The 108,440-nt window shown below is 69.9% G+C and carries 67 protein-coding genes and 19 pseudogenes; 43 read left to right on the forward strand and 43 right to left on the reverse strand.

Annotated elements, in window-relative coordinates; translation table 11 throughout:
• Positions 1 to 367 precede the first annotated feature (367 nt).
• The 5 genes and pseudogenes from F1615_RS37210 to F1615_RS30555 form a co-directional block, all read left to right on the forward strand.
• A pseudogene (locus F1615_RS37210) lies at positions 368 to 526 on the forward strand (replication-relaxation family protein); the annotation flags it as partial.
• A gap of 713 nt (positions 527 to 1,239) precedes the next feature.
• Entirely contained in the window at positions 1,240 to 2,142 is a 903-nt protein-coding gene (locus tag F1615_RS30530) for an alpha/beta fold hydrolase (RefSeq protein ID WP_149552304.1), read from the forward strand.
• Positions 2,143 to 2,164: 22 nt separating this feature from the next.
• Entirely contained in the window at positions 2,165 to 3,058 is an 894-nt protein-coding gene (locus F1615_RS30535; protein WP_149552305.1) for a MerR family transcriptional regulator, read from the forward strand.
• Positions 3,059 to 3,427: 369 nt separating this feature from the next.
• Positions 3,428 to 4,231, forward strand: a complete 804-nt coding sequence (locus tag F1615_RS30550; protein ID WP_208818447.1) for a class I SAM-dependent methyltransferase — start codon at positions 3,428 to 3,430, stop codon at positions 4,229 to 4,231.
• A 362-nt stretch (positions 4,232 to 4,593) separates the two neighbouring features.
• Positions 4,594 to 4,956 (forward strand): annotated as a pseudogene (locus F1615_RS30555) (transposase); the annotation flags it as partial.
• Between the two features lie 35 nt (positions 4,957 to 4,991).
• Here F1615_RS30555 and F1615_RS30560 read toward each other — a convergent pair.
• Together F1615_RS30560 and F1615_RS30565 are read right to left on the reverse strand one after the other, a co-directional pair.
• A complete protein-coding gene (locus F1615_RS30560; RefSeq protein ID WP_149552307.1) occupies positions 4,992 to 5,558 on the reverse strand; it encodes a GNAT family N-acetyltransferase in 567 nt (188 codons plus the stop codon).
• A gap of 74 nt (positions 5,559 to 5,632) precedes the next feature.
• Positions 5,633 to 6,571: a MerR family transcriptional regulator gene (locus F1615_RS30565; RefSeq protein WP_149552308.1), complete on the reverse strand. Its 939-nt coding sequence runs from the start codon at positions 6,569 to 6,571 to the stop codon at positions 5,633 to 5,635.
• A gap of 96 nt (positions 6,572 to 6,667) precedes the next feature.
• Here F1615_RS30565 and F1615_RS30570 point away from each other — a divergent pair.
• A pseudogene (locus F1615_RS30570) lies at positions 6,668 to 7,001 on the forward strand (zinc-binding dehydrogenase); the annotation flags it as partial.
• Between the two features lie 370 nt (positions 7,002 to 7,371).
• Here the strand turns inward: F1615_RS30570 and F1615_RS30575 are convergent.
• Positions 7,372 to 8,511 carry a PucR family transcriptional regulator gene (locus tag F1615_RS30575; protein ID WP_149552309.1) on the reverse strand — a complete coding sequence of 380 codons (1,140 nt, stop codon included), beginning with the start codon at positions 8,509 to 8,511 and terminating at the stop codon, positions 7,372 to 7,374.
• An 86-nt stretch (positions 8,512 to 8,597) separates the two neighbouring features.
• Between F1615_RS30575 and F1615_RS30580 the strand changes: the two genes are divergently transcribed.
• Together F1615_RS30580 and F1615_RS30585 are read left to right on the forward strand one after the other, a co-directional pair.
• On the forward strand, positions 8,598 to 9,653 hold the full coding sequence (locus F1615_RS30580; RefSeq protein WP_149552310.1) for a ferredoxin reductase: 1,056 nt from the start codon (positions 8,598 to 8,600) through the stop codon (positions 9,651 to 9,653).
• 7 nt (positions 9,654 to 9,660) lie between these two features.
• Complete coding sequence (locus tag F1615_RS30585; RefSeq protein ID WP_149552311.1) at positions 9,661 to 10,779, forward strand: fatty acid desaturase family protein; 1,119 nt, start codon at positions 9,661 to 9,663, stop codon at positions 10,777 to 10,779.
• A 368-nt stretch (positions 10,780 to 11,147) separates the two neighbouring features.
• On the opposite strand, the gene F1615_RS30590 is transcribed toward F1615_RS30585, so the two are convergent.
• Positions 11,148 to 13,937, reverse strand: coding sequence for a helix-turn-helix transcriptional regulator (locus F1615_RS30590; protein ID WP_149552312.1), 2,790 nt, complete (start codon positions 13,935 to 13,937; stop codon positions 11,148 to 11,150).
• Between the two features lie 181 nt (positions 13,938 to 14,118).
• Between F1615_RS30590 and F1615_RS30595 the strand changes: the two genes are divergently transcribed.
• Both F1615_RS30595 and F1615_RS30600 read left to right on the forward strand, forming a co-directional pair.
• The gene (locus F1615_RS30595) at positions 14,119 to 15,033 is read left to right on the forward strand and encodes an MBL fold metallo-hydrolase (protein ID WP_149552313.1); all 915 of its coding nucleotides are present in this window, start codon (positions 14,119 to 14,121) and stop codon (positions 15,031 to 15,033) included.
• A 23-nt stretch (positions 15,034 to 15,056) separates the two neighbouring features.
• Complete coding sequence (locus F1615_RS30600) at positions 15,057 to 16,541, forward strand: carboxylesterase/lipase family protein (RefSeq protein WP_149552314.1); 1,485 nt, start codon at positions 15,057 to 15,059, stop codon at positions 16,539 to 16,541.
• A 235-nt stretch (positions 16,542 to 16,776) separates the two neighbouring features.
• On the opposite strand, the gene F1615_RS30605 is transcribed toward F1615_RS30600, so the two are convergent.
• Positions 16,777 to 17,525, reverse strand: a protein-coding gene (locus F1615_RS30605; RefSeq protein WP_425385669.1) for an IS5 family transposase whose coding sequence is annotated in 2 segments (ribosomal slippage) — positions 16,777 to 17,237 and positions 17,237 to 17,525 — 750 coding nt in all. Because the reading frame shifts where the segments join, the coding sequence is not laid out codon by codon here.
• A 423-nt stretch (positions 17,526 to 17,948) separates the two neighbouring features.
• On the opposite strand from F1615_RS30605, the gene F1615_RS30610 reads away from it, so the two are divergent.
• Both F1615_RS30610 and F1615_RS30615 read left to right on the forward strand, forming a co-directional pair.
• On the forward strand, positions 17,949 to 18,413 hold the full coding sequence (locus F1615_RS30610; protein WP_167533910.1) for a YjfA family protein: 465 nt from the start codon (positions 17,949 to 17,951) through the stop codon (positions 18,411 to 18,413).
• 341 nt (positions 18,414 to 18,754) lie between these two features.
• Positions 18,755 to 19,048, forward strand: a pseudogene (locus F1615_RS30615) (trypsin-like serine protease); the annotation flags it as partial.
• Positions 19,049 to 19,358: 310 nt separating this feature from the next.
• On the opposite strand, the pseudogene F1615_RS36570 reads toward F1615_RS30615, so the two are convergent.
• From F1615_RS36570 to F1615_RS30630, 3 genes and pseudogenes are all read right to left on the reverse strand, one after another.
• A pseudogene (locus F1615_RS36570) lies at positions 19,359 to 19,541 on the reverse strand (hypothetical protein); the annotation flags it as partial.
• Between the two features lie 125 nt (positions 19,542 to 19,666).
• On the reverse strand, positions 19,667 to 22,456 hold the full coding sequence (locus tag F1615_RS30625; RefSeq protein WP_149552317.1) for a hypothetical protein: 2,790 nt from the start codon (positions 22,454 to 22,456) through the stop codon (positions 19,667 to 19,669).
• 259 nt (positions 22,457 to 22,715) lie between these two features.
• Positions 22,716 to 22,945: pseudogene (locus tag F1615_RS30630) on the reverse strand (ISAzo13-like element transposase-related protein); the annotation flags it as partial.
• Positions 22,946 to 23,115: 170 nt separating this feature from the next.
• On the opposite strand from F1615_RS30630, the pseudogene F1615_RS37215 reads away from it, so the two are divergent.
• Together F1615_RS37215 and F1615_RS30640 are read left to right on the forward strand one after the other, a co-directional pair.
• Positions 23,116 to 23,292: pseudogene (locus F1615_RS37215) on the forward strand (AMP-binding protein); the annotation flags it as partial.
• 62 nt (positions 23,293 to 23,354) lie between these two features.
• Positions 23,355 to 23,846 carry a class I adenylate-forming enzyme family protein gene (locus tag F1615_RS30640; protein ID WP_244328911.1) on the forward strand — a complete coding sequence of 164 codons (492 nt, stop codon included), beginning with the start codon at positions 23,355 to 23,357 and terminating at the stop codon, positions 23,844 to 23,846.
• 722 nt (positions 23,847 to 24,568) lie between these two features.
• On the opposite strand, the gene F1615_RS30645 is transcribed toward F1615_RS30640, so the two are convergent.
• Together F1615_RS30645 and ccrA are read right to left on the reverse strand one after the other, a co-directional pair.
• A complete protein-coding gene (locus tag F1615_RS30645; protein WP_149552318.1) occupies positions 24,569 to 24,763 on the reverse strand; it encodes an antitoxin in 195 nt (64 codons plus the stop codon).
• Positions 24,764 to 24,862: 99 nt separating this feature from the next.
• Positions 24,863 to 25,980: pseudogene (gene ccrA / locus F1615_RS30650) on the reverse strand (crotonyl-CoA carboxylase/reductase); the annotation flags it as partial.
• Between ccrA and F1615_RS37220 the strand changes: the two are divergent.
• The 3 genes and pseudogenes from F1615_RS37220 to F1615_RS30665 form a co-directional block, all read left to right on the forward strand.
• Positions 25,961 to 26,202, forward strand: a pseudogene (locus F1615_RS37220) (sigma factor-like helix-turn-helix DNA-binding protein); the annotation flags it as partial. The pseudogenes ccrA and F1615_RS37220 overlap by 20 nt on opposite strands.
• A 306-nt stretch (positions 26,203 to 26,508) precedes the next feature.
• On the forward strand, positions 26,509 to 27,246 hold the full coding sequence (locus tag F1615_RS30660; RefSeq protein WP_149552319.1) for a dienelactone hydrolase family protein: 738 nt from the start codon (positions 26,509 to 26,511) through the stop codon (positions 27,244 to 27,246).
• A gap of 365 nt (positions 27,247 to 27,611) precedes the next feature.
• Positions 27,612 to 27,721 (forward strand): annotated as a pseudogene (locus F1615_RS30665) (dihydrofolate reductase family protein); the annotation flags it as partial.
• Between the two features lie 27 nt (positions 27,722 to 27,748).
• On the opposite strand, the gene F1615_RS30670 reads toward F1615_RS30665, so the two are convergent.
• Both F1615_RS30670 and F1615_RS30675 read right to left on the reverse strand, forming a co-directional pair.
• Positions 27,749 to 28,126 (reverse strand): nuclear transport factor 2 family protein, encoded by a 378-nt coding sequence (locus tag F1615_RS30670; protein WP_149552320.1) that lies wholly within the window; start codon positions 28,124 to 28,126, stop codon positions 27,749 to 27,751.
• 610 nt (positions 28,127 to 28,736) lie between these two features.
• Positions 28,737 to 30,104 carry an erythromycin esterase family protein gene (locus tag F1615_RS30675; RefSeq protein ID WP_149552321.1) on the reverse strand — a complete coding sequence of 456 codons (1,368 nt, stop codon included), beginning with the start codon at positions 30,102 to 30,104 and terminating at the stop codon, positions 28,737 to 28,739.
• Positions 30,105 to 30,328: 224 nt separating this feature from the next.
• Here F1615_RS30675 and F1615_RS30680 point away from each other — a divergent pair, with 224 nt between their 5' ends.
• Positions 30,329 to 31,144, forward strand: coding sequence for a S1 family peptidase (locus F1615_RS30680; RefSeq protein ID WP_149552322.1), 816 nt, complete (start codon positions 30,329 to 30,331; stop codon positions 31,142 to 31,144).
• Positions 31,145 to 31,587: 443 nt separating this feature from the next.
• On the opposite strand, the gene F1615_RS30685 is transcribed toward F1615_RS30680, so the two are convergent.
• Both F1615_RS30685 and F1615_RS36005 read right to left on the reverse strand, forming a co-directional pair.
• A complete protein-coding gene (locus F1615_RS30685) occupies positions 31,588 to 31,848 on the reverse strand; it encodes a hypothetical protein (protein WP_244328912.1) in 261 nt (86 codons plus the stop codon).
• Between the two features lie 352 nt (positions 31,849 to 32,200).
• A pseudogene (locus F1615_RS36005) lies at positions 32,201 to 32,388 on the reverse strand (transposase); the annotation flags it as partial.
• A 193-nt stretch (positions 32,389 to 32,581) separates the two neighbouring features.
• Here F1615_RS36005 and F1615_RS30695 point away from each other — a divergent pair.
• Both F1615_RS30695 and F1615_RS36580 read left to right on the forward strand, forming a co-directional pair.
• Positions 32,582 to 33,796, forward strand: coding sequence for an MFS transporter (locus F1615_RS30695; protein WP_149552323.1), 1,215 nt, complete (start codon positions 32,582 to 32,584; stop codon positions 33,794 to 33,796).
• 368 nt (positions 33,797 to 34,164) lie between these two features.
• A pseudogene (locus tag F1615_RS36580) lies at positions 34,165 to 34,338 on the forward strand (IS5/IS1182 family transposase); the annotation flags it as partial.
• 21 nt (positions 34,339 to 34,359) lie between these two features.
• On the opposite strand, the gene F1615_RS30705 reads toward F1615_RS36580, so the two are convergent.
• Positions 34,360 to 35,238, reverse strand: a complete 879-nt coding sequence (locus F1615_RS30705) for an MOSC domain-containing protein (protein ID WP_149552324.1) — start codon at positions 35,236 to 35,238, stop codon at positions 34,360 to 34,362.
• A gap of 149 nt (positions 35,239 to 35,387) precedes the next feature.
• Here F1615_RS30705 and F1615_RS30710 point away from each other — a divergent pair.
• Positions 35,388 to 35,933: pseudogene (locus F1615_RS30710) on the forward strand (IS5 family transposase); the annotation flags it as partial.
• A gap of 154 nt (positions 35,934 to 36,087) precedes the next feature.
• On the opposite strand, the gene F1615_RS30715 reads toward F1615_RS30710, so the two are convergent.
• The 5 genes and pseudogenes from F1615_RS30715 to F1615_RS30730 form a co-directional block, all read right to left on the reverse strand.
• On the reverse strand, positions 36,088 to 36,549 hold the full coding sequence (locus F1615_RS30715) for a hemerythrin domain-containing protein (RefSeq protein ID WP_149552325.1): 462 nt from the start codon (positions 36,547 to 36,549) through the stop codon (positions 36,088 to 36,090).
• A complete protein-coding gene (locus tag F1615_RS30720; protein WP_149552326.1) occupies positions 36,539 to 37,339 on the reverse strand; it encodes an alpha/beta hydrolase in 801 nt (266 codons plus the stop codon). Before F1615_RS30720 ends, F1615_RS30715 begins: the two co-directional genes overlap by 11 nt.
• A 364-nt stretch (positions 37,340 to 37,703) precedes the next feature.
• Positions 37,704 to 37,834: pseudogene (locus F1615_RS36585) on the reverse strand (transposase); the annotation flags it as partial.
• Positions 37,835 to 37,851: 17 nt separating this feature from the next.
• Positions 37,852 to 38,076, reverse strand: a complete 225-nt coding sequence (locus F1615_RS35800; protein ID WP_167533909.1) for a hypothetical protein — start codon at positions 38,074 to 38,076, stop codon at positions 37,852 to 37,854.
• Between the two features lie 493 nt (positions 38,077 to 38,569).
• Positions 38,570 to 39,196 (reverse strand): TetR/AcrR family transcriptional regulator, encoded by a 627-nt coding sequence (locus tag F1615_RS30730; protein WP_244328913.1) that lies wholly within the window; start codon positions 39,194 to 39,196, stop codon positions 38,570 to 38,572.
• Between the two features lie 71 nt (positions 39,197 to 39,267).
• Here F1615_RS30730 and F1615_RS30735 point away from each other — a divergent pair, with 71 nt between their 5' ends.
• Positions 39,268 to 40,308, forward strand: coding sequence for a saccharopine dehydrogenase family protein (locus F1615_RS30735; protein ID WP_280118912.1), 1,041 nt, complete (start codon positions 39,268 to 39,270; stop codon positions 40,306 to 40,308).
• A 119-nt stretch (positions 40,309 to 40,427) separates the two neighbouring features.
• Positions 40,428 to 41,117, forward strand: coding sequence for a methyltransferase domain-containing protein (locus F1615_RS30740; protein WP_167533912.1), 690 nt, complete (start codon positions 40,428 to 40,430; stop codon positions 41,115 to 41,117).
• A gap of 149 nt (positions 41,118 to 41,266) precedes the next feature.
• On the opposite strand, the gene F1615_RS30745 is transcribed toward F1615_RS30740, so the two are convergent.
• Positions 41,267 to 45,877 (reverse strand): CHAT domain-containing protein, encoded by a 4,611-nt coding sequence (locus F1615_RS30745; RefSeq protein ID WP_149552328.1) that lies wholly within the window; start codon positions 45,875 to 45,877, stop codon positions 41,267 to 41,269.
• 117 nt (positions 45,878 to 45,994) lie between these two features.
• Here F1615_RS30745 and F1615_RS30750 point away from each other — a divergent pair, with 117 nt between their 5' ends.
• Together F1615_RS30750 and F1615_RS30755 are read left to right on the forward strand one after the other, a co-directional pair.
• Entirely contained in the window at positions 45,995 to 46,372 is a 378-nt protein-coding gene (locus F1615_RS30750) for a hypothetical protein (RefSeq protein ID WP_149552329.1), read from the forward strand.
• A gap of 6 nt (positions 46,373 to 46,378) precedes the next feature.
• Complete coding sequence (locus tag F1615_RS30755; RefSeq protein WP_149552330.1) at positions 46,379 to 47,188, forward strand: hypothetical protein; 810 nt, start codon at positions 46,379 to 46,381, stop codon at positions 47,186 to 47,188.
• A 59-nt stretch (positions 47,189 to 47,247) separates the two neighbouring features.
• On the opposite strand, the gene F1615_RS36905 is transcribed toward F1615_RS30755, so the two are convergent.
• The 3 genes and pseudogenes from F1615_RS36905 to F1615_RS30770 form a co-directional block, all read right to left on the reverse strand.
• A complete protein-coding gene (locus F1615_RS36905; protein WP_280118913.1) occupies positions 47,248 to 47,373 on the reverse strand; it encodes a hypothetical protein in 126 nt (41 codons plus the stop codon).
• Positions 47,374 to 47,434: 61 nt separating this feature from the next.
• Positions 47,435 to 48,202, reverse strand: a complete 768-nt coding sequence (locus F1615_RS30760) for a class I SAM-dependent methyltransferase (RefSeq protein WP_149552331.1) — start codon at positions 48,200 to 48,202, stop codon at positions 47,435 to 47,437.
• A gap of 423 nt (positions 48,203 to 48,625) precedes the next feature.
• Positions 48,626 to 48,940: pseudogene (locus F1615_RS30770) on the reverse strand (carbohydrate ABC transporter permease); the annotation flags it as partial.
• Here F1615_RS30770 and F1615_RS37225 point away from each other — a divergent pair.
• Complete coding sequence (locus F1615_RS37225; RefSeq protein WP_425385670.1) at positions 48,885 to 49,100, forward strand: hypothetical protein; 216 nt, start codon at positions 48,885 to 48,887, stop codon at positions 49,098 to 49,100. The pseudogene F1615_RS30770 and the gene F1615_RS37225 sit on opposite strands and share 56 nt — an antisense overlap.
• Positions 49,101 to 49,362: 262 nt before the next feature.
• Here the strand turns inward: F1615_RS37225 and F1615_RS30780 are convergent, their stop codons facing one another.
• The gene (locus tag F1615_RS30780; RefSeq protein ID WP_149552333.1) at positions 49,363 to 50,298 is read right to left on the reverse strand and encodes an aldo/keto reductase; all 936 of its coding nucleotides are present in this window, start codon (positions 50,296 to 50,298) and stop codon (positions 49,363 to 49,365) included.
• A gap of 591 nt (positions 50,299 to 50,889) precedes the next feature.
• Here F1615_RS30780 and F1615_RS30785 point away from each other — a divergent pair.
• The 8 genes and pseudogenes from F1615_RS30785 to F1615_RS36600 all read left to right on the forward strand — a co-directional run bounded on the left by F1615_RS30785 (position 50,890) and on the right by F1615_RS36600 (position 55,824).
• Entirely contained in the window at positions 50,890 to 51,810 is a 921-nt protein-coding gene (locus tag F1615_RS30785; protein WP_149552334.1) for a hypothetical protein, read from the forward strand.
• A gap of 312 nt (positions 51,811 to 52,122) precedes the next feature.
• Positions 52,123 to 52,578 (forward strand): SUKH-3 domain-containing protein, encoded by a 456-nt coding sequence (locus tag F1615_RS30790; protein WP_244328915.1) that lies wholly within the window; start codon positions 52,123 to 52,125, stop codon positions 52,576 to 52,578.
• 21 nt (positions 52,579 to 52,599) lie between these two features.
• Positions 52,600 to 53,306, forward strand: a pseudogene (locus F1615_RS30795) (transposase family protein).
• Positions 53,307 to 54,013: 707 nt separating this feature from the next.
• The gene (locus F1615_RS30800; protein ID WP_149552336.1) at positions 54,014 to 54,340 is read left to right on the forward strand and encodes a PadR family transcriptional regulator; all 327 of its coding nucleotides are present in this window, start codon (positions 54,014 to 54,016) and stop codon (positions 54,338 to 54,340) included.
• Entirely contained in the window at positions 54,337 to 54,693 is a 357-nt protein-coding gene (locus F1615_RS30805; protein WP_149552337.1) for a DUF1048 domain-containing protein, read from the forward strand. The genes F1615_RS30800 and F1615_RS30805 overlap by 4 nt, the downstream gene beginning before the upstream one ends.
• Before the next feature lies 1 nt (position 54,694).
• Positions 54,695 to 55,006 carry a DUF1048 domain-containing protein gene (locus F1615_RS30810; RefSeq protein WP_149552338.1) on the forward strand — a complete coding sequence of 104 codons (312 nt, stop codon included), beginning with the start codon at positions 54,695 to 54,697 and terminating at the stop codon, positions 55,004 to 55,006.
• A 77-nt stretch (positions 55,007 to 55,083) separates the two neighbouring features.
• A pseudogene (locus F1615_RS30815) lies at positions 55,084 to 55,316 on the forward strand (ATP-binding cassette domain-containing protein); the annotation flags it as partial.
• Positions 55,317 to 55,449: 133 nt separating this feature from the next.
• On the forward strand, positions 55,450 to 55,824 hold the full coding sequence (locus tag F1615_RS36600) for a hypothetical protein (protein WP_167533913.1): 375 nt from the start codon (positions 55,450 to 55,452) through the stop codon (positions 55,822 to 55,824).
• Between the two features lie 350 nt (positions 55,825 to 56,174).
• On the opposite strand, the gene F1615_RS30825 is transcribed toward F1615_RS36600, so the two are convergent.
• Positions 56,175 to 56,465, reverse strand: coding sequence for a hypothetical protein (locus F1615_RS30825; protein ID WP_244328916.1), 291 nt, complete (start codon positions 56,463 to 56,465; stop codon positions 56,175 to 56,177).
• A 459-nt stretch (positions 56,466 to 56,924) separates the two neighbouring features.
• Here F1615_RS30825 and F1615_RS30830 point away from each other — a divergent pair.
• From F1615_RS30830 to F1615_RS30860, 7 genes and pseudogenes are all read left to right on the forward strand, one after another.
• Positions 56,925 to 57,597: pseudogene (locus F1615_RS30830) on the forward strand (fatty acid desaturase family protein).
• Positions 57,598 to 57,654: 57 nt separating this feature from the next.
• Entirely contained in the window at positions 57,655 to 58,887 is a 1,233-nt protein-coding gene (locus tag F1615_RS30835) for a sensor histidine kinase (protein ID WP_149552339.1), read from the forward strand.
• 12 nt (positions 58,888 to 58,899) lie between these two features.
• Positions 58,900 to 59,574 carry a response regulator gene (locus F1615_RS30840; protein WP_149552340.1) on the forward strand — a complete coding sequence of 225 codons (675 nt, stop codon included), beginning with the start codon at positions 58,900 to 58,902 and terminating at the stop codon, positions 59,572 to 59,574.
• A 132-nt stretch (positions 59,575 to 59,706) separates the two neighbouring features.
• Positions 59,707 to 60,534: an ABC transporter ATP-binding protein gene (locus tag F1615_RS30845; protein ID WP_149552341.1), complete on the forward strand. Its 828-nt coding sequence runs from the start codon at positions 59,707 to 59,709 to the stop codon at positions 60,532 to 60,534.
• A complete protein-coding gene (locus tag F1615_RS30850) occupies positions 60,531 to 63,062 on the forward strand; it encodes an ABC transporter permease (protein WP_149552342.1) in 2,532 nt (843 codons plus the stop codon). The genes F1615_RS30845 and F1615_RS30850 overlap by 4 nt, the downstream gene beginning before the upstream one ends.
• A 205-nt stretch (positions 63,063 to 63,267) precedes the next feature.
• Complete coding sequence (locus F1615_RS30855; protein ID WP_149552343.1) at positions 63,268 to 64,665, forward strand: MFS transporter; 1,398 nt, start codon at positions 63,268 to 63,270, stop codon at positions 64,663 to 64,665.
• Complete coding sequence (locus tag F1615_RS30860) at positions 64,662 to 65,882, forward strand: FAD-dependent monooxygenase (protein WP_149552344.1); 1,221 nt, start codon at positions 64,662 to 64,664, stop codon at positions 65,880 to 65,882. Before F1615_RS30855 ends, F1615_RS30860 begins: the two co-directional genes overlap by 4 nt.
• Before the next feature lie 381 nt (positions 65,883 to 66,263).
• Here the strand turns inward: F1615_RS30860 and F1615_RS30870 are convergent.
• Positions 66,264 to 66,950, reverse strand: a pseudogene (locus F1615_RS30870) (leucine zipper domain-containing protein); the annotation flags it as partial.
• A gap of 100 nt (positions 66,951 to 67,050) precedes the next feature.
• A complete protein-coding gene (locus tag F1615_RS35810) occupies positions 67,051 to 67,218 on the reverse strand; it encodes a hypothetical protein (RefSeq protein WP_167533914.1) in 168 nt (55 codons plus the stop codon).
• Positions 67,219 to 68,164: 946 nt separating this feature from the next.
• Here F1615_RS35810 and F1615_RS37020 point away from each other — a divergent pair.
• Both F1615_RS37020 and F1615_RS30880 read left to right on the forward strand, forming a co-directional pair.
• Complete coding sequence (locus F1615_RS37020; RefSeq protein ID WP_149552345.1) at positions 68,165 to 69,646, forward strand: transglycosylase SLT domain-containing protein; 1,482 nt, start codon at positions 68,165 to 68,167, stop codon at positions 69,644 to 69,646.
• Positions 69,647 to 69,895: 249 nt separating this feature from the next.
• Entirely contained in the window at positions 69,896 to 71,722 is a 1,827-nt protein-coding gene (locus F1615_RS30880; RefSeq protein ID WP_149552346.1) for a glycoside hydrolase family 3 protein, read from the forward strand.
• A 355-nt stretch (positions 71,723 to 72,077) separates the two neighbouring features.
• Here F1615_RS30880 and thrS read toward each other — a convergent pair whose 3' ends face one another.
• The 15 genes from thrS to F1615_RS30955 all read right to left on the reverse strand — a co-directional run bounded on the left by thrS (position 72,078) and on the right by F1615_RS30955 (position 108,214).
• On the reverse strand, positions 72,078 to 73,304 hold the full coding sequence (gene thrS / locus F1615_RS30885; protein ID WP_149552365.1) for a threonine--tRNA ligase: 1,227 nt from the start codon (positions 73,302 to 73,304) through the stop codon (positions 72,078 to 72,080).
• A gap of 296 nt (positions 73,305 to 73,600) precedes the next feature.
• Complete coding sequence (locus F1615_RS30890; RefSeq protein WP_149552347.1) at positions 73,601 to 75,253, reverse strand: multicopper oxidase family protein; 1,653 nt, start codon at positions 75,251 to 75,253, stop codon at positions 73,601 to 73,603.
• Between the two features lie 699 nt (positions 75,254 to 75,952).
• Complete coding sequence (locus F1615_RS30895) at positions 75,953 to 79,852, reverse strand: SDR family NAD(P)-dependent oxidoreductase (protein ID WP_149552348.1); 3,900 nt, start codon at positions 79,850 to 79,852, stop codon at positions 75,953 to 75,955.
• Positions 79,853 to 79,916: 64 nt separating this feature from the next.
• Entirely contained in the window at positions 79,917 to 80,780 is an 864-nt protein-coding gene (locus F1615_RS30900) for an SDR family NAD(P)-dependent oxidoreductase (RefSeq protein WP_149552349.1), read from the reverse strand.
• 34 nt (positions 80,781 to 80,814) lie between these two features.
• Positions 80,815 to 81,780: an acyltransferase domain-containing protein gene (locus F1615_RS30905; RefSeq protein ID WP_149552350.1), complete on the reverse strand. Its 966-nt coding sequence runs from the start codon at positions 81,778 to 81,780 to the stop codon at positions 80,815 to 80,817.
• Positions 81,781 to 81,829: 49 nt separating this feature from the next.
• Positions 81,830 to 83,077: a beta-ketoacyl synthase N-terminal-like domain-containing protein gene (locus F1615_RS30910; RefSeq protein ID WP_149552351.1), complete on the reverse strand. Its 1,248-nt coding sequence runs from the start codon at positions 83,075 to 83,077 to the stop codon at positions 81,830 to 81,832.
• On the reverse strand, positions 83,058 to 83,303 hold the full coding sequence (locus tag F1615_RS30915; RefSeq protein WP_149552352.1) for an acyl carrier protein: 246 nt from the start codon (positions 83,301 to 83,303) through the stop codon (positions 83,058 to 83,060). Before F1615_RS30915 ends, F1615_RS30910 begins: the two co-directional genes overlap by 20 nt.
• A gap of 4 nt (positions 83,304 to 83,307) precedes the next feature.
• Entirely contained in the window at positions 83,308 to 84,060 is a 753-nt protein-coding gene (locus F1615_RS30920) for a polyketide synthase (RefSeq protein ID WP_149552353.1), read from the reverse strand.
• A 2-nt stretch (positions 84,061 to 84,062) separates the two neighbouring features.
• Positions 84,063 to 84,848 (reverse strand): enoyl-CoA hydratase/isomerase, encoded by a 786-nt coding sequence (locus F1615_RS30925; RefSeq protein WP_149552354.1) that lies wholly within the window; start codon positions 84,846 to 84,848, stop codon positions 84,063 to 84,065.
• Entirely contained in the window at positions 84,836 to 86,095 is a 1,260-nt protein-coding gene (locus F1615_RS30930; protein WP_149552355.1) for a hydroxymethylglutaryl-CoA synthase family protein, read from the reverse strand. Before F1615_RS30930 ends, F1615_RS30925 begins: the two co-directional genes overlap by 13 nt.
• A gap of 41 nt (positions 86,096 to 86,136) precedes the next feature.
• Positions 86,137 to 87,228, reverse strand: coding sequence for an ACP S-malonyltransferase (gene fabD, locus F1615_RS30935; RefSeq protein WP_149552356.1), 1,092 nt, complete (start codon positions 87,226 to 87,228; stop codon positions 86,137 to 86,139).
• Positions 87,229 to 87,318: 90 nt separating this feature from the next.
• Complete coding sequence (locus F1615_RS30940) at positions 87,319 to 88,680, reverse strand: PfaD family polyunsaturated fatty acid/polyketide biosynthesis protein (RefSeq protein WP_208818450.1); 1,362 nt, start codon at positions 88,678 to 88,680, stop codon at positions 87,319 to 87,321.
• Positions 88,677 to 97,898 carry an SDR family NAD(P)-dependent oxidoreductase gene (locus F1615_RS30945; RefSeq protein ID WP_149552358.1) on the reverse strand — a complete coding sequence of 3,074 codons (9,222 nt, stop codon included), beginning with the start codon at positions 97,896 to 97,898 and terminating at the stop codon, positions 88,677 to 88,679. Before F1615_RS30945 ends, F1615_RS30940 begins: the two co-directional genes overlap by 4 nt.
• A 1-nt stretch (position 97,899) precedes the next feature.
• Entirely contained in the window at positions 97,900 to 106,875 is an 8,976-nt protein-coding gene (locus tag F1615_RS30950; RefSeq protein WP_149552359.1) for an SDR family NAD(P)-dependent oxidoreductase, read from the reverse strand.
• The gene (locus F1615_RS30955) at positions 106,868 to 108,214 is read right to left on the reverse strand and encodes a type I polyketide synthase (RefSeq protein WP_149552360.1); all 1,347 of its coding nucleotides are present in this window, start codon (positions 108,212 to 108,214) and stop codon (positions 106,868 to 106,870) included. The genes F1615_RS30950 and F1615_RS30955 overlap by 8 nt, the downstream gene beginning before the upstream one ends.
• Between the last annotated feature and the right edge of the window lie 226 nt (positions 108,215 to 108,440).

A 108,440-nucleotide genomic window follows, 5' to 3' on the forward strand; every position in this document is an offset into this window, starting at 1 on the left:
GCCTGAGTGACCGTCAGACAACAAGCCCGGCACCGGGCCGCAGCCGCCCACCAGCAGCCCGGCGGACCCCACGGCGCCGCACGATCGTCATACAGACCCCACCACACCCGGCGGCAGCCGGCCGTCCAACGCCACCGAGCCGCCCGCACCGACACGGACAAACTCACCGATCTGAACCCGAAGACCCGCCACCATGAGGCGCCGCAGGACCCCGCGGAACAGGCAGCCATGCGACGGCTGGTCGAACAGCTCCGCCAGAAGAAGCAGGCGGGCACCCGGCTGCCGTACCAGCTCGGCCCCACGGGCCTCACCGCGGCCGGCACGCTCGTCCTGAGGGCCATCAACGGGCCCCTGGCCTGCCCCCGCGTTGTTGGTCCTCACCACTGCCTCCCGCAGCAGGCTGGAGAGCAGGATCAGCGACCTGCAGGCGATGGCCGCCCAGCACCCGCTCGTCGCCGCGCTCGCCCGGGAGGCGCCGCTGGGAGCCGCCGTGCTCGAGGACCTCGAGCAGCACGGCCCCGCCCAAGCCGAATGTCGCTACCACGACCACGCTCAGCCTGCCCACGCCCTGGCCCCGTGCGGAGGAGAGCTGGGCCCGGACGGTCTCCTCGCACACGTCCAGCGTCGCCGTCCCGGCCGACGCCCTGCGATCGGTGAGGAACAGCGGGCCGCAGGTACGGCGGGCGATCAGGCGGGGCAGCCGCTGGGCGGTGCCGGACCGCCAGTGAATCCACTTTGTCGCCCCGCCCTTGGCGGTGATCTCCCCGCGCTTGTCCTGCGGGTAGAGATCTTCCACGTTCAGACACAGGACCTCTTCGGCCCGCGCTGCCGACTCGTCGAGCATCTTCCATAACGTCTTCTCCCGCAGGGGCGACGTCCAGGCGGCACAGGGCGGCCATCTGGTTCTCAGCCAGGACCTTGGTGCGGTGTGGGGGGTGCCGGGCGCCGCTCGATGCCGAACGTGGGATCGCCTTCGATCCAGCCCTGGCGCTGGCCACAAGCCGATCGCCTTGCACGCCATGGACAACTCCCGGTTGACTTTTCCGGACTACGGAATTGATCACCGGGCGGTCGTCTTGAGCACCCAAGGCCGCGTTCGCCGAGTACTTGAGGCGGTTGTGCTTCTTGGTGACCTGTTTGAACAGGAGCTCGACGAGCACGCAGGTGAGCGGGTGTACGGAGGTCATGACACCGCAGTGGTTGCCCCTGACGCAGGGGCAACCTCCCAGCATGGTTGGCATGACTACACAATCCGATGCGACCAAGGTCGCCGGACTGCGGCAACGGACGATCACCGCGATACCGAGCGACGGCGGGGAGCGGGCCGATGAAGACGACAGGACGATGCGGCACTTCACGATCCACCACCACGGCGTCAGGATCCCGGTATCCCGCGGTGGCCGTGGACGACCGCTGGTCCTGTGTCCCGGACTGAACTCGACAGAGGCCGACCTGCACAAGCTGACCGCGCTCCTTCGACGCGACCACGACGTGGTGACCTTCGACCTCAGGGGCCATGGCCTCGCCTCGGCCGCTGACCGGTACTCTTTCGATGCGTTTCTGGGGGATCTCGTCGCCGTGCTGGCGGAGCTCGACTTGCCCACGGCACCTGTGTTCGTGGGCTACTCGCTGGGCGCGGACCTGGCAGTGCACTACGCCGCCGAGTTTCCTGACGCCGTCGCTGAGCTTGTTCTCATCGACGGGGCGAACCCGCTGCCCGAACCATTCATCACCGAGGCCGACCTGGCGGAGTTCCGCGCAATGGCGGACGACCTGGCGACGCGCCAGGAGGCCGAGCTGGCCAAGGGCACCGCGCATCAGGTGTTGCTCACCGCGCAGAACATCCTCGACCTGAACCTCGAAATCGATGTGGTTCGCTCCGCGATCCTCGACCAGTACCGGAGGATCGACCACCCCATCCGCATGATCATGTCGACCTCCATAGCCGGCGACAGCACCGAAGGGCGTGCGCCGCGGCACAACCAACTCTGGCGTGGCGGCATCGAGCGACTCGTCCGCGAGCGGCCACACGTTCTGACGCACTGGCTCGACACCGACCACAGGTTGGTCTTCACCCACGCCCCGGAAATTGCGGAGATCATCCGGAGCGCACACCACCCAGCTGGCAAGCCCACTTGTTAAGCGCTTCTAGGAGACTGGTCCTATGCTGACCATCGGCGAACTGGCATCGTACTCCGGAGTGACGGTGCGCGCGGTTAGGCACTACCACGCCAAGGGACTGCTGCCGGAGCCGGAGCGGGACCACTCCGGCTATCGGAGGTACGACGCCAGCGCTGTGGTCGAGCTGATCAAGATCCGGACCCTTGCCGAGGCCGGAGTTCCGCTGGCGCATGTGCGGGAGCTGCTGCAGGCCGACGAGGAGGAGTTCGCCACGGCGGTCGCGGACATCGACAAGCGGCTGCGGGCGGAGATCAGGGAGCGGCAGCGGCACCGGGAGCGGATCGCCGGCCTTGCCGCCGGTGACCACCTGGCGCTGCCCTCGGAGGTGGTCGGGTATCTCGACCGGCTGCGGGCGCTTGGGGTCGACGAGCGGATCGTCCAGGTCGAACGCGACGGCTGGATCCCGCTGGTCGCGCACTCACCCGAGCGAGTCCCGGAGTGGATGGCACGCAAGCGGGAACAGATCGCCGACCCGCAGCTCATCGGCTTCTACCTCACGCTGGGCCAGGCACTCGACCGCACCGACGACGACCCCCGACTGGTCGAGCTGGCCGACAAACTGGCCGCCTACATCACGCAAATGGCCGACGAGCACGGCGAGGAATACATCGACGACACCGACATCGAGCCACCTCTCGTCAAACTGATGGACACCCTGGCGTTCAACAGAGTGCCGCCTGCCCGTCGGCTGATCGAGTTGCTCCAAAAGCGAGGCTGGACCGGCTGGACCAAGCTGGAGCGCGTGGACTCCACAGGCGGTGTGGCCGGACAGCACCCTGCGGTGTGTCATCGGTCGGGTGTCGGAGGCCAGGGTGGACGCGAGTCCCCCCGAGTGGGTCGTTCGGACGGGATCGTGCCGGGCACCGGCATCGCATGACCACTGATGCAAGCCGCCTCCGGCTGGTGCAGACCGTGCTCGACAGCACCGGTGTCTGCCGACCGGCCGAGTTCTACCACTCCCTGCCGGGCCTCGACTACGCCGAGGGGGACGATTGGATGGCTGTGCCTAAAGCGCTCCGCAGTGAACGCGCGCTTACCGACCGCGGTCCCCATCGTGGCCGATGGGGCGCCGGTGGAGTGGGGACCTGCGTCGGTGCGGCGTGCCGCGGTTTCCCACGAAATCCGGTGGAGTCTCAGCGGCCGGAAGTGGTTGGGTCCTGCTCAATGCTTCGCTGACACGGCCCGGCACAGTGCGAGGCGCAAGGTCCGAATCGCAGGCGCAGTCTAGCCCGCGTGTCGTCGAGTGATGGAGGTTATCGCGGTGGCTGGTTATGGGGCGCTGTCCGACGTATACGAGTGGCTGATCGGGGACGACAGGTTGACCCCCGCCAAGGCAGCCGCGGTTTACTACAGCGATGTCGTGGGCTCTCTGCCGCCCAACGCGCGCGTCCTCGACTGCGCGTGTGGAACCGGCCAGCTCGCCGTCGGTCTCGCGAGTCTTGGCCTTGACGTGGTCGCCGCAGACGCCAGCAGCGGGATGGTTCGCCGGACCGAGAAGGCCGCCGATGAGCAGGGGGTCTCGCTTCGAGCCCTCCGCGCGAGCTGGGACGAGCTGCCCGACCACCTGGAGGACTCCACGTTCGATCTGGTGTTCTGCGTCGGCAACTCGCTCGGGCACGCCGAGGGCGCAGCCGGGCGCCTGACCGCACTGGAAGCGATGTCGCGGCTGCTGAATCCGGGCGGACGCCTCGTGCTCACGTCACGCAACTGGGAGCTCGTGCGCTCCGCCGGCTCACGGGTAGACGTCCGCGATCGACTCATCCGCCGCAACGACCGCGAGGCGGTCGTCAGCTACTACTGGCAGATCGAGCAGCGCTGGGAGCAGGAACACTTCCTCGAAATCGTGGTCGCCCAGATCGAGCCGGATGGGGCAGTACGAGCCTGCTCGGAGCGGTTGTCCATCTGGCCCTACCGGTACGAGGACCTCGTGGCGCAGTTGCGGAGCGTCGGGCTCACAGTGCAGTCCACCACCTTCGACCCCGAGAGCGATGGATACCTGGTGGTGGCCAGCCGCGACCAGGCGCGAGGCACGTCTGAGCCGGCGCGCTGATCCACCTTTCGTCGTTGTCGTTGCCGACCTGCCGGCTCGCGACCGCCTGCAGCCCGTCCTCACCTTGCATCTGACCTGCTCAAGCGGAGGTTGGAAACAGCTCACGGACTGCCTCGCCGTCAGCTCACATCAGTAGCTGGGGAACTACCTGAACTTCCGCCTGGGGAATTTCGCGATCGTCCACACCGCCTTCCGGGCCGCCCGGGCCCGACCGGGGCAGTGGGCGCAGTATGGCCCGTCATCAGGCGCTCGCTCGGCGAGGCCGACCGAAGCGGTGGCACAGGTGGTGCAACGGCCGTCGCCGTCGGGGCGGGCGCGGCCGGGGGGCAGGAGCGGCAGGATGGCCAGCCCACAAGGAGCAGGCCCGCAAAGCCGTCGCCATATTCGCCAAGCGGTCCAACGCGAAGTACCCCGAGGCGGTCAAGAAGATCGTGGACGTTGAGGACGAGCTGCTGGCGTTCTACGACTTCCCCGCCGAGCACTGGATCCACCTGCGGACCACGAATCCCATCGAGTCGACTTTCGCCACCGTGCGGCTGCGGACCAAGGTGACCGAGGGTGCCGGCAGCCGGGCCGCTGGGCTGGCGATGGTCTTCAAGCTGGTCGAGTCCGCCCAGGCCCGCTGGCGGGCTGTGAACGCACCCCACCTCGTCGCTCTGGTCCGTGCCGGGGCCCGCTTCGACCGCGGCCACCTCGTCGAACGCCCCGAGACCCTCTCGGCGTGAGCGGCCTCAGCCGATCCGCAGAAGCCGGGAGGGTTTCAGGCACTCGTGCGCCGTATGTGCCGGTGGCCATCGCGGGGGAAGGCGGGCGGCGCTGCGGGCAGGATGGTGTCGAAGTCGTAGTGGCTCTTCTGCGCAACCCGGCACGATGCCAGGTTGTCCACCTGGTGGAGGAGTTCGAGACGCTCCAGCCCGTCGGCTTCGAAGGTCTCGAAGGCCCAGCTGGTGAGTGCCTCCAGAGCGCGGGGGGCCACTCCCCGCCCGCGAGCGTGCGCCGCGGTCCAGTAGCCCACCTCCGCCACCGGTTTGCCGGAGGTGACCTCCTTGAGGACGACGTTGCCCACCAACTGTTCGCGAAATGCACCGGGTTGTGCCTCAAGGACGGCGAAGCAGAACCGGTCCCCCGCTGCCCAGCCCCGCTGCTGAGCCTGCACCCACCGTGCCCCGTCAGCATCGTTGTCCACGACAGAGCTCGCCCACCGGCGCAGTGCGGGATCCCGGCTCACCTCGACCAATGCGGCAACGTCCTCCATGCGCCAGGGGCGAAGAACGAGAGCGGGAGAGACCGGCGACCCGGCCACCTGAAGTACGACCGGGGCACTCATCAACCGATCATATGCGGCGGCGTTTTCACCCGACGCCAGCCACGTCCGCCCCATGCCGCCTTGCGACCGCCCCATCATTGCTGTGTCCGGACGCGCAGAGCCTGGACGGCCCAATCGAACACCGGAGCCAGACTCTCCGGGGCCGGCCAGCCGTTGACCACTGCGAGCAGCTGGAGGTACCGCTCCCTGCGGGGGTCATTCACGCTCTCCAGCCGAATCGCCAGCCGATGGCGAAGCTCGACGTCGTCGCGGCGGCCGAGGATGTGCGCGCAGGGCGCCGTGAACGCCGCGACGATCGGATCGGCCTGGGGCGAGGCCGGGTCGATGCCGGCGGTCACGGCCGGGCCGACCTGGTCACGGACGACTGCGGCAATGTCGCGGCGCGGGCCCATCATGTCGCTTCGGGCCTGCTCGGCTGCCTGATCCTCGGCCATCCGCCGCACGACGGCGCGGAAACCCGGGTCCAGGGACATTTTGGCCAACTCCACCCACGCCTGGACCTGCTCCGTCTCCGGGTTGTCGGGCAACTCGGGGGTCATCGAGCGCATCACCCCCGCGAATGCGGGGGCGGCGTCAAGACCGCCGAAGACGGCGTTGAGGAAATCGCCGATCAGACGTCGGCGTTCGTCCTCGGAAAGTTGGGCCAGCCGGTGCATGAGTTCCGTCTCCTCAAGTGTGGACCCGCGCTCGGCCACCGCCGTCAGCACCGCGCGCCGTAGGCGCAGGACGCGGATCTGCACTGCCAGTGCTTCGGCGTGCGCCGCGGCGACCTCGGGAAGCGAGAGCTCGCGGTCCACGACCTTGCGGATCGTGGGCAGGTCCAGCCCCAGCTCGCGCAGGGTCCGCACGAGGTCCAGGCGTGTGACGGCATCGATGTTGTACAGGCGGTAGCCGGCCGGGCTGCGGTCCGTCGGCGCCACGATTCCGCGATCAGAGTAGAACCGAATGGTCTTGACCGTGAGACCGGTCCGTCGAGCGAGCTCGCCGATCGAGTAGAGCGTGTCGCCGTCCATGCCCCCACCTTTGTGTCTCCCCCTACTGGAGACTCAAGTCCCTTCGCCTGCCAGCAGGCAACCACTCCTCACCCACAAGTCTTGACAATTCCTCGGCAATTCGACGTGGTCCTGGACACCGTGGGCACCGACCTGCGGGCTTTCAGGCGTCTACTGAATCCGGGCGGGCGCATGGTCACCGTCACCGTTGATGTGAAACGGCCCGCTGTGTCACTCGGTTACCTCGCGGCCAGCACGGTCCACGGACCGGGGGCGGGTGCGCTTCTTCAGCGGCAACCCCACGCGGGCGCACTTCGACGACCTCTCCCGTCATGTGGTCGAGGGCAGGCCGGGCCCCGCAGTGGATACGGTCTTCCCCCTGGAGAAGACAGCAGCGGCACATCAGGCACTGGAGAAGGGCGGCGTCCAGGGCAAGTACGTGGTCGAGGTCGCGCAGGGGCCCTGGCAAGGTGTTGATCACAGCCACTTGTCGAGCTTGAAGCCGCCCGGCGCCTCGGCCAGTCGGCGCTGGTGGATGTCGAGGGGGCCTCCACGACGACATGAAAGCCGGGGTTCAGGGCGTAACGGCCCAGCTCACCGACCAGATGCTCGATGAGCACGTCGACGAACGGGCCGGTGCGCAGCGTCGACCGGATCCAGTCGAGCCGTATCCGCCACCGCGCTGCTCAGAGACAGAGCCTCCGACGGGCTTCGCGAGGCCTTGTCCGGCCTCACATCAGTCCCCGGTCTCAAGCTGGCTCACACCGCTCTCCCCCGGGCCGCACAAGCCATCTGATGGCGTCGAAACGAGGCCGTATTCGTCAGCCGGCCCGAAGACCGACCGCCAGCGTCAGTTCAAGGACCCGGTGGGGCGATGCGAGGTCCGGAAACAGCTCCCGCAGTTGCGACATCCGGTACCGGACTGTCTGGGGATGGACGAACAACGCCGCCGCTACCTCCTCCCGTCTGCCCTGGTGCAGCAGCCACGCCCGCAGCGTCTCCTCCAGCCGCCGTGCGGTCGCGACAGGCAAGGTCCGCAGCGGTGCGAGGGCTCGGGCACGCAGGTCTGCGAACGCGTCCTCGTCGGCGCTCAGCACCAGCTCGGGCAGGTGGTCCTCGGTGTCACGAATATCGGAGGAGAGGGAGCGCGCGCGTACGGCGCGCGCGTACGAGGCGGACGCACGAGTCCAAGGCCGGGCCGGACCGACCACGGCGGAGCGGTCGGTCAACTGCCTCAAGAGATGTGATCGGTCCGCGTCGGGGACGAGCAGCACACCGGTGGCGTCGGGCAGATCGTCGAGGACGAGGGTGCTCGAGTCGAGTGCGCGGTAGGCAGGCCGGGCCTGGGCGGCGGGCAGCAGGACCGCGGTCAACGAAACCGGAGGCTGCCACCCGGCCCGTTGGACAGAGGCCAGCAGCACGTCCGGGCTCGCCCCCGCGAGGAGGTCGCGGGCCAGGTGTTCCAGGTGGCGCTCCTGGTCCCTGCCCCGGGCGGCCAGTTCGTCGGCGTGGCCCGCGGCACTCGCGGCGGAGAGCTCGTCGATGTAGGCGAAGGTCAGCTCGGCGAACTTGGCGACCTCGGCAGCGGGCAGCCCTGCGGGTACGGCACCCGCTGCCAGGCAACGCCAGGCCACGCGGGCGCCGACGCGGTAGGCGCTCAGCAGGGCATCCATCGAACGGCCGTCGCGCACCTCGCCGCGGCCCAGCTCGTAGGCTGCGTCACCACCGTCGCCGCCTGTGGCGTTGCCGCTCGCGAGGTCCAGGTAATGCCCCAGGGCGGTGCGGACGGCTCGGCGGATGGTGGCGCCCATGTGGCCCGAGAGGGCGTTGGCGTAGGAAGGGACCTCGTCGATGATCGCCTGCACGACCTCGTCGGCGGTGGTCTTCAGTGCGGCCCGAAGTGCGGTGACCGTCGTCTCATCGAGGGCCAGTTCGCCGGCCCTCCGGATTGCATGACTCACGTTTCTGTTCCCTGCGAACAATCCAGCCGATCAGATTTACGTCCTGCGGTCAGGACTTTACGCCTTGAGGCCAGCAAGCTGGAGTCATGACGAGTACAGTCCTGCGCAGCAGGGCGTGGAAACTGCTGGAGATGGTCACGACGCCGCTGCTGCCGTCGGACTACCTGGACCTGGTCAGCCCGCTGCGTGCGGGCGCCGACCTGCGTGGGCGCATCGAGGCCGTGCGCCCCGAGACGGGTGACGCCGCGACTGTCGTGATCAGGCCGGGACGGGGCTGGCGCGGCCACACAGCCGGTCAGTACGTGCGGATCGGGGTCGACGTCGACGGGGTGCGCCTGTGGCGTGCCTACTCCATCACCTCGCCGACGAACCGCCAGGACGGCCGCGTCACGATCACCGTGAAGGCGATCCCGGACGGCAAGGTGAGCAACCACCTGGTCCGCAGGGCGAAACCGGGCACGCTGATCCAGCTCGACCAGGCGACCGGTGACTTCGTACTGCCGCGGGCCAAGCCCGCCAAGGTGCTCTACCTGACGGCCGGCAGCGGCATCACGCCCGTGATGGGCATGCTGCGCGACACCGAGTTCGACGACGTCGTCATGGTCCACTGCGCGCCACAGCCGCAAGACGTGATCTTCCGCAGCGAACTGCACGACCTGGTCGCGGACAGGAAGCTGCGGCTCACCGAGGTGCACACCGACACAGACGGCATGCTCGACATCGCCCGTCTCGACGAACTCGTGCCCGACTGGGCCGAGCGCGAGACCTGGGCCTGCGGGCCGGCGGGCCTGCTCGACGCCGCCGAAAGGCACTGGAGCGAGCACGGCGTACAGGAGCGCCTGCACACCGAACGCTTCCGCCCCAGCATCGTCGTCGCCGGCGACGGCGGCGAGGTCACCTTCAGCGCCACCGGCAAGACCGTCGACGCGGACGGCGCCACGCCGCTGCTGGACGTCGGCGAGGAGGCCGGCGTGCTCATGCCCTCCGGATGCCGCATGGGCATCTGCTTCGGCTGCGTCACACCGCTCAAGGCGGGCGCGGTCCGCGACCTGCGCACCGGCGAGATCACCGAGGCCGAGCCGGGCGTCCTCATCCAGACCTGCGTGTCCGTTGCGGCGGGCCCCTGCGCCATCGAACGTTAGGAACACCTTGACCGCCATCGACCCCACCGCCCACCTGACCGCGGAGCAGATCGAGGAGCTCGGCCGCGAGCTGGACGCGATCCGCGACGAGGTGATCGCCAGCCGCGGCGAGAAAGACGCCGCCTACATCCGCAAGGTCATCTCCGCGCAGCGCAAGCTCGAGCTGGTCAGCAGGGGCGTGCTGCTGTTCTCGATCTTCCCGCCCGCGTGGCTGCTCGGAACCGCCGGTCTGTCCGTGGCGAAGATCATGGACAACATGGAGATCGGCCACAACGTCCTGCACGGCCAGTGGGACTGGATGCGCGACCCGAAGATCCACTCCACCACCTGGGAGTGGGATCACGTCTCACCCTCCGATCAGTGGAAGCACTCGCACAACGAGCTGCATCACACGTACACCAACGTCATCGGCAAGGACAACGACCTCGGCTACGGCATCATGCGCGTCGACGAGGACCAGAAGTGGCACCCGTTCCACCTCGGCCAGCCGCTGTGGAACTTCATCAACGCCTGCTTCTTCGAGTACGGCATCGCAGCGTACGACCTGGAACTCAGCAAGAACCTGCACAAGCACCGCCGCAAGAACCCGGAGTTCCGCGCGCGGGCCAAGGCCGTGGGCCGCAAGATCCGCAAGCAGGTGCTCAAGGACTACGTGATCCACCCGCTGCTGTCGGGCCCGTCGTTCCTCCCCACGCTCGCCGCCACGTTCACCGCGAACCTGGTCCGCAACCTCTGGTCCCACTCGGTGATCATGTGCGGGCACTTCCCCGAGGGCGTGCAGGTCTTCGAGCGCTGGTCGATCAAGGGCGAGACGCGCGGCCAGTGGTACCTGCGCCAGATGATGGGCTCGGCGAACATCAGCGGCAGCAAGGCCATGCACTTCATGACCGGCAACCTGTCCCACCAGATCGAGCACCACCTGTTCCCGGACCTGCCGAGCAACCGGTACGCCGAGGTCGCGGTGAAGGTGCGCGCGCTGTTCGAGAAGTACGAGCTGGAGTACGTCACCGGGCCCCTGCCCAAGCAGGTGTTCTCCGCGTGGCACAAGGTCTTCCGGCTCTCGCTGCCGAACAAGAAGCCCCAGGTCAAGACGCCGGCCCGCGAGCAGGAGCTCCTCGCGGCTTGATTCCCGGCATCCGTTCGGCTCCTTCGGCCGGTTTCGCAGGCGAGGCTTCGCTCACGGACGGCCTCCAGCGGGTGAGGCTGAGGGCGGCTCGCAGCCCGACGGCCGGACGCAGCAGCCCGGGGTCGGCTCTGGCGAACCGGTCCCGGGGCGACGCCGTCTTCGCAGCCGCCATGGATTTCCGTTCCTGCGACGCGGTGGGCCGTTCCCGTTCGGCCGCGACGGGAGCGAGGTCATGTGCAGCCGGGGACAGGCGGGCGTCGGGGTTCACGGGCGGAGAGGTTCGCTGCCGCCTTCGCCTGGTGGCCGGTCCGGTTCGGCGGGAGGCCCCGGTTTGTGCCGGCTGACTGCTTCTGTCGCCGGGCGTGGCCTCATTCCTGCTGGTGGGCCACGGTGACGGTGGTGTCCTCGATCAGGTCGCGCAGCTGGGAGCGGGCGGTGATGCCCAGCTTGGGAAAGCTGCGGTAGAGGTGCGAGCCGACCGTGCGCGGGGAGAGGAAGAGCCTCTCGCCGATCTCGCGGTTGGTCAGTCCGCGAGCGGCGAGATGGATGATCTGCTGCTGTTGCGGGGAGAGTTCGGCGAGCGCGTCGGGGGCGGAGTCTGTGACGTCGAGGCCGGCGGCGCGCGATTCGGCCCGGGCGCGCTCGATCCATGGGCGCGCGCCCAGACGCCGGAAGGTTTCCAGCGACTCGGTGAGCGGCGCTCGTGCCTCTGCGATGCGTCGGCGGCGCCGCAGCCATTCGGCGAGGTCCAGCAGGGTCTGGGCGCGTTCGAAGGGCCAGTGTTCCAGCACGGGGTCGGCCAGGGCGGCCCGGAAGTGCGGCTCGGCGTCCTCGGGGTCTGCCAACAGGCCACGGGCGCGGCTGATCAGCGCGCGAAGCCGGGGTGAGGCCCCCGCCGCGAGGGCGCGTGCGGCACGCTCGACGATCGCGGCGGCTTCCTCGCGCCGGCCGCTGCGCGCGGCGGCGGCGGCCAAGTCCGCGAGGGCCGGATAGGAGGCGTGGTAGTGCACGGGTGCGCCATCTGCCGTGAAGACCGTGCGGAGTTGGTCGTACGCCGCCTCGTGCGCGCCTTCCGCGAGGGCCGCGGCGCCGAGTGCACGACGGGCGTAGACACGGACCGAGCGGCTCTCCAGCGGGTCGATCAGGGCGAGCGCGTCCTCGGCCCGGGCGCGGGCTGCCGTCGCGTCGCCCTGGTAGGCCAGGACGGTGGCGTCCACGGCGGCCGCACATGCCACGGCGTGGTCGAGGCCGGTCGTCGAACCGAGCGCGCTGCTCCGGGCGCATGCCTCTCGGGCACGCCCCCACTTTCCTTGTTCCACATAGCTCCAGGCGGCCGCGCCGCCCAGACCCTCTGGCAGCGGTCCGCGCATGCCCCACTGGTCGAAGGCCTGATCGAAGGCGCGGACGGCGTGTGAGGTCTCGTCCAGCAGCCACGCCATGATGGCGAAAGCGGTGAGCCGGTCGGGGTGGCGTTGCGCCTCGGCTGCGACCTGCGGGAGCAGCAGGAGCAGTTCGGCCCTGTTGCCGAAGGGGTCGGTCACGGCCCGTACCCAGGTGCGCGGCCAGGCGGGTGACGCGTCCTCGGGAAGGCTCCGCAGGACGGCCTGGACGCGGTGCTGTTGGACGTCGTCTCCGCAGTAGAAGCGGACCACGGCGGCGGCGGCCAGGAGGTCCAGCGCGGTGGACGGCTGTGCGAGGGCCAACTCCTCGGCGGCGTCGGCCAGTCGGGAGAAGACCACGGTGTGGCGCCCGGTGAGTGCTGCCAGTCGTCCGACCTGCGCGGTGACGCCCGCCAGGAGCGACGCGTCGTCGGTACGTGCCCGTACCGCGGAGGCGAGTTCCTCGACCCAGGCGAGGTCGCCGGTGAGGACGGCCTGCGCGGCGGCCTCGAGAAGGAGCCGGGCACTGTCCTCGCGGGGTGCGAGGTCCGCGGCGCGTTGCAGGGCCTTGGCCGCTGCCTCGTGGCCGCCGCGGCGCCGGGCCCGGTCGGCGGTCTGTTCCAGCTGCGCCGATACGGCCGCGTCCGGGGGTGTGGCCGCGGCGGCGAGGTGCCAGGCTCGCCTGTCCGGCTCGGCCCGCAGCAGTTCGGCGAGCGCGAGGTGGGCCGCGCGCCGGGCATCCACGGACGCGGCGTGATACACGGCCGACCGGACCAGGGGGTGGCTGAACCGGAGGCCACGGCCGGTTCGCCGGACCAGCCCGGCCCGCTCGGCGGGCGGCCATGCGTCGTCCGCGGCGTCGGGCAGCGCGGCCGGGACGGCGATGGCGGAGTCGACGGTGTCCATGGCGGCCAGGAGCAGCAGGGCACGCGTGGTGGGAGCCGGCAGGCCGTTCAGCCGGTCCGCGAAGATCCGCTCCAGGTGGTCGGTGACGGGGAGCGGACCGGCGTACGGTGGCCCCGCGGCCGTCCCGTGTGCGGTGGCCGTCTTCGCCAGTTCGGTCAGTGCCAGCGGGTTGCCGTCGGCCTGGGCGAGGATCTGCGTCCTCATTCGGCCGGTCGGGCGCTGCGGCTGCAGGTCCAGCAGTCGGCCGGCCGCGGCGTTGTCGAGCGGTCCCAGGGTGAGCGTCGCCACGTGCCGGTCGAGCCCCGGGAGGTGATCGCCGACGCGGGCTGCGATCAGCATCGTGACCGGTTCGCCTGTCAGCCGTCGGGCCGCGAAGAGCAGTGCGTCCAGGGACGCACGGTCGCACCACTGCGCGTCGTCCAGGACCACGATCACCGGCCCTCGGTCCCCCAGGGCTGAGAGCAGGCCCAGGACGGCAACCCCGGTCAGCATCGGGTCGGCTTCCGCCGTGGCCGATCCCACGCCGAACGCGCCGTGCAGCGCCGCGCGCTGCCTCTCCGGCAGCTCGTCCACCTCGGCCGATACCGGCCACAGCAGTTGATGCAGTCCGGAGAATGCCAGGGGAGACTCCGTCTCGCTGCCCTGCGCGCGCAGGACACGGGCGCCGCTCGCCTCGGCCCGGCGCACCGCACGGTCCAGCAGCGCGCTCTTTCCCATGCCTACGTCGCCGAGCAGCATCAGAACCGGGTCGACCGACGCCGAGTCCACCGCACGGTGGAGGCGTGCCAGTTCCGCGTCCCGGCCGACGACCGGCGTTTCGGCGTCCGGCTCCGGTGCAGCGACCGCGCGGGAGCCGCCTGCGTCATCGTCCACGGGGTCTCCAGGAAAGGTGGCTCTTCGAGCGGAGCCGTCTGGCCTTGTCGCCGCCCAGGCTACAAGCGGCCCGGCCCGGTGCCCGGGGCATGCGGATCGGTGCAGTCACGTGACGGATACCGCGTGTACCGGGGCCGCTCGTACGGTTCCAGGAAAGCCTCCGGATGCTTGAGGAATACCCATGGAACAGATCAAGCTCGGAACCGTCACGATCACCCGGGTCTGGGAATTTTACGGCTCCGTCGACATGACGCCCGACGCCTTCTTCCCGGAAACCCCGAAGGAAGTCTGGGACGACAGCGCCACCTGGCTGACCCCGCATTTCCTGAATTCCGACACCAACAGCGTGCGTTCCGCGATCCAGACCTGGCTGCTGCGCAGCGAGGGCAGGACCATCCTCGTCGACACCGGCGTGGGCAACCACAAGGACCGTCCGTACGCGCCGGTCTGGAACCGCCTCGAGACAGATTTCCTGGCCAACCTCGCGCGCGCCGGCGTCGAGCCCGAGGACGTGGACATCGTGATCAACACGCATCTCCACATCGATCACGTCGGCTGGAACACGTACCTGGACGGCCGACGCTGGGTGCCCACTTTCCCCAACGCCACCTATCTGATGCCGAAGGACGACTTCGACTTCTGGAACCCGGCAAACGGCCACCAGCCGCTGCTCGGCCGCGGCAACCAGAACGTCTTCGAGGACAGCGTGGCCCCGGTGCACCAGGCCGGCCAGACGCTGCTGTGGGAGAACAGACACCACATCGACGCCGGACTGCGTCTGGACGCGGCTCCCGGACACACCCCCGGCTCCTCCGTACTGACCCTCGCCTCCGGGACGGACCGCGCGGTGTTCGTCGGCGACATGCTGCACAACCCGGTACAGATCCTCGAACCGGACGCCAACAGCTGCTTCTGCGAGGACCCCGCGGGCGCCCGCGCCACCCGCCGCAAGGTGCTGGGCTGGGCGGCCGACAACAACGCACTCGTGATCCCCGCGCACCTGGGCGGCCACGGCGCCGTCGAAGTCGCGCGTGACGGAAGCAAGTTCGCCATCAAGGGCTGGGCTCCCTACGCCCCGTACACCGAGCAGGGCTGAAGCCTGCGGAGAGGCACACCCCCGTGAACCACCACCCCGAACCCATCGTGACCACCGCGCAGGGAGCCGTCCGCGGCCTGCGCCGGGGCGACACCACCGCTTTCCTCAACATCCCCTACGCCGCCCCACCTCGTGGCGCCGGCCGGTTCGCCCCGCCGCAGCCGCACGAGCCGTGGGACGGCACACGGGACGCCACCGTGCCGGGACCCAACGCACCGCAGTCCGAGCGCAAGCTCGGCAGCGTGGACATGTCCCCCTACTTCGGCACCGGTTGGAGCCGCGGGGAGGACTACCTCACCGTCAATGTCTTCACGCCCGCCGGCGGCGGCCTGCCCGTCATGGTGTTCGTCCACGGCGGCGGATTCGTCGCCGGATCGACACGGTCCGCGATGTACGACGGCTCCGCCTTCGCCCGCGACGGCGTCGTCCTCGTCACCCTCAACTACCGGCTCGGCATCGCCGGGTTCCTCGACCTCCCCGGAGCTCCCGCCAACCGCGGTCTGCTCGACGTCGTCGCCGCGCTGCGCTGGGTGAGGGAGAACATCGCCGCCTTCGGCGGTGACCCGCACAACGTCACCCTCTTCGGACAGTCGGCCGGGGCGACCATCGTCGGCGGCGTCCTCGCCACTCCCGAAGCCACGGGTCTCTTCCGCCGGGCGATCGTCCAAAGCGGCAGCGGCCTGGGCGCGTTCACAGCCGAGCAGGCCGCCCGTGTCACCCGGGCAGCGGCCGGGGCCCTGGGTATCGAGCCCGACGTCGACGCCTTCGCGGAGATTCCCGACGAGCGCCTGGTCAAGGCCGCCTCGCGGCTCACGGGCATCGACCTGCAGACCGACACGCACCGCGACCCGCTGATCGGGCTCAGCCCTTTCAGCCTGGTCCTCGACACACAGCCCGCCGAATCCGTCGCCGCCGGCCTGAGCGCCGGCCTCGACCTGCTCATCGGGACCAACACCGAGGAGGGCAACCTCTACCTGGTCCCCGTGGACAAGTACGCCACCTCAACCGCCGGGGACGTCGACAACGCGGCGGCGCGTTCGCACCCGAAGCCGGCGCAGCTCGTCGAGACGTACCGCAAGGCCCGCCCCGAAGCCTCCTTCGGCGAGCTGCGCTCCGCCGTCATGGGCGACGCGCTGTTCGGCGCGGGCAGCTGGGCCCTGGCCGGTGCTCATGCCGCCCATCCCGAGTCCGCCACCTTCAGCTATGAGTTCGCCTGGCGCTCCCATGCCCTCGGCGGACGGCTCGGCGCCGCTCACACGGTGGAGCTGCCCTTCGTCTTCGATCTCGCGCACCTCCCCCAACTGCTCGGCCCCGTCGCCCTGCTCGGCCCCGACAAGCCCCCCGCGGATCTCGCCGCCCGTATGCACGAGGTGTGGGTCCGGTTCGCCAGGACCGGCGACCCCGGCTGGGACCCGTACGACACCGAACGCCGGGCCACCATGCGCATCGACGCCCAGTGGAACCAGATCGACGACCCGCGCAGCGAGGAACGACAGGCATGGATCTGAACCCGCCGCGCATACCTCTGCATCTCCTCGAAGGGCACTGCATGACCGGAACCGTCATCACCACCGAGGAGGCCCCCGCCCTGCCGGGGCCGACCTCGCGGATGCCCTTCGGGAGGTGGAGGAGTCGACTCCGACACCCCCGGACTGGAGTGGCGACGACACCCGCGGGCGGTTTGCCACGGCAGTGACGGCGGGGTGACGTATGCGTTCTGGCCCAGGCGACTAACTGATCATTTCAGAATGAGGTTCGGAGTCGTCTCAAGCAGATGATGACGCAAGCGAGTTGGAGCAGTCCGAGGTGGAGGTCGGCTCGTATCTCGTAGCGGATCCGCAGGCGCTTGACCTGGTGGAGCCAAGCGAAGGTTCGCTCGACGACCCATCTCGTCCTGCCCAGGCCGGATCCGTGGGCGGCGCCCTTGCGGGCGATCTTCGGCGTGATGCCGTGAGCACGGAGGAGCCGCCGGTACTTGTCGTAGTCGTAGCCGCGGTCGGCGAACGGACGCCGCGGTCGGTGACGTGGCCTGCCCACCAGGCCGCGGATGCGGGGTATCGCGTCCAGCAGGGGCATGAGCTGGGTGACGTCGTGACGGTTTCCGCTGGTCAACGACATCGCAAGGGGTGTTCCGTGCCGGTCGGTGATCACATGGTGCTTGCTGCCCCGGCGGCCTCGGTCGACCGGCGAAGGTCCGGTGTGAGCCCTCCTCTCAGGGCCCGGACGTGCGAGCCGTCGACCGCGGCGTCCTCCATGTCCAACAGTCCGGCCATGCGGAGTTCCGCGAGGAGGACCTCGTGCAGGCGGGGCCAGACGCCGGCCTCGGTCCAGTCCCGCAGTCGCCGCCGGCACGTCACTCCGCTGCAGCCGATCGTCTCGGTCGGCACGTCCGCCCAGGCCACACCCGTGCACAGCACGTAGACGATCCCGCGCAGAGCCGCACGGTCAGTCGAAAGTGCGAGCGGTTCTGCAGGGCCTCCTCGTCCAGCCACAGCAGCAGCCGGGCCAGCATCGGATCGCCGTCAGCGGTATCCCGGCCGGGCGCTGAGTCACCTTCAGCAGACGCCTCCGTCTGGATCGGCATGCGGATCGGGTTTCGCTTGGCTGCGCGCTCGTCGTCCTTGGCGAGCTGCTTGAAGGCTATTCGATGGCGCGTCGCTGGCTGCTGAGCGTGAAGCGGTTCAGTTCCACCGAGAGCCGGAGACGATTTTCGGAACGCGCCGGCAGACACGCATCCACGTGGTCGGGATGGCCCCGCACTGCCCGGGGGCAACGCGTTCACATTCAACAACACGTTGTGGTCACCCGTTGCACACGTTGGCCGGCGGGTGTGTCCTGGAATTCTGGGAGTTGGTATCCCGCGCACCATTTTTCACCGGGAAGGAACCGTCATGATGAGTAATCGCCGCCCGGCGGTGGCGTTCGCCGCCGCACTGATCACAGCGGTGACCGCCGCCTCAGCCGTTTCCACCCCTGCGCAGGCCGCGCCGGAAGCGGCGACAGGGACACCGACGAAGGCTCCGGCGACCTGCTTCGCCGCCTCTTGTCACGGCCTCGACCCCATCGAGACCCACTGCGTCGACGACGCCGTGACGATCGACGACGTCGTCCTGGACGGCCGCATCGTCCGACTGCGCTACAGCGCACAGTGCAGGGCGGCCTGGGCGCAGCTCTGGTACGGGAAGCCTGGGGACAGGGCCTACGTGCGGACTGTGGAGAACGGACAGACCGTAGCCGTGAACAGCATCACGGTCATGCCTTGGAACGGGACCAGCGTGTACACACCGATGGTGAACGACAAGGACCTCAAGGCCCAGGCGTGTACGGAATTCGACCACCTTCCGGGCGACACCGGAACGAAGTGCACGATCTTCTACTGAGTTTCATGCCGGGTTCCTGACCGTGATGAGACGTCCAGGCACTGGTAACGATGTGGTGGGTTCGCAAGGCCCTTGGACCCATTCTGCTCCCCGGCGAAGAGCATGCTCACCACGTGACAGATCAGGTCCGTGGGTCCATCGGTCGCAGTGGAACTTCTCGTGCACATTCCCACGCACTCCACCGGCACGCCGGGTTCGTCCCGTCGGCCCCGCCCACCCGGCCCACCTCGGCGGTGAGCCAGGCACCTGGTATCAGCGCGACCTGGTGCACACGATCTTGTGGAGGCGGCCACGGGGAAGGTGATCGGCTCCCTGCACCGCCGGCACCAGGCCGAGGAGTCCCGGAGCGGCTGCGGGAGCTCCAGACGCGCCGGGGCGCCGAGACCGAATGCGCCCCCGGATACGCAGACCGGACCCGGCTGTGCACGATCAGCCGCGTGCCCGCGGCCATGGCGTGCTTCGGGGACTCCGGCGGGCCACAACTCCAGAAGGGCCGACACGAGCGGTGGGAGCTCATCGGAGTGACCTCGGGTCCGGGCAACCCAGGTGTCCCGTGCTCGGCCGGACCGGGCCTCTACACCAGCGCGCCCGCGTACAAGGGCTGGATCCGGCAGACCATCAGACACAACTCCTGATCCCGGCGGTCGCCGGGCGTCGCACCGCAAGCCCTGCGGCGCCCGGCGGCAACTCCGGAGCCCGGTAGGGCACCTGGCGGAGTGGACTCACCCGTCCGCCCGTCGTCGACCTCGCCCCTGGGTGACGCCGCACCATGCAGGCAGGTGACCGCCCTGACCGTGTGTTCGTTCGCCTGGTGGAAGAGCGGGTGACATCCGAAGGCACGGCGGGGTCGCCGAGGGCCCCGTCGAACTCGCGGGATTCGCCAGCCCGCCGCCCGCGGGTGTGGGTGACGCCGCGGAGTGCGGTCTGCTCGGAGGTCGGCCAGGTCCGTTCCGAACCGGTCGCGGGGTGGTAGATCCGCGCCCACGGCCCGAAGCCGCGTTGGGTCAGCTTCCATTCCGCGTGCGAGCTGCTTGATGACCATGTGGCCCTCCGGAATGGGCCGGCGTGCTTCTCGTCCTCCGTGAGCGCGAGAGGAGGCCGTGGCAACTCCATTGCGGCCTCGGTGAGTCAGCCTGTGCAGCGGACCTCATGAGCCTCCGGTACGAGGGGTACGCGGTCCCCCTCCGGGCCCGGACAGAGGTCCGGCCCCTCCACGGAAATGCGGAGGGGCCGGACCTGGTGCACCGGGCGGGCTACGACGCGTCGCGGACCGTGCCCTCGAAGGACGGGCCCAGTGGCGTGCCCTCATCGTCCGTCAGCTGGATGCGGACGTACTCGGCCAGCTCCTTCACCTGGTCGCCGATGGTCGGGACGGTCAGGTCCGCGGATTTTTCGCCCGCCTCGATCGCCGTCCACAACGTCCCGTACTTGACCTTCGAGAGCGGGATCGCCGGGTTCGGGATCTTCTCCACGAGCTGGGACAGCCACTCCTGGTCGACGTCGGCCGTGGACAGCTCCGGGCGGCCGCCGGTGACGGAGACCAGCTGGGCCAGGGCCCAGATCTCGATGTCCGCCTTCTCCGAGAGGGAGATCCGCCACGTCAGCGGCGCGCCCTCGGTGACGTCGGCGGTCACCGGCTCGATGGTCACCTTCGGCATCGGGTCGTCGTTCTCGGCGGTGACACCGCCGACGTCCGCGCCGATGACCGTGCCCTGGACGGCCTTGACCAGGATGTCGTGGGGCTTGTCCCAGCCGTAGCGCTTGTTGCCCTCGACCTTCACCTTGACCTTGATCCCGGCGGTGCCTGGGCCGACCTTGACCAGTCGGCCGGTCGACCTACCGGTGTTCGGGTCGATGACGTACAGGCGGACCGCGCCCGCGTTCTTACCGGTGGTGCGGACGGGCACCTGATACGTACGGAAGCCGGAGTCACCCTCCTTGACCGTGAGGCGGCCGATGTCGACGCGGGTGAGCGGCATCGTCTTGACCGCGGGCGTGCCCGGCTTCCACGACCAGGCGTCCATCAGCCACGCCTTGCCGGAGCGGGACTTGGGGGTCACTTCCAGGGAGGCGATCTTGCTGAGGTTCAGCTTGGCGCGGGTCGCTGCGGTGAGCGGCACGCGGAGCTCCTGCGCCCAGTACGAGGCGGTGCGGTCGGTTCCCGGCAGCCCGTCGATACGGACGCTGCCCAGCACAGCCCGCTTGCCCTTGGCGTCCCTGACGCTGACGTCGAAGCGGGTGCCGCTGGTGTTCGGGGGTACGGCGACGCGCAGTGCGAGGCTCCCCGCGCCCTTGACCGAGACCGGCTTCTTCGGGGTGAGGCGGGCGGCCGTGCCCGGCTTCTTCCAGTCCAGGGCGACCGCGCGGCGGCCGGCCTCGTGCTCGGGGCGCCACTGCGCGAAGTGCGGCGAGGAGCCGGGGTCCTTCTCGCCCATGCAGGCGGAGCGGCCGGGGGCGACGGCGTCGCAAAGATTGGCGCCACTGACCTTCAGCGGGCCCTGCGGGTCGTCGGGGAGGAAGCCGGCGCCACGGTTGCCGCCGACCGCGTGGGTCAGCACCCGGGCGGGGTCGGCGGAGGGGGCGCGGCGGCCGGTGCCGTCGACGAGCTGGCGTACGCGGTCGTCACCGCCGACGAACAGCCGCGCGGCGGCGGCAATGTAGGTCGCGCCCGCTTTGTGCTGCTGGTTGGCGGAGAGCCGCCCGGCGGCGCCGGGCGAGCAGAGCGGGTCTGGTGACTCGGGCTCGTGCCAGAAGTCGTCGTCGGCCGGGGCCTTGGCCTGGCCCGGGGTCCACTCGCTGTTGAAGTAGTTGTGGTTGGCGCCGATCATGTAGACCGAGCTGTGCAGGGCCTTGCCCCGGCTGACACCCCGGGTGCCGTCCGTGAACACCTGGCCCTGGAGGTCGGAGACGTCACCGTCGCAGCCGGGCAGGATCGTGAGCGAGGGGACGTCGGGCACCGGGTTCTGGCCGAAGATGGTGGGGCCGATGTGGACCGTGCCGCGGATGTTCCAACGGGCCTTGGACCGGTAGCCGTCCTGGGCGGCCGGCGGCTTGTACAGGCTGTCCATCACCGCGCGGTTGACGCCCTCGCCACCGCGCGAGTGCCCGACGAGGAGCACCCGGGACAGGTCGGTCTTCGGGCCCTTACGCACCGCGGCGGGCGCGGAGGCGGGCTTGGCGGCCCAGTCGGCCCAGCGGCCGAGGTGGTTGCGGATCAGGGAGGAGCGGGCCTGCGCGCCGCCGTCCTCGGCGTTCCAGTCCTGGCCGTTGATGCCGTTGGCGGAGATCGAGACGGTCACGTACCCCTGGGAGGCCAGGAGCTGCTGGTCGCGCAGATAGCCCCGGTGGCTGGGGATCGGCTTGCTGCCCTTGGTGCAGGGCCAGTTGCCGGAGGTCTCCTCGTTCTTGCCAGGGACGTAGCAGGTGGAGTGGCGACCGTGCAGGAAGAGGGCGATCGGACGCTTGCCGGGGGCCTTTTTCGGGGCGACGACGACCCCGCGCATCTCGACCGGCGCGGGGAGGCCCGGGAGCTTGACGGAGGAGAGGCTGTACTCACCGGTGGTGGTGGCGTACTTGCCGGCCTTGCCCGGGTCGACGGTCCCCGCGGGGAGCTTGGGCGGGAGCTTCGGGGCCGGCGGCTTCGCCTTGCGGCTCGCGCCCGCGCCCGGGGCTTCGTCGAGCCGGCGCCCGGCGGCCTGGACCTGGAGGTCGTCCAGATCGGCGGTGCGGACCTCGTCGAGGGGGATCCGGAAGGTCCGGCCGTCGTCCTGCGGCTCGGGTACGCCCACGAGTGCGCCGTTCGCTCGGAACTCCACGCGGGCGTCGCCCATGGGGACCGGCTCGGGGGCGCGCCACTCCAGGTGGTTCCGCCTGTCCTCACCGGCGATGCGCCAGCCGGGCGGCAGCGTCTCCCCGGCGTCGGGTGTCGTTGTGGCGCCGGGTATGTCCGGCGGCGCCGGGGCGGCGTACGCCCCCGTCGGCGCCACCCCTGCCACCGTCAGCACCGCTATCGCGGTGACCCATGCTTTCCGGCCACGTATCAAAGCTCTCTCCTCAACGCTGGTGAAGCGCACGTCCGTTCCGGTGGTCTGTTACGGATCGAACGTGCTCTCGGACATCGAGACGGAGAGTCGAACCTGTGGGTTGCCTCTGCGGACGGAGTGATCGGCGGGGCCAGTGCCGCAGGCGGTCGGTAGGGTTGTGCGACGGGCAGGTTCTGCGTGGCGGGGTGAGGGCGCGATGCTCAGTTCCGCTACGTCAACGAGTGGGCCAGAGGGCACATGAGTACTGCCGGCCGGTGATGTCCGGGTGCTGCCTGCCCTCCAGGGCCTTGGCGGCCTGGGGGCTGAAGCCCTCCTCACGCAGCAGGTCCCCGACCGTGTCCGCGCTCGCCCGGTACCCCTGACGGGTGAGTTCGGCGCGAGGCTCCTGGTCGTCGTCACCGTCCAACGCAGCGGCGACATCGGATCGCACCGCTCGTCAGGTTCCACAACGGCGCCGAGGGCGGCACCTGGCACGTCAAGGTCCACCAGATCGAGCGTTTCCACCGGCTCGAAGTCGCCGCGCTCCGTGGCTGGGTTCCCTCTCTGGGCGCGGCCGCGCCCCGGCGGGTGGCCGCCGATACGGAGCTGCGGGCCGTCGTGCTCACCGCCGCGGGGGCCGGTCCCCGCACGGCGCGGGCAGTCATGGTCAACTGCTGCCCGTGTTCCAGGCCAGGGCGTCCCACCGCGCCGACCTGTCGTCCCTGCTAGAGGTCCTGTACGGGGCCGCCCCCATGCCGCTCGACGTCTACGCGTCCGCGGTCGAGCGGCTCGGCTGCGGCTTCAGGCAGGTGTACGGCATGACCGAGGTGGGCGGCCCGTTCGTCACGCTCGGCCCCGACGAGCACCCCGCCCCGGGGCACGACCCGCCCGCCTCCCGTGCGGGCGGGTCGTGCCGGGCATGTCCGCCCGTGCCGCAGACGGGACCGGGCGGGAGCTGCCGCCCGACGAGATCGGCGAGATCGTGGTGCGCGGGCCGGGCGTCATGCGGGGCTACTGGAACGACCCGGAGGCCACCCGCGAGTTCACCCTGGACGGCTGGATCAGGACGGGCGACCTCGGCTTCATGGACGACGAGGGCCGCATCAGCCTGGTGGACCGCACCAAGGACGTCATCATCCGCGCGGGCCAGAACGTCTACCCCTCGGAGATCGAACGCGCCCTGATGACCCACCCGGCGGTCCGGGACGCGGCGGTCGTCGGGATGCCCGAGGAGGACTACGGCGAGGTGCCGCTGGCGTACGTCGCCCTGGAGGCGGGCGCGGAGCCGGACGCGCAGGAGTTGCTCGCGCACGTCGCGGGCCTGCTCACGCCGTACAAGCGGCCCCGGCAAGTGGAGTTCAGGTGCCGCGCAATCCGCCGGGAAGATCGACAAGAAGCTGCTGCGGTGTGAGCGCGTGCGGCGGCGGACGGCGATGACCGGGCGCCCCGCGCCGGCCGGCCCGGTCCGGTCCGCTTCAGGGGCCCGTGGAGGCGGCGGACGGTGACGTGTCCGCGCTGCGTCCGCTGCCGGCCGCGGCGGGGCTCGGTCTGGGCGTCGCGGCCGTCTCGGAGCCGTGCCCGCAGCCGACCGGCGAGACTAGATCCCCCGCCACGGGCGGCTGCCGGTGTTCCCGCCGGGCCGGGCGGCGTCGATCTCGCACAGTGCCGGGATCGCCGTGGCCCGCGTTTCCGGCCTGTACCTGCCGCTCGGCTGCGACCCGGAGCTGCGGCCCCTCCCCCCGCGACGCGGCCCGGCCGGTGCTGCGCGCGGACGAGGAGACACTACTCGGGGACGACGAGACACCGCCGGGCGCGGGCGGCGGCCTGGTCGGTTTACGGAGCTGTTCTCCGCCGAGGAGGCCGCGTGGAAGGCCCTGGTCGCGGCGGAGAGCGCGGGAGGCCGGGCCAAACTGGAGGTCGGGGGTCCGAAGGACCTGCGGGCGTGCCCGTCCGGGGAGAACGCCTTGAACGCCGGCCCGCGCGCGGGTCCGGCGCTCGCCGTGCGGGTGCGGGTGGTGCGCGTCGAGGCGTGGGTGTGCAGCTACGTCGTCGGGCGGGCCGGCACCCGCGGCTGGGCAGGCGCTTCCCGTCCCCGGGGCGTGGCACCGGGGACGGGAAGCCGTTCGTGCCTGGTCAGCGCTCGGACGTGCCGTCGTCCCGGTAGGAGCGCCGCACCGTGTCGGCGGCCTTGTCGGTCCGGGCGTCGTACTTGTCGCCCGTCCGCTCGTCGAGCGTTCGCTCGGCGCTCGCGACGCCCTTGTCGGCCTGGTCGGGGTGGCCCTTGGCCATCTGCTTGGCCTTGTTCATCATGTCGCCCAGCTTGCCCATGGGATACCTCCCGGGAGTGCATGTGCGGTCGGACCCCGCCGCAGGTACCCCTAGGGCGGAGTGCGAATCATCGGGGGCGGCGCAAGGCCGTCTTTTCCCTCATCCCCGGTCGCCCACCCGTGCGGCCGTGTTCCCCGCCGGGTGCCGGTTGTCGTGGATGAGCTGGTGAGCGAGGCCGATCTCGTCGAAATCGAAGGTCCGGGACAGGCACGGGTCGATGATCCCTGGTCGATCGGCCGGGTGACCTCACGTGCCTCGCGGGCGGTGGCGACGTGCGAGCCACGCGGACGCTTCTGCCGCATCCACAGAAAGCACAGGTCGACGTCCCCGTTGTAGCCGGTGGTGCCGCCGCACAGGACGACCATGCCGCCGTTGTCGCACAGGTACAGGGACGTGGGGACGGTGTCGGCGCCGGAGTGCTCCAGCACGATGCGCGGACTACGGCGCTCGCCGAGCACCTCCCAGAAGGCCGTCCGAAGGCTCGGGCACCGGACAGCCAGCGGTCCATCGCCGCCAGGTCGGAGGTGTCGGGCAGCCGTCCACAGTGGTCGAACTCGCGCCGGTCGATCCAGCCCTCCGCGCCCAGCTTCAGGCAGAACTCGCCGCGTTCCTCGCTGGAGACGACGGCGACGGGGATGCCTCCGACGTGCCGGACGAGCTGGATGGCGATGCAGCCCAGTCCGCCGGCGCCGCCCCAGAGCAGCACCGGGTCGCCGGGGCGCACCGTGTGCGGCGGCCGGCCGAAGAGCTGGCGGTAGAGCGGTGGCCGCGGTCGCCATGTAGCAGGCGGCCTGCGCCCAGGGCTGCCGGGCGGGCTTCGGGTGGCACATGCAGTCGTCGACGACGGCGAACTGGGCGAAGGAGCCGCAGTTCTCCTCGTAGCCCCACACCTGCCGGCTGCCGGACCAGGTGGGGGCGCCGCCGAGCCGGATGTCCTCGGCCCTCTCGTCCCAGTGGTTGGCGAGGACGACGACCTCGTCGCCGAGTCACACCCCGCGCACCTCCTCGCCGACCGCCCACACGATCCCGGACAGGTCGGAGCCGCCGATGTGGAAGTCCTCGGTGGCGCCCGCCTTCTGCCGGGCAGCGATCACGTCGAGCGGCGAACCCAGCGCCGACCAGACGTTGTTGTAGTCGATGCCGGCGGCCATCACCTTCACCAGGACCTGTCCGCGGCCCACGGGCGGGACGTCGACCACCTCGGTCCAGGTGGAGTCACAGCACGAGACGAACCCACTGGACGCGGTGCACATCAGCGCCGTGCTGGGGCGTCTGTCCGTCTGTCCCAAGCGCACCGGCAGGTCCTCACCCTGCGTGCCTACGGGCTCAACGAAGAGGAGATGGCTGAGGTGCTCGCCCTGCCCGTCGGCACGATCCGCTCCCGTCTCTTCCGTGCCCGCCGCCGGTTCCAGGAGGCGTGGCATCCCTCGGCGGCGTGAGCCCGGTGCCGGCGTCGCGGGACCGGACCCGTACGACGGCGGCCGTGGCGGTGTGTCACCGCCACGGCCGCCCCCGGGGCTCGGCGAGCCCCGTACCGCCCCGCCAGTGCTCTGACCGCGATGATTCGCCGGGTTGGCGGTTGGAACGGTTGAAGGGGTGTGAACGAGGTACGCGCCAGAGGGGCAACTAGATGATCTTGAGGCCCTGAGCGCTTGGCCCTTGCATTCCCGAGGGACACGCGCACTGTTCTGCCAGCGGCAGAACACCGGCTGGACCGGGCTCGACGATCACTACAGTCCAGTCTCGTGACGACGATTACGACGCGTACGGTCGAGTATCCGGCCGACGGTTTGACGATGATCGGGCACCTCGCGCTCCCGGCCGGTGTCGACCGCCGGCCCGCGGTGCTGCTCGGACCCGAGGGCATGGGGCTCAGCGACGTCGAGCGCCGCCGAGCCGATGCTCTCGCCGAGCTGGGATACGTAGCGCTGGCCTTCGACCTTCACGGCGGGCGCTATTTGGGCGATCCCGAGGAGATGCTGGCCCGTTGCCTGCCGCTGCTCGCTGATCCCGACCGGATGCGGGGCATCGGCCATGCGGCGCTCGACGTGTTGCGCACCGAATCGCGGGCCGACCCCGACCGGATCGCCGCCATCGGCTACGGCACCGGAGGCGCCGTCGGGCTGGAACTCGGGCGAGCCGGCGTCGACCTGCGCGCGATCGGCACAGTCAACGCAACTACCACGGGCCGACCGGGCGAGGCAGCGCGCATTCGCTGCCCGGTGTGGGCCGGGGTCGGGTCGGAAGACCCGATCATGCCGCCCGCGCAACGGAGCGCGTTCACCGCCGAGATGCAGGCCGCGGGCGTCGACTGGCGCCTCACTGTCTACGGCGGCGCCTTGCACGCCTTCCACCACCCGCCGGTCGACCACCCCACGGTCCCCGGCGTCGGCTACCACCCACAGCACGCGCAGCGAGCCTGGCGCGACATCGTCGACCTGCTCGCCGAGTGCCTGCCCGTGACGGAAGATCCGCGGGCATGACCCAGGCAAACAGCCTGGCGTCAGGCCTGGTCCGCGTCGGGCACTCACCTTCCCCTCCCCTCAAGTCCCCATAGCAGAACCACATTCGGGCGGATGCTCGACCACGGAGACGCGTTCGCAACTGCCGCAGTAGATACCGGATTTACTGCGATGGAGCCCCTGCCGTGATCGTCGCGACCTGCAGCGGTCCGTTCCGGCCGCCAGGGCGAGTTCTACGCATCTACTGCGGCCGCACTGTGCTGACCACGTGCGAAGTCACATCAAGATCTACTCATTGCCCCTTTGGCGCGTATCTCGGCTGGATCCCTTGGATGGGCGGTGACGTCCGTGGCACACATGTGAGTGTCGCGGCGGCCACCGCGCCCACGGCGAGCTGGCCCATGCGCACGGATTCCGGGGGGAGCCGGGCCTCGAGGACTACTTCACGCGAGACTTCGCACGCGACATCGGTGCCGAGATCATGGGCGGCAACAAGTGTCATGCCGACATGACGCTTCGAGGGTCAGTGGTCGATTACTTCGGGCACGGGAGTCTGTTGGTATACGGCCAACGCCCACTCAGTCCCGCGTCGCACATAAACACTCGACATCAGTGCCGTGAACGCCGGCTCCGCGCCTTCCCGATACGCTCGCCCACGATAGACCAGGACAGCAGATGATTCACTCAGCGGAATAATCCGCTCCTCAGTGATCTCGTAGGTTCGCCAGGGCGGCGCTTCACTCAGCGAATCGATGACATCCTGCCGGTGGAAAACATGGCCGTGCGCGAGCACCATGACGCCGTTCTCCGTCATCAACCGACCATAGAAATCTCCGCCGGTGCCATCGCACAGGGACCGCCAACCGCGATGCTCAAGCTCCAGAAGCTCGTCCAAGTCCATGCGCCGACCCTACCCGCGTTCTCCGCCCTCAACCGAACAGCCGCTCCTGTAGACGATCAGTGAATCTGCGCACCAATCAACCCACCCGAGCAATCACACGCGACCCGCAAAGTCGCCCATCTCCATAGCACTGGGGCGCCCGCGTTCTTCTCTGGAGCGGAACCGCCGGCCCTGCCTCACTCACGCTTTCCACCAGAAGCTGAAACGGCGGTCGGGTGCTGACAGTGGGGTCGCACGCAGCAATAGCGGCTGTCTTCCTCCCATCATCGCGCCGCTGAGGGATAGCACCTATCCCCGGTCGCAACTCTGGTCGCGTTTCAGGTCGCGTCGGGGTTCGTCGGTGAGGGCTTTGGGCATAAGCTCACATCGGCAACAAACTACGCCGACTCACCCCGGAGCCGTTCCGCCTTCCCCGACCTCATACCCGGGCGATGCCCACCACGAGGCGCGGCTACCTCTTCCTCGGCACGCCACCGCCGCGGCCCTCGCCATCTGGCTCCGCACATGAACTCCTACGCGCCCCAGCAGTAGACGCTGTGGTTATGGCGCGGGGCGCTACTGACGAGAGCAGCGCGCGAAGTGGCGCCACGCGGTCGCCGCCGGGTGGGGTTCAGAGCTTGTCGGCCGCTCGGACCCGGTTGAGGTGGACGAGGACGTCGTAGGCCCGGCCGATCGCGAGGGTGGGCAGGGGGTCGGGGGTGAAGGTCGAACCGGCGTCGTAGACCGGCCGGGGCCGGTTGAGCCAGGTCCGGGTCTCGGCGGGTGCCGCCCGCAGGTCCACGTAGAAGTCTCGGTACCCGACCCGGTCCAGGGTGTGCTCGTGCATGCCGGGGCGCGCCGCCGGAACGGTGATTGGCTTCCAGTCGCCGTCGAGGGAGGCGTCTTTGGTGAGGAAGGAGCCGCCGGCGAAGGTGAAGCCGATCGCCGCGTAGTTGCGGCCCAGGCAGTCGCGCAGCACGGTGCCCTGGGTGCGCGGGTACATATGGGGATGGGTGGACAGGTAGCCGACGTGGCCGTTGTGGGCGGACAGCAGCATCCTGTGGCCGGTCTGGCGCTGCCACCACAGCACGTTGTCGGCCATGGCCTGGTCGCGCAGGCCCTCCGCGGCCGTAACCGAGGCCGGGTCCGCGAGGTCGACTGTGGCGAAGGCGAAGGTCTGCGCGATGTTCCGGGCGTGCTGCACGGTCCACGCGTAGTCCTCGCCACCGGCCTCATGGGGCCCGGCGACCAGGTCGAGGGCCTCCTTGGCCTGCGCGGCGTTCTCCTTGCGTTCCGGGAGCGGCTTGCGCAAGTGGGTGAAGATGTCGTCGAAGGGGCGCAGCCCCGCGTACAACTCCGTCAGCCGGGGCAGTGCCTCCGGCCTGGCCGTACCGACGAACGACAGGACTCGTTCGAAGATGTGGTCGCCGAGTTTCGGTGCCCCGAGGTCGTCACCCATGAAGTGGACCCGGCGGTCGGGGTGGCGGGTGTTGTAGTCGCGCATCCAGCCGATCAGACGGACGAACTCCTCGCGCTCCCAGGGGGATCCGGCCAGCGTCTCCCGTGCGATCCGCCGCGGATCCCCGGGGCCGCCCTGGAGGTACTCGTCGATCCTGAGCCCGGCCGACCAGCTCATCTCCAGGGCGAAGGTGGTAAAGCCGCGTTGCTCGACGAGGTACTGGAAGATGCGGTGCTTCATGGCGAAGAACTCGTGCGAACCGTGCGTGGCCTCGCCGAGGCCCACCACTTCCGCGCCTCCGACCATGGCGTCCAGAGCCCGCAGGTCCTCCGTCGAAGCACCGGGATCCGTGGAGCGCAGCGGGTGCGCGGCCCGCTCGAGGGAGCGTACGACGCCTGCGGGGGACGCGGGGGGTACGCCGGGCACGAAGGGTGGGGACGGGGCCGCGGAAGCCACCGGGGCGGCCACCGCCGTGGCGGCGAGCGCCGCCGTGAGCGCGAGCAGTTCTCGTCGGCCGGTCGACTTGTAGTACCCGTGCATGGTGATCACTCCTCGTATGCGGCGGCTCCCCGAGCCGATGAGGTGATCTTTGTGCGCTGCGGCGCGGACCGCACTGAGGCCTCCCACCGTCCTGCTCCGGGGGTACTCCCCCGCAACCGGCGGGGGAATGTCCCCAGCGTCTCCGGGTGCCGCCCGGATGGTCCGGCCGGCGCCGGAACAAACAGGGTTGAACCATCAAGATGTACGAAGGAAGGAAACCCTGGATGTTCAGCATGCAGTCGGTCCGCCGCCGGGCGGCCCGCACGGCCACGGTCGGCACACTCGTGGTGGCAACGTGCGCCACGCTGATGGTCGGCAGCGCCGGAGCCATCGTCAACGGGACCGAGCCGACGGAGCACTACCCGTTCATGGCGGTGATCCCGGAGTCGGCACCCGAGCACGGGCTGTACGACGGCAACTGCGGAGCCTCGCTGATCGATCCGCAGTGGGTGCTGACGGCGGCCCACTGCCTGCGGGGCGATGGGCTTCAGCTGGACGGCATCGTCCGGATCGGCAGCCCGGAGCGGAAGTCCGGGGGAACCGTCCGGGCCATCGAGCGGACCTTCGTCCACCCCGGCTACCTGAACGGTGACGGGAAGACCGCCAACAGGGACGACATCGCCCTGGTCCGCCTCGACCGCCCCGTCTCCGAGAAACCCGTCCGGATCGCGGAACGGGCCGGACGGCCCGACACCCCGACCCGGATCCTGGGATTCGGCACCACCTCCGACACCGAACTGAATTTCCCGGAGCGGCTGCGGGAGCTCCAGACGCGCCGGGGCGCCGAGACCGAATGCGCCCCCGGATACGCAGACCGGACCCGGCTGTGCACGATCAGCCGCGTGCCCGCGGCCATGGCGTGCTTCGGGGACTCCGGCGGGCCACAACTCCAGAAGGGCCGACACGAGCGGTGGGAGCTCATCGGAGTGACCTCGGGTCCGGGCACCCCAGGTGTCCCGTGCTCGGCCGGACCGGGCCTCTACACCAGCGCGCCCGCGTACAAGGGCTGGATCCGGCAGACCATCAGGCACAACTCCTGAGCTCGGCGGCAACTGCGGAGCCGGTAGGGCGCCTGGCGGAGTGGACTCACCCGTCCGCCCGTCGTCGACCTCGCCCCTGGGTGACGCCGCACCATGCAGGCAGGTGACCGCCCTGACCGTGTGTTCGTTCGCCTGGTGGAAGAGCGGGTGACATCCGAAGGCACGGCGGGGCAGCGATGCAGCGAGCGCATCCCGGCTCCGCTATCGGTCAGCAGATCAGCTCGTGAACCATGAGAACGCTGACTCCGCAGCATCCCCCGGCCCGTCACGACGGTCGCGGACACGGACTTGTCGTAGAGGAACTTGAGCCCGCCCACGACGAGGGCCGATGATGACGGCTGTCAGGAGCACCACGGCGGCGTGCACCGACAGCAGAAGGCCTGCGACGGTAGCTCATCGGCGTCCAGGGCGCCGGTGTCCCCGCCCTACGCCGGCTGGTGCTCTTATAGTGGGCCGCGCCCCTCGTTGTGGAGCACGGTCCAGTCGTCGGGGTGCTGACCGGGCCGCACCGACCAGTACAGGAATGCTCCTGTGCCCTCCTCGAATGCCCACGGCAGGACCCGCACTCCCGCTTCCTGCAGGCCGGCTGGCTTGGCCTCGAACTCCCACAGGTCGGCCAGGATCTCGTTGCCCGGCCGCCGGTCAGGCGGGTGGCCCACCCGTCTGGTGGGAGCAGCGACCGTCGCCAGCCGCTGGATCCTCACCGCCGAAGCCGTCGCCTCCCTCCTCGAAGCCAGCGTCCCACCACCCCACGACGTCCGGCAGACCTTCGTCCGCCTCCGCGGCGGTGCCGACGGCAGTCTGACGGACCATGTCGTCGAAGAGGACGTCACGGAGTCTCGGGGTGGCGTGGGCCTTGCCGCAGAGGCGGACCCCGTAGGAGGAGGGGTAGAGGGCGCGGCCGTCGCAGTGCCACAAGTTCAGGACGCGGAAGCCTGGCTGCTGCCCTGACCTGCTATAAGAAGCTCGCGAAACGTGCCACGTGAGACAACCTCTAAGTCGTGAAAGACTGGGTCAGTGTGCTGATATGGGAAACCGGTAGGTCATGCCCTACCGGAAGCCCATCTCGGTGGGCAGGTATTCCCACTGAATGCCGGTGTGCAGCACGGACAGGATGCCGCAGAGAACCCGCCGATCCGGTAGGGCTTGCGTCCCGGATACCGGAACCGCCGTTGCTTGCACGGCAGCAGCGGTCCGATCCGCTCCCACAGCTCATCCGACACGATCCATGGTGAAGCCCCCATGTGATCAGAATGCTCAGCCCACCTTGCGGACACCACAGCCAGGACCAAGGCGCCTCACTGCGTTGACCGTTGTTAGCCGGAATGCGACATCACCCGTGAAGAGCAAGGGTGCAGTCGCGGATCTGCCAGCCAGCTCTCGATGAGACCTGCTGGACTGATCGCGAAACGCGCTGCCTTCACAGGACGGAACGCCATGCAGGCAACCACTACCGCTTCAGTCAACGGCAAACTCTTACCCCCTCGGTCCCCGCTGATGGAGTGGCTGGCCGTGGTCTCGGTGATGCTGGGAATCTTCGTCATCGTTACCACCGAGATCCTGCCGATCGGTCTGCTGACCTCGATCGGATCCAGTTTCACCGTCTCGGACGGGATGGCTGGACTGATGATGACCGTACCGGGCTTTCTGGCAGCGATCGCCGCTCCACTGGTCACCGTGGCCACGGCACGCTTCGACCGCCGACTGATGCTGTGCGTCTTCATGCTCTTGCTGGCACTGGCGAACTTCCTTGCCGCCGCGGCACCCGACTACTGGCTCGTACTGACCTCCCGGATCATGGTCGGGATCACGATTGGCGGCTTCTGGTCGATCGGAGCCGGGTTGGCGGAACGACTCGTGCGGCCGGCCTCGGTCGGCAGGGCAACTGCTGTGATCTTCTCTGCCGTCCCGCTGGGATCCGTCCTCGGCGTGCCGACGGGCACCCTCATCGGAGATCTCGCTGGATGGCGAACGGCCTTCACCGTCATGGGAGCTCTGACGGTCGGCGTACTGGTCATGCTGCTCTTGTTCGTGCCGCCCCTTCCTCCGGTCCAGGCGACACGGCTGGGCGTGCTCAACGGCGTGCTCCGCAACATCAACACTCGCTTCGCACTCCTGCTGACGTTCCTTGTTGTGCTGGCTCACTTCGGCACCTACACCTACGTGACACCATTTCTGGAACAGGTCAGCCACGCCAGCAGTGGTCTGATCACTACATTCTTGCTGCTCTATGGTGCCGCCGGCATCCTCGGCAACTTCCTGGGCGGCGCCTGGGTGGCCCGGTATCCGCGGACCGTCTTCGGGCTCGCGGCCGCCCTGATCGCCGCGGTGACCCTCCTGCTTCCAGCGTTGGGCCGCTGGGAGACCGGCGCAGTGATGCTGCTCATCATGTGGGGCATCGCGTATGGCGCCGTACCAGTCGCGTCGCAGACCTGGTTCTCCAAGGCGGCACCGCACGCCCCGGAAGCGGCATCCGTCCTGTTCACCGCCTCTTTTCAGGCAACGATCTCGATTGGTGCACTCGTAGGGGGAGTCATCCTGGACCGCACCTCTCCGTCCGCGGTCATGTTGCTGGGTGGTTGCACCGCAGTGCTCATGGTCCTGGCAGTAGGAACACGCCCCGGCGGGCCGGACTGCAACAAGCGGTCCTGAACGCGTAAGCCGGCGGCCGCAGGACTCCGAGTCCGTGTTTGCGTACGCGCCGAAGATGCGCATCGTGGCCTCGAGCCACTGCTTGGCTCTACGAGCCCTCGAGAAGGCCTTCACCTGAGCGTCTTCGCCAACCACCACGGGCTTGGAGAAGTGAGCCAACGACAGGCGACGACACGGTAGCGGAACCCCACATGCCGGCACTGGGCCCGCCCGACGTCTCCCTCTCCCCCGCCGGTGTCCCCGCCTCAGCGGCTTCACGCCGAATTGAGGTAGTGGGCGGCGTCGTGAGCCCTCGCCGGAGTCTTCCTCCGCGGAGCCAGGAGGAAATTCGCCAACAGTTGCCTCCGTGCCGTGTCGCCGTCAGTGCGGCGATCAGCCGCCGCGGCACCGAGCACGGCTCTGGCCTGGACACCCAACGCTGGGAACGCGCGTTCGCCCATCTGTACCAGTTCCGCCGCCTGCGGATCCGCTGGGAGGTTCGTGACGACATCCACGAAGCGTTCCTCATTCTTGGGTGCGCACTGATCTGCTGGCGGCGCCTGAATCCATCGCACCAGGTGTTTTTACAGTTCGGCGTCGCCCCACTCCTGGACGACCACCTCGTCGCCGACCGACAGCTTCCCCGGCCGTAGCACGGAGAATTTCGCGCCGAACACCACGCCCCCGCTCGCCGCTCGCCGGTAGCCTGCGAGCGTTCGCAGGGGCTCCCGCCCCCGCCGCGCTCCGACCTCCTGCTCAACCAGAGTGACCGCACAGCGCACCGCGAGCTTGGCATAGCCCAACTCGGCACCGCCGATGGTGATGCGGCGTGCGCGGTCCTCGGCGTTCGGTAGGGCTGCCCAGTCGCCACCGTCGCTGTCATGATCGTGACCGTCGTGGCTGTCGACGACGATGTTCGGGCGAAAGCGGTTCATCGACAGGGGCGGGGCGCCACGCTCGGCCATCCGCCGGTTGAGGAGGGTGAGGGAGGCCCGGGACAGCAGGTGCACGGCGCTGCTGTCGGCATAGCCGGAGGGGCCAGAGGTCAGGCCGTCGGCGACCCGGTCGTGCTCCGGCGGCACGCGGACCAGACGGCTGGGGGCGCCGAGGACATCCGAGAGCCAGGCGGCGACGGCGTCACCCTGGTCAATCCCCTGGAAGGCAGCGCCGAACAGATCGACGTCGCGGCGCGGCGCGGACGTGGTCACGTCGAGGCGCACCGTGCCGTAACGGCCCGTGCCGTCGGCCGAGTCGAGCGTGAGTCGAGTGCCGTCGGCGCTGACGGCGGGCCGGATCAGGGCGAGGCGGGGGTGGCGGCGCTGGGTGCGGTAGACCCCGTCCTCGCTGATGACCATGAAGCTGCGGTCGTGCGCGAGGCCCGCCAGCGTGAGGAGCGCGTCGCTCATCGACGTGCCTGCGCATCCCTTGATGGGGTAGCAGATCAGATCCATGACGTCGGCCATGTGCCGCCTCCTTCGATCGACGGCCACATTAGAACGTCAGTCTTGACGAGGTGACGTCATCAGTCCCGAAGCGATCCAACCACCTTGGAGATCATTTCGTTCGGAGTTCTACAGGTGATCTCATTTGGCCTGTTCGATGGTCTGCCGGTGTGGGGATCGTGGAGCGGCTGGTGCCGGATGAGCTGCGGGAGTGGTTCCAGCGGGTGGCGCCGGAGGCGCCGACACGGAGACCGGGAAGTGCTGGCCGCGATCGTGTTCGTCGCGACGTCCGGTTGTACGGGGCAGCAGTTGCCGTCCGCTTCGTTCGGGCCGTCGGGAGCCACAGCCCACCGGCAGTTCACGGCGTGGTCGAAGGCCCGAGTGTGGGCCAAGCTCCACGGCCTCGTCCTTGAGGAACTCGGTTCCCGCGGCGAGTTGGACTGGTCCCGTTGCGCTATCGACTCGGTGAACATGCGAGCCCTGAAAAGGGGGAGCTGACAGGTCCGAATCCTGTGGACCGGGGCAAGTACGGCTCGAAGATCCACTTGATCACCGAGCGGACCTGTCTGCCACTGTCCGTCGGCGTCTCGGGCGCCAACGTCCATGACAGCCAGGCTCTGATCCCGTTGGTGCAGGGCAGACCGCCGATCCGGTCCCGGCGCGGACGACGCCGGCGCGGGCCCGGCAAGCTCCACGGCGACGAGGGCTACGACTACAACCCAGTCGCAGTTCGTGAACAAGTCCAGTTCGCCGCTTCATCGAAAGCTCGGCGGTCGCGGTTCAGGTCCCGGGCGAGGCGGTGGCGGTTCAGTTCGAATCCAGGTGAATTCCCGGTCGCGCCGTCGGCGGGCGGTGCGACCGGGACGCGGCTCAGCTGATCGGGCCGAAGATCTCGGTGCGATCGAAGTCGGTGTCCATGCCGTCCAGCACAGCTCCCAGTTGCTTCTCCTCGTACCTGAAGTGCGTCTCCATGACCGCCTCGATCCCGTCCAGGTGGCGGTGCGCCACCTCCGGGTCGGTCGAGTCGGCCACCGCCTTTTGCAATCCACCGATGAGGTGCTCGATCATGTTGTGGTCCTGAGTCAGCTTCGCGACCACCGGCGCCAGGTCGGGCCGCGCCCGTAGGAGCTCCGGGAACAGCGAACCGTCCTCGGCGCGATGGTGGCCGGACAGAGCAGCGCAGAACCCGTGGCAGAACAACAGCAGGTCGGTGGCGGCGTCAGCGGGGTCGCCGCCGTCCAGTCCCGCCCGCGCCAGCGCCAACGCATTGCGCAGCTTGCCGTGCACCCGCTGCAGTTCCCCGCCCCAGGCGGTGACGCGGTCATTGGGCAAGAACGCCCTCCCGTCGTAGCCAGGCCGCGCACGCGGTCGTCCAGGACGCAGTGTGCGGCTCGCGCGCAATGAACTTATGCGGCTCGCCACCGTATTCCACGCCGTCGGCCAGGCCGATGCCGTGGCTGCCGCCCGGGTAGACGTGCAACTCCACCGGTACCGCGGCCGCCGCCAGCGCCCGGGTCCACTCCAGGGCGTTGGGCAGGCCCGGCGGGTCCTGAGCGGTGGCCCATACGAAGGTCGGACACACCGACGCGTCCACATGCTTGGCCGGGGACAACTCGTCCTTGATGGGCAGCAGGTCACCGAGCAGGTTCTCGACCACTGACGGCGGCAGCAGGTCGAGGTCGGCCAGCGCATAGGCCAGGATCGCGAAGTCCGGTCGGGGCGGGTCGGCGACGCCCTCCTCGATGGACAGGACCCGGCCGGTCATGAGCAGGCCGGCGAGTTGGCCGCCCGCGCTTGATCCGATGACGCCGACCCGGCCAACGTCGAGGCCGTGGTTGCCGTTGCGAATGTGGTCCAACCCTGCCCGGGCGTCTTCGAGCGGGGCCGGGAACCGGTCCGGCAGCAGCCGGTAGGACAGGACGAAGGCGTGGATACCGAGGCCGGACAGCCAGCGCGCGTAGCCTTCGCCCTCGTGCGGTGGAAGTTCCCGGAAGCCGCCGCCGGGCAGGACGAGGACGGCGGGTCGGGGGCCGAAGAACCCGTCCTCAGCGGGGTAAAGCGTGACCTTCTGTGAAATCCGGGTGGGAATGGCCGGAGCCACCTTTCGATACGACGCCTCCATGCCTGACGATCCATCGCCACCGGCACGCGACGCTGCCTGAAACTATAACCGCCAGGTCCAGGTGGGCGGTTGCCACACCCTGACGCCATGGCGTCAGGGTGAGTACGCAGTCTCCGAGGACCGCGAGTCGGCGTCATCGCCTCACACTGCGCTCTCGGCAACGTCAAGCGCGCCTTGCGCAGGCCGCCTTCTCAAGCAGTCGGGTGGCGGCCCCTCCGACGGGGATGCCGGCTACTCACAACACCCGCGAAAGGCACACACCGATGCACCGCAGCGCGTCACGGGCCGGGGCGCCGGCCCTCCGGAATGCGACACAACCTGCGGGGGACACGGGTCGGGGTCGGCGAGGGCCCGGTTGGCCGGTGGTGCGCCGCAGCACGGACCAGATGCCCTCGAAGGGTTGAGGTCGGGCGCGTAGGGCGGCAGCTGGAAGACGGTGAGCCAGTCGCGGTCGGTGATGTGGCGGCGCATGCCGGCGGTGAGGTGGGTGTTGAGGATGCCCCTATGTTGCGTCAAGCGGCAGAAGGCGAGGCGGCAAGGGCCGAGGTCGGCTGGATGTGACGGTAGTTCTCGTGGGCGACGTAGCGTTTGAGGCAGCGGATGATTTCGCGTTTCGACATCCTCGCCTGCGACGGCCGGGGCCTGCGTGCGGCCGTCCTCGTCACACCGCACCGGTCGAAGCGGTAGACGGCGGCGACGAAGTCCGCGATCCGCTTGTCCGGGCCAGCAACTGCCACTGCCCGTCGGCCTTCTCCAGCATCACGTCACCGAACGGGCCGCACGGCGACTTCGGCCAGTGCCCCACGACCAGTCCCGGGCCAGGTCCCGGCAGCGGCGATCCGCCCCGGATCCGCAGGGCGTTCCTCACCACGCTCGCACCTTTCCTACGGAGCAGCGCTGGGTGCCATGGCGGCCGTCGCGGGGAGCATCGCGCTCCCGGCAGCCCTCGCTTCAGCCACCGAGGAGATCCCCGGCGGCGTCCGGCTCGAACAGGGCGGTGTCACTTCTGGAGGACGAACCTGGGACGGGACGTCGAAGTGCTCCCGCCCCACAAGCTGGCCCCCTTCACCGGCGCCGACAAGGGCTGGTACGGCGGCAACCACACAGCATGGTCAAAGTGCACCCGGGCCCGCCGAGAGCGGGCTGTCGGCGTGAGCGAGAGCGACGACAGCAACGATGGTGGACGGCTTCTACCGGGCCGATCCCGTCGCCTCGCAGGCCATAGACAGGTCAGGGGAGCAGTTGGCGCACGAGGGAATCGGCGGCCCATTGCTCCCAGCGCGCTGGTGACCAGCCCCGACCGGTGACAAGCAGGGTGTAAGTCTCGGGGCCGAGGACGGTCATGGCGACGTCGGCGGCTGATTCGGCGGTCTGACTGTCGCGCAGCCCTGTCTGGGTCTTAGCGATGAGGGCTTGGGCGAAGCGGTGCTGGACGGTATGCCGCTGGTTCAAGTTGGTCTGCCACAGCTCGGCGAGCTCGGGTTCGGCTGCCGCGGCGCTGCGTAGGACCTCCAGCAGGGGGGTGGCACGTTCGAGGATGCGGCGGGCGCCGGCGGCCTGGAGGCGGAGCTGGGTTGCGGGGTCGGGTTCCTTGAGGACTGTGCGGGCCCAGGGGCGGTCGAGGGTCGCGATGGGATCTGCATCGCCTGCGACAGCGGCGTCCACAACCTCTTTGAGCAGGGCGCGTTTGCTGCCAAAGGTGAAGTACACGGTCTGGGTGCCGACCTCGGCGGTGCGAGCGATGCCTTCGATGGTCGTGCCCGTCCAGCCGCGTTCGGTGAAGAGACGGGCGGCGGCGTCGGTCATGCGCTGCCGGGTACGGCGGGCTTTCTCGGCCCGGGTGATGGGCGCAGCCACCAGGGACCCTTCCTTCATCTTCCTCAAGGAATCTTTGACTGTAGTGAGACTACAGTGTATCTCACTGGAGTATGACTACAGTGAAACCGGGCGGTGCTGGACGGATCCTTGTCGTGGGCGGGTACGGGGCCGTCGGAACGACGGTGACGGCCATGCTGGAGCAGTGGTTCCCGGGACGCGTAGTCCCGGGCGGGCGCGATGAGGACCGGGCTCGCCGGCTCGGCGGGGTACGCGTCGATACGGGCGATCCTGCTGGCTTCGGGCGAGTGCTGGACGACCTCGGTGACGTGGGCGCTGTGGTCCTGTGTGTCGAGCCCCAGGATGCTGCACTCGCCCGGCTCTGCCTGGAGCGGGGCATCCATCTCGTCGATGTCGGTGCGACCCACGGGCTCCTTGCCCAGGTCGCACAGCTCGATGATCTGGCTGCCGGGTCGGGGACGGCGGCTGTGCTGAGTGTCGGAGTGGCACCCGGGCTGACCAATCTGCTCGCCCGCCGTGTGCATGAGGAAGTCGGCGGGGCGCAGCGCCTGGATCTCACGTTGCTGCTGGGCGCGGGAGAGCGGCACGGAGCCGACGCGGTGCGCTGGACGGTCGCCGGTCTCAGTGACCCCGTCCTGGCCCGTCCTCAGCGGGTGGTCCTGCCCGGGTACGGCGTGCGCAGGGCTCATCCGTTTCCTTTCTCCGATCAGCACACGGTGCGGCGCACGCTCGGTGTGCCGGAGGCGACGACGCGGTTGTGCCTGGACTCCCGGCTGCTGACGGCCGCGCTGTTCGCCGTGCGTCGGCTGGGGCTTTTGCGCGGCACCCGTTGTCCAGGGCGGCAACGGCTGCTCACGCAGGCCTTCAGCCGGGTGCACCTGGGAGGTGAGGGGTTTGTGGTGCGGGCGGAGGCCCGTCGTGGGGACCGGCACGCGGTCTGTGCCCTGACCGGGCGCGGGCAGAGCCGGGTGTCGGGCCTCGTGGCCGCCTACGTCACCCGCGCGGTGCTGGCAGGCAGTGTGCCCGCCGGGGTGCGGCACATCGAGCAGGTACCCGTGCTGGCGGAGCTGCCCGAGGAACTGGCCGTTCACGGCGTCACGGTGTACGGCATCACCAGTGGGGCCCGGCGGTGAGCGAGGGCTGGCGGGGTGGCCATTAGACAGGGGCCGGCGATGCCTGGTCGAATGCTGCCGACGAGGTCGTCGCCCTGGCTCCGGGAGAGCTCGGACTCGCCGCAGACGGTACTGCCCCGTTGCGCGCACTGGATGTGGGCGCAGGGTCCGGTCCCGCTGCCGTTGCCCTGGCCCGGGCCGGTCTGCGAGTTGCTGCACTGGACCGGGAGCCGTCGTTGCTGCGGGTCGCCTCGCATCGGATACCCACGAGCGCCGGACGCGGCAGGGCGTACTGCGTGGCAGGTGATGCCGTGGCACTGCCCTTCGGGGCGAATACCTTCGAGCTGGTGGTTTCCACGTTCGGGGTGATGTTCGCGTCCGATCCCGCCCGGGCTGCGACAGAACTGGTACGGGTCTGCCGCCCGGGAGGAGTGATCGCCGTCGCCTCGTGGACCCCGGAAGGGACGATGCGGCAAATCGCTCCGACAGTTCTGGCGCACCTGGACCGGCCGGGCAGCAGCCCGTCTCCGATGCGCTGGGGCGATGCCGGGTGGGTGTGTACCTGGTTCGCGCCGCTGCCGACGGACCTTCATCTGTCGGTACGGCAAGTCCTGATGAGGTACGACTCGGTGGAGCATGCCGTGCGTGCTTTCGAGAACAAGCCCCGTCCGCTGCGAGCCCACCGTGCGGCGCTTCGGGCAGCGGGCCGCTGGAAGCAGGCCCGTGCCGCTTTGAGCAGGTTGTTCGAGGACGGCAACGAAGCCGATGACGGCAGCTCGCTGCTGCGGATTCCCTACCTGTTCCTCATCGGACACGTAAGGGAGACGTGAGCGCCACGAAGGCTCTTCAGGCGATGCCGGGAAGCAGGCGATGCGGTCGGGCGGCCTTCGGCTTCGACGGACAACCTCACTGCGTAAGCGGCTTTGGCGTGTCCGGCGTACCGGGGCGCCGCAGCGGACCTGTTGACCGACTCGCCTTCCTACGGCCCGAAGTGGACGTGCGAGGCCCAGGCGAGCGGGGCGTCGGGGGCGCGGCGGCGGGCCTCCAGGACCGCGCGGTGGAGGGCCTGGGGTGTGCGGGAGGGGTGGATGCGGCCTCCGGGGTCGCCCAGTCGGGCGTACACCTCGTCGGTCAGGGCGCGGGCGTTGTCGTCACCGATGGGCCACAGGGTGGAGACGACGTGCCGGAAGTTGCCGAGGAGGAGGGCCGCCGCCAGGTGGATGGCCTCGTCGGGCAGGTCGGTGCCGCCGACGGCCGTCTGGCAGCCGGAGAGCACGGCCAACTGGGGTGTCTCCAGGTCGAGTCGGGCCAGGTCGGTGACCGTGAGCGGCCGGTCGAACAGGTACAGGGCTCCCTTGCTGGGGTCGGCGAGGTTCTGGCCGGCGTGGCAGGCGAAGTGGACGCAGGTGTGTCCGTCGAGCAGGTACAGCGCCTGCTGGGCGGTGGCGGCCGCGTCGAGCCGCAGGGTGTGCCGTTCGGGGAAGCGGCGGCGCAGCGTTTCGGCCTCCTGGCGGGCGCCTGGCAGCGGGGCGAGGTGGGACGCGTACGGCGGTGGGGCGCCGAGTGCCAGGATCAGCAGCCGGCGTACGTGGTCGGGCGGCGCGGCGGGGCGCCGGGCTCTCAAAAGGCCGCGCAGGGTCGGCATGTACGAGGAGACCACGCGGGCCAGGACGGCGTCGTCCTCGCGCTCGTCGTCGGGGTCGTGGTAGCCGGCGGCGTGCAAGGGCAGCAGGGCGAGCGGGCCGGTCGCGCACCACCACACGCGTCCGCCCTGCCAGGACCGGGCCGGGTCGGAGTCGAGGACCGGCGCGGCGACCGTGTCCCACAGCCACTCCAGGGTGCCCAGCACGGCCTGCTGGGTGGGTCCGGTGGGCGTGCCGGGATCGTCGAGGCGTTCGAGGGCGGCGAGGTAGTCCCGCGTGCGGCGCTGCGCCGCGGGGGCGGTCAGGCCGGGCAGGGGGACGAGATGGACCCGGCCGGGGGTGACCACGAGCGCGTCGCAGCGGAACCGGCTGACGTTGACGAGGATCATGGGGCCGCCGGCGGTGGCGGCCGAGAGGTCGGCGAAGGGCAGTGGCTTCAGGAAGTGCGCGAAGCCGGGCAGGCGCCGGATCTCGTCGAGCAGGGTGTCCCAGGCGCGGGCCAGGCGGCGCCGGTGCTCGGTGCCGTCGTCGGGTCCGGTCCGGCCGTCGGGCAGGTCGAGGCCCGCCCGCAGTTCCTCCAGGCGGGCCGCCTGGTCGGGGTGGGCGGTGTGGAGCGCGGTGAGGTCGGTGCGGGTGTCGAGGACCTGGCTCCACAGGACGGAGCGGCCCTGGTCGAGGAGCTCGACGGCCTGTTCGGGCCGCCCGGCGAGGATCGCGCAGGCGGCGGCGTCGGTGGCCAAGTGCGCGTACGGGGCGAGGCGGCGCTCTCGGTCCCCGCGGGACAGTCCGCGCCAGGTGAGGAGCGCGAGCAGGTCGACGGCGACCGCGTGGGCGTCGGCGGCCTCGGCCCAGTCGCCGTCCCCGTCGGCGGCGCGGGCGGCGGCGAAGTCGCCCCAGGCGACGGCGGCTTCGAGGCGCTCGGCCGGGGGCGAGGTGTCGGCACGGGTGGCCGCCTCGCGGGACAGGGTGAGGCAGCGGGCCGCGTCGTCGGGGCGCGCGGCGGCCGGTCCGGCGAGGCTGCGGTCGCCCAGCATCCGGGCGAGGGTGCGCAGGACGTGGGCGCGTCTGGGGGAGGAGGGGTGCAGCGCGTGGGCGACCGTGCCGGTGAGGTCGATCGCCTCGTCGAGGTCGGCGGCCTCGCCGTGCCGGGCCCACCGATCCCACAGGGCGAGGCCGAGGTTGGTCAGCAGGTACTCGTCCGAGGTCCCCGGCGGCTGGAGTCGCGCGGCCTCCCGTCCGGCGGCGACGGACTCCTCGAGGTCGTCGGCGTCGTCGGTGAGCAGGTAGCGCATGCGCAGGCGGTTGCACAGGGCGGTGAGGGCGCCGCGTCGGTGCTCGCCGGGCGGGCCGCCCACGATGTCGTCGGTGAGGGCGAGGACGGCGCGCCCGGAGTCGACGCACTGGTCGAGGTCGGTGCGGTGGCCGGTGTGCCGGTACCGGGTCAGCAGGACGAGGCCGAGCATGGCCTGCCGGTCGTGCAGGTCGACGGTGCTCTCGGCGGGGGTCGTCTCGACCGCGCGGCGTGCGGAGGCGACCGCTTCCTCCAGGTCGCCTGCGGCGCCGTCGCGTTCGAAGCGGCGGACGAGGGCGCCGGCGAGGTGGGCGAGTTCCTTGCCGCGTCCGCCGGTCAGTTCGAGGACTCCGGCGAGCGAGCCGCCGGTCATGCGGTCGAGTTCCTCGACGGTGAGGTCCTGGCGGTTCAGCTGGTTCCGCAGTTGCTGGACGGTGGCGTCGGGACCGTGCGCGCCTCGGCGCAGGTGGTCGACGGCGGCGTCGAGATCGCGGGGGTCGCCCTCGTGCTCGAAGCGCAGCAGCAGTCCGGCGCCCAGGTCCGCGTGGACGAGCGCCTGGTAGGGGTGGGTGTCCGGCATGCCTGCGAGCAGGCGGCGGCTGATGTCGACGGCCTCCGTGAGGGCCTCGGTGTCGCCGGTACGCTGGAAGTGTCCGAGGAGGGTGTTGACGCGGTTGCTGTGACGGACGACGGAGCTGAGTTCGCCGGGGTCGCCGCCCGCCTGGTCGGCCGGCACGGCGGGCGGGTCGGCCGGGCCTGAGACGAAGGTGCTGGAGCGCAGGACCGGCGCCGCCTTCTCCTCGTGCCGGGTGTGGACCTCGCGCCGGCGTTCGGTCACGGTGGCCAGCAGGTCGCGGGCGCGGGTGTGCCGGGGGTCGTCGGGCGGGAGGCGGTCCAGGGCGGCCGTGAGGCAGGTGTGCGCCTCGTCGAGGTCGCGCGCGGTGCCGCTGTGTTCCTGGCGGCGGAGCAGGGCGGCGGCGAGGTCGAGGGCGACGGGGCCGTGTTCCCCGTCCGTGGGGCCGGCCGCGTCGAGGGCCTGCCGCAGGGCGTCCACGCCCTCGTCGAGGTCGGAGAGGGTGCCGGTGTCCTCGTGGCGGCCGACGAGGTGGGCGCCGAGCCGGTGCAGGGTCCGTCGGCGGTATCCGGTCAGGTCGAGCGGCCGGGACAGCAGGTCGCGCCACCGCTGGACGGCCACGTCGCGGGTCTCGGGGGTGCCGAGGCGTTGGTGGCGGGCGTCAGCGATCAGGGCCAGCAGGGTGCGGAACGGCACCTGGTTGTCGTCGCCCTCGGGGCACAGCCGCACCGCGTGCCGGACCGTCTCCTCGGCCGCGTCCAGGTCCGCCGCGTCCTGCTCGGCCTCGAAGCGGTTCAGCAGCGCCTGGCCCAGGTAGGCGGCGTAGGGCGCGCGGTCGGGGAAGTCCGGGGGCAGCTCGCGCAGGGCGCCGCCGAGCAGTTCGATGCCCTGGTCGAGGTCGAGCAGGCCGCCCTCCGGTGTCTGGGAGCGGTCGACCAGCTCGCGTCCCTCCTCGGCGCGCTGGTGGGGCGTCGGTGGGCGGCGGAGCGGCCGGCGGGTCACCTCCAGGCCACGGCCGGCAGCGTTCTCCCGTTCCAGGGCGACCAGTTCGGTCCGCAGGGCCGACGCCGCCGCCGGGCCGCCACGCGCGGCGGCCGTGGACACGGCCTCCTTCATCGCGCCCAGCGCCTCGTCCAGGTCCTCCTGGGCGTGCTCGCGGACGTAGCGGTCGTACAGCGTCGCCGCGAAGCTCCTGAGCTGGTTTGGTGCAGGCCTGCCTGCGCGCCGGGCGTCGGCGACGGCGCCCCGCAGCACGTCCACCGCCTCGTCGAGGTCCCGCGACGCCCGGGTGTGGGCGTGGCGGACCTTGAGGGTGGTGCCCAACGACAAGCGGACGGCGAGGTGTTCGCCCTGGCCAGGCGGTACGGCGGCGAGGTACTTGCGGCACATCCGTACGGCGGCTCCCGCGTGGGCGGCCGTGTCGTGCCGGGCCGTCTGGCGGGTGAGGGTGGCGACGAGCGCGTGCAGCGCGGCGACGCGTGTGGCGTCGCCGGTGGCGGTGAGGGCGAGTGCGGCGCGTCCCCACTGTTCGGCGCGGTCGAGGTCGCCCGCGTCCTCGAAGGTCCCGGCGCGTTCGAGCCAGTGGACGGCGAGGAGCAGGGCGTAGGGGCACAGGCGCGGGTGGTCCGGGGGCAGGTCGGCCACCGCGTGTTCCAGCGCGACGAGGAAGGCGAGGGGATCGGCGCCGCCGTCCTTCTCGGCCTGCGCGAACGAGGCGGCGGTCTCGGCGCGGGTCGCCGGGTCGGCGCCGAACTCGACGGCCAGGTCCCACAGGGGCGCGGGGAGCAACTGCGGCCGGGTGTCGTGCAGCAGGCCCAGGGCGGCGGCGATGTGAGAGGCCTCGGGAAGTACGGCGCCCTGGCGCAGGCCCATTTCGCGGGCGAGGTAGAGCAGGCCCACCAGCCGCAGCACCCGCTCCCGCTCGGGCGAGCGGGGCGGCGCCTCGGCGGCCTGAGCCAGCAACCGGTCGGCGTCCCGCAGGAGTTGGGGACGGGCGACCTCGGCCGCGCGTCCGGTGCTCAGGTACCGGGTGACACTGTCCTCGATCCGCCGCTCGGGATCGCCCCAGGCCCGTAACCTCATCCCGACCCATCCTCTTCCCTGCCGTCACCCAATTGGCCTGTGGCACCCTGACGGCACGACAGGCACACAACGATACGACTGCTCACCTCAGAGTGACCAATCTTGCGCGGAGGGTCCATGACGTCCGAGGAACCGACCGAGTCCGAGGCGCTCGCCGTGTGGTGCGCCCGGTTGCCGGGGCTGCGCGAGCAGGCACGGCGGACGGGTGTCGGTGAGCGGCTGGACCGGGACGTGGCCCGGGTCCAGGAGGGCGGTTCGGCGGTACGCGCGGTGCACAAGTGGGTGCGGGACGGGGACCAGGAGGTCGTACGTGTCTGGTCGGGCCGCGACGTGCTCGGCCTGGTCGGCTTCCCGGGCCCCACGCGGACGACGCCGGTCGGCGCGGGCACCTACGTCTGTCCGCGCGAGCGGTGCGACCGGACGGCGGGGCGGGACGCGCAGGGGCACGTGCCGGTGTGCCACGCCTTCGGTGCGGCCATGCGGCCGACGGCGTGACGCGCGATGGTCACGGGTGTACTCGCCGAACTGAACCGGCATGTGAACGGCCGCTGGTTCACCGCCGTGCTGCTGCCGGGCCTGCTGCTGGTCGCCGTGGCGGTGGCGGGCCGGCACCTCGGTCACGAAGGGGCGCTGAGCGCCGACGAGTTGAGGGTGTGGGCCGAGGCGGTGTGGCACGGCTGGCGCCGGGAGCCGTCCGGGGCGGCGGTGGACGTCGGGCTGGTGCTGCTCGCGGCGGGCGTGGTGGGCGCCCTCGCGAGTGAACTGGGCGTGGCCGTCGAGCGGGTGTGGCTGAGCCCCGGGTCCTCCGGTGGCGGGTGGCGGCGCCGCAGGGCGGTGCGCGCGGCCGAGCGGGCCGGGGTGGCGACCGTGGCGGCGTATCTGCCGCAGCGGCGGACCTGGATGAGCGACCGGATCAGGCTGGTCGAGGCGCGGACGCGGGCGCAGTACTGGTTCGACGCCTCGGCGGCCTGGCCCCGGCTGTGGCTGCTGCTGGGCGACGAGGCGCGCAGGCCGGTGATCAGCGCGCGGGCAGCCTTCGCGGACGCGGTGTCCCTGGCCGGCTGGGGCTGCCTCTACACGCTGGTGGGGATCGTGTGGTGGCCGGCCCTCGTCGTCGGGGCCTGTGTCTTCCTCACCGGGTGGCGCCGGGCGCGTACCGGTCTGGACGATCTGGCGACGCTCATCGAGTCGGCCGTCGACGTCCACCACCGTGCGCTCGCCGAGGCGTTGGGTGTCACCCTCGGTACGGAGGGGGTCGGGGCGGCGGAAGGCGCCCGGATCGACGACATGCTCCGCAAGGGCGGCGTCTGAACACACCGCGACGCGCCCCGCGCTGAGGTGCGGGGCGCGTCGGGGACGGTGCCTGCGCCTCAGTGGAGTTGGGCGAGCAGGTCGCCGCCCTCCACCTGCTCGGTGCGGTTCATGGCGCGCCGGGGGACCGTGCCGGACTTCTGCGCGGTGATGGTGGCCTCCATCTCCCCGGGCAGAAGCCACACGCGCGTGAAAGTGGCTCGGAACCGGCCTGGGCCGGCGGGCTGACCTGGCGAGGTGTCGTGATCAATCCTCGTAGCGCCGCCGCGCGAGATGGACGGTGATGTCGGCGTCCATCTCGACTCTGTCCGGCAGTACCCGCATGATCTGGCTGAATACCTGCTCTCGCTCCGCGGTCGGCAAGACGAGATAAGCCGAGATGGTGGAGAGATGACCAACGTAGTCGCGAGCGCTCATCATCACACGCCGTTCGATCACGGACTGCTGAACGCCGGTGAACCACTCAGACCGTTGCAGCTCCGTGCCCGGCCACTGCATCTCATGGTCCGGAGGCGTTCCATCAGGCGACGGAATCCCGTCACTCTCCAAGAATGGTGCTCGCGCCGCACGGACAGCTTCCTCCACAGCCGGGTCAGCCAGTCGAAATGGCCCGCCGCACGAGGCGAATACGCCACCCGGTTCCAGCAGTGCGGCCACGCGCGACCACCGGCCCTCCGGGTTCGTCCAATGCAGCGCTGCTGCCGCGTAGACCAGTCCGTACCGTTCGCCCGGTCGCAGGTCCTCGAAGGCGACTTGCACCGTTCCGACGTTCGTCGGCACGTGCTTGCGCAGTTCGGCGAGCATGGCGCCGTCAGGATCGGTCGCGGTGACCATGACCCCTCGTTGAGCGAACAGGCGGGTTGCCTTGCCTGTCCCAGCGCCGATCTCAAGGGCGGTCCGCACCGGGTGACCCGCGTATGCCGTCACCATGTCGAACAGCTCCGCGGGATACCCCGGCCGGAACCGTTCGTATGCTTCCGCCATCCGTCCGAAACTCAGCGCGCGACCAGACATTCCCAGCATCCTGACACGAGCGGGCCCTGCGTGCTTGATCTTTTCCGGGCTCAGACGCGAACTGACGTCTCATGAGACATATCAGCCGGGAGCATCCGGATGTCACGTCGGTGGAACCCGCGCTGGTGGTGGAAGTCGGTGTCGATGTCGCCCGTGAGGTCTCCGGCCGGTGGCGTCATCCCGCGCCGGCATCGCGCCCGACCCGACCTCTCCCCCGCCGATGTTCCCCGCCTGACGACGACGCCGCACGACGGCGGCACGCGCGGAGGCCCCGGCCGACGCGCGAACGGCTGAGCGCGCCCCGGTCCCCGGCGGCGGCCTCGCCGCCCATCCCGCCCGTGCCCGGTGTGAGGGTCGTACCCCGGATCCGGTGGCGGGGCGGCAAGTGGTTCCGGATCCGGGGTGGCTGGTGACCGTTCTGGGCTACTTCACGGCGCCGGCGGTGACACCGCGGGTGAGGGAGCGCTGGAAGACGAGGAAGAAGACGATCATCGGGATGACGCCGAGGAGGGCGGCGGCGCTCATCGCGGTGGGGTCGCTGGTGTACTGGCCCTGCATGACGGACAGACCGAGGGGGACGGTCTGCTGGTCGTTGGAGATGAGCAGGACGAGGGGGTAGAGGAACTCGTTCCAGCTCCAGACGAAGAAGAACACGCACATCACTGACAGGGTGGGCCAGCTCATGGGCAGGATGATGCGCCAGAGGATGGTCCAGCGGCCGGCGCCGTCGAGCGAGGCGAACGCGTTCCCAGACGTCGCCGATGATGTCCCAGTTCCAGCGCTCGGGCCCGTCCTGGCCCTCTTCAGCGCCTACGCCATCGGCATCGGCCGCATCCGATGGCGCACCGCCTTCCTGGTGTTCTTCCTCGGCGTCAACGTCCTGCCACAAGAGGCGTGAGGGGCTGGATCGGCCGCGGTAGGTGATGTAGCCGTCGCGGTCGTTGGCCTTCTTGGTGCAGGCGCGGGCGCCCGAGAGCTTGCCGGAGCACTCGTTGGAGTCACGGCCCGGAGTGTCCTGCTGGACCCCCTCGGCCTTCGAGGCCGAGGAGTACTCGCCGGCCTGCGCCGGAGCAGCAGCAAGGTCAGTGCGCCCACAACGAGGACGGCCGCAGCAGCAGCGGGCAGAGTACGACGGACGCGCATACGGGGTCCCGCCGCTGCTACCGCGCTTGGGCGAACCGCGCCAGGTGGTCGTCGCTGACCCGCACCCGGCGCGCGGCGAGTGCTTCCTCGATCTGCTCCACCCGGCTCGCACCGACGATGGGGTTGATCCCCTGGCGCATCAGCCATGCCAGGACGACCTGGTTCCTGGTGGACGACAGCTCGTTGGCCATGTCGTCCAGGGCTGCGAGCACCCGGGCGGTCCCGGGATGATCGTAGGTCTGCGGAAGCGGCTTGTCCGCGCGCACATAGGAACCCCACATCAGCGAGGTGTACGACCACACGAGGAGTTCTTCCGACCGCGCGAGGTCCACATCCTCTGCGGTGACCAGGCGGTGTCCGGACTCTGCGAGCGGGGTGAGCGGGCGTGGCTGGACGAGTGAGTGGCGCAGTTGCAGGGCCGTCCACGGCTCCACACCCTGCTCCCGTGCGAGCGACCGGGCGCGCTCGACGCGCCAGGCGGCGTGGTTCGCCGCTCCGATCCGCAGGGCCACTCCGTCCCTGACCAACGCGCCGAAGGCGCCGACCGTCTCCTCCAGCGGCACGGTCCGATCCTCGGCGTGGGCCCACAGCAGATCGACGTGGTCGACTCCGAGACGCCGCAGGCTCGCTTCCACGCCGGCGTAGACGGCTTGGGCGGAAAGGCCCTCTGCGCTTTCCGGCCGGTGCGGGACGAGTGGGTTGTGCCGGACCTTCGTCGCGATCCGCACGGTGTCGCGCGCGCCCGGGCGGGCCCGGAGCCACTCGCCGATGACGCGCTCACTGGCGCCGCCGACACCGCTGGGATCGGTCCAGAAGGAGTAGCAGTTCGCGGTATCGAGCCAGACACCGCCGCCGGCGACGAAGGAGTCGAGGATCGCGAAGGCTTGCGCGGGGACGATGCGGGTGCCGAAGTCCATCGTCCCGAGGATGATCTGGGGGTCAGTGATGTTCATGCCCCCCATGCTCGGATCTGGAGCGCGCTCTAGGTCAAGCGCGGGTGACGGACGCTTCGAACCCGGCCTTCGGGAGGCCGTCGCCCCGTGCAGGGACGGCGCGACGTCACTGGCCTGACATCAGCACGGCAGATGTGCACCCCGAACCACGCTGAAGTCCTCGACTTCTCACCGCCGACCATGCACGAGCTCGTCAGCCGTGAGGCCCAAGTTGCATCCAGCCGACGTTGCATCAACGCTTGTGTTGAGGACCCAGGGGCTGGGGGCACCATCCATCAGGCGCTCGTTGACCTCAACACTCGTGCTTACGTCGGTACGGTAGACGTCGAGTTGCCGGCCTCCCCCACTTCATGGCGATCACGGAAGTACGCACACAGCCGACGCTGAGCCGGTCGAGTCGAAAGGGCTTCAACAGCGAGTCGGGGTTGAGACCGTCTTGAGAAAGAATTTTTACGTCACCGATGCAGCGCAGGCGATCCCTGAGTGGCGGCGACCACCTGAACCCTTGCTCGTGCGACAGGCCTGACCACGGCGAGTCGGCATCCGCTACGAGATGAGAAAGGCCGCGATGTAATGGATGTAGCACCTGAGATGCTGACGGCCAAGGATGCGCTTGCGGCTGTTTTGAGGCAGGCGTTGCCCTTCCTTCCTGGCGTAGTGGGCGTAGATATTGGCTTTCGCCAAGATGGGGTCGAATTGACGGACGAAGTCGTCATTCGGGTCTTGGTCACCGACGAGAACAATGCGCCCAGCCAGTTGGAAGCTCTCACGGCCGACACCCCTTTTCCCGTGACGGTGGTGCAACGCGACTTCACCCCATTGGTGGACAACGCCACGTACGACCCAGTAATCGGTGGAGGCACCCTGAAGGCGGAGCATGGCGGGTTCCTGTCCCCCGGAGGCACATTGGGTGGCATTGCGAACGATGCGATGTTCGGTGGGCAAGTTGGGGTCTCCTGCGCACACGTGATCGCGAGTATCACAGAGCCAGTGAACATCCTCCAGGGTGACCCCATATACCAGCCCAGCCTGAGCCGCAAGATCGGTAGACTCTACCGCTGGCAAGACGCTACCGACACAGCTGCATTCAAGTTCGATGATGGTATTGCCTTCGATTGGATCATTAATGAGATCGGGGCCTATAGCGGCATGTCCAGGGCTAAGCTGGGAGATCCAGTGCGAAAACGAGGTAAGACAACGCTGCTCACTACCGGCCGCGTGAGCGCGGTGGGACTACAGCCACTCGGGATCGGAACTCCTCCAAATTCATTCGAAATCTATACCGACGACCTAGCCAATCAGCCGATCTTTGCAGAAAGCGGCGACAGCGGATCTCTGGTCGTCAATCTTTTCGACCAGGTGGTGGGGATCCTCACGCAGAAGGGGATCGAGTACAGCTCGATCGTCACCACGGGCACCCCTCCTCCAGGTGCAATATCTGGGTTCGCCACGCAAATGATGACCGAAGGTGCGGTCACTGGCGCTGCCGAATCAGTCGGACTCAACTTCTGAACGGGGCGGTTCCCGAAACGATGAGTGGGTGGCAGGGGGCATGCCCGTCAGGAAGTGCCTGTTGGCGCACCCACGCTTCCCTCTGGCACTTCACACCAACGAGATCCTCCACGAAGTCGCCGCCCACGGCCGACGAATCTCCGACTCAGGTCACTAAAGCTTGTCCCGTAAACGATCTCCGTATCTTCCGCGCCCAGTAGCCCTGTCCGCTGGTTCGGATGTGCGGCAGACTTCGGGCAACAGACACGACCGAGGGGATGGGGAGGGCGGATAGAACACGTCAGTGAGTCGTTGACGGGCTGTGGCCCATCGGTGCTGGAGGCGCTTGGTGCTGCTGGGTGGACAGCAGGTCGCAAGATCGCCACTGGAGACTGGACACAGCAACTGGCAGCCGCTGGGTTCGAGCTCAATGAGGCGGCGGTCGGGGTCTGGGCCGAGTTCGGCGGGTTGACGATCAGGAGCTGCCCCGCTCGTGCTCCTGCCTCGTCGCTGCAGGTAGACCCCGTTGACGCCTGCGTCGACACCGCCGCGGAGGCGTCCAGGCTGAGGCGCCGATACGCGGAGAACTACAGTCCTCTGGGTATGTGGTCGGTCCAGTTCAGGTCGTATATCGCGGCCAGCGGGCGCGTCGTGGCCGTCGGCCCGAACGTCCTCTGGCCTCTGGGGTCGACCTTCGCGGAGGTGCTGGCCTACGTGGTGGACGGCGATGCCGGCGTCTATCGTGCGGAACAAGCAGACTGGCTTGCCAACTGCCTCCCTGGCAGGTGAGACGATCTTGCGGTACCTGGTGTGGTCACGGCGTCGGAGCCGTCCTGGATAGCCCCGTTCACCGGGCTGAGCCCGCGACAGTCCGGCAAGCTGGTCACCGCACTGCGGTGCGAGGGTGTCGGTCCAGTCCGCAAGGGCCGGCCCTGGAGCCTGCCGCTGGAGGACCGCGTGCTGCTGGTCGCCGCGTACTGGCGCACGAACCTCACGTTGCGACAACTGGCGCCGCTGTTCGGGGTGTCGAAGTCGGCCGCGGACCGCATCATCGACCACCTCGGCTCTTCGCTCGCGTTTCAGCACCGCAGACGGTTCCGCAAGGACGCCGTGCTGATCGCGGACGGCACCCTGGTCCCCACCCGCGACCACACCGTCGCCGAGCAGTCGAAGAACTACCGGTACTCCACCAACCATCAGGTCATCATCGACGCCGACACCCGGCTCGTCGTCGCCGTCGGCCGGCCGGTCCCGGGGAACCGCAACGACTGCGAGGCATGGGAGCTGTCCGGCGCCAAGGACGCCGTCGGCCGCACCACCGTGATCGCGGACGGCGGCTACCGGACTGGAAGGAAGAGCACAACCGCTCACACCGCAAGGTCCGCGCCCGCGTCGAGCACGCCTTCGCCCGCATGAAGACCTGGAAGATCCTCCGCGACTGCCGCCTCAAAGGCGACGGCGTCCACCACGCCATGCTCGGCATCGCCCGCCTGCACAACCTCACGCTGGCCGGATGAGAGGCAACGGTGATGGTCAACCGGCATGTTGGAGATCATTTGCGGGACAACGCTCAGGTCTCCGAATCGGCGATGACGGCGCATGGGTGATCGCATACGGCCGAGGCGCTCAGTGTCGCCCGAGAACGCTTCGCCGTTCGCGTACGAGTCCTTCAAACGGCAATGCCTTGATGTTCGGCGGTATCACCTTCCCCCTGGCTCACCCAGCCGGTGTTCGCCAGTCCGCTCGGCGAGCCATGCGGGGTCGGCACAGGAGCAAGCCGTCGTCCGGCTTGAGGGGCAACGAGCCGCGGTCAGTGCTGTGCCTGCGAGGTAGAGCCGAGTTGCCCACAGGGCAGATCGAAGAAGGCGGTCGGCGTCTGGGTCGGGCGCGGGCGCTGTGGTCCACGGGCCGACGCAGCAAGTCGTCACACAGTGTGCCGGTGGAGCTCGGGCGGGCTGTGAACGAGTCGGCAAGGCTGACGAGCCGTCTCCCGTTGGCGTCCCGTGCCGGTTTCGGCTGAGGGCTGCTGTCCAGCAGTGCGCCGGCCCTGCGTTGGAGTAGGCAGCGTGCGCCCATCAGTACGTCCAAGGGGGCGCCGAGGTCGTCCAGCGGGCGGAGAGCTGGGCGGACTTGGAGAGTAGCTGGCACACCTTCACTACTCGGTGATACTTTGTAGCGGTACTCGGTATCACGTAGTACTGGTTTGGACTGAGGTGGGCTCGCGATGGACGACCTGACGGAGATGCTGAAGGGCACGCTCGAAGGGTGTGTACTCGAGATCATCGGCAGCGAGGAGACCTACGGGTACGCCATCACCCGCCGACTGAACGAGCTCGGCTTCACCGATGTCGTGGAGGGGACGGTCTACACCATCTTGCTGCGGCTGGAGAGACACGGACTCGTCCAGGTGACGAAGCGGCCGTCCGGGGTCGGGCCGCCGCGCAAGTTCTACTCGCTCAACGACGCCGGACGCGAGGAACTCGCGAGGTTCTGGACGAAATGGCAGTACGTCTCATCACGCATCGACAAGCTCAAGGAGGGCGGGAGATGAACTTCTGGGAGAGGGTCACAGGCAGCGATCTCACCAGGGAATGGAAGGCGTTCGAAGCCCGGGCCGCAGCCCTGCCCGACGACTACCAAGCGGCGTGGGAACAGATCAAGGCCCACCTCCTTCCCCATGGGGACTTCACCGGCCGCAACCTGACGCCGATCCTCGACGCCGCCCTGGCGCTGCTCGAAGAAGCCGCGGCGGACGAGCAGAGCCTCGACGAGGTGTTCGGCGACGACATCCGAGGCTTCTGCACGGCGCTGGCCGGTGGAGAAGGGGCTCGAACCTATCGCGACCGGTGGCGCGAGCAGCTGAACAGGAACGTCGCAAGGAAACTGAACCGGCTGGGAGGCTGACTTGAGCATCCACGACATCATCGAGGGCAAGAAGCAGTGGCGCGCGCACATGGCTCGCGTCAAGGCGCTCCCACCGGACTACCAGATCGTCTACAAGGAGATGCAGAAGTACCTGTTCAAGGTCGGACCCATCGACCTGTCCGACGGGCCGCTGCTCCCCGGGATCGTCGACTTCTTCGAAGAGGGCGCCGCCGCGGGCAAGGGAGTCCTGGAACTCATCGGCGACGATGTCGCCGCGTTCTGCGACGACCTGATCAAGGACTCACGCACCTACGCGGACGCCTACCAGGAGTCGCGGGCCCGTTGCGAGTGACGCCGCCGTGCGCCGAGGTCCGGCCCACTGGGGCCGGCCCCGGACATCCTTGCGCAGGCCGACGGCGGAGATGGCGGGTGGTGCCGGGCTACTGTCAGGCGTACGGCGACAAGACCGTCCTCGGCGGCATCGGCCTTCTTATCCCGGAAGAATCCGTCTTCGCGCTCCTCGGTCCGAAGGGCGCCGGCAAGTCACCGTAGTGAAGATCCTCTCCACGCTCATCGGTACCGACGAAGGGCAGGTCCAGGTCGCGGGCCACGACGTCGCCACGGCACCGGACGAAGTACGGGCCGCGATCGGGGAGCCGGGACCCGGCTGATGGCCCACCGGGGGACTCGGACGAAGAGCCCGCTATGGTCGTGTACATGCAGGCAGAGCAGCCGTTTCAGGTCCCCGCCCCGCCGTCCCCGCCTGTCCCGCCGCCTCGCAGCCGCGGTCCGCTGGTGACTTCCCTGCTGATCGGACTGCTGGTGGGCGGCGCAGGCGTAGGCGTGGCCTGGGCACTGACCGGTGGCACGTCGGACACCGATAGTGGTGCCGGGAGCGATGCCCGAGGCGCGTGCGATGCGCTGGCCGGTTTGGACGAATCGAAGCTCTTGCCGCAAGCCGAGGTCCGCGAGCAGGAACGTGAGCAGGCGCTGTATCGCTTCGCGGGAGCCTTCGACCTGGCCACGGCCGCCGCCGCAGGCGACTCCTCATACGAGCCACTCGCAGAGGCCATCACCCGGGCGCACAACCGCCACCGCCAGGTCTTCGAGGTCGACACCGAGGTGAAGAAGGAACTGGCCAAGGCCCGCAGAATCTGCGCCGACCTCTGAGTCTTTCCAACGGCGGGGCGTGGGCGGTTGCGCAGCATCCGCCGCCCATCGCATTCCCAGCCACGCAGCAAGGCACTTGCTCACACCGACGGCGCGCCGCCCTTTCACAGGGTGGCGCGCCGTGGTCGTGTGGGTCGGGTGTGTGCCGGTGCCGGACCCGGCCGTCGGATCCCGCTCCTGCGGCGCCGTCCAGCGCGCCAGGTCCGGCACCGCCACCCCCTCTTCCCGCTGTCCTCGAAGCTTGCGTACGCGCTTGCCGGGCCGGCTCGCGTGGCCACGCATGGGCCGAGACGCTGTGCAACAGCGGCCGCATACGCACAGGCGGCCGTCGGTCGACGCGTCGGTGGGAATCAGTGGTGCGTGGTGGCCGGTGGGCCGGCGATGGCGGTGAGCCGGAGCTTGGTCTCGTCTTCACTGCCGCGCAGGGCGGTCATGATGACGATCTTGAGCTCTCCGGTCACCCATAGCTCAGCGAACCTCCTGTTGCCCGCGTTCAGGTCGCGGATCAGCGGGGCCAGGCGGCTGTCCCGGGGGAAACGGCCGGTGGCACGGCGCAGGTCGGAGTCGACGGCAGCGTCAGTGGTGTCGCGGTCCGCCTCGGTCACCGGCCACAGCGTGAGGTGGGCCGGGTCAGCGTCCACCGGAAACCTGTCGCGCGTGAAGTTGCGCAGCCGCGGACGGCCCGGATGCCGACGGGGGATGCGGCATCCGGGCCTGCGAGACAGCGTAGCCCTATCAGACTGCGAAACCACCACATGAGGGGTACGGGCTTTGTAGACGGAGTGGTGGACACAGCGCTGAGGCTTCTTCTGCCTGAGCTCGGCAAACCACTGCTCCCCTCAGGTCTGAGGAGAGGCTCAAAGGGCGGTCTTGTGAACCACAGGTACCGCAGTACGACTACCCGAGCCACGGCTTCGGAAGATCCTTGCTCGCGGGGCGGGCCCACAGGGGGCGGTGCGGCCCGTGCCGCGCAGTGATCGGACCTGGCCCACCCCCTACCCGGGTATCACCGCGTCTTGGCTCCCTGGTGTGACGCCCCGGCGCCTACCGCGTCTCTACCTTCTCGTCTTCCCACGGACGAGACAGAGGGAGACGGATGGATGCGCCGCTTCAGGACGTTGCCGACCACCGCCGTAGTGACCACGCGTGCCGGCAGCACACGGCGAAGCTCGCCTCCGCCGCGCCCCGAGAACGCCACCGCGCGACAAGCCCAACCGGACGCGGGCAGCGAGTTCAAGCCGCTGCTGCGTGACGTCAAGGGACTGGGGCTGCTCGACCGGCGCCCCGGCTGGTACGCGCGCACCATCGCGACCAACGCGCTGGGACTTGCCGCCATCGTCACCGGCATGGCGCTCATCGGCGGCTCCTGGTGGGTCGTCGCGCTGGCCTCCGTCCTCACCGTCCTGTGTGCCCGCACGGCGTTTTCATCGGCCACGACGCGGGCCATGCCCAGATCAGCGGCAACCGCGCCACCAACCGCCGTATCGGGCTCATCCACGGCAACCTGCTGCTCGGCATGAGCTACGCCTCACGTCCCGCAACGTCAGGGGCAGCTTCCTCACCGACTGGTTCCTCGGGGCCTCAACTACCGGATCGAGCACCACCTGTTCCCCAAGCATGCCCCGCCCGCACCTGAGTCTCGCCCAGTCCATGGTGAAGGCCCGCTGCCGCGACCTCGGCATCCCCTACGCGGAGACCGATCTCGTCGACTCCCACCGTCAGGCGCTGCGGGACATGTACGAAGTGGGAGAACCGCTGCGTGCCGACATATGAGGAGCCGACGCCTTGCGCCACTCCGGACGCCGTCGCGGCGCACATAGGCTGGTGCGCATGACCTCAGTGGAGGAGGAACGCCCGCGCGCACTGCTCGCGGGGGCTTCGCGGCGATGGGTGCGGCTGTCGCCGTGGGCCGTGGCGTTCGTGCTGTGCGTCGCCCTGCTGCCCACGACCATCGTGGTCCTCACCGCCGACTACGGCCTGACCGGCAGTGTCGCCGCCGGGCTGGCCGTCGCGCAGGCCGCGCCGCTGCTGCTCGCCGTCGTACGGCCACTGCGGGCCTGGTTCGTGGTCTTCGTCGCGGACGTCGCCGGGGCGCTCGCCCTGCTCACCGTCGACTTCCAGGAGCGGCTGCTGTGGCCGTTCCCGCCCATGGAGATCGTCGGGTACGTCGGCGTCTGCCTCGCCTTGGGCCTGCGCGAACGGCGCCGGACACTGCTGCTGGTGTGGCTGGCGACGGCCGCCGCGAACGTGGCCCTGGGGTTCGTCGCGCCCCATGGCTTCGGCGCCAGGGGCATGCTGTTCACCATCCTCGGGGGCGTCGCGCTCGTGCTGGGCGGTGCGCTGCGCGAGCGGTCCGAGGTGCAGCGCAGGCTGGTCGAGCAGGAGACGATCAGCGAGGCCGAACGTGGCCGGCGGACGCTGCTGGAGGAGCGCGCCCGGATCGCCCGCGAGCTGCACGACGTGGTGGCACACCACATGTCCGTCATCACGGTGCAGGCGGACACCGCGGAGTACCGCCTCGACTCGCTTCCGCCGGACGTGCGGGAGGAGTTCACGTCCATCGCGGCGACCGCGCGCGAGTCGCTCGGCGAAATGCGACGGCTCCTCGGCGTGCTGCGCAACGAGGAGGCGCACGGCGAGCTCGTGCCCCAGCCGGGCCTGGCGCAGATCGGGCAGCTGGTGGAAGTGACGGCGAGGGCCCGCGGGCCGGTGGAGTTCACCCCCTGCGACGTCGCCGTGCCCGAGACGGTCGGCCTGTCCGCGTACCGGATCGTCCAGGAGGCTCTCTCGAACGTCGTGCGGCACGCGCCGGGTGCCCGCACGCAGGTGTCCCTGTCGGTGACGGAGTCCGATCCGCAGGACGGTGCGCGGCTCACCGTCCTGGTCGTCAACGGACCGCCGCCCCAGCCGCCCGACGGGCCACTCGAGGTGGGCGGCACCGGGCACGGCCTCGTCGGCATGCGCGAGCGGGTGCGGCTCGTCGGCGGCAGCCTCGACACGGGGCCGCTGCCGGACGGCGGCTTCCGGGTCGCCGCCCAACTTCCCCTCAACTTCTCTGACTGAAAAGGACTTCACGTGACGACGCGCGTCATCATCGTCGACGACCAGGCCATGGTGCGGGCCGGCTTCGCCGCCCTGCTGGCCGCCCAGAGCGACATCGACGTGGTGGGCGAGGCCCCCGACGGCGCGCAGGGCGTCGAGCTGAGCCGGCGTACCCACCCGGACGTCGTGCTGATGGACGTGCGGATGCCCGAGATGGACGGGCTGGAGGCCGCACGCCGCCTCCTGGAGCCGGCACCCGGTGTGACACACCGGCCGCGCGTCCTGATGCTCACCACCTTCGACGTCGACGACTACGTCTACGAGGCGCTCCGGGCGGGCGCGAGCGGCTTCCTCCTCAAGGATGCGCCGCCGGCCGACCTCATCGCGGCGGTCCGCGTCGTGGCCTCGGGGGACGCGCTGCTCGCCCCCTCCGTGACGCGCCGCCTCATCGCGGACTTCGCCAAGCAGCGTCCCGCCGTCCGGAGCAAGCCCGCGCTGCGGCTCAAAGGCCTGACGGAACGCGAGACCGAGGTCCTCACGCTGGTGGCCCGCGGGCAGTCGAACGGGGAGATCGCGCAGACGCTGGTGCTGGCTGAGCAGACGGTGAAGACGCACGTCAGCCGCGTCCTGACCAAGCTTGACCTGCGCGACCGCGCCCAGGCGGTGGTCTTCGCCTACGAGTCGGGGCTGGTCGCTCCGGGCGAGTAGGACGCCCCCGCCCCTCCTCCACCCCCTACCGCGGTAGCACCCCACATTGGCTCCCCGGTATGACGCCCGGCGCTCAGCCGTCCCCGCACTCTTCACCCGTCACAGAAAGTACACGTGAGAGGGAGACGGGACATGAGGCTACGCAGGGGCAAGCGGCAGAAGGCGGACAACCGGCCCGAGGTCCCGGCCGCCACGCCCGGTCTCGCCGTCGAACTGCGCGACGTCCGGCGGCAGTACGGCCGGGGGACAGGCACGGTGCACGCTCTAGCGGGCATCGAACTCGCTCTGCCGCGCGGCACGTTCACCGCGGTCATGGGCCCGTCCGGGTCCGGCAAGTCCACCTTCCTGCAGTGTGCAGCCGGGCTCGACCGGCCGACGGCGGGATCCGTGCGCCTCGGCGGCACGGAGATCACCGGCATGAGCGAGAACGAGCTCACCGAGCTGCGCCGCAGCCGCCTCGGCTTCGTCTTCCAGGCGTTCAACCTGCTGCCGTCGCTGACCGTGGAGCAGAACGTCCTGCTGCCCATGCTCCTGGCCGGGCAGCGCCAGGACCGGCGCCAGGCGCAGGCGGTGCTCGCCCAGGTCGGACTCGCCGACAAGGCGAAGCGCCGGCCCGGAGAGCTCTCCGGCGGTCAGCAGCAACGCGTGGCCGTCGCCCGCGCCCTGGTCACCAGCCCCGACGTGATCTTCGCGGACGAACCCACCGGCGCCCTCGACACCGGCACCGCCGCCGAGGTCCTCAGCCTGCTGCGTAACGCGGTGGACGCTCTGGGCGCCACCGTTGTCATGGTCACCCACGACCCGGCCGCGGCCGCCTGGGCCGACCGTGTGCTGTTCCTCGCCGACGGCGCCTTCACCGACCACCTCGAGCGCGGTTCGGCGGAGCAGATCGCGGCACGGATGACCGTGCTCACCTCGCGCGCCTCCCGCTCCGGTGCGGTGGCGGGGGTGGCGGCATGAGGCGCCCCAACGGACTCGCCCGTGAGGCCGTCCGCTTCAAACCCGCGTCCTTCGCCGGGACCTTCCTCGCGCTGCTGATGTCCGCACTGATCGTCTCGGCCTGCGGAATCCTGCTCGAGACCAGTCTGCGCGCCTCCGTGCCGCCGGAACGGTACGCGAACGCGCCGGTCGTCGCGGCGGCGGACCAGAACAAGTACGTGGTCACCGGCAGCGGCGAGGACCGCGAGAAGGAGGCGACGCCCCTGCCGGACACGGCACGGATGGACGCCGGGCTGGCTGCGAAGGCCGCCGGGGCGCCGGGTGCGGCCACCGCAGTCGCGGACTTCACCTTCCCGGTGCGCGCGACGGACGCCGGCGCCCGTGCACTGACTGTTCCGGGAGGTGTGCTCACCGCGCACGGATGGGGCTCGCACACCTTCACCGGCACCTCGCTGACCAACGGCTCCGCACCCCGCGAGGGGGAAGTCGTGCTCGACGCGGGAACGGCCCGCGCCGCGCACGCCGCGGTCGGCGACACCGTCGTACTGGAGACCGCCGCCGACCGGCAGGACTTCCGTGTCGCCGGCGTCGCCGAGGCCGGCCCCGCGGACACCGTCCGGGACTCCGGCGGGGCGGGCGCCCTGCTCTGGTTCGCCGACACCCAGGCCGCCACGCTCGCCGGGCATCCCGGCAAGGCCGACGCCGTCGTCGTGCTGGCAGAGCACGGCACCGACACCGATGCCCTCGCCGCAGCCGTGAAACAGGCCCTGGCCGGCTCCGGCGCCCAGGTCCACACCGGCGACGACCGCGGCGCCGTCGAGGACCCGAGCCTCGGGTACGCCAAGGTGACCCTCTTCGGAATCGGCGGCTCCTTCGGCGGCATCGCCGCCCTCGTCGCGGTCTTCACCGCCGCCGGAACCATCGCCCTCTCGGTCGCACAGCGCTCCCGCGAATTCGCCCTGCTGCGCGCCGTCGGCGCCACCCCGCGGCAGGTCCGCCGCGCGGTCGCCTCCGAAGCACTGCTCGTCGCGCCGCTCGCCGGGATCATCGGCTGCCTGCCCGGCATCGGACTCGCGCACTGGTGGTTCGGACAGCTCCAGGACCGGGGCGCCATCCCGCGCGCCGTGGACCTGCACGTCTCCGGGCTTCCGCTGCTCGCCGCCGTGGTCATGGGGTTGCTCACCGCGCTCGGCGCAGGCTGGTTCGCCGGACGCCGGCCCGCGAAGACCAAGCCGGGGCAGGCGCTGTCGGACGCGTCGGTGGAGCGGCTGCGGCCCGGCCTCCTCCGGACCGTCCTCGGCGTCGGCGCCCTCGTCGGCGGCGCGATCCTCACCGGCGTGTCCGCCCGCTCCGCCGGAGACGACGCGGCTGGCGCCGCCCTCGGCGTCGTCATGCTCTTCATGCTCGCCGTCGGGCTGCTCGGCCCGCTGGTGGCACGGCTGTGCGCCGGCCTGTTCGGCCTCCCGCTGCGCGGCGCGGGCCCGGCCGCCCAGCTCGCGGCCGCCAACTCCCGGACCAACGCCCGCCGCCTCGCCTCCGCGATCACCCCGATCGTGCTCGCCGTGGCCTTCTCCTCCACCCTCGTGTTCATGCACACGAGCGAGACCCACGCCGCCGACAAGCAGCTACGCGCGGGCATCACCGCGGACCACGTGGTGACGGACCCGGCCGGGCTCCCGGTGGACGCGGCGGCACGCGCCGCCCGCGCACCGGGCGTGGAGGCGGCCGTCGGGCTGCTGAACACCCAGGTGCTGGTGCCGACCGGCTCCGGCGAGTTCAAGTCGCTCCAGGGCGCGGCCACCCAGGGCGTCACCGGCTCCGGCGCCGCACTGGCGAAGGTGCAGGACCTGGACGTACGCGACGGCAGCCTCGACCGGCTCGGCGAGGGGCGTATCGCCATCGACAAGACCCTGGCGACCTCGGCGGACGCCGATGTCGGCGACCGGCTCCCGCTCCACCTCCCCGACGGGACGGAGGTCAGCCCCGAGATCGTCGCGGTCTACGGCCGCGGCCTCGGCCTGGCCACGGTGACCATGGACCGGGCGTCCCTCGCCGGGCACGTCACCTCGGGCTTCGACAGCACCCTGCTGGTACGGGGCGGCTCGGAAAGGTCGCTCACCCCCCTGGGCGAGGTCACCGACGCCTCCGGCTACGCCACCGAGCAGAACCGCGACGCGAAGACGGGCGCCTGGCTGAACAACACCATGGCCGCGGTCCTCGGCGGGTTCGCCGCCGTCGCCGCCGTCAACACCCTGGTGATGACGGTCCTGGACCGCCGCCGCGAACTGGGCACCCTGCGCCTCGTCGGCTCCACCCGGCGTCAGGTGATGACGATGCTCCGCTGGGAGGGCCTGCTGGTCTCCGTGGTGGGCCTGGTCCTCGGCTCCGCGATCGCCGCGGCCACGCTGATCCCGATGATGAGCGGCGTGACCGGTGACATGCCGTACGTGCCCCCGCTGGTGTACGGATGCTTCGCGGTCGCAGCCGGCGGCCTGGCCCTGCTGGCGGTCACGCTGCCGGCCCGGGCCGCGCTGCGCCGCTGGTCCTAGCCCATCCGGGGCGGCAGCCGGCATCGCATCGGCCCCGTACCCGGCTCCCACCCTTTATCGGCTCCCGTCTCTCGGGCCGCGGAGCAGCGCACACCGTGCCGCGGCGGCCCTTGTCCGCGTCCGGCACGAGCCGCGGGGCGGCAGCGCCGCATGCCGCGCGCCCCGTCGCCCCCTCCCTCACCCGGCAATGACGGAAAGGACACTCATGACCACAATCCTGGCTCCCCCGGTCCCCATCGGGAAGGCCGCTGTCGGAGCCCTCGGTTTACTGGCACTGTCCACCGGCGCTCTGGAGTCGGTGGTGTCACCGACGATCCCGCTCCTGGAACGCGAACTGGACATGAGCCAGTCCGAAGGGGCGCTGCTCAGCATCGTGCTCCTCATCACCGGGGCACTCATCACGCCGTTGGCAGGCAAGTTCGGCGACCGCTACGGCGGGAAACGGGTCCTGATCCGGCTGATGGCGGTCGTCGCGGTCGGCGGCACGGTGTCCGCCCTGGCCCCGAACCTGCCCGTGCTGCTGCTCGGGCAGGTGCTGCAAGGGGCGATGGTGGGCGCGCTTCCCCTGTCGTTCATCGTCGTGCGCAAAAACCTGCCCCCGGGAGAGTCGAAGGTCGCCATCGGAGTGGTCAGCGGACTCTTCGTCGGGGGAGGGATGGTCGGCATGCTGTCGGCCGGGCCGGTGGCGGAAGAGCTCTCCCGGCACTGGATGTTCGCGCTGCCCACGATCGCGGTCATCGGGGCCACCCTGCTCGTGAACACGCTCATGCCGTCCGACCAGCCGGGCGGGTCGGACGACGCCGGCATCGACTGGCCCGGCCTGCTGCTCCTGAGCGGAATGCTGGTCACGCTCATGCTCGTACTCGCGCTGGCGCCCGAAGCGGCCTCGCAACCACTCGTGCTCGGCGCCCTCGTCGTGCTTCTGGCCGTCTTCGCCACCGGTTGGGTGTCCGTCGAACGGCGTGCGGCCTCTCCGATGATCGATCTGCACCTGCTGGCACGGCCCGCGATCTGGAAGGCATGTGCGCTGACATTCGTGATCTGCCTCGGCACCTCGATGGCGGTCTATCTCGTTCCGCAGCTGCTCGACGAGCGCGGCGACGGGTACGGATTCAGCGCCGGCGCCACCGAGATCGGCTTCTTCCTGCTGCCCGGCGCCGTCGCCGCGACGCTGGCCGGGCCGCTCGGCGGGATCGGGGACCGGCGTTTCGGCTCGCGTGCCGTGGTCAACACCGGGGTCGTCATGATGGCCGTCTCCCTGGTCGTCCTGGCGTCCGTGCACACCGAGGTCTGGCACGTCGTCGTCGGCAAGGCGCTGATCGCGCTGGCCAACGGCCTGTGTGTCACGGCGATGATGACCAGCACCGCCACGGCCGTCGATGCCAAGGACACCGGCATCGCCACCAGCCTGATCCTGGTGAGCCGCGTACTCGGCTACGCCGTGGGCGGGCAGCTCGGTGGTGCGCTCCTCACCGCCGCAACCCCTTCCGGGTCGGAGGTCGCGGCCGAATCGGCCTACGTCACCGGCTTCGTCATAGCCGGCGTCGTCACGTCGCTGGCCCTGTTCGTCACTCGCACCATGCCCAAAGGAGTCAAGGAATGACCCTCACCGACCAGCTGACGGATGTCCGTGGCACGCCGAGGCGCAAGGTCCTGATATCCGGGGCCAGCATCGCGGGGCCCGCCCTCGCGTTCTGGCTGAACCGCTACGGATACGCGGTCACGGTCGTGGAGAAGGCGCCCACCCTGCGTGGGGGTGGCTATCCCATCGACGTGCGCGGCACCGCACTGGAAGTCGTCCGGAGGATGGGGATCCTGCCGCGGCTGCGGGACGCGCACATCGACCTGCGGCGGCTGGCCTTCCTCGACTCGGACGGCAGCGAGGTGACCTCCCTGCACCCGCATGCCGTCACCGGCGGCGTCGCGGGACGGGACCTGGAGGTACGGCGCGGGGATCTGACGGAAGCGCTGTACACGGCGGTCCGTGACGACGTGGAGTTCCTGTTCAACGACTCCATCGACACCCTCGACCAGAGCGACCACGGGGTCGACGTCACCTTCCGCGGGGGCGGCAGCCGTACGTTCGACATGGTGTTCGGTGCGGACGGCATGCACTCGCGCACCCGGGAGATACTGTTCGGCCCCGAAGAGCAGTTCCACCACTACCTCGGCTACTGCTTCGCTGTGTTCACCATGCGCAACACCTTCGGGCTCTCCCACGAGACCGTGATGTGGAACGCCCCGGGCAGGGCCGCGGCACTCTACGCCGTGGGGGACGACGACGAGGTGCACGCCTTCCTGAACTTCGCCCAGCCGGAGCCGCCCCTGGACGCGTTCCGGGACCCGCAGGCCCAACGCGACCTGGTCGCCCAGGTCTTCGCCGACGCGGGATGGGAGGTCCCGGGCATGCTGGCCGCCCTGCGCGAGGCGGAGGACCTGTTCTTCGACGGGGTCAGCCAGATCCGCATGCCCCGCTGGTCCAGCGGCAGGGTCGCGCTGGTCGGCGACGCCGCGTACGCACCCTCGTTCCTCACCGGACAGGGCACCAGCCTCGCGCTCGTCGGCGCGTACATGCTCGCCGGCTGCCTCGCGGACCGGGGTCACGGCGCGGGCTTCGCCGCCTACGAACGCGACACCCGGCAGTTCGTGACCGCGAACCAGGGGCTGGTCGGCCAGGGCGGCGCCACCCTCTTCCCCACCACCGCCCAGGCCCTGGAGCAGCGCAACGAACGACTGCGCAGCCTCAGCGCCATGCCCCCGGCGGAGGGAAAACTGGCTCATTCGGCGCTCACTCTGCCCGAGCCCCTGCGCCCGGCATGACCGCCGAGCCGGGTCGGGCCCTGCCACCACCACCGGGCATCCCTGCTGCCCGCCTACTGAGGCCCTCACAAGATCAGCGCCAGGGCCACGGAGACGGCACGACCGCAGGAGGTAGCGGGCCGGGCCCGGTCTGGTCTGGTCTTCGTTCTGCTGTAGAACCGCCATCCTTGAGTAGCACCACATCGGCCGCATATGTAGCGATTGTCGCCCGGTTCCGGAGTCAGCTGTCGATCTGCCAGCTCGTGAATGTCGACGAGAAGCGTTCTTTGAGATGAACGAAGCCACGCGAGCGAGCCCTGGACTTGCCGGTCCAGGGCTCGCGTGGTTCGCGGTGGCGCCTACAGCTCGAACTCCAGGAGCTCGATGTCCGTGAAGCGGACCTCCTCCAGGCTCCCGGCGCGGCGGCCGCTGTCTTGGAAGTACACGTCCTTGAGCGCTTCGGCGGCGATCTGCTGGAGTTGCTGGTCCCTGGCGCCAGCCTGCTGGGTAGGCCCAGGCGTTGTCGGTGAGGACGCGTTCGATGTGGGTGATGCCGTGGGCGTGGAAGAACACGGCGGCGCGTAGGAGGAACGCCGTGCAGGTGGCGACCTTCTCGTCTGGGTGGATCTCGTGGCCGCCTCCGTCGGGGATCCGGCCGGGCTTCTTGACGTCGATGTGGACCAGCTCGCCAGGCCGGTCGCGTTCGTAGCGGCGGATGACCTGTCCGGTGGTCCGGTACAGGAACGCCAGCCGGTTCAGACGGTGGCGGGTCAGGACGCGGTGGACGGTCGAGGCGGGCATCCCGAGAATCGGGCCGATCCGGGCAGGGCCCAGCTTGCGCTCCCGTCGCAGCCGGCAGACTTCGGCCTGCGTCGGTGCCGGGGTCCGGTGCGGGGTGGTGTGCGGCCGGCTGGGCCGGTCGTGGAGGCCGGCGTCGCCCTCGGCGGCGAACCGGCGGACCCATTTGTGGGCGGTGGTGCGGGATATGCCCATCCCGGCGGCGACATGAGCGGTCGGACGGCCCGATGCGACGCGTTCGACCAGGAGCCGTCGGACATCAACGGTCAGCCGGGCGTTACGGTGGTGCACGAAGACCTCCGGCGGTGGAGTCCTGGACAGCTCCACCACACCGGAGGTGTTCGTCATGATCAAGCCCCACGGGCGTCAACAACGCTCGTGATCAATACAGCTAGCGTCTGCGGGACCAGCCGGCGCCGATTCCGGCAACGTGCAGGGCCAGAGCGGTCAGTCCCAGCAGCATCACGTTCGTCGAAGAGAACACATCATTGGTGCTGAGATCCGCCGCGTTGATCAAAAACGCCACGAAGAACAGCACCGCCGCGACTATGCCGAGCATGAAACGAGCTCCTCTCAAAGGGGGTGAAGCCCGTATGCCCTGTCATCGTCTCGGCAGACGTACAAGGGCCTCTGCGGAACCGCTGGTCTGCCCGAGGCAGGCCGGGCCGGTACACGGACGGTGGCTGACAGGTGTTCAGGCATGTGAGTGACGGGTGCTTGTCGTCGTCTGCGCTGAGGCGTGATGCGCAGGACCGTGCGAGCCTGCGGCAGAAGGTGTTGCAGGCACAAGGAGACCATCCTGTCCGAGGATGGGGCCGCTCGGATCGTGCTGCCGGCCGACCCTCGCCTGCAACAGTGGGCGGCCTTGGCACCCTCGCTCGCGTTCTGCTGACCGGCCCGCCTGCTGCTTGATCACAAACACCGACAGCTCGGCTCTTTGTGTGAGCCGTTGTCATGCAGCACGCGTCCGGCACATCCAGTACCGCGAGCACCTCACAAGCGGATGGCCTTACCCAAGCGAAATACCGAGTTCGGTTCGGTAGTCGTAGCACCGGGCGACCTGCGGGGGTGAGATGCGGCACCGCAACACCAGCGATAGCATAGGCGTGACGGCCGCGCAAGCCAGTGACCGGTGGCCCCATTCCCATACCGTTGCTTGCGTCCCTTCGTGCGTCTTCGCGTTCCTTCGTTCTTCGAGCCCGAAGACCGCAGGAGAGGAGATGGCACACGATGAGCCAGACGGACACCCTCATCGTCATCGAAAAGGCCGAAGTGGGATACCGCGAAGGTTTCTCAAACGGCCACTACAACAACCATCAGAAATTCTCCCCCGCCGTTTCGGGCCTGGAGTGGTCACAGAACCAAGCATGGTGCCAGACATTCCAGTCCTGGGCCTTCCAGCAGGCGGGCGTGAAGAGTCTGGCACCTGTGCCGTCTCATGCCCGACGGCTGTCAACTGGTACAAGAGCCGCGGCAGGTTCTCGTATTATCCCGCGATCGGAGCAATGGTGTTCTTCGGCCCTTCGGGAGGCCAACACGTCGGACTGGTCTACAAGTACGACGCGAATCACGCATACACCATCGAAGGGAACACCAACGCCAGCGGTTCATCCGAAGGCAACGGGGTCTACCTGAAAAAGCGTGCCCGCCGGGACAGTTATCTCTACGGATACGGACTGCCGAAATTCTCGGAGGGCATTGTCACGGCCGATCCGGGCCTCAAGAACAAGCCCGGATATACCTATATGGCCACTGCTTCGTCCCATGGTGAGTCCGACCCACGGTCCGTGGCAGAAGTCGACGAGGCGCTGCCGTGGGTGTCCTCGATCCAGCTCACCTGGGCGGCCACTCACCCGAGCGCCAAGGACCAGGCCACGGGAAACGGCGACGGCACCACGGCGGACGATGTCGCTCTTTTCCAGGACGCGTTGGAAAAGGTCATGGGCGTCGCCCCCGGCGACCCGCACTCCGTGTTCGAGGCGGAGACTCAGGAACTCTTCGAGCGATTCCGCACGGAGAAGTTGGGCCACTCCGAGGCGGACGGTCACGGCGTTCCCGCCGTCCCGGAGTTGATCGAACTGGGGAAGCGGTCAAAGCTGTTCAATGTAAGGGCGGGTTCGTCCCCGGCAGCAGAGCAGCCCTGGGTCAGCCTGAACCAGGTGGTCTGGGCCTCGACCCACAGCGCCCAGGAGGAGCAGGCACAGCCGGGCGGGCACGCCAGCTCGAAGGCTGATGTGGCTCTGGTGCAGGACGGGCTGGCACGGGTCCTGCACACGAACGTGGCCGATGAACGCGGAATCTTCGAGACCGCCACTCAGGCCCTCTACGACGAGTTTCGCCGGACGATGCTTCACTCTTCCGGCAGTGACGCTGCGGGGACACCCGGCATGCAGTCGCTGACGGAACTCGGGCAGCGCGCCGGACTGTTTCGGGTACGCACCGGCTTCCCGGTGGGCGGGACGACGGATGGGACCGGCATGGGTACCACGGGGCAGATCGACCCGAAGCAGGTGACGTTCCATCGGCACACGGCCGAGGGCACGCCGGAGGACTGGATCGCTGAGGCGAGTACCGCGGCGGGTGTCCAGGCGAGCAGCCACTGGGTGAAAGGCTTCAGGACAGCCGTCGCACGCGAATCGTCGGGCAACCCCAACGCCTGCAATCTCTGGGACTCCAACGCCAAAACGCCTCCCGGCTTCAGCAAGGTCAAGGACTTCGGGGACGGGCATCTGGGCGACGGGCGGATCGTGAGGCTGAACGGCGCACTCACACACTTCCAGTGCTCCAGGGGCATCGTGCAGTGCATCCCACAGACATTCGCCCAGCGCCACGCCCCCGGTACCTCGGTGAACATCTACGACCCCGTGGCATGCATCGCCGCCGCGATGCGGTACGTCCGCAGCCGGTACGGCGTCGCCATCGACGGTTCCGATCTCGCCAAGAAGGTCCAGCAGTTCGACCCCGACCGGCCTCCCCACGGGTACTGACAAGTGAGCGTTCCAGGCCTGATGAGGGCTCGAGTCCTTGAGAGGATCGCCGGCCTCACCGGCCCGGTCGCCAGGCCGGTTCTGCGCCGCGACGTGCCGCGGCTGATCACCTGACCACTTCGTCTAGACCTATTTTGTCTAGACCTCTTGTCCTGCCCGTGTTGGGCGGGCTACGTTTCCCGCTGTTCGCAGGTACTTCGCGTTTCCTTCAATTCCCTTGATGAGCAAGGCCGGAAGGAGCACGTCCGCATGCAGGACCGGAGTCTGTCCAGACGAATCGTTCTCGCCTCCGCAACCGTGGTCGCTGCGGGCGCAGCGGGCGTCGTGGGCGTCACGGCTACCCCCGCGGTCGCGCACAAGCGCGACCGCCGCCTCAGAAGGATCATCTCCGGGATGAGCATCGAGGCGAAGATCGGCCAGCTGTTCGTGCCGTACTTCTATGGCACGTCGGCGACTTCTCCCAGCCAGTTCGACCAGGACCGCAACCTCAGGGAACTCGGCGTGCGCACCGTGGCCGAGCTCATCGCCAAGTACCACATCGGCGGGGTCATCTACTTCTCCGGCTGGGCGAACAACATCCAAGATCCCCGCCAGATCGCGGATTTGACGAACGGTGTGCAGCGGGCCTCGCTCGCCCTGCCCACCCCCATCCCCTCCCTGATCTCCATCGACCAGGAGCACGGGGCCAACGTCCGCATCGGCAGCGGCGCCACCCAGTTGCCGGGCGCGATGGCGCTCGGCGCGGGCCGCTCGCTCTCCGACGCACGCACCGCCGGACGGATATCGGGCACCGAACTCGCCGCCCTGGGCATCCATCAGAACTTCGCCCCGGTCGCCGACGTCAACGTCAATCCGGCCAACCCCGTCATCAACGTCCGCTCCTTCGGCGCCGACGCCCGAGAGGTCGGCCGCATGGTGGCGGCCCAGGTGACGGGCTACCAGCAGGCCGGCGTCGTCGCCTGCGCCAAGCATTTCCCCGGCCACGGGGACACCGCGGAGGACAGCCACACCGGGCTGCCCGTCATCACCCATACCCGCGAGGAGTGGGACCGCATCGACGCCCCGCCCTTCAGGGCCGCGATCGCTGCCGGCGTCGACTCGATCATGACCGCGCACCTCCAGGTTCCCGCGCTCGACTCCAGCAACGAACCGGCCACCCTGTCGCCCACGATCCTTCAGGGCGTGCTGCGCGATGAACTCGGCTTCGACGGCGTGATCGTCACCGACGCGCTCAACATGCGCGGCGTGCGCACCAAGTACGGTGACGACCGTGTGCCCGTCCTCGCTCTCAAGGCCGGCGCCGACCAACTGCTGTTCCCGCCGGACATCGACGTGGCCTACAAGGGTGTCCTGGCCGCCGTCCGCAGCGGGGAGATCACCGAGGACCGGCTCGAGGAGTCGGTGCTGCGCATCCTGCGGGTGAAGGACAAGGTCGGCCTGCTCAGCGGCAGCCCATTCGTCTCTCCGAAGGAGGTCGACCGGGTCGTCGGCGCCCGCAGGCATCAGCTCGCCGCCGCCCGGATCGCCGGGCGCACCACCACGCTGCTGGTCAACGAGGACGAGGCGCTGCCGTTGCGCCGCGGGCAGAAGAAGCTGCTCGTGGTGGGCGCCAGCCCGGCCTTCCCGACCGACGGCACCCGCACCACCGTGCCCGAGCTGGCCAAGGCGTTCGACGAACTCGGCTACAGCACCACCCACCTCGCCACCGGCCGCACCCCCGACACGGTGAAGATCGACGAGGCCGTGGCCGCCGCACAGGGACGGGACGCGGTGGTGGTCACCACCGACAACGTCGGCGCCACCAGCGCCCAACGCACCCTGGTCACCCGGCTGCTCGCGACGGGCGTCCCCCTCGTCCACCTCGCGGTGCGCAACCCCTACGACATCGCCCACCTCGGCGGGATCCCCGCATCACTGGTCTCCTACTGCTGGACCGAGGTCGAACTCCACGCCGCCGCCCGGGTGATCGCCGGCCGGGTCGATCCGCGCGGCAAGCTGCCCGTGCCCATCCAGCGGGCCGACGACCCGGCCGAAGTGCTCTTCCCCTCCGGGCACGGCCTGTCGTACGACCACTGACATCCGCCTCCCAGCACAGCTTTCGGCCCCGGCACCTCGTCACTGCGCAGACCGTGGCCGCCTCAGCCCGGCTTCGGTCAGCGTCTCCAGGGTGGCGGCGAGATTTGGCGTCTCCCGATCCGCCGGCGGGGCGGGCCTGTCACAAGAAGGACTTCAGGCAACCGGCAAACTCATCGGCCCGGCGTGCCGGCCCGTTGCCCGGCGCGGAGCGGGACCAGGACGGCGGCGCGCTGCCAGCGCCCCCCGGCGGCCTTGGTCCGCTGACTGGCAGTGGCAAGAGCACACGTCATGAGCTTGCTCTGACCAGCGTCCACCTCCCCACTTCGGGCGACAGCAAGCGCTGATCAGAGCGCCGCTACGAGGCGGTGTCGGCCCACAGGTCGGTGCTGTGGGCCTCGATGAGCGCGCTGATGCGGGTGAGCACGTCACTGACTGGCCGCGGGGCGAGTCGGCGTCCGTCACGCAAGCGCAGGGCGACGTGACCGTCAGCGGCCTCCCTGGCGCCGATGACGGCTTGGTAGGGAATCAGGCGGGCCCGGCGGACACGGGCGCCCAGGCTGCCGCGGTCCGGTCCCGCGACCTGGGCACGCAGTCCGAGGTCTGCGCAGCGTCGGGCGAGGGCCGCGGCATCGGCCAGTTCGGTGTCGGAGACCGGGAGGACGGCCAGTTGAATGGGGGCGAGCCAGGCGGGGAAGGCGCCGCCGTGCTGTTCGATGAGATGGGCGACGGCACGTTCCACGCTGCCGATGATGCTGCGGTGGATCATGACCGGGCGGTGCCTGGCGCCGTCCGCGCCGATGTAGTGCAGGTCGAACTGCTCGGGCTGGTGGAAGTCGACCTGGACGGTGGACAGGGTGGACTCCCGGCCGGCGCCGTCGGTGACCTGGACGTCGATTTTGGGGCCGTAGAAGGCGGCCTCTCCCCCGGCTGCCTCGTAGGGCAGGCCGGAGCGGTCGAGAACGTCGGTCAGCAGGGCGGTGGACCGCTGCCACTTCTCCGGTGCGGCCACGTACTTGCCACCGGCGCCCGGGAGGGAGAGCCGGTAGCGGGTCGAGGTGATGCCGAGCGCCGCGTACGACCGGCGGATCATCTCCAGCGCCGCCTGCGCCTCTTCGGCGACCTGGCCCAGGGTGCAAAAGACGTGCGCGTCGTTGAGCTGGATGGCCCGCACCCGGGTCAGTCCGCCGAGCACACCCGAGAGTTCGGAGCGGTACATGCCGCCCAGTTCGGCCATGCGCAGCGGCAGTTCGCGGTAACTGCGGGAGCGGGAGCGGAAGATCACCGCGTGATGGGGGCACAGGCTCGGCCGCAGGACGACCTGCTCCCCGCCGAGGTCCATCGGGGGGAACATGTCGTCGCTGTAGTGCGCCCAGTGCCCCGAGATCTCGTACAGCTCCCGCTTACCGAGTACCGGTGAGTACACGTGCTGGTAGCCCGCCCGCCGCTCGGTGGCACGGATGTACTCCTCCAGGGTGTGTCTGACGGTCGCGCCGTCGGGCAGCCAGTACGGCAGGCCGGCGCCGATCAGCGGGTCGGTGTCGAACAGGCCCATCTCACGGCCGAGTCTGCGGTGGTCGTGCACGGTGGTCATCGCGGTCTCCTCGCTGGTGGCGGAGCAAGTGACCGGGCCCACGACGAAGCCCCGGGGCACTTGCCCCGGGGCTTCGGATCAGGTCGTCTGTCAGCGCGCCGGGACACTCTCCGGCGTCGTCGTCACGGCGGCGCGCTTCATGTCGGAGACGTTAGCAGGATGCGACCATGTCCACCCGGTCATTTCTCGTCAGGAGTGCACAGGCACCCCGCGTCTCCGGGCGGGCCGCGGTCGCCGGCGGGGTGACCGAGCGCTGAACATTGTCCTGCCGCTCGAGCAGGGACGCCCTACCCGCGGTACGCAAGGGTTGTCATCATCCCCGACTCGGAGTGGTAGATGTTGTGGCAGTGCAGCATCCACAGTCCGGGGTTGTCCGCGTCGAAGTCCGCCACCAGCTTGTTGTGCGGCAGGACGATCGACGTGTCCTTGCGGGCGCCGTTGGAGTCCAGACCGGCGAGGGAGAACGTGTGGCCGTGCAGATGCACGGGATGCCACATGTGGGTGGCGTTGATGATGACCAGCCGCACCCGCTCGCCCCGTTCGACCCTGTGGAGTTTGTCCGGGTTGTAGGGCTCGTGGTCGATTCCCCAGTCATACTCCTTCATGCCACCGGTCAGCTTGACCCGGAGCAGCCGGTCGTACCTGCGGCGGGGCATCGCCACCGACTCATCCGGCCCGAGACGGCGGGCCGACACCAGCACCTCACGGTCCAGCTCCGCGGGGTGCGCGGACGGCTTGGGGACCGCTCCGGCGCCCGTACGCAGGACGGCCATGGCCCGGCCCCCCTTGCCCTCGGCGAGCGCGACAAGCGGGAAGACTCCCGACTTCGCGGTGATCAGCACGTCGTACCGCTCGGCCATCCCGATCACCAGCGCGTCCGTCCTGTACGGCTGCACGGGAAAGCCGTCGCTGTGGGTGATGGTCATCCGGTGCCCGCCGAGCGCCACCCGGAAGGCCGACTCCCCGCCGCCGTTGATGATGCGCAGCCTGATCCGGTCGCCGGGCTTGGCCGTGAACTGCGTGGGGTCGTCCGCCGTGCGCCCGTTGATCAGGTAGTAGGGGTAGGCGACGTGTCCCGCGTGACCGCCGAGCAGCCTGCTGGTGGCGCCCGCCATCAGCCGCTTCGGTCCTTTCCGCCGGTACGGCGACGGCGAGGGCGCCCCTTCGGGGCCCTTCCCGTCGTCCGCTCCCCCGGACGCGGCGTCCGCCAACGCCCCACCACCGGCCCCCACGGGTCCCTCCGGCCCGTTGCCGTGGCCCACCGGGGGCTTGCCCTTGCGGAGCTGGTAGAGAACGTCGTCGGGGGTGGAGCCGTCCACGCCGTCGATCCAGTCGTCCAGCACGACGATCCACTCGTGGTCGTACCTGAGTGGCTCCCTCGGGTCGTCGACGATGAGCGGCGCGTACATGCCACGATCGGTCTGCACCCCCATGTGAGGGTGGAACCAGTAAGTGCCGGGATGCATCGGGGTGAAGCGATAGTCGAACGTCTCACCGGGTTCGACCGGCCGCTGCGTCACACCGGGCACACCGTCCATGTCGTTGCGCAGAGCGATTCCGTGCCAGTGCACGGTCGTCGCCTCCGGCAGTTGATTGGCCAGCGTCAACGCCACGGTGTCACCCGCGGTGACCCGCACCTCCCGGCCCGGCAGCGACCCCTCGTACGTCCACGACCTGAAGGTACGTCCGGCACCCAGCTCGACCGGCGACGGTGTGGCCCTCAGTGTGTGTTTACGGAGCGGTTCGGCGGTCGGACGTGCCCCGCCGGCCTCTCTGCCGTTCGGAGCGGATCCGGCCGGCGCGGGCGCGCCCGGGTGGCCGCCGTCGCGCGAGCCGGTATGGGAGCAGCCGGCGAGCAGACCGGAACCCGCGGCCGCGATCCCGGCGCCGAGCACGGCGCGACGTGTGGGGGAGGTCTGACTGGTGTGGTCCGTGCGCATGACTGGGTGCACCTCGCTGGTCGGGAGAAGGCAGGTGAAGGCGTGGGTCTGCCACCGCCCGGACAGGACAGACGGCCGGAGGCGCTCTTCCGACGAGGCACCGACGGGACGGTGAGCACATCCGGTGGGCGGTGGAACCGGCTGTTGCGGAGATCGGCGAGCGTCCCCCGCCGGTGTCCGGAGCGCAGCTCAGAACGGCCGTGCGGATATCCGGAGCGGCAGGGCACCGGACGGCACATGCCGTCCGCGCAGGCCGCGCCCGCATCCGGCCCTCAGGTCAGTCATCACATGAGCACACTACCCCGACATGATATGCATTTTAGACATATGGGCTGTTTCGACACGGTCGTGTGGTCAGCCCACCCTCCCCGGGCGACGACCCCGCGCCCCAGTGGTGCCGGTGCCCGCCACGGCGGTTCCTTGGCGCGTTTCCTGGACGCACCAAGGACGGCAGAACGCTGCTGAGCATGCCGGTGACGGGTGCTTTTGACTTTCCGTCCGAGAGTCCACAGGCCCGCCGACCCTGTTCCGGATCGACCCCGCGCTCTGGAAGGAACACCTCCGCGGTGTCGTCGGCCGGGATCTCACGCCCGACGAACGTACGGCCCGGCGGCGCGCAGGGCGGCGCCGCCACGGCTACGTCAAGCTGCTGGTGCGTCGCCCGCCCACCGCCAGTGGCGATGCCGCGACACGCCGCACTCAGGCGTTGGGGCCACGAGTTACCGCCGGAGGAATGAACGCGGCGTGCAGCAGACGATTGAGCTCCTGGTCGAGACTGCGTGTCAGCGACGGGTAGGCGTGCTTCCCCAGGTGCCTGTGTTCGAACACCCTGCGGAAGTCCCGGCCGAAGACGGGAGCCGCGGCCTGGAACACCTCCGCCTCTCTCTCACCCAGGGTCTGCAGCACGGGTACGTCGATCGGCCGGGTCTTCTCGAAGACACCGGCCCGCTCATGGGCGGGTGACCGCCACGCCGACATCGCGATGAAGAACCGTACGTCACCCAGTCCCACGTCACCTCCCAGAGCCTGACGGTGCAGGGCCGCAGAAGCCATCGCGGCGCCTTCACCGAACCCGGCGACACCGGCGAACGGGCCATGGTCCTCCGCCACTGATCTGAGGTACCGGAGGGACGAATCCAGGGCCGCCCCGGGATCGGCGTCCCCCATGTCTGCGGGAGTGCTGTGATATCGGTTCCACAGCTCCGGGAAACCCGCTTTCCACTCCCGATAGGTTCCCGTGACGTCGTAGAGGCCCTCCTCGGCCAGGGAGTCCAGGCCCCGGAGCTCGAGTTGCTCCGCACTGGTGAATGCCGGCATCGCGTAAGGTGCGTCGGGAATGACGAACTCGAGGTCTTCGCGTCTGGTCCAGCCTGCCTTCTTCAGCATGGCTCGTGCGAGGCGGCCGTCGGTCCCCCGGCCCGGCAGGAACAGCACCCTGTGGCGACGCGGCACGTAGATGCTCACCGCGCCGAAGCCGTCGCGCCTGAGACGTCGCTCCACGGGAGACGCGGGGTCCCGCCGGTGGAGCAGCGAGATGGTGGGGGACATCATGTGCCAGAGGCCCCCACCCTCTTCCACCGTCTCGCCCAGCAACGTGGAGTACGCCCTCCACTCGGCTTCCCGCTCTCTTTGGAAGCGGTCGAACGGGCAGAGTTCCGCGGTTCTCGACGCGACGTTCTTCTTCGCGCGCTCGATGTAATCCCACAACTCCACGAGCAGCCGTTCGGTGGACGACCTCTCAGGATTCTCGACAGTGATTCTCGCGAACAGCGCCTCCAATTCGGTGGGATTGTCGCGAAAGTGCAGATACGCTTCGGCGAACGCCTGCAGGAAGAACACGTAACTCGAGCAGAGCAGAGATTTGGCCTTCCGCGGAATCTGAGCGCTGTCGTTGTAGGCGAACAGATTGGGGTCGCCGTCGATCCAGAGTCCCTCCACCCTGCTGTCCTCACCGAAGATCCTCGACATGATGCTCCGGTCCGTGGACGATCCCAGGCATGTGACCAGAACATCGGCCTTCACCTCCCTTCCGCTCTCGGTGACGACCGAGCGGGCCGTCACATGATCGATTTCACTCTCCACGACGGTCACCCTTCCGAGCGCCTGTGCCAGGAAGTAGACGTCCGAGGCGGCAGGTACCGTCGACTGGTCCAGTACGAAGCTGCCGTCCGCCTCCTGGGAGAGAGAAGGGAGAGACTCGATGTCGATGCCGCAGAGCTCGTAGAACGGCCGCATGATGTCGACGACGTCGTTGAGCGGTGTCGCTCCCTCGCTCGAATTGATCACCCAGTTGCAGAGGGTGGACACGACCAGGTTCCGTCGCCGGCAGACGATCGTGACATGGCGAGCACCGTTCTCCAGGGCCGTTCGCATGTTCTCCAGAGCGAAAGCACCGTGTCCGACGATCACGACCGACGCGTCGGTGAACTTCTCCGGCGGCGTGTCGTCGGCCACCCCAAGCCCGATGTGGCCCGTGAAGAGGTGCTCATCGCGAAAGTGATGCGTCACGGGCCGGTGGAGCCCGCCCGTGAGGGCCGCCACACCGGAGACGCGGACGGACTGGGTGACGCCTCCCTGGACGTACACGGCCTCGTATTCCTGCTCCCGGACCTTCCTGACGGAGACCACTTCGCAGTTGAAGCGAATCGGCTCTTTCAGCTCGGACGCGACGGCATTCGCCTGCTGCAGGACCTCGCCCCTGTCCGGGAAAACCGATCGCCATCGGTGGTCGTCACGCACCGTGGGCAACGCACTGTCGAAACTGTATGCCGGAGAATCGATTTGAACTTTGGAATCCGTGTTGGCCAGTGAGCTCCACACACCGCCGACCCGGTCCCGCTTCTCCAGCACTATGACCGCGACGCCCATCTTCTCAAGTCGTCGAGCGAATCCGATTCCACCCAGGCCCGCCCCTATGACCAGGACCGGAAGACGCGGCGACGTGGGCTTCCGCGCGGCACCGGCAGTACGGTGCACGGTGTCGTGCCGCACGGGCTCCCGCCGGACCGGGACACGCTCGCTCGATTGCTTCCGCATCTGCTCGAAGACGTACCCGACCAGGGAGCGGACATCAGCCGACTCGACGGCGAAGGCCGTCGGCAGCACGACTTCCAGGTCGGACGCGATCCTGTTGCGCAGCAGGACGCCGCCCAACGAGTCCAGACCGGATTCCGACAGTGTGGCACTGTCCTCGAAGGGTCCTCCCACGACCTCCCGGGCCGCCGTGCGCACGACCTGCTCCACGTTGGTCCGCACCGGTGCCGGCGCGTCGGCTGCCCTCCGGGTGGTGAAGCGTGACACGAACCGGTTCCTCAGCGACAGCGTGTCCCAGTCCAGTGGGGAGACGCAGACCGCTCCCCGCTCGCGCCCTGCGAGCAGCCGGTCCAGCGCCGTGCCCCCGAGATCGTTGCCGATCGCCCCGAACCCCGCGGTCCTCGCACGCTCGACCGCTCCGTGGCGCACAGCGACGCCGGCGTCGGACCACACACCCCACTGGATCGAGAGCACGGGCTCACCTCGCAGCGACCACGACTCGGCCAACGCGTCCAGCGTGGCGTTCGCCGCGGCACAGCTCGCCTGAGCGACGGCCCCGAAGACAGAAGAGGCCGAGGAGAACAACACCAGGAAGTCCGGCGGGGTGAACACGCTCCGGAGATTCCTCGCGCCCTCGACCCTGGCGCCGTAGGCCTGTTTCAGCTTCTGCTCCGACTGGTTCGCCAGCACGCCGTCGGCCAGGACTCCGGCGGCGTGGATCACCCCCGCCACCGCCGGCATACCGGCCTTCGCCATGGCGTCCCGCGCCCTACGAACACTGCGCGGGTCCCTCACATCACACGCCAGGGACTCGACGCGCGCCGATCGACGCAGGTCCGCGACCTCGGGCGGCACGGCTGACTCCGGGCGCGGCGACCGGGACAGCAGCACCACGTGCCGTGCCCCCCGGTCCACCAGGAACCCGGCCGCCACCAACCCCAGAGCCCCTGATCCCCCGCTCACCACGTACGTCGCGTCGGGACGGGCGGCGAAGCCCTCGTCGCCGACGGTGTGCCGCCGCAGGCGCGGCACTTGGAGGACGCCGGCCCCGGTGAACCGGTAGTCCTCCTCCAGACACTCGCTCCGACTCAGGGTCAACGCTCGTGGGAGCTGACCGCTCGATGCCTCGATGCAGTGGAGCGACAGGTCGGACCGCTCCAACCGGGCGGTCCGGCCGAGCCCCCATAACCCCGCGTCGTCGACCGCGCCCGGCGCCGGCAGGAACACCACCCTGCGCGGGGAGGACGGCGCTCCCCCCGAGCAGGCCTGCAGCAGGCGCAGGCCCGCTGCCACATCGGCCTCTCGCCCGTCGCTCAGCAGCGCGACGCAGCCCCAGGCCCGCTCGAGAAGCACGTCGCCGAGCGGATCCGAGGCGTGCACCACGCGGTTGACCCACCCGCCCGGCAGGTCGACGTCGACGTCCGAAGCGGACAACAGCAGATGGGGACCCGGCAGCGACACTCCGGAGGGCCCCTCGGCCTCGACCCATGCCGTCGAGTAGAAGCAGCCCGGGGCCGCGGACGGGGGCACAGCCGCCGCGGAAACACTCGTGGACACGCTGATCATTTCGGCACTCCCTGTTCGTGGGCTCGGCGGAGGTCTGGGGTCCGGTGTACGGCAGGCCGCGATCTCAGCCGCCGGCCGACCCACTCCTCCCGAGGTCCCGGAATTTCTTGGTCGCGATGCTCACGCAGAGCGACGGCGACAGCCTGAAGAGCCACCAGAACAGCTTCCAGACCGCGGGAACGACGATGATTCCCTTGTTCCGGGCGACCGCGTCGAGCGACTTCTTGACGAATTCCTCCGGTGAGATCGGCTTCTGCTCCTCCCACATGTCCCGCGTCATCTCACGGGTCACACCCTCCACGCTGCGGCCGTACACACCGCCCTCGATGAGGGGGGTCCGTATGACACCCGGGCACAGCACGCTCACGCGCACTCCGAGTTGGGCCGCCTCGATGCGCAGATTGTGCGAGAGGCCGACCACGGCGTGCTTGGTGGTGACGTAGGAGGTCGTCCCCGCACTGGGGACCAGACCCGCCAGGGAGGCGGTGTTCACGATGTGGCCGAAACCCTGGTCGATCATGAGGTTGTAGGCGGCCTGAACGCCGTTGACGACACCGACGACGTTGACGTCGATCATGCGCCGCCAGTCCTCGATGCGATAGTGCCGGGCGCCCGCACCCATGCCGTGGGTGATGCCGGCGTTGTTGAACAGGTAATCCAGACGTCCGGTGCGCGCGACGGTTTCCTTGACGAGCTGTTCGAACGTCGCGTGGTCGGTGACGTCCAGCCGTGCGGCGGTCGCCTTCCCGCCCGTCTTCCGCAGAGCGGCGGCCACCTCCTCGGCCTGCTCGATCTGGAGGTCGGCAAGCACGACCTCACAGCCCCGGGCCACGAGCTCCTCGGCCAGGGCGCGCCCGATTCCCGACGCGGCGCCCGTGATGATCGCGGTGGCGTCCCGATAGATTCTGATCCCGCTCGATGTCGACATGACCGGATGTCCTTTCTGGGTCCCGTGCTCGTCCTCACCCACGTAGGGCGGCTGTCTGCTCCTGGAACTCGCGGAGCGCCTTGAGGTCCTGTCCGAAGCGATTGACGGTGGGCACCTGCGCAGAGCCGCTGTCCGGCGGCAGGATGTACTTCACGAACGTCGCGAGCGTCGCGCTGGGCCCGAGGTCGATGAAGGTCGCGTCGCCGGCGGCGGACATCTTCTCGACGGTCCGCGCGAACTCCACGGGACTTCTCATGGCGGCCCAGATGCCGTCGGCCGTCACGTCGACGACCCGGTCCGTCGAGGCGGACGAGACGATGGGAATCTTCGGCGGAGCGAACGTCACGGCATCGAGGATGCCGCGCACCTGTTCCTCGACCGGGTCGATGAGTTCGGTGTGCACGCCGCGGTTGACCGGGAGCCGCTGGCAGACGATTCCCTCCTGCCCCAGGGAGCGTTCGAGCCGCTCCACCGCCCCCATCCGGCCGCTGACCACGACATTGCCGTCGAAATTGCGCCCAGTGACCCGGCAGTCGGCGAACAACCCGGCGTGGCCGCGCAGGAGTTCCTCTGTGGCGAGGACCGCCAGCATCCCGGACGGCGGGGTCCGGTCCGCCAGTGTCCGGGCGAATGCGACGGCGAAGGAGATCCCGAGCTCCAGCGGCAGCACCTCAGCGACCACGGCTGCGGTGATCTCACCCAGGCTGTAGCCCAGCAGGACGTCGGGCCGGTATCCCATTTCCTGCACCACCCGCGTGAGGCTGTACTCCACGCACAGCAGCGCCGCGTTGGAGTCCGCCAGCGAGTCGAACGGATCGCTCTTCGCGCGGTCCTGGTCGAATATCGTCTCCACCACCGACTTGCCGAGAACGGGGAAGGCGATGTCGTCGCAGTGCTCCAGCCAGAGCCGGTAGCGCGGGTGCCGTTCATAGAGTTCGCGGGTCATGTGGAAGTACTGAGATCCCTGCCCCGAGTACATGAACACGGTCGCTTTCGTCATCGCCGCTCCTTGCGCGCGTCTCGGTCGTGGGCCCGGGATGCCGTCGCCGTCAGCATTTCTCGAGGCAGATCGCCGCGCTGACCCCGCCGAAGCCCATGCTGAGACTCACCGCCGTGCGCACTGCGCAGTCCTCCGCCTTCTCGCGCACCCAGGGGAACGTCTCGTCCAGCGGATCGACCAGGTTGCGGGTGGGATGCAGCTTCCCCTCCCTCATCTGCAGTAGCGTCGCCACGATCTCCAGCGCCCCCGCAGCGGTGAGCCCGTGTCCGGTGATCGACTTGGTCGCGTTGATACGGGCGTGGTCGAGCCCGCAGCGCGCGAGTGCCTGCAGTTCGACCGCGTCCCCGGTGGGCGATCCCGTGCCGTGCGGGTTGACGTAGTCGATGGCTGACGCGGACAGGCCGGCTTCCCGTAGCGCCGCCTGGACGACGGCCACCTCTCCCTCCACCGATGGGTGGGGATTGCGGGTGCCGTCCAGTGCCCTGCCACCACCGCGGAAGCGCGCGTACGGTGCCGGATGCCGGCGCCCGTCCGCCCGCTCGACGACCACCGCGGCGCAGGCCTCGCCGAAGACGAAGCCGTCGTGGCCCCGGTCGAAGGGGCGGCAGGCCGCGGCCGGATCGTCGGCCCAGCGGGCCGAGCCCATGGCGCCCATGGCCCGGAACGCCAGGCATTCCCAGTACGACAGGTCCATGAGCGCGCCCAGGGCGATGCAGACATCGACCTCGCCGGACTGCACCGCCCGCACGGCCTGCAGCACCGCGAGCAGGCCGCTGGCCGAAGCGCCACCGAGCGTGTGGGCGAAGCCCCGGATGGGGAACTGCTCGGTGCAGAACCCGCACAGGTCGGAGTCCATGAAGCCCATGCCGTACGTCGGGCGCAGGAACTCGGGTCGGTCCGCGTGGCGGGCGTGCAGCAGGGTCAACTCACGCTGCTGGACGTTGGATCCGCCGACCACAAGGCCGATGCGGAACGGGTCGGCCTCGTCCAGCCCGGCTTCGTGCCATGCCTCGTGGAGCGTGGCCAGGGCCGCCCTGGCCGAGAGCGACGCCGTGCGCACGCTGCGCGCGGCGATGCTCCCGGGCAGGCTCGGCTCCTCCATCTCGGCGCCCAGGAAGGCCGCCGTCGCGTCGGTGGAAGGGGCCGGGGGGAGGCGGCCCGGACGTTGCATGGACCCGAAGGCGTGGCGGCCCTCGAGAAGCGCCGCGACGAAGGCGTCCTTGCCCTGGCCCACCGCTGTGGTGACGCCCAGGCCGGTGACGACGACGTCGCGGCCCTCAGACCGCAGACTTGTCATGGATGAGATCCGCCAGCTCGCCCATGTTCTTCGCGTCCGCCAGCTCGACGAGGGGGATGCTCACAGACAGCGACTCCAGCGTCATGACGATGATCTCCGCACGGTCGATGGAGTTGGCCCCCAGGTCGCGCAGCGAGTCGGATGGTGCGAACCGGTGTCCTTCGAGTTCGGGGACCACCTCGCGGGTGTGCTCCACGATCAGGTCGAAGACGCGCGTGTCCGGCATGTGGTCAGCCTCCTGTGTAGTGGGACGTGATGAGAGCCCGGACCTCGGGCTGGTGGAAGGTCTTCTCGTGCATGGCCACTTCGCGCTCGATGTAGTGCGGCAGTTCGGCGCGGAGTTCGGACACCAGATGGCTCTTGAGCGTGACCAGGGAGATCCTGGGCTTCTCGGCCAGGGTGCCGGCCAGTTCGAGGGCGTGGTGCAGCACGTCGGCGCGTGGCAGGACCGGGAAGGGGACGCCCCGGTCCTTCAGTTCGTGCCCGTAGTAGGTCTTCGCCGAGAGCAGCATCTCTCCGGCCAGGCTCATGCCGAGTTTCCTGGGCAGGATCAAGGTCGCCCCCATGCCGGGAGTGAAGCCGTACTTCATGAAGTTCGTCGTGTAGATGCTCTCCTGGCTGAGGATCACGAAGTCGGCGAACATTCCCATGGCGAAGCCGCCGCCGATGCCGTGGCCCTGCATTGCGGCGATGACGGGTACGGGACACTCCAGCGCGAGACCGTAGATGTCGGCGTCGGTGAAACTGATGCGCCGCTCCTGGATCAGCAGCAGGCTCTCCTTGGTGCCGCCACTCGCGAAGTAGTTGCCGTAGCCGGTGAGGACGACGGCTTTGCACCGTTCGTCGGCCGCGACCTTCGCGAAGGCGTCCTGCAGACCCGCGATGAGCTGATCGGAGAAGGTGTTCTTGTGCACCTGGTCCTGCATCGTGATCTGGACGACGGAGGGGGTGATCTCCCGGTAATCGACGGGTGGGCCGTGCATTCCTACTCACCTTCCCAGGGGAACTGCCCTGTCTTCACGTAGCGCTCGATCTTGCGCAGGTTCTCCACGTCGGAGAACACCTCCTGGTTGGCCGCGACGGCCTTGTCCCGGGAGGGGAGCAGGATGTCGTCGAGATCCCGGAGGTACTTCTTGTAGCGGGTCACTCCCGTCTTGGGCAGGTAGCGCAGGCGCAGGAGGTGCCGGCGCAGCGGGTTGCCGCTGTCGTCCGCGCTGACGTCGACGAGTCCCCAGGTCACCGCCTGCTGGGCGGTGAACGGCTGGGTCATCAGGGTGATGTAGTTGGACCTGGCAGGGCCGACCTTCCTGGTCAGGAAGGGCAGGACACAGGCCGGCATCAGTCCGAAGAGGAGCTCGGACAGGCTGAACGTCACCGTGTCCGCGCATACCACGATGTCGCATGCGGCCACGAACCCCAGTCCTCCGGCGTTGGCCTTGCCGCGCACGTGTGCCACGGAGACGAACGAGCCGAAGGCCAGGGAGAGCCACAGGTCGTACAGGGCCGCCGCAGGCGATTCCCCGTTCCCTGCTTCATCACCTCCTGCGGCAAGCTCGCCGAAGTCGGCGCCCCAGCAGAACACCTCGGGCAGCCCTTCCAGGACGAGGATGGTGGCGTGCTCCTCGGCGAAGCGCACCACGTCGGCGCACTCCTGGACCAGACGGGTGCTGATGGTGTTGCCCGCCTCGGGCCGGTGCAGTTGGAGGTGACAGATCCCGTTTGCGAAGCGGACCTTGACGGTCTCGTATCCGGCCGTGTTCAGGACACCCACTCGTACTCCCGGTGGAACTCATCGATCCGCTTGAGGAAGAGGAGTTCCCGGCCGTTCCCGGTCCGGGCCTGCGGAACGATGTCGGTGCTCAACAGGGTGTTCCGGGTGCCGAATTTCACCGCGTGGTTGGCCTGGAGCAGTGAGTCGTACTCCGGCATCGTCAACTGGTACCGGGCGTCGAGGTGTTTGTCCATGCCGAGCACGCGCGTGCGGTCCTGGCTCTCCTGGCGGGACACGCCGCTGAAGAACTCGGAGCAGCAGCCTGAGCCGTACGAGAAGACGCCTATGCGCTGCGGGCCGGAGAGGTCCGCGTTGTCAATGGTGCTGGCCAGAGACAGCATCGTGGTCGCGCCCATGATGTTCCCGACGCGCTGGCAGTACGTCAGGCCCGGGTGCATGCGCCGCCGGAAGTCCTCCTCGATGACCGCCGGGCGCGCCTTGGCGACCTTGCGCATCAGGTTGCGGTGGGCGCCCTTGATCATTCCGCCGAAGGGCGTGTGGAAGGCGAGGTAGCCGAAGGTGGAGACGAAGTCCACCTCACCGACCCGGCGTTGGTATTCGAGGAAGGAGTTCTCGCAGCAGTCCAGGTACGAGAGCAGGGAGAGGTCGGCGTTGCCCGCTTCGCTGTCGGGCAGGGGACGGCAGGTGTCCATCACTTCGTAGCCGTAGTAGCCGCTCGCGCCGACGTCTATCTGGAAGATGTGCGGGGTGTCGCTGACGATCATCGCCACGGCGCCGGCGCCGCCGCTCGGTTCGGCGAAGGACCAGTCCTCGGAGAGCGCGTCGCCACTCTCCGCGACCATGAAGCGGGTGATGTCGGTGGCGATGACCAGGGCCTTCGCACCCGGCGAGGTGCCCGACAGGATGAAGTTCGCCGCTGTCTGCAGCGCCGCGACCCCCGAGTAGCAGGCGTTCTTGATCTCGAAGAGGCGGCAGTTCCGGTTCAGTCCCAGCAGGTCGTGGAAGTACGTGCTCATGGACTTGCCGAAGTCGAACGCCGACTCGGTCGCGGTGATGACCAGCTCGATGGAGTCCCGCTCTTCGGGCGACAGGGCGTCGATGAGGGGCTTGGCCGCGTTGACGCCGAAGGTCACGGGATCCTCGTACGGCAGCGCGACGGTCTTCTCCTTCATGAGCAGGTTGTCGAACCTCGCGGTGTCGAGACCGCGGTGGATCGCCAGCTTCTCCACATCGAGATAGCAGGAGCCGGCGAAGACGTTCAGTGCTTCGATTCCAACGGTCGTCATGACGTGTCTCCCTGGGGCTTGCCGTTCGGTTCGGGTCCGATTCACTGCGCCGCCGCGACCGGCTCCAGTTCCCGGAGATCGAAGTACCCGCGGTATCCGTTCATGTAGACGGCTGCCCGGTGCCCGAAGAGGACGGTTGCCGCCGTGGCGGTCTCCAGGTCCCCGTAGTTTCCGGTAGTGGACCGGAAACGAGCACCTACCGCATACCGCTCATTCCACTTCCGGACCATCTCCCCGGCATTCTCGGTCGTCTTCTCCGCGATCCTGGGCAGTGTTTTCTTCGCGTTTCTCAGTTCGCGGCGAATCTTCTCCAGCAATTTGGTCAGCACGTTTCCGTGTCCGATCTCCTCGAACTCCACCCCGGGATGCCCGAGAAGGTGCTCCATGGAGTCGGACCACCGCACGGCGTTCACCATCTGCTGCGTGAGACTCTCCTTGACGAGGTGATCCTCATAAGCCCTCGCCGTCACATTGGAGATCACCGGGATGCGCGGCTTGGACAAGGCCATCCCTGCCAGGAACTCCTCGAACTCCGCACGGGCCGGCTCCATGTACCGGGAGTGGAAGGCCCCGCTCGTCCTCAGCGGCATGAACAGGTGGTTGCCGGTCTGGAACAGTGGCTTCGCGGCGTCGATGTCCTCGGCGCGGCCGGAAATGACGATCTGTGACGGCGTGTTGAAATTCGCCAGATCGACGGAGTCGAGCCCGTTATCGGCGAGGATGGCGCGGATCTCCGGCTCCGAGGCGTTCAGCACGGCCGCCATCCCGCCGCCCGAAGCCCGGCCCATCAGCTCGCCCCGTTTGCGCACGAGCCGCAGGCCCGTCTCGAAGTCGAACACCTCGGCCGCGAGTAACGCGTTGTACTCACCAAGACTGTGACCTGCGACGACGTCCGGGACCAGCCCGGTCTCGCGAAGCTTCTTGTAATACGACAAAGCGTTGACGACGTACATCGCGGGCTGTGTGTACTGGGTCCGGTCGAGCAGTCCGTCGGGATCCTCGAGGCAGAGTTCCTTGATGGAGTAGCCCAGAATCGAGTCGGCCGCACGGGTCAGATCCGTGAATTCACCGAAAAGGGAAGAACCCATCCCCTTCTTCTGCGCCCCCTGTCCGGGGAAGACATAGACCTTCATGGGCAGTCCCTTCTCGTCATCTTTCTCCACTGGTCGCAACGACCGCGATCATGTTCCGTTCTCACCCTGCCAGAAAATCGGCTCCCACGGCTACCTGTATCCCGAAAGAATCGAGGAAGCCTTATGCATCAACTCGCGTGCCATGCGGTCCGGATGACGGTTTCTCCAGTTTTCCCACGGCGTGCCCCGCACCCATTGATTGAAAGCCCCCAGCGCGGGCCCCGTGTGGATCTGCACGTTGGCCCGGTCGACATCGGTGTCCAGGAACGAGAGCCGACTGCTGTATCCGTAGTACCAACGGAACATGAGAGCCATGCGCCGCTTCGGGCTGCGCTCGGCACGCTCGATCTCCGACTCTCGGCCCGTCTTCCGTAGATGCTCGCAGGTTTCCCGCCAGACCTCGTCGGCGCTCTTCTTGAAGTAGGCGTCCTGGATCTGTCTGCGGGTCTCCTGCGGTATCTCCTCCCACGAGTCGTGGCTCTTGTACAAGGCATGCAGCCGGTTCGCCCGGGCGGGGAACAGCACGCCCTTCTTGAGAACCTGGACCAGGGCTCCGATCTCGAACATGTCACCCGCCGGGCAGTAGTCGGTGTCCTGGACGTCGATGGTCTGCAGGCGGTCCTTCACCGCGTCGCTGACCCCGGCCTCGACCGTGCACTGGTTGATGGAGCCGGTCATGACGAAGTCGGCGCCCATGGCGAAGGCGGCGGCGACCGCGTGCGGCGTCCCGATCCCGCCGGCGAGCCCCAGACGAATCTTCTCGCCGTACCCGAACTCCTGTGTGATGCGCCGTCGGAGGCTCTGCATCGACGGCAGCAGCACGGTGGACACCCCGCGGTCCGTATGGCCGCCCGAATCCGCTTCGACGGTGAGGTCCTGCGCCACCGGAACCCTCCGGGCCAGCGCGGCCTGCCGGCCAGTGACCCGGCCCTCGGCCACCAGCCGTTCGACGACGTCCTCCGGCGCGGGCCGCATGAACTCGCGCGCCACCTCGGGCCGCGAGACCTTGGCGACGATCCGCGTCCCGCGGTCGACCCCGCCTTCCGGCCCGGGCCGCAGCCCCGACAGGTGGAACTGGACCAGGGCCGGGGTGACCTTGATGAACGCCGACGCCTCGATGACGCTCACTCCGTGGGCGAGCAGCATGTCGACGTTGGCCGTCTCACGTGCCGGGTGCTGGAGGTCGCACAGCAGATTGACCCCGAAGGGCTGGTGGGGCTCCAGATGACGCCGGATGTGGGTGATGTCGCCCGTCACCCGTTCGGGGCTCAGGCCGGCGGCACCCAGGAATCCCATGAAGCCGGCCCGCCCCATGGCGACCACCAGCTCCTTCGACGCGATACCCCGGTACATCGACCCCGCCAGATAGGCGTAGTCGACGCCGAAGTCCCGGCGGAAGGAGGCGCAGCCGAGCCGCCCCGCGTCCTCTCCACGTTCTCCCCCCGCGCTCACTTCGTGTCCCGCGCCTTCTGGTGGCGGGTGACCCATGCCTTCGCCACGGGAAGGCGCCTGTCCCTCCCGGCGGAGTAGAACAGCTTGCAGAAGGACCTCACCGTGGTGAGCGCCGCCGGGTCGCCCAGCATCACGAAGTGGTTCGCCGAGTCCACGTCGACCTGGTGGAAGTTGGGCAGCTGCCGCTCCCACCCCGCCCAGTAGACGGCGTTGTCCAGAACCGCGCCGTCCTCCTGCGTCGAGAACAGCGGCTCCATCTCCCCGTAGAACAGGCCGCTGCGGTTGCGGAAGTAGAAGCAGGCGACCGACTCCGGCCGGGGAAGCGGTGCGATGTCGTAGTCCAGCAGGCCGTAAGCCTCCTGAACCGCCAGATTGCGCAGCACCCGGTCGCGCAACGCCTGCGGGTCCCCCTTCAGCCCGCGTGTGCGGGCGAGGGTGAGCATCTGGTCGAGCAGGGCGGCCTCGTCCTGCTCCCAGTCGACCTCACGGCCGGACACCAGCGTGATCGCGAAGTCCTGCGGAGCCGGCCTGGACGCGGCGAACAGCAGGGCGTTGACCTGCTGCAACAGCATGTCGGTGCGCGACATGGTCACATCCCGCACGCTGTCGTCGTAGGTGTCCACCATGACGATGCTCTCGACCGTCGCGCCCTGTTCCTGGAGCCGCCGCGTCACCTCGTAGGCCAGCAGGCCGCCGAACGAGTAGCCACCGAGGTCGTAGGGCCCCTCGGGCTGGACCGTGCGGATGATCTGCGCGTAGTGCGCCGCCAGCGCCTCGATCCCGTGCAACGGCTCGCTGTCCGTCATCCAGCCGCGTGCCTGGATCCCGTGGAAGGGCCGCTCGACGCTGTCCGCGATCGACGCGTAGACCTCCACCCCGCCGAGCCCGCCGTGGAACCAGAAGACCGGTCGGCCCTCGCGTCCGCCATTGAGCGGGACGACCTCGGGAATGCGCACCGGAGTGACGGCCGCCGTCCCGGCCCCGGGGGATGCGGCGGGACCCGGCCCGAAGCGCCGCAGCAGGTCCCGGGTCGACCGGCACTCGCTCAACGCGCCGAGATCGGCCGTGGGGTCGACTTCGGCCCGCAGCGCCTGGAGCAGCTGCGTGGCGTGCAGGGAGCTGAAACCGAGGTCCTCCAGCGGCGTGGCCGGGTCGAGTTCATCCGTCCGCATCCCCAGCAGCTCGGCGACGACGGCCATGATCCGGTCCGCGGCTCCCCCGGCCGGCGGAGCCGCCGCCGGAGCGGCGACCGCGGTCACGGCGTTGCCGCCCTGGGGTACGGGCACCCAGTACCGCTTCCGGTCGAAGGGGTAGCCGGGCAGCGACCGGAGGATCCGCGGGGCCCGGTCGCCGCGCCGCACCGACTCCCAGGGCACCGTCCCGCCCCGCGCCCACAACAGGGCGAGCTTCTCGAGGTGGTTCTCGGCCAGCAGCTCGCGCACCAGTGCCTCCCCGGCCCTTCCTCCGAGCAGCAGGTCGAGGTCCGCGTCGTCCCGCCCGGCGTTGCCGGTGAACAGCGGTACGGGGGCGGTTCCCCCGGCACCGTCGAGGTAGTGGGCGAGGCCCGCGGCGACCTCCTCGAGGCTCCCCGCCACCAGCGCCAACCGGGAGGACATGGCCTCGCGCCCGCACTGGAGCGTGTGGGCGAGGTTGTCGAGGGACAGGTCCGCCTGCGTGGGCAGGAACTCCAGCAGACGGCTCGCGACGGCCCTCAGCCGGTCCTCGGTGCGGGCAGACAGGACCACGATCTGCGGTACGGGGCCGGCGTCCCGGGGCGCCGATGCGGCGGTGCCGTCGGCCCCGGGCTCCCCCACGTACTCCTCCACGACCAGATGGGCGTTGGAGCCGCCCGCCCCGAAGGAGTTGATGGTCGCCCGCAGCGGGTACTCCCGCTCCTGACCGTCGAGGTCCACGACGGGCCGGAGCCACGGCTGCGCCTCTTGCGGCAGATAGAACGCGGTTCCCTCGAGCTCCACCCCCGGATTGAGCCGGCCCTTCCCGGCGAAGGGGACGAGCCGGCGGTGCGCGAGCTGCAGGACGACCTTGCTCAGCTGGGCCACCCCCGAGGCCGCCTCCATGTTGCCCAGCGTGGACTTGACCGTGCCGACGGCGCAGAACCGCTCGTCCGGGGTGTGCTCGCCGAAGGCGTCCCGCAGCGCCGCGACCTCGATGGCGTCGCCCATCTGGGAACCGTTGGCCGACACCTCGGCATAGCTGATCGTGCGGGGGTGGATGCCTGCCCGCTCCAGGTTCTCGGTGATCAGCCGCTCCTGCCGGGCCGGGCTGGGCACCATCGGGCCGCTGGTGCGGCCTTTGTGGTTGGTCGCGCTCGACCGGATGACCGCGAGGATCTCGTCCCCGTCGCGGACGGCGTCGGCAAGTGGCTTCAGCAGCACCGCGCCGACGCCCTCCGCGGGAATGAAGCCGTCCCCGTCCAGGAGAGCCCGGCTGCCGGGGTCGCTGCCCGTGAGGCCGGTGAGGCTCAGCCCCAGGTACTTCTTGGGGTGCAGGGAGAGATTGACGCCACCGGCGATCATCATGTCGCCGCCTCCCCGGCGCAGTTCCTCGCAGGCCATGTGGATCGCGACCAGCGACGAGGAACAGGTGGTGTCGATGGCGAGGCTCGGCCCCTGCAGGTCGAAGAAGTGCGAGACCCGGTTGGCGATGGCGCTGTAGCTCATCACCGACGTGATGGACTCGTGCACGAGGTCGGACGACAGCAGCTGGTAGTGCTGGTACATCGCACCGACGTAGACGCCGACCCGGCTGCCGTGCGCGTCGCGCAGCCGGTCCCGGGTGTAACCGGAGCTCTCCAGCAGGGTCCAGACGCACTCCAGGAACAGGCGCGTCTGGGGGTCCATGATCGCGGCCTCGCGCGGCGAGACGTTGAAGAACTGTGCGTCGAAGTCGGCGGCGCCGTCGAGGAATCCGCCCCACCGGGCGGGGGTGCCGCCGGGGCGGTTCCGTCCGGAGTCGTCCGTGGGGGCGTGCTCCCAGCGGTCCCGGGGCACCTCCGTGACGCAGTCGCGGCCCGTGACCAGGTTCTCCCAGAACGCGTCCAGGTCCCGTGCGCCGGGGTAGCGGCCGGCGAGTCCGATCACGGCGATCGCGTCCTCGCGGGTCACCGGCCGTACCAGCTCCGCCGTGGCCGTCTCGACCGGCGCCGGGGGCCGTACGACGGTGACCGGGGCCCCTCCCCCGGGCGCGGCGGACCGGCCGGGCTCGCCGTGGAGGCCGACGAACGCCCGTACCGCGTCCGCGTGCGCCCGGAGGAGGTGGGCGCTCAGCTCATGGATGTTGCGGTACTCGAAGAAGAGCGTCTTCGACAGCGAGCCGAAGTCGGCCTCCAGCCGGTTGGTGAGGGAGAGCGCGAGCACCGAGTCGATGCCGAACTGCTCGAAGGGCGCCGCCGGGTCGATCCGGTGACCGGGCACCTGGATCACCTCGCTCAGCGTCTGCCGGAGCCGCGCGACCAGGGCGGTACGGACCGGGCCGGCCGCCTCGCCCGCCGCCCGCGGGGACGGGGCGGCAGCCGCGTCCGTCACCGGGACGCCCGGCCGCGGCGGTACGGACCGGAACTCCTCGGGCACCGCCGCCGGGCCCAGCACGGTACGCCTGATCCGGTCGGTGTCGCCCGCGACGACCAGGACCTGGCTGTGCGGCGCCTCCAGTGCGGCGTACAGTGCGGCCATGCCCTCGGTGGTCGGCATGGGCGCCATGCCCAGCCGTTCGTGCATCATCGCCTCGGTGCCGGGGTCCACCCGCATCCCGCCCTCGGCCCACAGCGGCCAGTCGACCGACACGGAGGCCCCCGAGCGCTCACCGCGGTCGACCAGCTGTCGCCGGTGGTGGGTGTAGGCGTCCAGGAACGCGTTGGCCGCCGCGTAGTCGCTCTGCCCGGCGTTGCCCAGCACCCCTGCCGCGCCGGAGAACGACACCAGGAAGTCCAGCGGTACGTCCTTGCTGGCCTCGTCCAGGTTCACCAGGCCGGCGACCTTCGGCGCGAGGACCGCGCGGCACTCCTCGGCGGTCTTGCCCCGTACGAGGCCGTCGTGGAGGACCCCGGCCGCGTGGACGATGCCGTGCAGGGTGCCGTGTTCCCCCACGATGCCGTCCACCAGCGAACGCACGGCGGTGGCCCGTGTGACGTCGACCCGCGCGTAGCGGACGTCGGCTCCCCGGTCGCGCAGCGCGTCCAGGACCGACTCCTGTCCGGGTCCGAGCGGTGAGCGGCCCGCCAGGACGATCCTGACGTCGCGCACTTCGGCGGCCATGTCCCGTGCGACGAGCGTGCCGATGCCGCCCAGCCCGCCGGTGACGAGGTAGACCCCGCCGCTGCGCCAGGGCACCCGCGACCCGGCGGGCGTGCCGGCCTCGCGCCAGCCGAGGGCTTCGACGCGGCCGGCCCGGAATCGCAGGCAGGAGGCGTCGGGATGCCGACGGGCGACGGCGAGCCGGGACATCATCTGCTCGGCCGTCTCGGCCGGGTCGACGAGCACGACCTGCGGCAGCAGCCCCGGCGCCTCCGCCTGCGCCGACTTGAGCAGCCCGAGCAGGCCACGGGTGGTGTCGAGTCCGCTCTCGTCGGGGACGACGAGCTGGACGCGGAGCCCGTCCCGCATGCCCTCGGCCATCACGCGGCGCAGGTGCTCCAGCGCCTGGACGGTGTACTCGGTGTACCGCTCCGCGATCTGGGACCCGGTGGAGGTCAGCCGCAGCAGTCGCGCCGCCGGATCCCGCCGGGCGAGGAGCTCGCCGAGGCCGGGCAGGTCGGGCAGCAGGACGGCGCGTTCCCGCGACTCGGTGTCCGGACCCGTGCCGGGTCCGGCTTCCCGCCAGACCGGCAGGAAGCTGACGCAGGACACCGCGTCGGGCCCGGTCCCGCCGACCTCGCCCTCCAGGAGACGGTAGGACATGCCGCGGATGCGGACGCAGACCCGTCCCCGGTCGTCACAGAGGTCGATGTCGAGCTTGAAGACCGTCCCGTCCGCCCGGGAGCCCGCGCTGAAGCGGATCCAGGCCCACATCGACTCCGGGCTGCCGGCGAGCACGTCGAGCTCGTCCAGGGCGAACGGCAGGGAGGGCTTCATGCCGGACACGTCGAGTGCCGTCGCCTCCCCGGTCGCGAGGCCGATGCCGAGTGATGCCTGCAGGGTCGCGTCGAGCAGGCTCGGATGCAGGACGAACGCGTCACGAGCCGCGCGGACCGAGCCGGGCAGGACGAGGCGGGCCAGGACCTGGCCGCGGCCGACGTGCAGCCGCTCCAGGCCCCGGTGCGAGGGCCCGTAGCGGAACCCGATGGCCTCGTACGCCCGGTACAGCTCCGCCGCGGTCAGCTCCCCCTGGTCGCACGCGGCACGGAGGGCCGGGACGTCGAGCGTCGCCGGCACCACCGCCCTCCGCACCACCTGCCCCTGGCTGTGCACCACCGGGGCGGCACCCGGCGCCGTCGCGGGCGTGCCGGTGATCTCGTAGTCGGCCTCGTCGGGGCCCCTGGGGGCGAGGGACGTGACGAGGGTGACGGGCTCGGCGTCCACGGCCACGGGCCGCGCCCACACCACGTTGCGCAGGGCGATGCCGTCGGCGCCGGCACCGGCACCGGGCCCGGGCGTTCCCAGGGTCAGGGCGGCGGCGGCCCGTGCCATCTCCAGGCAGGCGACGCCCGGCAGCACCTTGCGTCCCTTGACCACGTGGTCGGTGAGAAAGTGCTCCTCGCCGGTGAACCGCGTGCGGTGACGGCGCGCGGCGAAGTCCGAGACGTCCTCGTGCAGCAGCGGGTGCGGCCCGGACGTGCCGGGGCGGGCCCGGGCGGGCGTCCGCTGCTCGGGCACCCAGTAGCGGTCACGGGCGAACGGGTAGGTCGGCAGCGGTACGCGGGTGTGGTGGTCCGCGGCGAAGAGGGCGGCGTAGTCCAGGTCGTAGCCCTGGACGTGGAGGTCCGCGACGGTCGAGAGCAGTTCGGCTCGCGATGCCGGGTCGGTGGCGGCCTGCCGGAGGCAGTCGTTGCCGAGGTTGCGCAGCGCGGCACGCTCGTCGATCCCCTGGGCGGGCACCTCGCCGCTGCTCAGGCGGGGGTTCTGCCCTCCGTCGAGCCAGGTGCGCAGTGTCCGGACCAGTTCCCCGGCGTCCCGTACGACCCAGGCCAGCCGGTGCGCGAGGTGTCTGCGGCCGAGGAGGAGGGTGAAGGCGATGTCGCCCGGGTCCAGCCCGGGGCGCCGTTCGCAGTGCTCGATCAGGCGCTCGGCCTGCTCGACGAGTTGCCCGGCGGTGGCCGCGGAGAGGGTGACGAGGTGCGCGGTGGACGCGGTGGAGGGGCGGACCGGGCCCGGGGCCTCCTCGAAGACGATGTGGGCGTTGGTGCCGCTGACCCCGAAGGAGCTGACCGCGGCACGTCGTGTGCCGTCGTTCCCCGCAGCCCAGGGTCGCTTCTCCGTGTTGACGTAGAAGGGGCTGTCGGCCATGTCGATGTGAGCGTTCGCCTGCTCGAAGTTGATCGAAGGCGGGATGGTCCGGTGTTCGAGCGAGAGCAGGACCTTGATGGCTCCGGCGACGCCGGCCGCGGTGATGGTGTGGCCGAGGTTGGACTTGACCGAGCCCAGCGCACAGTAGTCCCTGCGGTCGGTGTACCGGCGGAAGGCCCGCTTCAGTGCCCGGTACTCGATCGGGTCGCCGAGCTCGGTGCCCGTTCCGTGGGCCTCCACCATCTGGATGGCGTCGGGGCGGATCCCGAAGGTGTCGTAGACCGAGGTCTCCAGTCGCTCCTGGGACGCGGCGCTCGGTGCGGTGATTCCGTTGGACGCGCCGTCCTGGTTGATCCCGGAGCCGCTGATGACGCCCCGGATGTGGTCGCCGTCGGCGAGCGCGTCGCCGAGGCGCTTGAGGACGAGGACTCCGACGCCCTCGCCGGGCACGAAGCCGTCGGCACGGTCGTCGAAGGTGTGGCAGCGGCCGCTCGCGGAGAGCATGCCGGCGCGGCCCGCCAGCACGTAGAACTGCGGTGTGCACTGCACGGAGACCCCGCCTGCCAGGGCCATCTCGGTCTCACCGCCCCACAGCCCCTGGCAGGCGAGGTGGAGGGCGACGAGCGAACTGGAGCAGGCCGTGTCGACCGCGATCGCCGGGCCCTGCAGGTCGAGATGGTACGAGATGCGCGCCGGCATCGCCGACAGCGCGTTGCCCCACATGGACTGCGGGGGTGCCTCGGCACCGAACAGCTGCGCGTAGCCGCTCTCCTGGCAGCCGACGTACACGCCGACGCGCCGGCCCCGGGTGCCGGAGCCCGCGTAACCGGCGTCCTCGAGGGCTTTCCACGACTCCTCGAGGAAGAGCCGCTGCTGCGGGTCCATGTAGGTGGCCTCGACGCCCGAGATGCTGAAGAAGCCCGGGTCGAAGCGGTCGATGCCGTCGATGAAGCTGCCGCGTTCGCAACTGGGCGCGCCGGCCGGGTGGTGGCGTGACAGGTCCCACCGCGAGACGGGCCCGGTGAGGTCGTGGCCCTGTGCTAGGTGCTCCCAGAGCTGCTCGACGTCGGCCGAGCCGGCGAACCTGCCGCTCATGCCGACGACGGCGATGGGCTCCCTGGACGGGGCGCCCACGGCGGTCCGCCCCGCGGAGGACCCCGTGTCCGGCCGGGCGGCCCGCCGGGGCGTGGCCGGGGGCGGCGCCCCTTCCTCGGGTGCGCCGGGCCGCTCGGCCGGAGGGGCGTGGTCGACGATGTACCGGGCCAGCCGACTGACGGAGCCGTGGTCGAAGAGGTCGGTCGTGGCGAGGTCGGTGCCGAGCGCGCGGTTGATCTCCTGGATGAGCCGCACGCCGATGATCGAGTCGACGCCGTAGTCCATGAAGGCGTCGTCCGGGGCGATCTGTGACCGGTCGATCTTCAGCGACAGTCTCAGCTGCTCGAAGACCACGTCCCTGACCCGCTGTTCCAAGGCCTCGCCCGGGGCGGCGGTCTCCAGGACCTCCGGCCGGACGGAATCCTCGCAGACCGGTCCCCCCGTCGCGGCCTGGGCCTCCTGGGTCTCCTGCGTCTCCTGGGACTCATGGGCCTCCTGCCGGACGAGGCCGTCGCTCTCCGCGGCGATCACTTGGTAGCCCAGCTCGTGCAGCCGCCGCGCCGGGAAGGACACGGAGCCGAAGCCCTCGTCGTCGAGCACCTCCTCCCAGGTCTCCGGGGAGAGGCCGGGGCCGCCCGGCATGCGCAGCTCGTCGTCCTCGTAGAGCCACCAGCCGTCGAGGAGGCCGAACGTCAGGTGGGTGAAGAGCGAATGGGTGGAGATTTCGTTGGCGAGCAGGACGCCGTGCCGTTTCAGCGCCCCCTTGGCGTTGCGCAGCGTCCGGCGGATGTCCTTCGTGGCGTGCAGCACGTTGGTGGCGAGGACCAGGTCGTAGGAACCAGGGGTGATGCCCTGCGCCGCCAGCGGTTCCTCGACGTCGAACAACCGGTAGTCCAGATAGGGGTACCGCGGCCCGTACTCCTGCTGCGCGTGCATCAGGAAGGACTTCGACAGGTCCGTGTAGGAGTACGTCTCGACGTGCGCCGTCAAGGGCTCCAACCGTTCGAGGACGGTGACGGTTCCCCCGCCGGTCCCCGCGCCGATCTCCAGGATGCGGACACGGGCGGCCGGGTCGGCGCGGACGATCTCCCGCACCACGGCGGCCGCGGCGTCCGCCAGGACCCCGTTGAAGCAGTCGGAGAGGGGGTTGTCCCGGTAGATGCGCTCGACCAGTTCCATCGACGAGCCGGGGAACATCACGTCGGTGGCGAGCACCTCGCCGCGCAGGATGCCCGGCAGCGCCCGCAGCGTGGCGTCGAGCAGCGTGAACCGCGCGCGCCGGGCGGCGTCCCCCTGGTCATCGGCGCCGTGCTCCTCCCATTCCGCCCATGCGGCGGAGCCGTCCACCGTCACCGCCGGGACCGGCCCCGAGGGAGGGCCACCCAGGAGCCCGGCGCCGCGCAGCCGCCGCACGGATTCGTCCAGCCAGCGCCGCAGTCCGCCACCGGGGGCCGGGGGCGGAGCCTCGCCGGACAGGTGCCCCGCACGCGTGAGCTGTGTCTGCAGCAGGCGGCTCAGCAGGTCGTCGTCCGCGGCGGCACCGGGCTGCGCGAACGCTGCCGGGCCCGGCGTGCCGGCCTGCTCCCCGCACAGTTGACGCAGGGGGACCCGTGTGCCTTCGGGCACCATCGTGATGGCTTCGCGCCGGATGTCGTTCAGCATGTCAGGAATTACCCCCGTGGGCCTTGATGAGCCCCAGTTGATCGAACGTGCCCGAAAGGAGGACGTCGAGAGCCGCCATGCCGTCCGCCGGCTCGATCGAGCCGGCCCCGGCCTTGTGCATGCGCTCCCGGTACTCCGGTGCGGCGACGACGCCGACGGTGCCCCAGTAGCCCCAGTTCATGGTCTTGACGGGGAAGTCCAGCTCGCCGGCGAGCCGGTGGGCGTAGGCGTCCTCGAACACCGATCCCGCCACGTAGTTGCACTGCCCCGAGGCCTTCAGGAAGGAGTTCATCGAGGAGAAGAAGAGGAGGAAGTCCAGGGGCTCGCCCCGGAAGACCTGGGCGAGTCGGACGCTCACGTCGACCTTGGCCGTGACCGCGGCGCGGAAGCGCCGCTCGTCCATCCGCTCCAGGCTCCGGTCGAGCAGGACGATCGCCGAGTGGACCACACCGTGGACGACCGGATGGGTCCGCTTGATGTCCTCGTACGCCCTCTCCAGCGCCGCCCTGTCGGTGGCGTCGGCCCGTATGTAGCGCGGTCGGGGGCCGAGCTCGCCCAGACGCCTCAGTTTCGCCCGGATCGACTCGTCCTCCTCCCTCCGCCCGATCCACACGACCTGCGCCCCGTGGGTGCGGATCATGTGCTCGGTCCATGCCTCGCCGATGCCGCCCGCGCCGCCGATCACGACGTAGACGCCGCCCTGCCGGTACACCGTGCGGCGGGTGCGCTCCCCGGCGGTGTCCCGCACGGGCACGAGGCTCTGGCGGTACCAGCGGGAACGGCGGTACGCCCACACGCTGCCGCTCTCCCCGGCGGGCGGCGCGAACAGCTGCGCCACCGGCCAGTCGCGGTCCGGGTCGAGGTCGGCGAGGCTCACCGTCCAGCCCGGGTACTCCTTCGCCACCGAGCCGAGCAGTCCGTGCAGTCCGGCGTGGGCGGGGTCGACCACGTCCGTGCGCCGGACCCGCAGGGTCCGCTCGGTCACGACCGTGACACCGAGCGGGCGGCGGCCGTACCCCAGCGTCAACAGGGCCTTCAGCGTGCGGAAGCAGGCGTACAGACCGGTCTCCTGCGCGTCCACCAACGCGTCGTCCGCGGTGTCGGCGCCGGCATCGGCGGCCGTCCCCCGGGGCGCCAGCCAGACGAGGTGCCCGAGGGCTTCCCCTGTGGCGTCGAGCTTCGCGGCGATGGTCCCGGTCGTGTCCGCGGGGTCCAGCGGCAGGTGTTCGGCACGGGGAAGGACGGTACGGACACGTTCCCGCTGCTCCGCGGTGCCGCCGATCACGACGACCCGGCCGGACGGGAGTGCGACGTCCTGAGGCGCGCGCCGGGGGACCGCGTCCCAGACCGGCGCCAGCAGGATGTTCGTGCCGTCCGGGACCTCGCCGCCGGGTGCGGCCGGCGCGTGTTCCTCCCCGGTCGCGACGGGGTGCGCTGCCGGGAGGGACGCCTCGGGCCGCCCGGACGCCGGGGCGTCGTCGAACCAGCAGCGCTCGCGCGCGAACGGGTACGTGGGCAGCGGGACCCGGCGGGGCCGCGTCCCGTCGGACAGTCGTGTCCAGTCGACGGGCGTTCCGCCGGTCCACGCCGCGGCCAGCCGCTCGGCCTCCGTCACCGACACCGTGCCGTCCGCACCGGCCCGTGGCACCAGGCCGGTGCGGCCGGACCGGTCCTTGCCGGCCAGGCCCGTGAGGACGCCGTCCCCGACGCCGTCCTCGACGTACCGTGTCAGCTTCTCCAGCAACTCCCCCAGCGTGGTGGCCACGACGGCCAGCCGCCACGCCATGGCCTCCCTGCCCTGCTGCAGTGTGTGGGCGACGTCTGCCAGGGCCAGCGACGGGTGGGTGCGCAGGTGGCCGACGAGGCGGGCGGCCGACGTCCTCAGCTGTTCCTCGCTCCTGGCCGACAGCACGAAGACCTGCGGGCCCCCGGCCGGCCGCTCCGCGGCATCCTGCGGATGCTCCTCGAGCACCAGGTGGGCGTTGGTACCGCTGAAGCCGAAGCCGCTGACCGCCGCGCGCCGCGGAGAGCCCGGTTCGGTCTTCCACGGGGAGAGCTCGGTGTTCACGCGGAACGGGGAGTTCTCGAAGTCGAAGTGCTCGTTGGGCCGTTCGAAGTGCAGCGTGGGCACCAGCTGCTCGTTGCGCATGCACAGCAGCACCTTCTGGATCGAGGCGATGCCGGCGGCGGCCGAGGTGTGGCCGAGGTTGCTCTTCACCGAGCCGATGGCGCAGTACCCGGTCTTGTCCGTGTGTTCCCGGTAGACCGTCGCAAGGGCCTCCAGCTCGATCGGGTCGCCCAGCTTGGTTCCGGTGCCGTGCAGCTCGGCGTAGCCGATCCCGGCCGGGTCGATGCCGTACCGGTCGTAGACGTCGCGTTCCAGCTCCATCTGGCTCGCGCCGCTCGGCGCGGTGATGCCGTTGGTCCTTCCGTCCTGGTTGATGCCCGAGCCGATGACCACGCCGTGGATGTGGTCACGGTCGCGGACGGCGTCGTCGAGACGCTTGAGGACCAGCGCGCCCACGCCCTCGCCGGGCACGAACCCGTTCGCGCCGTTGTCGAAGGCCTTGCAGCGCCCGTCCGGCGACAGCATGCCCGCGCTGGACATGCCGAGGTACGCGTCCAGGCTCAGATAGAGGGTGACGCCACCGACGAGGGCCATGTCGATCTCGCCGCTCCGCAGCGCCTGCGTCGCCAGATGGGTGGCCACCAGAGAGGACGAGCACGCCGTGTCCAGGGCGATGGCGGGACCCTTGAGATCGAGGAAGTAGGCGATGCGCGCGGCCGTGATGGCATTGCTGCCACTCGTGGCCGCCGCACTCGTCTCACCGCCCTGCCGCTGCATGAGCATGCCGTACTCGCTGCTCATGATGCCGAGATAGACACCGCACTTGCGGCCGCTCAGGGAACGGGGATCGTAGCCCGCGTCCTCGAACGCGTGGTACGCCTCCTGGAGGAACAGCCGCTGCTGCGGATCGATCGACTCCGCCTCCGCGGGCGGGATGTTGAAGAACAGCGGGTCGAAGGTCTCGATGTCGTCGAGGCGCCCCAGCCACTTGCAGGTGACCTTGCCCTCCTGGTGGGGACGCGGGTCGTAGTGATCGGCGACGCTCCACCGGGAGGCGGGGACCTCGCCCACGCAGTCACGGCCCCACGCGAGGTTGTCCCAGTACTCGTCCAGGGTCGCCGACCCCGGATACCTGCCGGACATGCCCACCACGGCGATCGCGCCGGCCGTGCGGGAATCTGCTCGCGGCACCTCGACGGACTCACCGCGCGCGGCCCGCTCGGCCGGGGGCTCCGGCTCGGCGACCCTCACCGGCTCCGGCACGGTGACCGCGGCCGGCTCCGGTTCCGGCTCGGCGACGGGCTCGGTCACCTCACGAAAGGGGCGCCCCTGAGGGGCGCCTCCCCTGGCCAGCTCCCCGGCGACGTAGGCGGACAGCTCCACGACGGTGGGGTGGTCGTAGAGCCGGGTCACCGTCAGGTCCAGTCCGTACCGCTTGTTGATCGCGTTCATCCACTCGACGCCGACGATGGAGTCCAGGCCGATGTCGGTGAACTTCGTGTCCGGGTCGATCTCTTCCTCGAGCAGGAACAGGGCGTCTGCGAGGCTCGCCGTCAGCTCGCGGACGAGACTCTCCCTGTCCTCGACGGCGGGCCCCGGGGGGACGGACCGGCCGGGCGCCGGGGCGGGGTGGGGGACGTTTTCCGTGCCGGTCACCCGTGTCGCCCCGGCCTCATCGGACGGCGGCCCCTCAGACACCGGGAGAGAGGCCGGCGGTGTCGGCCGCGCGGGCACCGGACCGCTGCCTTGCCCGAACCCGGCGTCCAGGGGGGCCAGGCCGATACCGCGGGGCTTCGCCGCGATCCGGGTGGCCGGCGCCGGGGGCGGCGCCGCCTGGACCGCCGCGTCCGCGTGCACCGCCGGCTCGGCCGGTTCGGCTGCCGTGGCCGTGCCGCGGCCGGCCGTCACGGCGGCGGACCGGGCACCGTCGGCTGCCCAGAACCGCTTGCGGGCGAACGGGTAGCTGGGCAGGGAGAGCCTGCGCGGCAGCGCGTTGGGGTAGTAGCTGCGCCACGGCAGGTCGAGCCCGTTGGTCCACAGTTCGAGCAGCTTGCCGAACTTCCCCTTGTCCACCCAGGCCGCGATGGTGCCTGCCATGTCCTCGTCCTCGGCCAGGACGGAGACGACGTCCTGGGAGCGCCTGCCGCGGCCCCGGTAGGTCCCGGCGTCGTCCTTGCCCTCGACGTAGTCGCCCAGCCGGGCCGTCAGCTCGGCCGCCGAGCCGGCCAGGAACGCGAGCCGCTCGGCCATGTGCTCCCTGGCCACCTGGAGAGTGCCCGCGACGGCGGGCACGTCGGCGTCCTCGATCCGCTCCTCGCGCACCCAGTCCAGCAGGCGCCGGGCCTGCTCGCGCAGTTGCTCCTCGGTTCTCGCCGAGAGCACGATGACCGACCCCAGCGGCGACCGCGCCGGACCGTCGGCCTCCACAGGCCCGGCCGGTACGTACTCGCCCACGATGACGTGGGCGTTCGATCCGCCCGCCCCGAACGACGAGATGCCGGCGAGACGCGGGTACTCCCGGGGTCCGTCGGGTGTGTCGATCACCGGCCGCCGCCACTCCGCCGGCTCCCGCTGCACCCGGAAGGGTGTGTCGGCGAAGTCGATGTGCGGGTTGAGCGTCTCCGCGTGGAGCGAGGGCACCAGGCGGCCGTGCGCGAGCTGCAGCAGCACCTTGGTGAAGGCGGAGATGCCCGCGGCACTCTCGGCGTGTCCGATGTTGCTCTTGACCGAGCCGATCGCGCAGAACCCGCGGTCGTCGGTGTGGCGGGAGAACGCCTTGGCGAGGCCGGCGATCTCGATCGGGTCCCCGAGCGAGGTGCCCGTACCGTGCGCCTCGACGTAGCTGATGGTGCGCGCGTCGACGCCTGCCTTGTCCAGGGCCCGGGCGACCACGCCGGCCTGGGCGTTCGGGTTGGGGACGGTGTAGCCGTTCGTGCGGCCACCGTGGTTCACCGCTGTCGCCTTGATGACTCCGAGGATGCGGTCGTTGTCGGCGATGGCCCGGTCCAGCGGCTTCAGCATCACCGCCCCCACTCCCTCGGCGGGCACATAGCCGTCGCCGCCCTGGCCGAAGCTCTCACAGCGGCCCGTGCTGGACGCGAAGCCGGCCTGTCCCAGCAGGAGGTACTTCGCGGGGTGCAGGGACAGGTTGACACCACCGGCGATGGCGACCTCGCAGTCGCCCGTCTGCAGGCTCTGGCAGGCGAGGTGGAGAGCCGTCAGGGACGAGGAGCACATCGTCTTGACGGTGAGGCTCGGTCCCTGCCAGTCGCAGAAGTAGGAGACGCGGTTGGCGATGTTCGCGGCGTTCCCCGGAACCGCCCTCCCGTCGGCGAGCGCCTGCTCGGTCGCCCCGTAGAGCTGGTACTCGTCGTACATCGAGCCCACGAACACCCCGACGTTGCCCCCCACTCCGTCCGGAGCGGGCGCCGTCAGGTCGTGGCGCGTGTATCCGGCGTCCTGGAGCGTCTCGTAGACACACTCCAGGAACAGGCGCTCCTGCGGGTCGGTGAACTCGGCCTCGCGCGGCGACATGTTGAAGAACAGCGGGTCGAACCGGTCGACGTCGTCGAGGAAGCCGCCCCACTTGGAGTTCGTCGTGCCCGGCTGGGAACGGTCCGCGTCGTAGTAGGCACCGGCGTCCCAGCGATCCCGGGGGACCTCGGTGACGCAGTCCCGGCCCTCGGCGAGGTTGCGCCAGAACGTCCGCAGGTCGGGTGCCTGTGGGTAGCGCCCGCCCATTCCGATGACGGCGATCTCCGTGCCGCGCGGCGCGGGCCCGTGCCGCTCCGCGCGGTGCGCCGGCCCGGGCGCGGGTGCCGCCACCGCCCGTGCGGCGGCGGACCCGGCGGGCGGCTCCGCCGCTGCCGGGGGCGAGGGCACCGCGGCGGCCGGGACGGCGCCTCGCAGCTCCCGCAGCCGCTCCTCGTGGACCTCGGTGAAGTACCGGCTCAGCGCCTTGATGTTCCGGTACTCGAAGAACAAGGTCTTCGGCAGGAGCCCGAAGGAGGCCTCCAGCCGGGCGGTGAGGTTGACGGCCTGGATCGAGTCGATGCCGTAGCGCTCCAGGCTGCTGCCCGGCTCGATGCGCCGTGCGGGCACCTTCAGCACCTCCGACAGCAGCGTGGTGAGGTACGCGACGGTCCACTCGGCCAGGCCGTCGTCCAGGCCCGTCACCGGGGCGGCGGGCGTGGCGGTGTTCACGGGTGCCGTGGCTTCTCCGGCGTGCTGCATCGTCAGCGCCTTCCTGATCCGGTCCGTGTGCCCAGCGGCGACGAGTACCTGGTGGTGGTTCGTGTGCAGGCTGCGGGTGAATGCGCGGACGCCCGCGCCGCGTTCCAGCGGTGAGATGCCGAAGCGTTCGCGCAACACCGTCCTGGTGCCGGCATCGGCGCCCATGCCGCCCTCGGCCCACAGCGGCCAGTTGATCGACAGGGTGCGGCCGGAGCGGCGTCCGCCGGCCACGAGACCCTGGCGGTACTCCGCGAACGCGTCCATGAACGCGTTCGCCGCGGCGTAGTCGGCCTGGCCGACGTTCCCCGTGACGGCGGCGCCGGAGGAGAAGGTCACGAAGAAGTCCAGATCGAGGTCCGCGGTCGCCTCGTCGAGGTTCACCAGCCCGCTCACCTTCGGCGCGAGAACCTCGCGGAACTCCTGCTCGGACTTCCTCAGGATGAAGTCGTCCTGGATCACCCCGGCGCTGTGGACGATCCCGTGGATCGTCCCCGCCGTGCGCCGGACCCTGTCGACGAGAGCGGCTACCGCGGCGCGGTCGGTGACGTCGACCGGTTCGTAGGACACCTCCGGGCCCGATGCCCTGAGTTCTTCCAGGATCCGGCGCGACGGCTCCGTCGCCGGGGAACGGCCGACGAGGACGAGCCTGGCGTCCTTCACCTGCCGGGTGATCTCCTCCGCGAAGATGCGTCCGAGACCGCCCATGCCGCCGGTGACGAGGTAGACGCCGCCGGAACGCCACGGTGAGCCGGCGGACCGTGCCGGGGACTCCTCGGCCCAGGTGAGCACCTCACGCCTGTCTCCGCGCAGTCTCACGGTGGCATCGACGGGACCGCGTCGCTCCCGAGTGAGGAGGCCGATCCGTTCCGCGACCGGTGTCCCGTCGGCCACGACGACGACCTGGCCGGTGATCCGGGGGTTCTCCAGGGCCGCGGTCCTCAGCAGCGCCCCGAGGCCGGTCAGTACCCCTGACTCCGGCCGGTCGGTCAACAGGATCTGCAGGACGTACGGCGTCTGCGTGCCGTCCCGCAGCAGCTGTCGCGTCCTGTCGAACACCTGTGACGCGTAATCCGTGTAGCGCGCGTCGAGGGTGGCGGCCCGGGAGGTGAGGGTCACCACCTCGCAGTCCGGGTCCGCGAGGGCACCGGCCCCGAGCGCGCCGTCCTCGGCGAAGACCACGGCCCGCCCGCCGACGGCGGGACCGGCCGCGTCGGGCGGCGGCCTCAGCTGCCAGCGCGGAGAGGCCAACACCTCGCCGTCCGTGTGCGCGGCCGCTCCCTCGGGTGTCGGTTCCGGGTGCAGCGCCCGTACCGAGAGGCCCCGGACGCGTACCTGGACGCGTCCGGCGTCGTCACAGAGATCGATATCGAAGGCAGGGGTGGCCCCGCCCGCCGCGTCCCGGGCGCCGCGTCGGCTCCAGACCCAGAGCGTTTCGCCCGGCGCGGCGAGCACCTCGACCCGTTCCACTCCGTACGGCACGAATGCGGCCCCTTGGGCATCCGGATCGCCGGTCATCAGCGCCGCGCAGGTCTGGAGAGCCGCGTCCATCAGGCCCGGGGGCAGACAGCAGCCGTCCGCGTCGACGCGCGCGGCCTCGGGCAGCGCCAGGCGTGCGAGCACCTGGGACTTGCCGAGGAGCACGTGCTCGACGGCGCGGAACGAATCGCCGTACGTGATCCCGGCGGACCGGAACGCGGGGTAGATCTCCGCCGCGTCCCACCGCCGTTCGCCGCATGCGGCCCGCAGCCGCGTGAGGTCCACGGAAGCGGCTGCCGCCTCGCACGTCACCACCGAGCCCGTGCAGAGCACGGCGGCCTCGGCGCCCTCGCCGGCGGCGGAGATCCGGAAGCGGAGGGCGTTCGAGGAGTCCGGCTGGAGCGTCACGTCCAGGTCGCGCGGCTGGTCGTCGACGCGGAACGGCCGGATCCAGACCACGTCCGTGACGGCGAGTCCGGCGCTGTCCGCCACCGTCCCTCCCCTGGAGTCGGCCGCCGCCGCCAGCGCCAGCTCCAGGTACGCGGCGCCGGGCAGCGTCCGCATCCCGTGCACCAGGTGATCGTGCAGTACCGGTTCCTCGCCGGTGAAGGTGGAGCTGTAGCGCCGGCCTCCGGACTCGGAGGTGCCGCGGTGCAGCAGCGGGTGGAGCACGGCGGCCGGAGGCGGTACGGAACCGGCCGGCGCCGGAGAAGTCGGCGTCACCCAGTACCGCTCCCGGGCGAACGGGTACGTGGGAAGCGGGATGCGGAAGGGCCTGTGCGGGGCATGGAGCCGGGCCCAGTCGACGGCACGGCCGCCGGCCCAGACCTCCGCGACACGACGCGATGCGCGCGCGGCCACCAGCGAGCGGACCAGGTCCCGGTCCTCCTCGCTCTGCTCCTCCCAGCCGGGCGACTCCGGTGCCCGGCCGTGGAAGACCTCCACGGTGCCGTCCTGCCCCAGATGGGTCTTCAGCCCCCGGGTCACCGCGTCGAGGGAGTCGGCGGTGAAGGCCAGCCGGCAGTCCAGCGCCGCCCGCCCGACCTGGAGCGAGAAGGCCAGGTCGGCCAGGTCGAGCCGCGGCTGTTCCTCGACGAAGGTGAGGAGATCACGTGCCCGGGCGTCCAACTGCGCTTCCGATGCTGCCGACAGGACGATCACTTCGGCCGACGACCCGGCGTGTTCGGTCGTGTCACGCATGGCGATACTCCTCCAGCACCACGTGGGCGTTCGTTCCGCTGAACCCGAAGGAGCTGACGGCGGCCCGCCTCAGCTCATGACCGTTCCGTGCTTCCCAGAACCGGAGGTCCCTGCTGACGGTCAACGGGCAGTCGTCGGAGTCCAGAAGCTCGTTGGGGGTCTCGACGTGGAGGGACGGCACGAGCAGGCCGTGGCGCAGGCCGAGCAGGACTTTGTGCATGCCTGCGATGCCGGCGGCGGCGGAGGTGTGCCCGATGTTGCTCTTCACCGAGCCGATCGCGCACGCCCCCGGGGCCACTCCCCGCTCACGGTAGACCGTGCTCAGGGCGTCCAGCTCGATCGCGTCGCCGAGCGTCGTCCCCGTACCGTGCGTCTCGACGTAACCGATGGACGCCGCGTCGATGCCGTACCGGTCGTAGACCGAACGGAACAAGTCCATCTGGCTGTTGGCGCTGGGGGCCGTGATGCCGTTGGTCTTGCCGTCCTGGTTCGTACCCGACGCCAGCACCACGCCGTGGATGTGATCGTGGTCGGCTTCGGCGTCGCTCAGCCGCTTCAGCACCACGGCTCCCACGCCCTCACCCGGCACGAAGCCGTCGGCTCCCTGGTCGAACGACCGGCACTGCCCCCGTGCCGACAGCATCCGTGCTCCCGACATCCTGACGTAGGTGCCCGGAAGCAGGTACAGCGAGACACCTCCGACCAGGGCGATGTCGATCTCGCCACTGGCCAGTGCCTGCTGGGCGAGGTGAAACGCGACGAGGGAGGACGAGCAGGCGGTGTCGAGGGCGATCGCCGGGCCCTTGAGGTTGAGGAAGTAGGCGATGCGCGCGGCGGCGATGGCGTTGCTGCTGCTGGTCGCGACGGTGTCTTCCTGATCGTCGTTGCCGGACAGGAGAAAGCTGTATTCGTTGCCGCTGATGCCCAGGTAGACACCGCACTTCATCCTGCTCATCGACGCGGGGTCGTAGCCCGCGTCCTCGAACGCGCGGTACGCCTCCTGCAGGAAGAGGCGGTGCTGCGGGTCGATCCCTTCCGCTTCGGCCGGTGAGATGTTGAAGAACAGCGGGTCGAAGCAGTCCGCGTCCTGCAGGTAACCCATCGCGTTGCAATAGGTCTTGCCCTTCCGGCCGGGGCGGGGGTCGTAGTAGCGGGACATGTCCCAGCGATCCGCGGGCACTTCCCGCACGGAGTCCCGACCGTCCCGGAGGTTGGCCCAGTACTGGCGGAGGTTCTCCGCGTCCGGGTAGCGCCCGGACATTCCGACAACGGCCACGCGGTCCTCGCGGACGGCGGTGACCGGGACGTCGTACGGGGCGTTCCCGGGTGCCGGCTGCACGGGTTCCAGTTCCGGTTCCCGTTCTGGTTCTGGTTCTGGTTCTGGTTCCGGTTCCGGTTCCGGTTCTGGTTCCGGTTCTGGCAGTGGTTCCGAGACCTGTAACGCCACCGGCGCCGGTGTCGGGACCGGCACGACGACCGGCTCCGGCGCCACGTCCGGGGAAAGGGTCTCGCCGGCCGGCATCTGCTGCTCCAGATGAGCAGCCAACTCCATCACCGACGGATAG

Source organism: Streptomyces marokkonensis (assembly GCF_008312835.1).
GTDB classification, from domain to species: domain Bacteria; phylum Actinomycetota; class Actinomycetes; order Streptomycetales; family Streptomycetaceae; genus Streptomyces; species Streptomyces marokkonensis_A.

Bases quoted from the DNA above. Each gene is read 5' to 3' on its own strand.
- F1615_RS30530 (WP_149552304.1), top strand. From the start codon at position 1,240: ATGACTACACAATCCGATGCGACCAAGGTCGCCGGACTGCGGCAACGG.
- F1615_RS30535 (WP_149552305.1), top strand. From the start codon at position 2,165: ATGCTGACCATCGGCGAACTGGCATCGTACTCCGGAGTGACGGTGCGC.
- F1615_RS30550 (WP_208818447.1), top strand. From the start codon at position 3,428: ATGGAGGTTATCGCGGTGGCTGGTTATGGGGCGCTGTCCGACGTATAC.
- F1615_RS30560 (WP_149552307.1), bottom strand. From the start codon at position 5,558: ATGAGTGCCCCGGTCGTACTTCAGGTGGCCGGGTCGCCGGTCTCTCCC.
- F1615_RS30565 (WP_149552308.1), bottom strand. From the start codon at position 6,571: ATGGACGGCGACACGCTCTACTCGATCGGCGAGCTCGCTCGACGGACC.
- F1615_RS30580 (WP_149552310.1), top strand. From the start codon at position 8,598: ATGACGAGTACAGTCCTGCGCAGCAGGGCGTGGAAACTGCTGGAGATG.
- F1615_RS30595 (WP_149552313.1), top strand. From the start codon at position 14,119: ATGGAACAGATCAAGCTCGGAACCGTCACGATCACCCGGGTCTGGGAA.
- F1615_RS30640 (WP_244328911.1), top strand. From the start codon at position 23,355: ATGTCCGCCCGTGCCGCAGACGGGACCGGGCGGGAGCTGCCGCCCGAC.
- F1615_RS30645 (WP_149552318.1), bottom strand. From the start codon at position 24,763: ATGGGCAAGCTGGGCGACATGATGAACAAGGCCAAGCAGATGGCCAAG.
- F1615_RS30670 (WP_149552320.1), bottom strand. From the start codon at position 28,126: ATGGACTTGGACGAGCTTCTGGAGCTTGAGCATCGCGGTTGGCGGTCC.
- F1615_RS30675 (WP_149552321.1), bottom strand. From the start codon at position 30,104: ATGCACGGGTACTACAAGTCGACCGGCCGACGAGAACTGCTCGCGCTC.
- F1615_RS30680 (WP_149552322.1), top strand. From the start codon at position 30,329: ATGTTCAGCATGCAGTCGGTCCGCCGCCGGGCGGCCCGCACGGCCACG.
- F1615_RS30695 (WP_149552323.1), top strand. From the start codon at position 32,582: ATGCAGGCAACCACTACCGCTTCAGTCAACGGCAAACTCTTACCCCCT.
- F1615_RS30705 (WP_149552324.1), bottom strand. From the start codon at position 35,238: ATGGCCGACGTCATGGATCTGATCTGCTACCCCATCAAGGGATGCGCA.
- F1615_RS30720 (WP_149552326.1), bottom strand. From the start codon at position 37,339: ATGGAGGCGTCGTATCGAAAGGTGGCTCCGGCCATTCCCACCCGGATT.
- F1615_RS30735 (WP_280118912.1), top strand. From the start codon at position 39,268: ATGACTACAGTGAAACCGGGCGGTGCTGGACGGATCCTTGTCGTGGGC.
- F1615_RS30745 (WP_149552328.1), bottom strand. From the start codon at position 45,877: ATGAGGTTACGGGCCTGGGGCGATCCCGAGCGGCGGATCGAGGACAGT.
- F1615_RS30750 (WP_149552329.1), top strand. From the start codon at position 45,995: ATGACGTCCGAGGAACCGACCGAGTCCGAGGCGCTCGCCGTGTGGTGC.
- F1615_RS30755 (WP_149552330.1), top strand. From the start codon at position 46,379: ATGGTCACGGGTGTACTCGCCGAACTGAACCGGCATGTGAACGGCCGC.
- F1615_RS30760 (WP_149552331.1), bottom strand. From the start codon at position 48,202: ATGTCTGGTCGCGCGCTGAGTTTCGGACGGATGGCGGAAGCATACGAA.
- F1615_RS37225 (WP_425385670.1), top strand. From the start codon at position 48,885: ATGGGCAGGATGATGCGCCAGAGGATGGTCCAGCGGCCGGCGCCGTCG.
- F1615_RS30780 (WP_149552333.1), bottom strand. From the start codon at position 50,298: ATGAACATCACTGACCCCCAGATCATCCTCGGGACGATGGACTTCGGC.
- F1615_RS30785 (WP_149552334.1), top strand. From the start codon at position 50,890: ATGCTGACGGCCAAGGATGCGCTTGCGGCTGTTTTGAGGCAGGCGTTG.
- F1615_RS30800 (WP_149552336.1), top strand. From the start codon at position 54,014: ATGGACGACCTGACGGAGATGCTGAAGGGCACGCTCGAAGGGTGTGTA.
- F1615_RS30805 (WP_149552337.1), top strand. From the start codon at position 54,337: ATGAACTTCTGGGAGAGGGTCACAGGCAGCGATCTCACCAGGGAATGG.
- F1615_RS30835 (WP_149552339.1), top strand. From the start codon at position 57,655: ATGACCTCAGTGGAGGAGGAACGCCCGCGCGCACTGCTCGCGGGGGCT.
- F1615_RS30845 (WP_149552341.1), top strand. From the start codon at position 59,707: ATGAGGCTACGCAGGGGCAAGCGGCAGAAGGCGGACAACCGGCCCGAG.
- F1615_RS30850 (WP_149552342.1), top strand. From the start codon at position 60,531: ATGAGGCGCCCCAACGGACTCGCCCGTGAGGCCGTCCGCTTCAAACCC.
- F1615_RS30855 (WP_149552343.1), top strand. From the start codon at position 63,268: ATGACCACAATCCTGGCTCCCCCGGTCCCCATCGGGAAGGCCGCTGTC.
- F1615_RS30860 (WP_149552344.1), top strand. From the start codon at position 64,662: ATGACCCTCACCGACCAGCTGACGGATGTCCGTGGCACGCCGAGGCGC.
- F1615_RS35810 (WP_167533914.1), bottom strand. From the start codon at position 67,218: ATGCTCGGCATAGTCGCGGCGGTGCTGTTCTTCGTGGCGTTTTTGATC.
- F1615_RS37020 (WP_149552345.1), top strand. From the start codon at position 68,165: ATGGTGTTCTTCGGCCCTTCGGGAGGCCAACACGTCGGACTGGTCTAC.
- F1615_RS30880 (WP_149552346.1), top strand. From the start codon at position 69,896: ATGCAGGACCGGAGTCTGTCCAGACGAATCGTTCTCGCCTCCGCAACC.
- F1615_RS30890 (WP_149552347.1), bottom strand. From the start codon at position 75,253: ATGCGCACGGACCACACCAGTCAGACCTCCCCCACACGTCGCGCCGTG.
- F1615_RS30895 (WP_149552348.1), bottom strand. From the start codon at position 79,852: ATGATCAGCGTGTCCACGAGTGTTTCCGCGGCGGCTGTGCCCCCGTCC.
- F1615_RS30900 (WP_149552349.1), bottom strand. From the start codon at position 80,780: ATGTCGACATCGAGCGGGATCAGAATCTATCGGGACGCCACCGCGATC.
- F1615_RS30905 (WP_149552350.1), bottom strand. From the start codon at position 81,780: ATGACGAAAGCGACCGTGTTCATGTACTCGGGGCAGGGATCTCAGTAC.
- F1615_RS30910 (WP_149552351.1), bottom strand. From the start codon at position 83,077: ATGACAAGTCTGCGGTCTGAGGGCCGCGACGTCGTCGTCACCGGCCTG.
- F1615_RS30915 (WP_149552352.1), bottom strand. From the start codon at position 83,303: ATGCCGGACACGCGCGTCTTCGACCTGATCGTGGAGCACACCCGCGAG.
- F1615_RS30920 (WP_149552353.1), bottom strand. From the start codon at position 84,060: ATGCACGGCCCACCCGTCGATTACCGGGAGATCACCCCCTCCGTCGTC.
- F1615_RS30930 (WP_149552355.1), bottom strand. From the start codon at position 86,095: ATGACGACCGTTGGAATCGAAGCACTGAACGTCTTCGCCGGCTCCTGC.
- fabD (WP_149552356.1), bottom strand. From the start codon at position 87,228: ATGAAGGTCTATGTCTTCCCCGGACAGGGGGCGCAGAAGAAGGGGATG.
- F1615_RS30945 (WP_149552358.1), bottom strand. From the start codon at position 97,898: ATGCTGAACGACATCCGGCGCGAAGCCATCACGATGGTGCCCGAAGGC.
- F1615_RS30950 (WP_149552359.1), bottom strand. From the start codon at position 106,875: ATGCGTGACACGACCGAACACGCCGGGTCGTCGGCCGAAGTGATCGTC.